Source organism: Streptomyces sp. NPDC104581 (assembly GCF_055583685.1).
In genome coordinates this window covers 1-113613 of sequence record NZ_JBVJNN010000004.1, presented here as the reverse complement: position 1 = coordinate 113613, position 113613 = coordinate 1, and the positions used below count along the sequence as shown (strand labels likewise).

106 protein-coding genes are annotated in these 113613 nt (G+C 72.0%); 67 read left to right on the top strand and 39 right to left on the bottom strand.

The genetic code is table 11. The features are described from left to right. The first annotated feature begins 221 nt into the window (after positions 1 to 221). A complete protein-coding gene (locus ACZ61E_RS05350; protein ID WP_469697703.1) occupies positions 222 to 707 on the top strand; it encodes a cation:proton antiporter regulatory subunit in 486 nt (161 codons plus the stop codon). 6 nt (positions 708 to 713) lie between these two features. Beyond that, positions 714 to 1997, top strand: coding sequence for a cation:proton antiporter (locus ACZ61E_RS05345; RefSeq protein ID WP_469697701.1), 1284 nt, complete (start codon positions 714 to 716; stop codon positions 1995 to 1997). 116 nt (positions 1998 to 2113) lie between these two features. Here the strand turns inward: ACZ61E_RS05345 and ACZ61E_RS05340 are convergent, their stop codons facing one another. After that, positions 2114 to 2689 (bottom strand): TerD family protein, encoded by a 576-nt coding sequence (locus ACZ61E_RS05340; RefSeq protein WP_469697699.1) that lies wholly within the window; start codon positions 2687 to 2689, stop codon positions 2114 to 2116. A gap of 135 nt (positions 2690 to 2824) precedes the next feature. On the opposite strand from ACZ61E_RS05340, the gene ACZ61E_RS05335 reads away from it, so the two are divergent. Further along, positions 2825 to 3232 (top strand): BlaI/MecI/CopY family transcriptional regulator, encoded by a 408-nt coding sequence (locus tag ACZ61E_RS05335; RefSeq protein WP_078078740.1) that lies wholly within the window; start codon positions 2825 to 2827, stop codon positions 3230 to 3232. Positions 3233 to 3236: 4 nt separating this feature from the next. Continuing rightward, on the top strand, positions 3237 to 4250 hold the full coding sequence (locus ACZ61E_RS05330; RefSeq protein ID WP_469697698.1) for a M56 family metallopeptidase: 1014 nt from the start codon (positions 3237 to 3239) through the stop codon (positions 4248 to 4250). Between the two features lie 97 nt (positions 4251 to 4347). Here ACZ61E_RS05330 and ACZ61E_RS05325 read toward each other — a convergent pair whose 3' ends face one another. The 7 genes from ACZ61E_RS05325 to dhaK all read right to left on the bottom strand — a co-directional run bounded on the left by ACZ61E_RS05325 (position 4348) and on the right by dhaK (position 11339). Further along, positions 4348 to 4803: a tellurite resistance TerB family protein gene (locus ACZ61E_RS05325; RefSeq protein ID WP_469697697.1), complete on the bottom strand. Its 456-nt coding sequence runs from the start codon at positions 4801 to 4803 to the stop codon at positions 4348 to 4350. Positions 4804 to 4881: 78 nt separating this feature from the next. Next, entirely contained in the window at positions 4882 to 6267 is a 1386-nt protein-coding gene (locus ACZ61E_RS05320; RefSeq protein ID WP_469697972.1) for an FAD-dependent oxidoreductase, read from the bottom strand. A 209-nt stretch (positions 6268 to 6476) separates the two neighbouring features. Then, entirely contained in the window at positions 6477 to 7046 is a 570-nt protein-coding gene (locus tag ACZ61E_RS05315) for a PadR family transcriptional regulator (RefSeq protein ID WP_469697695.1), read from the bottom strand. Positions 7047 to 7076: 30 nt separating this feature from the next. Beyond that, on the bottom strand, positions 7077 to 9104 hold the full coding sequence (locus ACZ61E_RS05310) for an FAD-dependent oxidoreductase (RefSeq protein ID WP_469697694.1): 2028 nt from the start codon (positions 9102 to 9104) through the stop codon (positions 7077 to 7079). A gap of 138 nt (positions 9105 to 9242) precedes the next feature. Further along, complete coding sequence (locus tag ACZ61E_RS05305; protein WP_469697693.1) at positions 9243 to 9653, bottom strand: PTS-dependent dihydroxyacetone kinase phosphotransferase subunit DhaM; 411 nt, start codon at positions 9651 to 9653, stop codon at positions 9243 to 9245. After that, entirely contained in the window at positions 9650 to 10249 is a 600-nt protein-coding gene (dhaL, locus tag ACZ61E_RS05300) for a dihydroxyacetone kinase subunit DhaL (RefSeq protein WP_469697970.1), read from the bottom strand. Before dhaL ends, ACZ61E_RS05305 begins: the two co-directional genes overlap by 4 nt. 97 nt (positions 10250 to 10346) lie before the next feature. Continuing rightward, the gene (gene dhaK, locus ACZ61E_RS05295; protein ID WP_469697692.1) at positions 10347 to 11339 is read right to left on the bottom strand and encodes a dihydroxyacetone kinase subunit DhaK; all 993 of its coding nucleotides are present in this window, start codon (positions 11337 to 11339) and stop codon (positions 10347 to 10349) included. 513 nt (positions 11340 to 11852) lie between these two features. Here dhaK and ACZ61E_RS05290 point away from each other — a divergent pair. The 3 genes from ACZ61E_RS05290 to ACZ61E_RS05280 all read left to right on the top strand — a co-directional run bounded on the left by ACZ61E_RS05290 (position 11853) and on the right by ACZ61E_RS05280 (position 13502). Continuing rightward, entirely contained in the window at positions 11853 to 12725 is an 873-nt protein-coding gene (locus ACZ61E_RS05290; RefSeq protein ID WP_469697690.1) for a SigB/SigF/SigG family RNA polymerase sigma factor, read from the top strand. A gap of 88 nt (positions 12726 to 12813) precedes the next feature. Continuing rightward, positions 12814 to 12990 carry a hypothetical protein gene (locus ACZ61E_RS05285; RefSeq protein ID WP_469697689.1) on the top strand — a complete coding sequence of 59 codons (177 nt, stop codon included), beginning with the start codon at positions 12814 to 12816 and terminating at the stop codon, positions 12988 to 12990. 185 nt (positions 12991 to 13175) lie between these two features. Continuing rightward, positions 13176 to 13502, top strand: a complete 327-nt coding sequence (locus ACZ61E_RS05280) for a plasmid stabilization protein (RefSeq protein WP_469697687.1) — start codon at positions 13176 to 13178, stop codon at positions 13500 to 13502. 41 nt (positions 13503 to 13543) lie between these two features. On the opposite strand, the gene ACZ61E_RS05275 is transcribed toward ACZ61E_RS05280, so the two are convergent. Further along, positions 13544 to 14062, bottom strand: coding sequence for a hypothetical protein (locus ACZ61E_RS05275; protein ID WP_469697686.1), 519 nt, complete (start codon positions 14060 to 14062; stop codon positions 13544 to 13546). A 208-nt stretch (positions 14063 to 14270) separates the two neighbouring features. Between ACZ61E_RS05275 and ACZ61E_RS05270 the strand changes: the two genes are divergently transcribed. Continuing rightward, on the top strand, positions 14271 to 15011 hold the full coding sequence (locus tag ACZ61E_RS05270; protein ID WP_469697684.1) for a dienelactone hydrolase family protein: 741 nt from the start codon (positions 14271 to 14273) through the stop codon (positions 15009 to 15011). A gap of 174 nt (positions 15012 to 15185) precedes the next feature. On the opposite strand, the gene ACZ61E_RS05265 is transcribed toward ACZ61E_RS05270, so the two are convergent. Then, a complete protein-coding gene (locus ACZ61E_RS05265; RefSeq protein WP_469697683.1) occupies positions 15186 to 16460 on the bottom strand; it encodes an LAETG motif-containing sortase-dependent surface protein in 1275 nt (424 codons plus the stop codon). A 289-nt stretch (positions 16461 to 16749) separates the two neighbouring features. Between ACZ61E_RS05265 and ACZ61E_RS05260 the strand changes: the two genes are divergently transcribed. From ACZ61E_RS05260 to ACZ61E_RS05225, 8 genes are all read left to right on the top strand, one after another. Next, positions 16750 to 17646 (top strand): S1 family peptidase, encoded by an 897-nt coding sequence (locus ACZ61E_RS05260; protein WP_469697681.1) that lies wholly within the window; start codon positions 16750 to 16752, stop codon positions 17644 to 17646. A 516-nt stretch (positions 17647 to 18162) separates the two neighbouring features. Then, on the top strand, positions 18163 to 18420 hold the full coding sequence (locus ACZ61E_RS05255) for a hypothetical protein (RefSeq protein WP_469697679.1): 258 nt from the start codon (positions 18163 to 18165) through the stop codon (positions 18418 to 18420). 14 nt (positions 18421 to 18434) lie between these two features. Continuing rightward, positions 18435 to 19487, top strand: a complete 1053-nt coding sequence (locus tag ACZ61E_RS05250; RefSeq protein WP_469697677.1) for a helix-turn-helix domain-containing protein — start codon at positions 18435 to 18437, stop codon at positions 19485 to 19487. Positions 19488 to 19832: 345 nt separating this feature from the next. Then, on the top strand, positions 19833 to 20012 hold the full coding sequence (locus tag ACZ61E_RS05245) for a hypothetical protein (RefSeq protein ID WP_469697676.1): 180 nt from the start codon (positions 19833 to 19835) through the stop codon (positions 20010 to 20012). A gap of 20 nt (positions 20013 to 20032) precedes the next feature. Next, positions 20033 to 20323, top strand: coding sequence for a hypothetical protein (locus ACZ61E_RS05240; RefSeq protein ID WP_469697675.1), 291 nt, complete (start codon positions 20033 to 20035; stop codon positions 20321 to 20323). A gap of 87 nt (positions 20324 to 20410) precedes the next feature. Then, a complete protein-coding gene (locus ACZ61E_RS05235; protein ID WP_469697674.1) occupies positions 20411 to 20980 on the top strand; it encodes a 2Fe-2S iron-sulfur cluster-binding protein in 570 nt (189 codons plus the stop codon). Continuing rightward, positions 20977 to 22035: an FAD binding domain-containing protein gene (locus tag ACZ61E_RS05230; RefSeq protein ID WP_469697673.1), complete on the top strand. Its 1059-nt coding sequence runs from the start codon at positions 20977 to 20979 to the stop codon at positions 22033 to 22035. The genes ACZ61E_RS05235 and ACZ61E_RS05230 overlap by 4 nt, the downstream gene beginning before the upstream one ends. Continuing rightward, complete coding sequence (locus tag ACZ61E_RS05225) at positions 22032 to 24131, top strand: xanthine dehydrogenase family protein molybdopterin-binding subunit (RefSeq protein WP_469697672.1); 2100 nt, start codon at positions 22032 to 22034, stop codon at positions 24129 to 24131. The genes ACZ61E_RS05230 and ACZ61E_RS05225 overlap by 4 nt, the downstream gene beginning before the upstream one ends. 69 nt (positions 24132 to 24200) lie before the next feature. Here ACZ61E_RS05225 and ACZ61E_RS05220 read toward each other — a convergent pair whose 3' ends face one another. From ACZ61E_RS05220 to ACZ61E_RS05205, 4 genes are all read right to left on the bottom strand, one after another. Then, positions 24201 to 24749 carry a GNAT family N-acetyltransferase gene (locus ACZ61E_RS05220; RefSeq protein WP_469697671.1) on the bottom strand — a complete coding sequence of 183 codons (549 nt, stop codon included), beginning with the start codon at positions 24747 to 24749 and terminating at the stop codon, positions 24201 to 24203. A 96-nt stretch (positions 24750 to 24845) separates the two neighbouring features. After that, positions 24846 to 25502, bottom strand: coding sequence for a maleylpyruvate isomerase family mycothiol-dependent enzyme (locus ACZ61E_RS05215; protein WP_469697670.1), 657 nt, complete (start codon positions 25500 to 25502; stop codon positions 24846 to 24848). A 170-nt stretch (positions 25503 to 25672) separates the two neighbouring features. Beyond that, complete coding sequence (locus ACZ61E_RS05210; RefSeq protein WP_469697669.1) at positions 25673 to 26434, bottom strand: hypothetical protein; 762 nt, start codon at positions 26432 to 26434, stop codon at positions 25673 to 25675. Further along, on the bottom strand, positions 26431 to 27348 hold the full coding sequence (locus ACZ61E_RS05205; protein WP_469697668.1) for a hypothetical protein: 918 nt from the start codon (positions 27346 to 27348) through the stop codon (positions 26431 to 26433). The genes ACZ61E_RS05210 and ACZ61E_RS05205 overlap by 4 nt, the downstream gene beginning before the upstream one ends. Before the next feature lie 163 nt (positions 27349 to 27511). Between ACZ61E_RS05205 and ACZ61E_RS05200 the strand changes: the two genes are divergently transcribed. The 4 genes from ACZ61E_RS05200 (at position 27512) to ACZ61E_RS05185 (ending at position 29577) form a co-directional block, all read left to right on the top strand. After that, positions 27512 to 27880, top strand: a complete 369-nt coding sequence (locus tag ACZ61E_RS05200; protein WP_469697667.1) for a sortase-dependent protein — start codon at positions 27512 to 27514, stop codon at positions 27878 to 27880. Further along, a complete protein-coding gene (locus ACZ61E_RS05195; protein ID WP_469697666.1) occupies positions 27877 to 28497 on the top strand; it encodes a class F sortase in 621 nt (206 codons plus the stop codon). The genes ACZ61E_RS05200 and ACZ61E_RS05195 overlap by 4 nt, the downstream gene beginning before the upstream one ends. 95 nt (positions 28498 to 28592) lie before the next feature. Then, entirely contained in the window at positions 28593 to 29084 is a 492-nt protein-coding gene (locus tag ACZ61E_RS05190; RefSeq protein ID WP_469697665.1) for an RNA polymerase sigma factor, read from the top strand. Further along, a complete protein-coding gene (locus ACZ61E_RS05185) occupies positions 29068 to 29577 on the top strand; it encodes a hypothetical protein (RefSeq protein ID WP_469697664.1) in 510 nt (169 codons plus the stop codon). Before ACZ61E_RS05190 ends, ACZ61E_RS05185 begins: the two co-directional genes overlap by 17 nt. Before the next feature lie 442 nt (positions 29578 to 30019). On the opposite strand, the gene ACZ61E_RS05180 is transcribed toward ACZ61E_RS05185, so the two are convergent. Further along, the gene (locus ACZ61E_RS05180) at positions 30020 to 31144 is read right to left on the bottom strand and encodes an acetate/propionate family kinase (protein ID WP_469697663.1); all 1125 of its coding nucleotides are present in this window, start codon (positions 31142 to 31144) and stop codon (positions 30020 to 30022) included. 330 nt (positions 31145 to 31474) lie between these two features. Here ACZ61E_RS05180 and ACZ61E_RS05175 point away from each other — a divergent pair, with 330 nt between their 5' ends. Beyond that, a complete protein-coding gene (locus tag ACZ61E_RS05175) occupies positions 31475 to 32101 on the top strand; it encodes an NADPH-dependent F420 reductase (RefSeq protein ID WP_469697661.1) in 627 nt (208 codons plus the stop codon). Between the two features lie 120 nt (positions 32102 to 32221). After that, on the top strand, positions 32222 to 32734 hold the full coding sequence (gene msrA, locus ACZ61E_RS05170) for a peptide-methionine (S)-S-oxide reductase MsrA (protein ID WP_469697968.1): 513 nt from the start codon (positions 32222 to 32224) through the stop codon (positions 32732 to 32734). Between the two features lie 103 nt (positions 32735 to 32837). On the opposite strand, the gene ACZ61E_RS05165 is transcribed toward msrA, so the two are convergent. The 3 genes from ACZ61E_RS05165 to ACZ61E_RS05155 all read right to left on the bottom strand — a co-directional run bounded on the left by ACZ61E_RS05165 (position 32838) and on the right by ACZ61E_RS05155 (position 35931). Next, a complete protein-coding gene (locus ACZ61E_RS05165; protein ID WP_469697966.1) occupies positions 32838 to 33269 on the bottom strand; it encodes a VOC family protein in 432 nt (143 codons plus the stop codon). 137 nt (positions 33270 to 33406) lie between these two features. Beyond that, positions 33407 to 34414, bottom strand: coding sequence for a non-homologous end-joining DNA ligase (gene ligD, locus ACZ61E_RS05160; RefSeq protein ID WP_469697660.1), 1008 nt, complete (start codon positions 34412 to 34414; stop codon positions 33407 to 33409). 158 nt (positions 34415 to 34572) lie between these two features. Beyond that, positions 34573 to 35931, bottom strand: a complete 1359-nt coding sequence (locus tag ACZ61E_RS05155) for a BTAD domain-containing putative transcriptional regulator (RefSeq protein ID WP_469697658.1) — start codon at positions 35929 to 35931, stop codon at positions 34573 to 34575. Between the two features lie 121 nt (positions 35932 to 36052). Between ACZ61E_RS05155 and ACZ61E_RS05150 the strand changes: the two genes are divergently transcribed. Continuing rightward, entirely contained in the window at positions 36053 to 36580 is a 528-nt protein-coding gene (locus tag ACZ61E_RS05150; protein ID WP_469697656.1) for a hypothetical protein, read from the top strand. Between the two features lie 262 nt (positions 36581 to 36842). On the opposite strand, the gene ACZ61E_RS05145 is transcribed toward ACZ61E_RS05150, so the two are convergent. Both ACZ61E_RS05145 and ACZ61E_RS05140 read right to left on the bottom strand, forming a co-directional pair. Further along, positions 36843 to 37730 (bottom strand): SMP-30/gluconolactonase/LRE family protein, encoded by an 888-nt coding sequence (locus ACZ61E_RS05145; protein ID WP_469697654.1) that lies wholly within the window; start codon positions 37728 to 37730, stop codon positions 36843 to 36845. Then, complete coding sequence (locus ACZ61E_RS05140) at positions 37727 to 39907, bottom strand: DUF6351 family protein (RefSeq protein WP_469697652.1); 2181 nt, start codon at positions 39905 to 39907, stop codon at positions 37727 to 37729. Before ACZ61E_RS05140 ends, ACZ61E_RS05145 begins: the two co-directional genes overlap by 4 nt. A gap of 234 nt (positions 39908 to 40141) precedes the next feature. Between ACZ61E_RS05140 and ACZ61E_RS05135 the strand changes: the two genes are divergently transcribed. The 3 genes from ACZ61E_RS05135 to ACZ61E_RS05125 all read left to right on the top strand — a co-directional run bounded on the left by ACZ61E_RS05135 (position 40142) and on the right by ACZ61E_RS05125 (position 44151). Next, a complete protein-coding gene (locus tag ACZ61E_RS05135; RefSeq protein WP_469697650.1) occupies positions 40142 to 42829 on the top strand; it encodes a SpoIIE family protein phosphatase in 2688 nt (895 codons plus the stop codon). 288 nt (positions 42830 to 43117) lie between these two features. Further along, on the top strand, positions 43118 to 43510 hold the full coding sequence (locus ACZ61E_RS05130; RefSeq protein ID WP_469697648.1) for a hypothetical protein: 393 nt from the start codon (positions 43118 to 43120) through the stop codon (positions 43508 to 43510). Beyond that, on the top strand, positions 43507 to 44151 hold the full coding sequence (locus tag ACZ61E_RS05125; RefSeq protein ID WP_469697647.1) for an endonuclease: 645 nt from the start codon (positions 43507 to 43509) through the stop codon (positions 44149 to 44151). The genes ACZ61E_RS05130 and ACZ61E_RS05125 overlap by 4 nt, the downstream gene beginning before the upstream one ends. A gap of 44 nt (positions 44152 to 44195) precedes the next feature. Here the strand turns inward: ACZ61E_RS05125 and ACZ61E_RS05120 are convergent, their stop codons facing one another. Further along, the gene (locus tag ACZ61E_RS05120) at positions 44196 to 44513 is read right to left on the bottom strand and encodes a hypothetical protein (protein WP_469697645.1); all 318 of its coding nucleotides are present in this window, start codon (positions 44511 to 44513) and stop codon (positions 44196 to 44198) included. Between the two features lie 222 nt (positions 44514 to 44735). On the opposite strand from ACZ61E_RS05120, the gene ACZ61E_RS05115 reads away from it, so the two are divergent. Next, the gene (locus tag ACZ61E_RS05115; RefSeq protein WP_469697644.1) at positions 44736 to 45032 is read left to right on the top strand and encodes an SCO5918 family protein; all 297 of its coding nucleotides are present in this window, start codon (positions 44736 to 44738) and stop codon (positions 45030 to 45032) included. A 100-nt stretch (positions 45033 to 45132) separates the two neighbouring features. Here the strand turns inward: ACZ61E_RS05115 and ACZ61E_RS05110 are convergent, their stop codons facing one another. Both ACZ61E_RS05110 and ACZ61E_RS05105 read right to left on the bottom strand, forming a co-directional pair. Then, positions 45133 to 46653 carry a DEAD/DEAH box helicase gene (locus ACZ61E_RS05110; RefSeq protein ID WP_469697643.1) on the bottom strand — a complete coding sequence of 507 codons (1521 nt, stop codon included), beginning with the start codon at positions 46651 to 46653 and terminating at the stop codon, positions 45133 to 45135. Positions 46654 to 47023: 370 nt separating this feature from the next. Beyond that, the gene (locus tag ACZ61E_RS05105) at positions 47024 to 47227 is read right to left on the bottom strand and encodes a cold-shock protein (RefSeq protein ID WP_469697642.1); all 204 of its coding nucleotides are present in this window, start codon (positions 47225 to 47227) and stop codon (positions 47024 to 47026) included. A gap of 361 nt (positions 47228 to 47588) precedes the next feature. Here ACZ61E_RS05105 and ACZ61E_RS05100 point away from each other — a divergent pair, with 361 nt between their 5' ends. Beyond that, on the top strand, positions 47589 to 48821 hold the full coding sequence (locus tag ACZ61E_RS05100; protein ID WP_469697640.1) for a sensor histidine kinase: 1233 nt from the start codon (positions 47589 to 47591) through the stop codon (positions 48819 to 48821). Continuing rightward, positions 48818 to 49486, top strand: a complete 669-nt coding sequence (locus ACZ61E_RS05095; RefSeq protein ID WP_469697638.1) for a response regulator — start codon at positions 48818 to 48820, stop codon at positions 49484 to 49486. The genes ACZ61E_RS05100 and ACZ61E_RS05095 overlap by 4 nt, the downstream gene beginning before the upstream one ends. 167 nt (positions 49487 to 49653) lie before the next feature. Here the strand turns inward: ACZ61E_RS05095 and ACZ61E_RS05090 are convergent, their stop codons facing one another. The 3 genes from ACZ61E_RS05090 to ACZ61E_RS05080 form a co-directional block, all read right to left on the bottom strand. Then, a complete protein-coding gene (locus tag ACZ61E_RS05090) occupies positions 49654 to 50544 on the bottom strand; it encodes a GNAT family N-acetyltransferase (protein ID WP_469697637.1) in 891 nt (296 codons plus the stop codon). A 59-nt stretch (positions 50545 to 50603) separates the two neighbouring features. After that, positions 50604 to 51281, bottom strand: coding sequence for a class F sortase (locus ACZ61E_RS05085; protein ID WP_469697635.1), 678 nt, complete (start codon positions 51279 to 51281; stop codon positions 50604 to 50606). An 82-nt stretch (positions 51282 to 51363) separates the two neighbouring features. After that, positions 51364 to 52044, bottom strand: coding sequence for a hypothetical protein (locus tag ACZ61E_RS05080; protein WP_469697634.1), 681 nt, complete (start codon positions 52042 to 52044; stop codon positions 51364 to 51366). A 302-nt stretch (positions 52045 to 52346) separates the two neighbouring features. Here ACZ61E_RS05080 and ACZ61E_RS05075 point away from each other — a divergent pair, with 302 nt between their 5' ends. The 5 genes from ACZ61E_RS05075 (at position 52347) to ACZ61E_RS05055 (ending at position 57983) form a co-directional block, all read left to right on the top strand. Continuing rightward, positions 52347 to 53084 carry a TetR/AcrR family transcriptional regulator gene (locus ACZ61E_RS05075; protein ID WP_469697633.1) on the top strand — a complete coding sequence of 246 codons (738 nt, stop codon included), beginning with the start codon at positions 52347 to 52349 and terminating at the stop codon, positions 53082 to 53084. 4 nt (positions 53085 to 53088) lie between these two features. Beyond that, positions 53089 to 53379, top strand: a complete 291-nt coding sequence (locus ACZ61E_RS05070) for a hypothetical protein (protein ID WP_469697632.1) — start codon at positions 53089 to 53091, stop codon at positions 53377 to 53379. Positions 53380 to 53453: 74 nt separating this feature from the next. Next, positions 53454 to 54659 carry a methyltransferase gene (locus ACZ61E_RS05065; RefSeq protein ID WP_469697631.1) on the top strand — a complete coding sequence of 402 codons (1206 nt, stop codon included), beginning with the start codon at positions 53454 to 53456 and terminating at the stop codon, positions 54657 to 54659. Positions 54660 to 54810: 151 nt separating this feature from the next. Beyond that, positions 54811 to 56745, top strand: a complete 1935-nt coding sequence (locus tag ACZ61E_RS05060) for a potassium channel family protein (protein ID WP_469697964.1) — start codon at positions 54811 to 54813, stop codon at positions 56743 to 56745. Between the two features lie 197 nt (positions 56746 to 56942). Beyond that, on the top strand, positions 56943 to 57983 hold the full coding sequence (locus ACZ61E_RS05055) for a phosphatidylinositol-specific phospholipase C domain-containing protein (RefSeq protein ID WP_469697629.1): 1041 nt from the start codon (positions 56943 to 56945) through the stop codon (positions 57981 to 57983). A gap of 159 nt (positions 57984 to 58142) precedes the next feature. Here the strand turns inward: ACZ61E_RS05055 and ACZ61E_RS05050 are convergent, their stop codons facing one another. Next, positions 58143 to 59696 carry an ATP-dependent DNA ligase gene (locus ACZ61E_RS05050; protein ID WP_469697628.1) on the bottom strand — a complete coding sequence of 518 codons (1554 nt, stop codon included), beginning with the start codon at positions 59694 to 59696 and terminating at the stop codon, positions 58143 to 58145. A gap of 262 nt (positions 59697 to 59958) precedes the next feature. On the opposite strand from ACZ61E_RS05050, the gene ACZ61E_RS05045 reads away from it, so the two are divergent. The 3 genes from ACZ61E_RS05045 to ACZ61E_RS05035 all read left to right on the top strand — a co-directional run bounded on the left by ACZ61E_RS05045 (position 59959) and on the right by ACZ61E_RS05035 (position 64839). Further along, the gene (locus ACZ61E_RS05045) at positions 59959 to 60855 is read left to right on the top strand and encodes an oxygenase MpaB family protein (protein ID WP_469697962.1); all 897 of its coding nucleotides are present in this window, start codon (positions 59959 to 59961) and stop codon (positions 60853 to 60855) included. Then, complete coding sequence (locus ACZ61E_RS05040; RefSeq protein ID WP_469697627.1) at positions 60837 to 63116, top strand: serine/threonine-protein kinase; 2280 nt, start codon at positions 60837 to 60839, stop codon at positions 63114 to 63116. The genes ACZ61E_RS05045 and ACZ61E_RS05040 overlap by 19 nt, the downstream gene beginning before the upstream one ends. A gap of 97 nt (positions 63117 to 63213) precedes the next feature. Next, positions 63214 to 64839: a phytoene desaturase family protein gene (locus tag ACZ61E_RS05035; RefSeq protein ID WP_469697626.1), complete on the top strand. Its 1626-nt coding sequence runs from the start codon at positions 63214 to 63216 to the stop codon at positions 64837 to 64839. Here the strand turns inward: ACZ61E_RS05035 and ACZ61E_RS05030 are convergent. Together ACZ61E_RS05030 and ACZ61E_RS05025 are read right to left on the bottom strand one after the other, a co-directional pair. Continuing rightward, positions 64829 to 65530, bottom strand: a complete 702-nt coding sequence (locus tag ACZ61E_RS05030) for a DUF6882 domain-containing protein (RefSeq protein ID WP_469697625.1) — start codon at positions 65528 to 65530, stop codon at positions 64829 to 64831. The genes ACZ61E_RS05035 and ACZ61E_RS05030 overlap by 11 nt on opposite strands. 44 nt (positions 65531 to 65574) lie before the next feature. Further along, on the bottom strand, positions 65575 to 67440 hold the full coding sequence (locus ACZ61E_RS05025) for a serine hydrolase domain-containing protein (RefSeq protein ID WP_469697624.1): 1866 nt from the start codon (positions 67438 to 67440) through the stop codon (positions 65575 to 65577). A 128-nt stretch (positions 67441 to 67568) separates the two neighbouring features. Between ACZ61E_RS05025 and ACZ61E_RS05020 the strand changes: the two genes are divergently transcribed. Beyond that, positions 67569 to 68675 (top strand): calcium:cation antiporter, encoded by a 1107-nt coding sequence (locus ACZ61E_RS05020; protein WP_469697623.1) that lies wholly within the window; start codon positions 67569 to 67571, stop codon positions 68673 to 68675. Positions 68676 to 68759: 84 nt separating this feature from the next. Next, positions 68760 to 70274 (top strand): acyl-CoA synthetase, encoded by a 1515-nt coding sequence (locus ACZ61E_RS05015; protein WP_469697622.1) that lies wholly within the window; start codon positions 68760 to 68762, stop codon positions 70272 to 70274. 46 nt (positions 70275 to 70320) lie between these two features. Here the strand turns inward: ACZ61E_RS05015 and paaK are convergent, their stop codons facing one another. Further along, a complete protein-coding gene (paaK, locus tag ACZ61E_RS05010) occupies positions 70321 to 71625 on the bottom strand; it encodes a phenylacetate--CoA ligase PaaK (RefSeq protein ID WP_469697621.1) in 1305 nt (434 codons plus the stop codon). 297 nt (positions 71626 to 71922) lie between these two features. Between paaK and ACZ61E_RS05005 the strand changes: the two genes are divergently transcribed. The 4 genes from ACZ61E_RS05005 to ACZ61E_RS04990 all read left to right on the top strand — a co-directional run bounded on the left by ACZ61E_RS05005 (position 71923) and on the right by ACZ61E_RS04990 (position 77042). Beyond that, entirely contained in the window at positions 71923 to 72165 is a 243-nt protein-coding gene (locus ACZ61E_RS05005; RefSeq protein ID WP_469697620.1) for a DUF397 domain-containing protein, read from the top strand. A gap of 78 nt (positions 72166 to 72243) precedes the next feature. Beyond that, positions 72244 to 72744: a hypothetical protein gene (locus ACZ61E_RS05000; protein ID WP_469697619.1), complete on the top strand. Its 501-nt coding sequence runs from the start codon at positions 72244 to 72246 to the stop codon at positions 72742 to 72744. A gap of 672 nt (positions 72745 to 73416) precedes the next feature. Then, entirely contained in the window at positions 73417 to 75747 is a 2331-nt protein-coding gene (locus ACZ61E_RS04995) for a glycoside hydrolase family 95 protein (RefSeq protein WP_469697961.1), read from the top strand. 179 nt (positions 75748 to 75926) lie between these two features. After that, positions 75927 to 77042, top strand: a complete 1116-nt coding sequence (locus ACZ61E_RS04990) for a baeRF3 domain-containing protein (RefSeq protein WP_469697618.1) — start codon at positions 75927 to 75929, stop codon at positions 77040 to 77042. A 165-nt stretch (positions 77043 to 77207) separates the two neighbouring features. Here the strand turns inward: ACZ61E_RS04990 and ACZ61E_RS04985 are convergent, their stop codons facing one another. Both ACZ61E_RS04985 and ACZ61E_RS04980 read right to left on the bottom strand, forming a co-directional pair. Continuing rightward, positions 77208 to 79208, bottom strand: a complete 2001-nt coding sequence (locus ACZ61E_RS04985; protein WP_469697617.1) for an N-acetylmuramoyl-L-alanine amidase — start codon at positions 79206 to 79208, stop codon at positions 77208 to 77210. Between the two features lie 341 nt (positions 79209 to 79549). After that, positions 79550 to 80755 (bottom strand): ROK family protein, encoded by a 1206-nt coding sequence (locus ACZ61E_RS04980; protein WP_469697616.1) that lies wholly within the window; start codon positions 80753 to 80755, stop codon positions 79550 to 79552. Between the two features lie 171 nt (positions 80756 to 80926). Between ACZ61E_RS04980 and ACZ61E_RS04975 the strand changes: the two genes are divergently transcribed. From ACZ61E_RS04975 to ACZ61E_RS04950, 6 genes are read left to right on the top strand one after another with little or no spacing between them, the layout of a single operon-like run. Next, positions 80927 to 82462 (top strand): sugar ABC transporter ATP-binding protein, encoded by a 1536-nt coding sequence (locus ACZ61E_RS04975; protein WP_469697615.1) that lies wholly within the window; start codon positions 80927 to 80929, stop codon positions 82460 to 82462. Continuing rightward, positions 82459 to 83520, top strand: coding sequence for an ABC transporter permease (locus ACZ61E_RS04970; protein WP_469697614.1), 1062 nt, complete (start codon positions 82459 to 82461; stop codon positions 83518 to 83520). Before ACZ61E_RS04975 ends, ACZ61E_RS04970 begins: the two co-directional genes overlap by 4 nt. Beyond that, positions 83517 to 84611, top strand: coding sequence for an ABC transporter permease (locus tag ACZ61E_RS04965; RefSeq protein WP_469697613.1), 1095 nt, complete (start codon positions 83517 to 83519; stop codon positions 84609 to 84611). The genes ACZ61E_RS04970 and ACZ61E_RS04965 overlap by 4 nt, the downstream gene beginning before the upstream one ends. Beyond that, positions 84608 to 85828 carry a substrate-binding domain-containing protein gene (locus tag ACZ61E_RS04960; RefSeq protein ID WP_469697612.1) on the top strand — a complete coding sequence of 407 codons (1221 nt, stop codon included), beginning with the start codon at positions 84608 to 84610 and terminating at the stop codon, positions 85826 to 85828. Before ACZ61E_RS04965 ends, ACZ61E_RS04960 begins: the two co-directional genes overlap by 4 nt. After that, complete coding sequence (locus ACZ61E_RS04955) at positions 85825 to 86796, top strand: sugar phosphate isomerase/epimerase family protein (protein WP_469697611.1); 972 nt, start codon at positions 85825 to 85827, stop codon at positions 86794 to 86796. The genes ACZ61E_RS04960 and ACZ61E_RS04955 overlap by 4 nt, the downstream gene beginning before the upstream one ends. Beyond that, positions 86783 to 89929 (top strand): ThuA domain-containing protein, encoded by a 3147-nt coding sequence (locus ACZ61E_RS04950; RefSeq protein WP_469697610.1) that lies wholly within the window; start codon positions 86783 to 86785, stop codon positions 89927 to 89929. The genes ACZ61E_RS04955 and ACZ61E_RS04950 overlap by 14 nt, the downstream gene beginning before the upstream one ends. 81 nt (positions 89930 to 90010) lie before the next feature. Here ACZ61E_RS04950 and ACZ61E_RS04945 read toward each other — a convergent pair whose 3' ends face one another. Beyond that, positions 90011 to 91132, bottom strand: a complete 1122-nt coding sequence (locus tag ACZ61E_RS04945) for an aminoglycoside phosphotransferase family protein (protein WP_469697609.1) — start codon at positions 91130 to 91132, stop codon at positions 90011 to 90013. A 232-nt stretch (positions 91133 to 91364) separates the two neighbouring features. Between ACZ61E_RS04945 and ACZ61E_RS04940 the strand changes: the two genes are divergently transcribed. Beyond that, positions 91365 to 92855 (top strand): DNA-binding protein NsdB, encoded by a 1491-nt coding sequence (locus ACZ61E_RS04940; RefSeq protein ID WP_469697608.1) that lies wholly within the window; start codon positions 91365 to 91367, stop codon positions 92853 to 92855. A 79-nt stretch (positions 92856 to 92934) separates the two neighbouring features. Here ACZ61E_RS04940 and ACZ61E_RS04935 read toward each other — a convergent pair whose 3' ends face one another. The 3 genes from ACZ61E_RS04935 to ACZ61E_RS04925 all read right to left on the bottom strand — a co-directional run bounded on the left by ACZ61E_RS04935 (position 92935) and on the right by ACZ61E_RS04925 (position 95942). Next, complete coding sequence (locus ACZ61E_RS04935) at positions 92935 to 94353, bottom strand: PP2C family protein-serine/threonine phosphatase (RefSeq protein ID WP_469697607.1); 1419 nt, start codon at positions 94351 to 94353, stop codon at positions 92935 to 92937. Between the two features lie 187 nt (positions 94354 to 94540). Then, on the bottom strand, positions 94541 to 95071 hold the full coding sequence (locus ACZ61E_RS04930) for an SRPBCC family protein (RefSeq protein ID WP_469697606.1): 531 nt from the start codon (positions 95069 to 95071) through the stop codon (positions 94541 to 94543). 127 nt (positions 95072 to 95198) lie between these two features. Continuing rightward, positions 95199 to 95942 (bottom strand): helix-turn-helix transcriptional regulator, encoded by a 744-nt coding sequence (locus ACZ61E_RS04925; protein ID WP_469697605.1) that lies wholly within the window; start codon positions 95940 to 95942, stop codon positions 95199 to 95201. A gap of 287 nt (positions 95943 to 96229) precedes the next feature. On the opposite strand from ACZ61E_RS04925, the gene ACZ61E_RS04920 reads away from it, so the two are divergent. The 7 genes from ACZ61E_RS04920 to ACZ61E_RS04890 all read left to right on the top strand — a co-directional run bounded on the left by ACZ61E_RS04920 (position 96230) and on the right by ACZ61E_RS04890 (position 102627). Beyond that, entirely contained in the window at positions 96230 to 97438 is a 1209-nt protein-coding gene (locus ACZ61E_RS04920) for a glycosyltransferase 87 family protein (protein WP_469697604.1), read from the top strand. A gap of 17 nt (positions 97439 to 97455) precedes the next feature. Then, on the top strand, positions 97456 to 98250 hold the full coding sequence (locus tag ACZ61E_RS04915) for an MTAP family purine nucleoside phosphorylase (RefSeq protein WP_469697603.1): 795 nt from the start codon (positions 97456 to 97458) through the stop codon (positions 98248 to 98250). 57 nt (positions 98251 to 98307) lie between these two features. Continuing rightward, positions 98308 to 99018 (top strand): polyprenol monophosphomannose synthase, encoded by a 711-nt coding sequence (locus tag ACZ61E_RS04910; protein WP_469697602.1) that lies wholly within the window; start codon positions 98308 to 98310, stop codon positions 99016 to 99018. A 104-nt stretch (positions 99019 to 99122) separates the two neighbouring features. Continuing rightward, a complete protein-coding gene (locus tag ACZ61E_RS04905) occupies positions 99123 to 100190 on the top strand; it encodes a GDP-mannose 4,6-dehydratase (RefSeq protein ID WP_469697601.1) in 1068 nt (355 codons plus the stop codon). 65 nt (positions 100191 to 100255) lie between these two features. Next, complete coding sequence (locus ACZ61E_RS04900) at positions 100256 to 100636, top strand: GtrA family protein (RefSeq protein ID WP_469697600.1); 381 nt, start codon at positions 100256 to 100258, stop codon at positions 100634 to 100636. A 20-nt stretch (positions 100637 to 100656) separates the two neighbouring features. Then, positions 100657 to 101253, top strand: a complete 597-nt coding sequence (locus ACZ61E_RS04895; protein WP_469697599.1) for an LOG family protein — start codon at positions 100657 to 100659, stop codon at positions 101251 to 101253. Between the two features lie 159 nt (positions 101254 to 101412). Further along, positions 101413 to 102627, top strand: a complete 1215-nt coding sequence (locus tag ACZ61E_RS04890; RefSeq protein WP_469697598.1) for an MFS transporter — start codon at positions 101413 to 101415, stop codon at positions 102625 to 102627. An 88-nt stretch (positions 102628 to 102715) separates the two neighbouring features. Here the strand turns inward: ACZ61E_RS04890 and ACZ61E_RS04885 are convergent, their stop codons facing one another. Then, complete coding sequence (locus tag ACZ61E_RS04885) at positions 102716 to 103561, bottom strand: endonuclease I family protein (RefSeq protein ID WP_469697597.1); 846 nt, start codon at positions 103559 to 103561, stop codon at positions 102716 to 102718. A gap of 339 nt (positions 103562 to 103900) precedes the next feature. Between ACZ61E_RS04885 and ACZ61E_RS04880 the strand changes: the two genes are divergently transcribed. Further along, positions 103901 to 104806: a glycoside hydrolase family 16 protein gene (locus ACZ61E_RS04880; RefSeq protein WP_469697596.1), complete on the top strand. Its 906-nt coding sequence runs from the start codon at positions 103901 to 103903 to the stop codon at positions 104804 to 104806. A gap of 212 nt (positions 104807 to 105018) precedes the next feature. Then, positions 105019 to 106356: a ricin-type beta-trefoil lectin domain protein gene (locus ACZ61E_RS04875; RefSeq protein WP_469697960.1), complete on the top strand. Its 1338-nt coding sequence runs from the start codon at positions 105019 to 105021 to the stop codon at positions 106354 to 106356. Between the two features lie 90 nt (positions 106357 to 106446). Here the strand turns inward: ACZ61E_RS04875 and ACZ61E_RS04870 are convergent, their stop codons facing one another. Then, a complete protein-coding gene (locus ACZ61E_RS04870) occupies positions 106447 to 106926 on the bottom strand; it encodes a hypothetical protein (RefSeq protein WP_469697595.1) in 480 nt (159 codons plus the stop codon). A 326-nt stretch (positions 106927 to 107252) separates the two neighbouring features. On the opposite strand from ACZ61E_RS04870, the gene ACZ61E_RS04865 reads away from it, so the two are divergent. The 7 genes from ACZ61E_RS04865 to ACZ61E_RS04835 all read left to right on the top strand — a co-directional run bounded on the left by ACZ61E_RS04865 (position 107253) and on the right by ACZ61E_RS04835 (position 112053). Beyond that, positions 107253 to 107783, top strand: coding sequence for an SRPBCC family protein (locus tag ACZ61E_RS04865; protein ID WP_469697594.1), 531 nt, complete (start codon positions 107253 to 107255; stop codon positions 107781 to 107783). Between the two features lie 240 nt (positions 107784 to 108023). Next, a complete protein-coding gene (locus ACZ61E_RS04860; RefSeq protein ID WP_469697593.1) occupies positions 108024 to 108779 on the top strand; it encodes a VOC family protein in 756 nt (251 codons plus the stop codon). 129 nt (positions 108780 to 108908) lie between these two features. Beyond that, entirely contained in the window at positions 108909 to 109271 is a 363-nt protein-coding gene (locus ACZ61E_RS04855) for a VOC family protein (protein ID WP_469697592.1), read from the top strand. Positions 109272 to 109339: 68 nt separating this feature from the next. Then, positions 109340 to 110323 (top strand): aldo/keto reductase, encoded by a 984-nt coding sequence (locus ACZ61E_RS04850; RefSeq protein ID WP_469697591.1) that lies wholly within the window; start codon positions 109340 to 109342, stop codon positions 110321 to 110323. Positions 110324 to 110368: 45 nt separating this feature from the next. Next, positions 110369 to 110797 (top strand): pyridoxamine 5'-phosphate oxidase family protein, encoded by a 429-nt coding sequence (locus tag ACZ61E_RS04845; RefSeq protein ID WP_469697590.1) that lies wholly within the window; start codon positions 110369 to 110371, stop codon positions 110795 to 110797. 57 nt (positions 110798 to 110854) lie between these two features. Then, entirely contained in the window at positions 110855 to 111370 is a 516-nt protein-coding gene (locus tag ACZ61E_RS04840; protein WP_469697589.1) for a GNAT family N-acetyltransferase, read from the top strand. A gap of 287 nt (positions 111371 to 111657) precedes the next feature. Further along, positions 111658 to 112053, top strand: a complete 396-nt coding sequence (locus ACZ61E_RS04835) for a hypothetical protein (protein WP_469697588.1) — start codon at positions 111658 to 111660, stop codon at positions 112051 to 112053. 137 nt (positions 112054 to 112190) lie between these two features. On the opposite strand, the gene ACZ61E_RS04830 is transcribed toward ACZ61E_RS04835, so the two are convergent. Continuing rightward, positions 112191 to 112961, bottom strand: coding sequence for a class I SAM-dependent methyltransferase (locus ACZ61E_RS04830; protein ID WP_469697587.1), 771 nt, complete (start codon positions 112959 to 112961; stop codon positions 112191 to 112193). 324 nt (positions 112962 to 113285) lie between these two features. Between ACZ61E_RS04830 and ACZ61E_RS04825 the strand changes: the two genes are divergently transcribed. Further along, positions 113286 to 113489 (top strand): cold-shock protein, encoded by a 204-nt coding sequence (locus ACZ61E_RS04825; protein WP_023543681.1) that lies wholly within the window; start codon positions 113286 to 113288, stop codon positions 113487 to 113489. The last annotated feature ends 124 nt before the right edge of the window (positions 113490 to 113613 follow it).

Sequence of the window (113613 nt, the reverse complement as noted above, 5' to 3'; positions counted from 1 at the left end):
AGATCACGAGTGGTCGTCGCTCTGTTGAGCGTTGGGCTGCTCATTGCCGATCGGTGGTCGAGGCGGAGGGGCGACTCATGGGCGAGCGCACCCGTTCCCGCTTAGCGTCGCGGCCGGCCGCCGACTGACGGGTACCCGCCGCGCCGCATGGTGGAGAATTCCCCTCAAGGGGCCTTCGCGCCCGCACACCGCCAACGCATGCCCGCATGGAGCGCCTTCCTATGGAGCACACCGCTCACGTCAGCAAGACCGCCCTGCCCGGAGTCGGTACCCGCTACGACCTGAACACCGACTCGGGCCGCCACATCTCGGTCGTCGTGCACCAGGACGGGCGCCGCATCGTCGCCTTCCACGACCCCGAGGACGACGACAACTGCAAGGACTCCACACCGCTGGCCCCGTCCGAGGCGACCGCACTGTCCAAACTCCTGATGCCCGACCCGGTGGGACACCTGCACCAGCATCTGGAGATCGACCTCGTCACCGAGCACATCCCGATCACCAAACGCTCCCCCTTCGCAGGACGCACGCTCGGCTCCACCCAGGCCCGTGCCCGCACCGGCGCGTCCATCGTCGCCGTCCTGCGCCGTACCGACGCCGTCCCCTCGCCCACTCCGGACTTCCGCTTCGCACTGGGGGACACGCTCGTCGTCGTCGGCACCAGGGAAGGCGTGGACGCCGTCGCCGAACTGATCACCGGAGGATAAACGCCCGTGCACGACACGACCGCGCTGCTCATCGAACTCGGGGCCGTCATCCTCGGCCTGGGCCTGCTCGGCCGGCTCGCCGGGCGGGTGGGCTTCTCGCCCATCCCGCTCTACCTGCTGGCCGGCCTCGCCTTCGGCCACGGCGGCCTCATCCCCATGGCCGCCAGTGAGGAGTTCATCGCCACGGGCGCCGAGATCGGTGTCATCCTGCTCCTGCTCCTGCTCGGGCTGGAGTACAGCGCCTCCGAACTCGTCACCAACCTCAAGACGCAGTACCCCTCCGGCATCGTCGACTTCGTACTCAACGCGACTCCCGGCGCCGTCGCCGCGCTCGTCCTCGGCTGGGGACCCGTCGCCGCCGTCGCGCTCGCCGGCGTCACCTGGATCTCGTCGTCCGGCGTCATCGCCAAGGTGCTCGGCGACCTCGGCAGGCTCGGCAACCGCGAGACCCCCGTCATCCTCGGTGTGCTGGTCATCGAGGACCTCGCGATGGCCGTCTATCTGCCGCTGCTCACCGCGCTGCTGGCCGGACTGAGCCTCGCGGGCGGCAGCGTCACGCTGCTCATCTCGCTCGGCAGCGTGGGTGTCGTGCTGTACGTCGCGCTGCGCCACGGCCGGCTGATCAGCCGGGCCGTCTCCTCCGACAACCCCGAGATGCTGCTGCTGGTCGTCCTCGGCCTCACCGTGCTGGTCGCCGGTGTCGCCCAGGAACTCCAGGTCTCCGCGGCCGTCGGCGCGTTCCTCGTCGGTATCGCGCTCTCCGGGGAAGTGGCCGAGGGCGCCCACAACCTGCTCGCGCCGCTGCGCGACCTGTTCGCCGCCGTGTTCTTCGTCTTCTTCGGACTGAACACCGACCCCGCCGCCATACCGCCGGTACTCGTGCCCGCGCTGATCCTGGCCGTCGTCACCGCGCTGACGAAGATCGCCACCGGCTGGTACGCGGCGCGCAGGGCGGGTGTCAAGACGGCGGGCCGCTGGCGTACGGGCGGCACGCTCGTCGCACGCGGGGAGTTCTCCATCGTCATAGCGGGACTCGCCGTGGGAGTGGAGCCCCGGATCGGTCCGCTGGCCACCGCCTACGTGCTGATCCTGGTCATCCTCGGGCCGCTGGCCGCCCGCTGGACCGAGCCGCTCGCCCGGCGCTTCTCCCGGAGCACCTCGCCCAAGCCCTCGCCGAAGGCGTCGCCCGTACCGGAGCAGTCCGCCGCCGACGCGCCGGTCGCCGACGCGCCCGCCCCCGAGACACCCACCGCCTCCGGGACGACCGACACGGCTCATTCGCACGGCTGAGGCGCCGCGGCACCGGGCCCCCGGCGGCCCCGGCCCCGGACGCGCCGGAGGGGTCCGGAGCGCGTGACGCGCGCTCAGGACCCCTCCGATCGCCGGTACGGGCGAGCCGTCAGGGCTCAGACGCCGACACCGAAGTCGGCGGCGATGCCCGACAGACCGCTCGCGTAACCCTGGCCGACGGCGCGGAACTTCCACTCGGCGCCGTTGCGGTACAGCTCGCCGAAGACCATCGCGGTCTCGGTCGCCGCGTCCTCGCTGAGGTCGTAGCGCGCGAGTTCGGCGCCGCCGTCCTGGTTCACCACGCGGATGAAGGCGTTGCGGACCTGGCCGAAGCTGTGGCCCCGGCTCTCGGCGTCATGGATCGACACCGGGAAGACGATCTTGCTGACCTCGGCGGGTACGGCGGCCAGATTCACCTTGACGACCTCGTCGTCACCCTCGCCCTCACCGGTGAGGTTGTCGCCGGTGTGCTCGACCGAACCGTCAGGGCTCCTGAGGTTGTTGTAGAACACGAAGTTCTGGTCGGTGCCGACCTTCCCGGCCTCGTTCACCAGCAGCGCGCTGGCGTCCAGGTCGTAGTCGGTACCGGTCGTCGTGCGGACGTCCCAACCGAGACCGACCAGGACGGCCGTCAGTCCCGGTGCCTCCTTCGTGAGCGATACATTGCCGCCTTTGGACAGGGAAACTCCCACGCTGCTCCTCCTGGGGTCGAGCTGGTGACGGGAATGAAAATCTACAACACTGTAGAAGTGTGTGCGGAGCTGCGAAGCCGCCACGCCGGGGCTGCGCCGGATGGCTCCTGGCGGGGGTGGGCGGAGGGAGACGGCATGAGGGAACAGAGCGGGGCGGACGGTCCGGGCGACCGCCCGCGGCGGCGCGGCCAGGGCGAGCTGGAGGCCCAGGTGCTGGCCGTACTGCGGCAGGCCCCCGGACCGGTCAACGCGGGCTGGGTGCTCGACCGGCTCGGCGGGGACCTGGCGTACACGACGGTCATGACCATCCTGACCAGACTCCAGGCCAAACGGGCCGTCACCCGCGAACGGGTGGGCCGGTTCTTCGAGTGGTGCGCGACCTCCGACGAGGCGGGGCTCGCCGCGCTGCGGATGCGCCGCGTCCTGGACGCGGAGTCGGACCGCGAGGCCGTCCTGGCCCGGTTCGTCACCACGCTCTCGCCGGACGACGAGCGGCTGCTGCGCGACCTCCTCGGTCTTCCCGAGGACGGGACGGAGGACTGACCGGATGGGCGTGTTCGTCCTGCTCCCGTTGCTGCTGCCGCTGACCGCGGTGCCGGTCGCGCGCCTCGCCGAACGGCATCTCCATCCGCGGGTCGCCACCCGGCTGCTGTCGGCGCTGGCCGCCGTCCTGGCGGTGTGCAGCACGGTCTGCCTCGGGCTGCTGGTGGTCGTCGGTACGGTGCAGCTGCCCGGCCACCCGCTCCCCGACGCCTGGGCCGACCGGGAGGCCCCCACCACCGCGCCGTACGAGGAGGCCGCCGGCAAGGGCGCCGTCGTCGCGCTGCTCGCCGTGGCGGTGTCGTGGTCGACCGCCGCCCGCAGACACCGCCGGGTCCGCCGTGGGGCTGAGGACGCGCTGGCCGGGGTGCCGGACGGAGAGCTGACCGTTCTGACCGACGGGGCCGCGTACGCGTACGCGCTGCCGGCCGGTCGGAACGGGCCGGCGCTCCGCACATGGTTCACCGCGCGCCGGGGGACGCGCCGGGGGACCTCGCCGCCGAGTGACGGGGCGTCAGGGGGCCGGATCGTCGTCTCCACGGCCATGCTCGCGTGTCTGGACGCCGGTGAACGCGCGGCGCTCGTCGCCCATGAACGGGCTCATCTCACCGGGCACCACCACCGCTATCTGCTTCTCGTCCGTTTCGCGGCACGGGCCAACCCGCTGCTGATGCCCCTGCGTTCGGCCGTGGCCTACGCGACGGAGCGGTGGGCGGACGAGGAGGCGGCCCAAGTGACGGGCGAGCGGCGGGTGGTGGCGCGGGCCATCGGCAAGGCGGCGCTCGTCTCGCGCGGTACGCCCACGCCGGCACTGGCGGGCTTCGCGGCGCCGGGACCGGTGCCGCGCCGGGTCGCCGCGCTGCTGGAGCCCGCGCCCTCGGCCGTGCGCTGGCCGCCGGTCTTCACCGCGGTGGGCCTGGCGATCTGGGCGGCGGCGGCCGGGACGCTCGGATCCGCGCTCTCCTCCGCGAACGCGACGGTCACGCTGCTGCTCGTGCTGAAGACGGCCGGTCCGCTCTGAACCCGCCCGGCGAGCGGGGCGGTCCGGCCCGCGCTCGAACGCCGGACGGGTCGCGTGAGCGGCCCGTCCGGCGCCTGAGGCGGCGGAACTACGGGAACTAGACGTCGAACTCCTGCGGCTGGAGGTCGAGCGCGAAGCACGCCTCACGTACGACGGCCCGCTCCTGCGCGTCGAAGTGGCCGTCGGCGCCGCCGATGATGATGCCGATCTGGATGACGGCACGCGCCTCGGCCGGCTTCTTCTTGGCCTTGGCGACCTCCTGGAGCACACCGACCTTGCCGATCGCCATGTCGGCGACGAGCTGGTTCAGATAGTCGTCGAAGCGCCTCTGGAGATCGGCGGGCGGGAAGTTCCGCAACACGTCGTTGCTGGTGATCAGCTGGGTGACGCGCTGACGTTCGGCCTGGTCGATGGAGCCGTCGGCCGCCGCGACCAGGGCGCACATCGCCATGCTGGCGTCACGGAACGAGCCGCTCTTGAGGTCGTTCTTCTTCGCCTCCAGCTGGGTCTGCATCGTCTGCGCGGATTCCTTGATGCGATCCCACAGGGCCATGAGTGCTCCGTATGTCTCGGGCTGCCCGTACCGGAGGGGGTGGCACGGACAGTGCTTGTTTCTACAGTGATGTAGAAGTTACCAGGTGTCGGAGTCGTGCCCGCCGGACTCCCGCCACATCGGCGGCTCGGCGGGCGTGTGCGGTACCGGTTCGAACAGCACCGCGCGTAGAACGTGCGGCGCGAACAGCGCGGTCATCGGCGCGGCGAGATGCAGCACGGCCCGGAACGCCGCACCGACATCCGGATTTCCGCCCGCCCGCCGCTGCACCCGCTCCAGATACCAGTTCGCCGGCCGGTCCACCGCGCGGGTCCGCGCCGCGTCACCGATGACGCCGGGCATCTCCTTGTCCGCTCCGGAGGAGATGTCCCACGCCGGACGCCCCGAGTCGAAGAGCGCCTGCTGCACACGCCGTGTCGTGGGCGTACGGCGCCGGTCCGCCAGCGTCTCGCGCAGCGCGAGCGCGTTCAGGGCCGCGACGGTCATGCCCTGCGCGTAGACCGGGTTGAAGGCGCACAGCGCGTCGCCGATGGCGAGGAAGCCGGCCGGACGGCGGCCCGGACGGTCGTACCGGCGGCGGACGTTGGCCGTGTTGCGGAACGCCCGAACGGGCGAATCCGGCTCGGCCCGCATCAGCCACTCGTACAGGAACGGGTGCGGGAGCCGCTTGGTGAAGTCGGCGAACTCCGCCCCGTCCGAAGGGGGTTCGCTCCCGCGCACCCCCGAGAGGGTGACGAGGTAGCGGCCGTCCTCCATCGGCAGCGCGACGCCGCCGCACACCTGGTCCGGGTCGGGGACGACGTAGTAACCGACGGTGTCGGTGAAGCCCTCGTTGTCGCCGGGACGGTAGACGCGGGAGGCGTACGCGAGTCCGCTGTCGAGCGTCTCCTCACCCGGCGGTTCGGCGCCGACGGCCGCGAGCCACTCGTGCGCGCGCGAGCCGCGGCCGGACGCGTCCACGACCAGATCGGCGGTGAGCGCGCGGGTGACGACACCTTCGCGGGCGGCCTTGGCGCCGGCCCCGCGCTCGCGGAGCAGGACGCCGGTCGTACGGACCGCGTCACCGAGCAGGCCCACCACCTCCGTACCCTGCACCGTCTCGATGCGCGTGTCCGTCAGAACCCGGCTGCGCACGAGCCATTCGAGGAGCGGACGCGAGGCCGTGAGGAGATGGGTGGTGGAGGGGGTCCGGCGGTACCAGATGCCCGACTGCCACTGCACCATGTCGCCCGGCATCCCGACCTCGGGCGCGCCGTGCTCCCGCAACTCGTCGATGATCCCCGGCAAGAGCGTCTCCAGCGCCGACTGGCCCCCGGCGAGCAGCACGTGAATATGGCTGCTCTGCGGGACGCCGGACCGTGCCTTCGCCTCGTCGGGGAGGCGGTCACGCTCGACGATCGTCACCCGGTCCGCGTGGGCGGCGAGCACCTGCGCCGCGAGCAGGCCCGCGATGCCGCCGCCGATCACCACCGCGTGCCGTGCGGGGCGGCCCGTGTGCCGGTGGGGCGGGATCGGCTCCCCGGTTTCGGGCGCCACCCGGCCGGCCACGTCGTCGTCCATACTCATGTCTCCCGTTCTGTAAGGCAGTTGATCGTCAGCGTCCAGTATGTCGGAGTCGGCTCACGGTGCGGACGTCCTCCGTTCGGCGGTCCTGCCTTACGCGGTTGACGCGCTCACCGGGCGCCGGGGCGTGCCCGCCGAGTGGGGCCGTCCGCCTCGCGGAGCGCCGCGGTCAGCCACTCCACCCACATGCGCTCCAGATCGATTCCGGCACGCAGCACGAGATGCCGCAGCCGGTCCGCCTCCGTCGCCCGCGCCCCCGGACCAGGCGGGAAGTCCCGTGCCTCGATGTCCCGGTACTCCGCCAACTGGGTCTCGTGCAGGGCGAGATGGCGGCGCAACTCGACGGGGAGCCCGGCCGTCCCGACGACCGCCGCCGCCCGCATCCGCAGCAGCAGGGGGTCCCGTACGGGTTTGGGATCCTCCCGGCCGGCCACCCAACCGGTCAGTTCCTCGCGACCGGCGGGCAGGACCTCGTACTCCTTCTTGCGTCCACGGGCCGGCTGTTCCGGGGCCAGGGCGCGGATGTACCCCGACTCCTCCAGCCTGCCCAGCTCCCGGTAGATCTGCTGGTGGGTCGCCGACCAGAAGTAGCCGATGGACCGGTCGAACCGGCGGGCGAGCTCCAGGCCGGACGAAGGTCTTTCGAGGAGGGCGGTGAGGATGGCGTGGGGGAGCGACATGACCGCATCCTAAAAGTACCGGCCGTCCGGTCAGATCGTGGCGGCGAGCCGGGTCCCCTGGTCGATGGCGCGCTTGGCGTCGAGTTCGGCGGCGACGTCCGCGCCGCCGATGAGATGAGGGTCGGCTCCGGCCGCGCGGAGCGCGTCGTACAGCTCACGCCGTGGTTCCTGTCCGGCGCAGAGCACGACCGTGTCGACCGGCAGGACGGCGGGGGAGCCGTCGACCGTCAGATGCAGCCCCTCGTCGTCGACGCGGTCGTACACCGCGCCCGCGATCGTGGTGACTCCCCGGTGCCGCAGCTCGGTCCGGTGGATCCAGCCCGTGGTCCTGCCCAGCCCGGCGCCCACCTTCCCGGTCCTGCGCTGGATGAGGTGGACGGTCCTCGGCGGCTTCGGCCGTACGGGCTCCCGCAGCCCGCCGGGGGAGCGGTAGTCGGTGTCGACGCCCCACTGCCGGAAGTACGTGTCCGCGTCCAGACTCGCGCCCTCCCCGCCGTCGGTGAGGAATTCGGCGACGTCGAAGCCGATTCCCCCGGCGCCGATGATCGCGACGCGCTCGCCGACGGTGACGTCGCCGCGCAGTACGTCGAGGTAGCCGACCACGCGGGCGTGGTCGATGCCGGGGATGCGAGGCGTCCGGGGAGTGACGCCGGTGGCGACCACGATCTCGTCGAATCCGGCCGTCGCGCCCGTCAACTGCCCGGCCGTGACCGGGGTGTTGAGCCGCACGTCGACCGCGAGCCGGGTGAGCCTGCCGCGGAAGTACCGCAGCGTCTCGCCGAACTCCTCCTTGCCGGGAACGCGTTTGGCGACATTGAGCTGTCCGCCGATCTCGTCCGCCGCCTCGAACAGCGTGACCGCGTGACCGCGTTCGGCCGCGGACACCGCGCACGCCAGTCCGGCGGGACCGGCACCGACGACGGCGACGCGCTTGACACGCCGGGTGGGGGACAGGACCAGCTCGGTCTCGTGGCAGGCCCGTGGATTGACCAGACAGGAGGTGATTCTCCCGCTGAACGTGTGGTCGAGGCATGCCTGGTTGCAGCCGATGCAGGTGTTGATCCGGTCGGCGTGCCCGTCCCGCGCCTTGGCGACGAAATCGGGATCGGCCAGGAAGGGGCGCGCCATCGACACCATGTCGGCGCGCCCGTCGGCGAGCAACCGCTCGGCCACCTCGGGGGTGTTGACGCGGTTGCTCGTGATCAGCGGTACGGAGACCGACCCCATGAGGGCCTTGGTCACCCAGGTGTACGCGCCGCGTGGCACGGACGCCGCGATCGTCGGGATCCGTGCCTCGTGCCAGCCGATCCCGGTGTTGATCAGGGTGGCGCCCGCCGCCTCGATCTCCTTGGCCAGCGTGACGACTTCGGTGAGCGAGGAGCCGCCGGGCACCAGGTCGAGCATGGACAGCCGGTAGACGAGGATGAAATCGGGGCCCACGCGCTCCCGGATACGGCGGACGATCTCGACCGGGAAGCGGATGCGGTTCTCGTAGGAGCCGCCCCACCGGTCCTCGCGCCGATTGGTCCGCGCGGCGATGAACTCGTTGATCAGATAGCCCTCGGACCCCATCACCTCGACGCCGTCGTACCCGGCCAGCCGCGCCAGCTCCGCCGCCCGTACGAAGTCCTCGACCGTCTCCTCCACCTCGTCGTCGGTGAGGGCGTGCGGGACATGGGGGCTGATCGGGGCCTGGAGCGCGCTCGGCGCCACCAGGTCCGGGTGGTAGGCGTACCGTCCGAAGTGCAGGATCTGCATCGCGATCCGGCCGCCTTCGGCGTGCACGGCCGACGTCACCCGCCGGTGCTGCTCCGCCTCCGCCCCGGTCGTGAGCCGGGCGCCGCCCTCGTAGGGCCGACCCCGGTCGTTGGGCGCGATGCCGCCGGTCACCATCAGGCCGACGCCGCCACGGGCGCGGGCCGCGTAGAAGGCGGCCATCCGGGCGAAGCCGTTCTCGGCCTCTTCCAGTCCGACGTGCATCGAACCCATCAGCACCCGGTTGGGCAGGGTGACGAAGCCCAGGTCGAGAGGGCTGAACAGGTGGGGGTACGGGCTCATGGGGGGCTCCTCGCGCGACGGCTGCGCTCCAGTAGTAGCCCGGCCGCCACACTTTGTGCAACGAGTTGCACAAAGTGTGGCCGGTCTCTCGTCGACCGCCCCGGAGCCCCGGGCGCGCGGGCGCCGTGGTCCGTACGCTCAGACCTTGCGGTAGTCGTACGCCTCCGCCGCAGCGGCCTCGATAGCGTCCAGGTCCGCGCCCGCCGACGCCGAGACCACGGCCGCGACCGCGCCCTCCACGAAGGGCGCGTCCACCAGCCGGGCGCCTTCCGGCAGTTCGTCACCCTCGGCCAGCAGTGACTTCACGGTCAGCACCGCGCTGCCCAGATCGACCAGCAGCGCGACGCCCGCGCCCCGGTCCACCTCGGCGGCGGCCGCCGCGATCAGCTCGGAACTGGTGCCGAGCCCGCCGTCCGGAGTACCGCCCGCGGCGGCCACCGGAGCGGTGGTACCGCCGCCCGCGAGCCCGATCGCCAACTCCGCGACCGCCTCCGCCACCGCCCGGCTGTGCGACACCAGCACGACACCGACCGGCTTCGCGGTGCTCATTCGCCCGCCGTCGCGGCCAGGGCCGCGATCAGCAGCGCGGCGGACGTGGCGCCCGGATCCTGGTGCCCGATGCTGCGCTCGCCGAGATAGCTGGCCCTGCCCTTGCGGGCCAGCAGCGGAACGGTGGCCACCGCGCCCTCCTCCGCGGCGGTCGCCGCCGCCGCGAACGACGTACCGAGCGCAGCCACCGCCGGCTCCAGCGCGTCGATCATCGTCTTGTCCCCGGCCTTCGCACCGCCCAACTGCGCCACGGCGGCGACCCCGGCGCCCAGCGCCTCGGCCAACCGCGCGGCCGAGACCTCGGCGGAATCGCCGAGCGCCTTGCCCGTACGCCGCAGCAGCGTCCCGTACAGCGGGCCCGAGGCGCCGCCCACCTTGGAGATCAACTGCCGCCCCGCGAGGATCAGCGTGGCACCGGGCGTCTCCGGCGGCTCCGACTCCAGCGCGGCGACCACGGCCCGGAAGCCGCGCTGGAGGTTGCTGCCGTGGTCGGCGTCGCCGATCGCCGAGTCGAGATCGGTGAGGCGGTCCGCCTCCCGCTCCACGGCGGCGGCGGCCGCCGTGAGCCAGCCGCGGAAGAACTCGACGTCGAGCACCGGCTCGGAATCCTGGTCGGACACATGGTCTCCTCGAAGAGCGTCGTGCGTACGTGTCGGACGTACGTGCCTGCGGGGCCGGGCGGGCCCCCGCCGGTCAGCGGCCCCAGCGCAGTGCGGGTGTCTGCACCGGCGCGTCCCAGAGCCGCAGCAGATCCTCGTCGACCTGACAGAGGGTCACGGAGCACCCGGCCATGTCGAGCGAGGTCACGTAGTTCCCGACGAGCGTACGGGCCACCGCCACGCCACGCTCGGCAAGTACCCGCTGCACCTCGGCGTTGAAGCCGTACAACTCCAGCAGGGGCGTCGCCCCCATGCCGTTGACCAGCGCGATCACCGGGCCCGACGGATGCAGGTCCTCCAGCACCGCGTCCACTGCGAAGTCCGCGATCTCACGCGAGGTCATCATGGCGCGCCGCTCGCGCCCCGGCTCACCGTGGATACCGATGCCCAGCTCCAGCTCGCCGTCCGGCAGATCGAAGGTCGGGCTGCCCTTGGACGGGGTCGTCACGGCGCTGAGGGCGACACCGAAGCTGCGCGCGTTCTCGTTCACCTGCCGCCCGATCGCCTCGACCCGCTCCAGCGGCGCGCCCTCCTCGGCGGCGGCGCCGGCCATCTTCTCGACGAAGAGCGTGGCGCCCGTACCGCGCCGACCCGCCGTGAACAGACTGTCCGTCACGGCGACGTCATCGTTGACCAGCACCTTTCCGATGCGGACGCCCTCGTCCTCGGCCAGCTCGGCCGCCATGTCGAAGTTGAGGACGTCGCCGGTGTAGTTCTTGACGATGAACAGCACTCCCGCACCGCTGTCCACGGCGGTGGCGGCCCGCACCATCTGATCGGGCACGGGACTGGTGAAGACCTCACCCGGACAGGCGGCGGAGAGCATCCCGGGCCCCACGAACCCCCCGTGCAACGGCTCATGCCCCGAACCGCCGCCCGAGACGAGCCCCACCTTTCCCTCGACCGGCGCGTCCCGGCGCACGACGACGCGGTTGTCCACGTCGACGGAGAGTTCGGGGTGCGCGGCGGCCATTCCGCGCAGTCCGTCGGCGACGACGGTCTCCGGCACGTTGATGAGCATTCTCAACGGATCCTCCTCGAGAGTTTCTTCCGGTCAGGCTTCTGAGCTGCCGACTTGCCGCCGGCTCCGCGCCGACTTCCCTGACGAGCCGTCAGCCTGCGTTGGGTCCGGTCCTTGCCCGTGCCCGGCGCACTCAGTATCGAAGAGGCGGGCGTGATCGTGAAGCCTGGCGCGCTGACATGGGGTGCCCCGTGTGGAGTGCGGTGCGCTCCCTGAGCCCGTCACACAGCTGCCTGACCTGACTGGCGTAAGGCCGCGAGAACGGACAACGGCCCGGACCATGGGAATACGGGCCTTCGCGTCAGGTGCCCCACAGGTCCGCCGAGGTGCCGGTCCAGGTCCTGTGCCCGGCCCGGCGGATAGGTGACTCGGGCCGGTCCGGTCGCCAACTGCCCATTCGCGAATGGCAGTTGCTCGCGCGACGCTCACTGGCGCGCTGCCTTCGATCGGTGTGTGGTCGGGGAGAGGGCGGGCAGGCGCATTGTCATCTGTTCTCTCTCCTTCTGGAGGGTCGTTGCCATGCCGGTCTCGCAGTTCGTGCCCGTGCCCTCGGATGCCGCGGCGGACGGGGCGGTGAGCGCGGGCCTGCCGTGGATCGAGGACACGGGGAAGGTCGCGCCGAGAGACGCCAAAGCCCTGTCGAAGCTGTTCTTCGAGCGGCTCGCGGTGCTGGAGGAGGGTACGCCGGGGCACCAGTACGCCCGTGACACGCTGGTCGAGATGAACCTGACACTGGTGAGGTACGCGGCGCGCCGGTTCCGCAACCGCGGTGACGGCGCCATGGAGGACGTCCATCAGGTCGGCACGGTCGGGCTCATCAAGGCGATCGACCGCTTCGATCTCTCGCGCGGGGTCGAGTTCAGCTCCTTCGCCGTCCCCTACATCTCGGGGGAGATCATGCGGCATTTCCGCGACTCCACCTGGGCGGTTCATGTGCCGCGCCGGCTCCAGGAGTTGAGCGGCGACATCACCACGGCCCGCGAGGAGCTGAACCGCCGGCTGGACCGGGTTCCGTCGGTCGCCGACCTCGCCGGGCACCTGGAGGTGTCCGAGGGCGAGATCAGCGAAGGTCTGGTCGCCACGGCCGGCTACAACGCCGGGTCCCTCGACGCCCCGGTCGGCGACGACGGGCAGTCCAGCGGGGACATCACCTACGCACACGCCCTGGGCGAACGTGATCCGGGCATGGACCTGGTGGAGAACCTGCACGCCCTCGGTCCGCTGCTGCAACAGCTCGGCGAGCGGGAGCGGCGCATCATCGAGATGCGCTTCGGCGAGGAGATGACCCAGACGCAGATCGCCGACGAACTCGGCTTCTCCCAGATGCACATCTCCCGGCTCCTCACCCGCACCCTGGCCGAGCTCCGGACCGGCCTCCTCACCGAACGCTGAGCCGCGCGGGCCTGCCTCATGAAGGGTGAGAGCCGGAAGTACGGGTACGCGGAGGGGCCGCAAGGGCACCACGCGGTGTGGAGGAGAGATGAGCAAGCCGAAGGACGCCTTCCAAGCGGCTTTCCGCCGGCTGGCGGGCATGAAGAAGAGGACCGACGGGATCGCCCTCGGTGACGAACGGCTGAGGAGGGAGGGTGAACGCGAGCAGGAGTCGGCCCGGGAACGCTGGAACCGGTCCCGGCCGTTCGGCCGGCCGAAGCGATGAGCGCGGGGATGTCCGCGTGAGCGTCCGCCGGCGGCGCGCCCGGTACCCCGGGCGAGTGCCGGGCGGGCTCGCGCCGTGCTGCGGATGCGGACGGCGGGCGGAGCCACCAGGCTGAGACGGATATGACCGGTCCCGGAGACGACAGGAGCCGGGGCCGCCCGGACCGTACGAGGAGGATGGCCGACATGCCGGCTGGATCGAGCCCCAGACGGGAGCGTCAGTACGAGCACATCAAGGAGGGCGCCGAGAAACGGGGAGCCTCCACGGGCCGGGCGAAGGAGATCGCCGCCCGGACGGTGAACAAGGAGCGGGCCCGCTCCGGCGAGTCCAGGACCGCGAGCAAGGTCTCCACCCGCGACCCGAAGTCCGCGTCGCGGCATGGCGGCGAGCGCTCGCACAGCGGCTCCCGGGGGCCCACTCGCGATCAGCTGTACGAGGAGGCCAGGAAACGCGGCATCGACGGCCGCTCCTCCATGAACAAGGACCAGCTGCGCGAGGCCCTCGGCCGCTGACCACCGGGCAGGTCACCCGAAGCCCGGGAAAGCCTGCCTCATCAGGTGTCGGTGACGGGCTTGACGGCGTTCGAGTGGGACTCGCCCCGCCTCCCGGTGGCTCCCGGCGGCTGTGGCGCGGGCCGGGCAGTGTGATCGGGGTGGCCCCGGGTACGCCGGGCCTCCTTCATCTCCGCCTCGTACAGATGGCTCCGCCCGTCGGCGAGTTCCTGTCGCACCCGCCCTTCCACCTGCGTGAACGGTTGGTAGAAGGTGGTGTTGTACGCCTCGATGATCTGAAAGGTCCAGTGACCGGGGATGACGTTGCGCCCCACCATCTCCCGCTCCACCAGGTCGGCCTGCTCCACATGGCCCGCCGCTCGCAGCTGCTCCACCGCCCTGCCGAGGGCCAGGTCGGCACCGCCGGTCAGCTGGTGGAAGGCGTACAGGTGTCCTCTGGCCTGCTCGACGGTCTCCAGCGCCTCCGACAGGGTGCCGAGGGCCTCGATCGTCCTGTCGCTCACACCTTCGGGCCGCAGGTGTCCGGGCGCCGGGGTGTCGTCGTCGAAGATCTCGTCCATACGGTGATCCTGCCCTGAACGCCCCGCCTTTCACGGAGAACGGCGCGGCCCGGATCCTGTTGACCTGCTAGCCTTTCCGGGCCGTGCGAGAGATCGAGGAGGTGGTACCCGTGAACGTATCGACGTGGGTGCTCTCCTCCGGAGTCACGGTCGGGCGATAGGTCGTCGTCCGGGAGCGCCGTTCTGTGCACTCCTGAAAGGCACGACCATGCGTTTCACCTCTGTTCGGCGCCTCGACGACGGTGTCGTCGAGCGCGGGTTCACCCTCGGCGAGATCCCCGGCATCCTGTGGACACCTGAATCCGCGTCCGCGTCCGCACCCGTACCGCCGATTCTGCTCAGCCCTCCTCCTGTCGGACTGCGCAGGGCGTACCCCCGCCTGGTGGGCCGAGCCCTGCACTCCGCGGCGGAGGGTTTCGCCACGGCCACCATCGAACTCCCCGGCAACGGCGACCGGCCCCGCCTGCCCGCCACCGAGCGGGCCGTCGCCGACCTGCGCCGGGCACTGGCGGCCGGCGAGACGGTCGGCGACGAGATCATCGACGCCCTCGTCCTCCCGCTGGTCGACCGGGCGGTCCCGGAATGGCGGGCCGCCCTGGACGCCCTGCTGGCGCTGCCCGAGATCGGCGGCCCGGTGGGGTACTCCGGGGGAGTGATCTCCATCGGCACCCGCCTGGCGGCCGTCGAGCCGCGCATCGCGGCCGCCGTGCTGTTCGCCGGGAGTTTCGTCCCGCGCGTCATGTTCGAGGAGGCCCGGCGGGTGACCATTCCGTTGCACGTCCTGTTGCAGTGGGACGACGAAGGCAACGACCGGCAGGCGGCCCTGGACCTCTTCGACGCCTTCGGTTCCACGGAGAAGACCCTGCACGCCAATATGGGCGGGCACACCGGAGTGCCTCGGCACGCGGGAGACGCCGCGGCCCAGTTCTTCAACCGGCATCTGCGCTGAGGCGTGTTCTGAGAGTGGCGTCGTGAGCCGGACGGGACTTCCACGTCGCGCCCCACCACGACGCTGACCGGCCGCGGCCGGGTGCCGGCGTCCTTCGCGCCCCGGAGGGGACGCCGGCACCCGGGAGGAGAGGCCGCGGGAGCCGGCCGCGCGCGGATGCGCGTGGCCGGTCCGTCAGTTGTCGTGCCGGCCCCGGTGGCGCCGTACGGCGAGGACGGCGCCCGCGCCCGCGACGACCGCCGCGGCTGCCGCGCCCGCGATCGGGAGGGTGGCGGGGGAGGAGCCGGTCGACGCCAGGTTGCCGCCGGTCGTGGCCGTACCGGCACCCCCGGCCGACGAGGTCCCGCCCGTGGAGCCGGTCGAGCCCGTCCCGCCTGTCGAACCCGGCGAACCCGTCGAGCCGGTGGAACCCCCCGTCGAGCCGGAGCCGCCGTCGGTGCCGCCCGTCGTACCACCCGTGCCACCGGTCGTCGCGCCCGGCTCCCCGCCGGTGACCTCCAGCGTGATGGGGGCCGTGTCGTTGGTCCTGTCGGGGTCGAACGGCAGTTTCCGGTTGCTCAACGCCACCGAGCCCTCGGCGCCCGCCACCTTCTTGTCGATCTTCAGCTTGAAGGTGAAGGTCGCCGTCTCCAGATGTTCCTGCGGGCGGGTCGTGAGGCCGCAGCCGTACACCTTGCCCTCGGGCTTGCAGTAGAAGTCGGGCTTGACGACCGACGTGCCCGCGGGGAGCTCGACCAGGACGGAGGTCCACGGTGTCCCCGGCTTCGACCAGACCCAGCCGGGGCCGGTGTTGGAGAAGGTCACCTTCATCGTCACCGTGTCGCCGGGCTTCCCCCGCAGCGCCGCGCCCGTCACCTCGTAGTCGGCCGTGTTGACCGATGTGACGGGCACCCGCAGCCGGTCCGCGGACCCCGTACCCCCGTTCGGCGACTCGACCAGTTCGATCTCCGGCGCGGTGCCGGGGAGCGGGGTGCTGTTCTCGTCGGGTGACGGCTCGTAATCCGTGACGCTCACCCACATCTCGTCGTCGAAGGCGTGCTTCTCGGCCTTGACGGCGAACGGCTTCTGGGGCGTGTAGGCGACGCCCGGCTTCACCGCCTCGTCGAACGCGCATATCGCGATCCACCGCTCGGGCATCTCGTCGTACGCACCGACGTACTGCTTCTGGCAGTTGGAGGGAACCTCCGGGAAGGCGAGACCCCGGGTGGCGGTGTACTTGATCCACACCTTGCCGACGGTCGTGGTGCCGTTGTTCACGACGGTGACCGGCAGATCGACCGGGCTCCCCGGTGTCACTCGGGTGATCGGCTCGATGTCTCCGAGGGCCAGGGAGGGCGGCGCCTCGTCGCCCACGGCGGCGGGAGCGGCGCCCAGCGCGACGAGTCCGGCGGCGCCGAGGGTGGCGGCGGCGGAACGGGAGACGCGGCGTCGGTACGGCGGGGTCGGCATTGACGGAATCCTCTGTCGGGACATCGCTGAACGGAAGGTGTCCTTCGGGAGAACGGCCACCTGTACCCCCTAGACACCTGCCGACCCCGAACAGTTGCACGTGCCGCGCCGGATCCTGACGGTGCGTACGGTCCGTGCCGTGACGCCGAGGGCGGGCGAGCGGGCCGTTGACGGACGACGGCGCGCGGTTCCGGCGCGCGGCGGCTCAATCCCCACCTTGTCGGCCGGCCCGCGGCGGTGAAACATGAGCGGAAATCCATGACGTAGGCATGACATAATGGAGGGTCCCGTGAACCGTACTCCCGCCTCCCGCGCACGACTGATCACCGTGGCGTCCGGGCTGCTCGCCGCCACCGTGCTGACCGCCCCGGGCGCCGCCGCCGGCGAATCGGGTACGAGTACGAGCGCGAGTACGGGAAGGGCCACCGCGGCTCAGCTCACCGCGGCACACACCGCCCTGGTGCGCGCGGACGTGGCGGGCAGCGCGTGGTACACCGACGCGGCGAGAGGCACCGTCGTGGTCACCGCGGACAGCACGGTCGACGCCGGCGAACTCACCGCGCTCACCGAGGCGGCGACGACCCCGGCCGGGACGCCCGGGATCAACCGCGTCCCCGGAGAGTTCGACACGTACATCGGCGGCGGTGAGTACATCCAACTGCCGGGCGGTATCCGTTGTCTGGTCGGCTTCAACGTGCGGGACGGCGCGAACGTCAAATACGCCCTGACCGCCGGGCACTGCACGGAGACGGGCGATGTCTCCAGCATCGGCACGACCGTCGACTCCAGCTTCCCGGGCAACGACTACGCCCTCATCCGCTACGCGGACCAGAGCGCCGCCGAGGGCTCCGTCTCCCTCCAGAACGGCTCCTACCAGGACATCGCCTCCGCCGGCAACGCGAGCATCGGGCAGCAGATCACCAGCAGTTCCCCCACCGGAGGCCTGCGCGGCGGCACGGTCGTCGCCCTCAACGCCACCGTCAACTACGGTGGCGGCGACATCGTCAGCGGACTGATCCAGACCAACCTCTGCGCCGAACCCGGCTCCAGCGGCGGCCCGGTCTTCTCCGGCACCCGGGCCATCGGCCTGATCTCCGGCGGCGGCGGAAACTGCGCCTCGGGCGGTACCACCTTCGCCCAGCCCGTGGTCGAACCGCTCTCCGCCTACGGCGTGTCCGTCTACTGACCCGTACGGCGGGAGGCGGGGAAGCGGAAAGCCGGACCCCTGTCGGGGCCCGGCCCGCCGCGTGCTCGTGCGCCAACACGGAGTACGCGAGTTGTCCCTGTGCAAGCGTGGTTGGAGCCGACCGCTTCAGAGAAGGCCGTGCTTCGAGCAACGGCCTCCCGGATGGTGTCAGCCCGCCGATTCGACGGCAACCAAAGTAAGACGTCCGCGCTACAACGTGACCCCCGTGTCCTGACCGGGAGTAACAGCGGCACTGACCGCGTCACCCGGGCCGCGCGTCCGTCCTGGTCACACAATCGGTCACCGCTGTCCCGGTATTCCGGCCGCTGTCCCAGCCTCACGCGCGACTAATTATCCCCCGGGACTGGTGTACGACAATCGTCCTCGGCCGGTTGATCAGGCTGGCACGATGCTCATCACCGCTGCTGGCAGCGCCAACTGCCGATGCGGAAGCCGTACTTGGAGCACCGTCCCGCGGCGCGCCCGCGCGCGCCGTGCCGAGCTTTGGAGAACATCGTGCCCGCACGTCCTACCACAACGCACTGCGTCCTGCCCGTTCCGACGACCCTCGGCGGTGCGGAGGCCGCGGTCGTCGTCGTGATCGTCGTGATCGCCGCCGCCCTGAGCGCCACCGGCCGGCCGGACGCCGACACCCTGCTGCTGCTCGCCGGTGCCGGCGCGGTCGGGGCCTCGACCGCGGCGCTGGCCGCGCGGGGCCCCGGACTCATACCGGACCCACTCGTCCAGGGCCTGTCGGCTCCCGGCCGCCACTGAACGGGGCACCGCTCATGGGACGCCCCGAGAAGGAGATCCCCCGTCCCGAGAGCGCCCTCGGCGCTCTCGCCGTGTACCTGCGCCGCGCCCGGGCCCGAGCAGGACTCACCTACGGTCAGATGGAGGTGCGCTGCGGGATCAGCATCGCCACCCTGGCCCGCGCGGCAGGCGGCGAACGCCTGCCCACCAAGTCCGTCGCCGTCACCTACGACCAGGTGTGCCGCGGCGGTGGCGACGTCCACGAGCTGTGGGAGAGGGCCCGCCGCGCGGAACGCGGCCAGCGGGCCAGCGCGGTCGCCGCGCCACGGCTGGACCTCGTGGGCAACCGTGTCGACCTCGGCAACGCGCTGGTGAAGGTCCACGCACAACTGGGCGCGCCGAGCCTGCGGGTCATGGAGAAGCGGGCCGAGGAGAAGGTGAAGCTGTACGGGACGCTCTCCCGTTCCACCGCGCACCGCATCCTCACCAGAAACGCGTTCCCCAAGAGCCCGCAGCAGCTCCAGGCATTCCTGATCGCCTGTCAGGTACCGGACCGTGACCACGCGTTGTGGCACAGCGCGTGGCGCCGCGCACAGCGTCAGTACGAGGACGAACGGCCCCGGCGCACCAAACCGGAACTGCCACGCCGGCCGATCCGCCCGGAGGTCGCCGTCACCATGCTGCACGAGGCGGGGTTCACCGCGGAGGAGAAGTTCCGGGGCCTGACCCGGCCGTGGACCGTCCGCTGCCAGAACTGTCACACGCTCTGCCGCATCCGGCTGTCCGACGTCTGGGAGACGGGCGTCGGCTGCCCCGAGTGCCGAGTCGTCGGACGCCGAGTCCCGCCGCCGCCCTCCCGGGCGGACCGCGAGACCCCGGCGAGGGCATGCCCGGTCTGCGAGGAACCTTCGACGACCCAACTGCCGCGAGGCGGGCTCCGGGACTGTTCCGGCTGCCGCAGGGAGCCGGCCGAGCGGATGGACCGGAACCGGACCGCACTCACCTTCTCGACAGCGGGCTCGCCGTTCCGCATACCGGCGAGGGCCAAGCCCCCGGGCATCCGGCCGGGCGGCCCCTGGGCGCGCTGACCCGTCCGGGGACGGGCGGCCGTACGTACGCCGTGCCGCCTTTCCGCCGTATCGGCGCGCCACGCCCGGGAACCACTGCTCTCCCGTCAACTCGCCTGTCACAGTGGGAGGTTCCGCGAGGACGATCACATGTGCCGTGAGAGGCACCGCCACCGACGTCCGGGGGACGTATGGCCGCATCGGCGGGCGGCGTGGCCGGGGAGGACCGGCCGAACGACCTGGTGCGCGACGTCGTGCGCGCGGTCGCCGCCGGTGTCGCGCCGGACGAGCTGCCGGTGGTGGACGGGCTTCGCCGGTTCGACGACGCGACGGTGGTCCGCCGGCTCGGCGGATCCGGCGAGCGCCGTGAACCGCTGGGGGTTCGGGGCCGACGAGATCGTGCTGCTGATCACCCCGGTCGTGTGGCCGGTGCTGAACGAGCTGGGCCAGCGGCTGGTGACCCGGACGGCGGACGCCGCCGAGCAGGGCGCGGGCAGCGTGTTCCGGTCCGCCGTCGGCAGGCACCGGTCGAGCTTCCCCCACTGACACGCGAGCAACTCGCCGAGGTGCGGCAGCTCGTCCTCGCGGCGGCCGAGAAGCGCCGGCTCTCTCGGCGGCGGGCCGAGGAGATCGCGGACGCGGTGGTCGCCGAACTGGCCCTGGCCGACCCCGAGCCGCTGTTCCGCGTCTCGGCCCTCATGGTCTTCCTGACCGGCGTCACGGCCTGCACGGCGCAGATCCACCTGCTCAACCACCTGGTGCCGTACGGCACGGCGACCACGGGGAGGTCCCTGGCCGCGATGACCGCGCGCAGGACCGTCCGCGTCCGCCGCCCCGGGCGGGCCCGGCGGCCCTGATCACGCCCCGCTCGGGGAGGGGGAGCCGATCGGGTGGCCGGTGGCGGCGCGCGTTTGCCGAACATGTGCGGGGGATAACCGACGGTGATGCCGCCAACCTCCGAAGTGATGCTCCACGTCAACGGCGAACCGCACCGCCTGACACTCGACAACCGCACCACCGTGCTCGACGCGCTGCGCGAACACCTGCACCTCACGGGTCCCAAGAAGGGCTGTGACCAGGGCCAGTGCGGTGCCTGCACCGTCCTGGTGGACGGACGGCGCGTCAACAGCTGTCTGATGCCGGCCGTCGCCCACAGCGGTGCCCGCATCACCACGGTCGAAGGTCTGTCGGGCGGAGGCACGGACGGTCTCCACCCGCTGCAACAGGCATTCCTCGACCACGACGGCTTCCAGTGCGGCTACTGCACCCCCGGCCAGCTCTGCTCGGCGGTCGGCGTCGTCGCCGAGGCGGCAGGCGGCCATCCGTCCCTTGTCACCGGCGCGGACGGGCCGCCCCCGGGCCGTCCGGTACCGCTCACCGCCGACGAGATCCGCGAACGGATGAGCGGCAACATCTGCCGCTGCGCCGCGTACCCGCACATCGTCGCGGCGATCGAGGAGGTCGCGGGCGTGTCGGAGGGCGGCGGGGGCGACGCCCGGGTGGTGGCCCCGTGAAGTCCTTCACCTACGAGCGCGCCACCGCCCCGGACGAGGCCGTCGCCCTCCTCTCCCGCGATCCGGACGCCCGCTTCCTCGCCGGCGGCACCAACCTCGTCGACCTCATGAAGCTCGGGGTCGAGACCCCCGGCCACCTCGTCGACATCGCCCGGCTGCCGCTCGACCGCGTCGAGGAGACCGGTGACGGCGGGCTGCTCATCGGTGCCACCGTCCGCAACAGCGATCTCGCCGCCGACCCTGCCGTCCGGACGCGCTACCCGGCGCTGTCGCAGGCACTGCTCGCGGGCGCCTCGGGACAGCTGCGCAACTCGGCCACCACCGGCGGCAATCTGCTCCAGCGCACCCGCTGTCCCTACTTCCAGGACGTCACCGAACCGTGCAACAAACGGCGGCCCGGCTCCGGTTGCCCCGCGCGGGAGGGCGTGCACCGCGATCTCGCGGTACTGGGGCACTCCGAGGCATGCGTCGCGACGCACCCGTCCGACATGGCGGTCGCACTCGCCGCGCTCGACGCGGAGGTACTGCTGCTCGGGCCGGAAGGCCGGCGGACGGTACCGCTCACGGCCTTCCACCGGCTGCCCGGCGACCGCCCCGAGCTCGACACCGGGATCCGTCCGGGCGAACTCGTCACCGGCGTCCGGCTCCCGGCGTCGTCCGCCGGGCTGCCGTCCGTCTACCGCAAGGCCAGGGACCGCGCCTCGTACGCCTTCGCGCTGGCGTCGGCCGCCGTGGCGCTCGACGTACGCGACGGTGTCGTACGGGAGGCACGGCTCGCCTTCGGCGGGCTGGCCCACAAGCCCTGGCGTGCCACCACCGCCGAAGCCGCCCTGGCCGGCGGTCCGGCCACCGCCGACGCCTTCGGCCGCGCCGTGGCCGCGGAGCTGGCAGCCGCCCGGCCACTGCGGGACAACGGGTTCAAGGTCCCGCTCGCCCACAACCTGGCCGTCCGGCTGCTCACCGAACTGGCCGATCCCGGCGCGGCCACCGTCGACCGCGCCGATCCCCGTCGCACAGACCACGGCCACGACCACGACCACGGAGGAGACCGGTGACCACCAGCCGGGAACGGACCCTGGGTACCGCCGCCTTCCGCGTCGAGGGACCGGCGAAGGTCACCGGCACGGCCCGGTACGCCGCCGAACACACCCCGCCGGGCTGCCTCTACGCGTGGGTGGTGACCGCGACCGTGGCACGTGGCCGGATCGAGTCCTTCGACACCGCCGCCGCCCTCACCGAGCCCGGCGCCGTCGCCGTACTGACCCATGAGAACGCGCCCCGGATCGGCGAACCCGACGATCCGGCGCTGGGCGCGCTGCGCGACGACCGTGTGCCGCACCGGGGCTGGGTCGTCGCCGTCGCGGTGGCGACCAGCATGGAAGCGGCGCGCGCCACCGCCGACGCGGTGCGCGTCACGTACGCGGCCGAGGACCACGACGTCGTCCTCACTCCCGGTCATCCGGGCCTCTACACACCCGAGTCGGCCAACGGCGGGCACCCCGGAACCCGCGAGCGCGGCGACTTCGACGCCGCCTACGCCGCCGCCCCGGTCACCGTCGACGTCACGTACGCGATGGACCCGATGCACAACCACCCCATGGAGCCGCACGCCGCCGTCGCCCACTGGCACGACGGACGGCTGACGGTGCACGACTCCAGCCAGGGGTCGAGCGCCGTACGCGAGACGCTGGCCGCGCTCTTCGGCACGGATCCGGCACAGGTCACCGTCATCAGCGAACACGTCGGCGGCGGCTTCGGCTCCAAGGGCACCCCGCGTCCCCAGCCGGTGCTCGCCGCGATGGCGGCCCTGCATACCGGGCGCCCGGTCAAGCTGGCGCTGCACCGCTCCCAGCTTCCGGCGCTCGTCGGGCACCGGCCGCCGACCATCCAGCGGGTGCGGCTCGGCGCGGGCCCGGACGGGGTGATCGACGCGCTGGCGCACGAGGTGACCACCTACACGTCCACGATCAAGGAGTTCGTGGAGCAGGCCGCCACACCCGCCCGCACCATGTACACCTCGCCGCACAGCCGCACCACCCATCGCGTCACCGCGCTCGACGTGCCGTCGCCGTCGTGGATGCGCGCACCCGGCGAGGCGTCCGGCATGTACGCGCTGGAGTCCGCGATGGACGAGCTGGCGCTCGCCGCCGGGGTGGACCCGGTGGAGCTGCGGGTGCGCAACGAGCCCTCGCACGAGCCGGATTCGGGCCGGCCCTACAGCAGCCGCCATCTCGTGGAGTGCCTTCGCGAGGGCGCCCGGCGGTTCGGCTGGCAGGACCGCGATCCGCGCCCCGGGGTGCGCGGGCAGGGCCGGTTCCTGCTGGGCAGCGGCGTCGCCGCCGCGTCGTACCCGGTGCTGATCTCACCGTCCACCGCCGAGGCGCGCGCCGAGGCGGACGGCGGGTTCCTGGTACGGGTCAACGCCACCGACATCGGTACGGGCGCCCGCACCGTGCTCGCCCAGATCGCCGCCGACGCGCTGCACGCGCCCCTGGACCGGGTCCGGATCGCGATCGGTGACAGCGACCTGCCGACGGCGCCACTGGCCGGTGGTTCGTCGGGCACCGGCTCGTGGGGGTGGTCCGTCGACAAGGCGTGCCGTGCGCTGCGTTCACGTATCGAGGAGGCGGGCGGCGCCGTGCCCGCCGGGGGGCTGTCCGTGAGCGCCGACACGGCGCGGGAGGTGGAGGCGGGATCGGAGTTCGCCCGGCACGCCTACGGCGCGCACTTCGTGGAGGTCCGGGTCGACACGGACACGGGTGAGATCAGGGTGCGCCGGATGCTGGGGGTCTTCGCCGCCGGCCGCATCCTCAACCCCCGCACGGCGCGCTCCCAGTTCATCGGCGCGATGACGATGGGGCTCGGCATGGCGCTGATGGAGGGCTCGACGATGGATCCCGTGTCCGGTGACTTCGCGGAGCGCGACCTCGCCTCGTACCACGTGCCCGCGCACGCGGACGTGCGCTCGGTGGAGGCGTACTGGATCGAGGAGGACGACCGGCACCTCAATCCGATGGGCAGCAAGGGCATCGGCGAGATCGGCATCGTCGGCGCGGCGGCGGCGATCGGCAACGCGGTGCACCACGCGACGGGGGTCCGGCTGCGGGAGGTACCGATGCGGCCGGACAGACTGCTGCCTCGGCTGGGCTGAGGGACGGGACCCGGCGGCGCCCGCCAGTCCTCGCGCCCCTCCGTCCCCGCCCGCCCGTCCTCGCGGCCCTCAGACCTCGGGAAGGGTGGGGTCCGGTGTCCAGGGGGACGGTGCGGCGGCGGCCCAGCGTTCGTGGTCGCGCCAGGCGCCGTTGATGTAGAGATAGGCGGGCGACATGCCCTCGTAGCGGAAGCCCAGCCGCCGGACCAGGGCCAGCGACGCCTTGTTCGCCGGCTGGATGTTCGCCTCCAGCCGGTGCAGCCGCAGGTCGTCGAAGGCGTGCCGCATGGCGGCGGTGAGCCCCTCGGTCATGTAACCGCGCCCGGCGGACGGGGCGAAGGCCGCGTAGCCGAGGGACGCGCCCTGGTAGCGGCCCCGGATGATCGAGTTGATGTTGACCAGGCCGGCGGCCGTACCGGTCTCCCGAACACGGATCACATAGCCCCGGTTGGTGCCGTCTTCGAAGCGGCGCATCCAGTCCCGGAACGCCTCGGCGGTCGCGGGCAGCTGCATCGTGTCCCTGTGCAGCTCGGCGCTGGCCCTCACGAGGGAGCAGAACTCATCCTGGTCGGCGAGGGTGAGCGGGCTCAGTCCGACCCGCGACTGCGTCTGTGACATGGGCCAATGCTAGGACGTGTCCTGGCGGTCCTGCCGGATCGGGGGTCGGTGGCCCCCACCTGCCCGCTCCCGGGGCGCTGGGGAGAGCCGTGGGTGTCAGCAGCGGGCGCGGAGCGTCCGCACGCCGTCGCCTTCGAGAGCGTCGCAGTACGTCCCGCGTCCGGTCATGGCCATGATCAGGGCGACGGTGCCGCCGGACACGAGCTGCCCGGAGCCCGCGGTGAACGGCCCGTCGTCCGCGACGAGTCGCAGCCCGCCGACCCGGCCCTTGGCCAGGACCACCTGGTCCGTACCCCGGTAGTACTCCGCCACCGGGGTCAGGGTGTCGATCGGGTACGGGCGGCGGATACCGAGGGGGCGCCTGATGTCCTCCCCGTGCACGATCATCTCGCCGAGCATGGCCATGGCGGGGACGGGAGGCTTGGTCGTGCTCGGGACCGAGCGACGGAACCTCTCCAGCGTCTCGGCCGGACCCGCGCCCAGATGCTCGGCCAGCCGCATGGCCACCATCTTGTCGAAGTCGAACCGGCAGCGGATCACGCCGGCCAGCCAGCGCACGGCGTTGAGGTTCGCCGAAGCGGTGAGATGGGCCAGTACCTCGCGCACCGTCAGCTCGGTACAGAGGGACGTGGTCGCCCACCGCTCGTCGGTGAGGTCGGCGAGATCGGCCGCCAGCGCCGCCCGCTCGGTGTGTATCAAGGGCCAGACATCGGTCTTCCGGCCGGATTCCGCTGTCGGTCGCGGATCGCTCATGCGAGGGGCTCCTGTCACGGGTCGCGTGCTGGTCCGCACCGGAGCCGGAAGAGTGTCCGGGCCGGGCGTCCAGGAGGAGGACTCCTGACCCGCGCCGGAATCATCGCTCGTGACCGGGTTTTTCTCCAGGCCCGCGGACCACGCGCGGCCGGACCGCGCGCGGCCGGGCCTCACGCGGCCAGGAGATCCGCCAGCCTGTCGCGCACACCGTCCCTGCCGGCCTCCGGCGCCGCCACCAGCCTCTCCCGCCTGCCCGGGTCCCGGGCCAGCAGATGCAGCCGCCCGTGGTGACGGGCCAGGATCAGGTCGGTGCTGGCGCCCGCCGTCTCGGCAGACCCGACCGCCGTGTACTCGGTGACGGTGACCAGCGCGGAGCGCTCCGACCCGGTCAGCACGGCGTCCGCGTCCATCGAGGGATCGCGGTCCGCCGCGGGGCCACGCGGCAGCCACTCGGTCAGCGTACGGAGCGCCTCGTCGAGCTTGTACAGACCGATCTGGTGCACGCCGAGCGCGTCGATGCGCACCATCAGACAGATCCTCTCCGGCTGGGGGAGCAGCAGGATCCGCCAGGGCTCGCCCGGGGCCGTCCCGGTCGTCCGGGCGTCGAGCACCTTCCTGGCCCGCTGCTGGAACGCCACGGCGATGCCCAGGTCTCCGCGTACCTGGACCTCCTCGCCCGACGAGCCGGCCAGCAGCAGTTCCCGTGCGGCCAGCGAGCGGACGGCCTCGGCGAGTTCGTCGTCCGACGGCCGGGCCTCCAGGAAGTCCACGATCGCGTCCACCGCCGTGAGTTCGGCGATGGTGTACGCGCCGAGCAGCACCGGCCCGGTGTTCACCAGATCCACCACGGCCGTGACCAGCCCCTGGGGGACGGACGCCTCGCCCGGCCCCGGCCCCGTCACCGGGGGAGTTTCGCGCCTGTCGTCGTTCATGCCGAACCTCCCGCCGGTGCCGGCCAGGCGTCCCTGGAGGGCGCCGTGCGACTCTCGCGGAGCACCGCGGCGGCGGTACGGGACGGGGTCTGCGTCACCCAGACGTCGGAGTTGCCGAACAGGCCCCGGCCGCCCCGCCCGGACAGTGCCCGACCGAGCTCACCGGCCAGATCGGGCCGGTCGGGCGGCGGGAACCTGTCCGCGAGTTCCCGGGAGACGGCCGTGACGTCGTCGTTCGCCTCGATCCGGCGCAGCGCCCGCGTCAGCGACCGCGCGACCGGCGGTGACAGGGAGGTGGGCACCGCCAGGACCGGCGCGAGATACAGAGGGCGCCGCTCGGTCATCCGGGACAGCCCCCAGGGCCCGACGTTGCTGTCGGTGAACTTGTACACCAGGTAATCCATCAGGTGCAGCAGATCGCTGGGACGGGGCAGCCTGGACCCGCCGAACGCGGCGGGTGTCTTCTCCAGCTGCACCCAGGTGCCCTGTGCCGTGCGGCCGTGCAGCTTCTCCCGTACGACGTGCCCGCGCATCCCGATGTCGGGGTAGACCGCCTTGTCGATGTCGCGGTGGTGGCTGGACAGCCGCGGATGGCTGCCCCTGGCGAACCGCCAGTGCTCGTACAGCCGCGGATCGTCCACCAGCACATGGCCGCCGCGCAGTACGTCCCGCAGCTGCGGGACCTGGAGCCCGTGCGCTTCGAGATCGGCGAGGACGACCGCCTCCTCGGGGCTGAGCCGTTCGGCGGCCTGGACCAGGCCCTTGCGGTACGACCCGGCCCGCGCGGTGATCTCGATCATGAGCCGCACCCTGGTGCGGACCCGCTCGGCGCGCTCGGCGCCGCCGGGGTCGGAAGCCCTGCCCGGCCGCTCGGCGAGCGTCCTGACGAACGCCGGCGTGTGCTTGCGCTTCATCTCGTCAGTACAGCACGGCGGACGGACCCCCGCAGGGGCTGGCCCGCGGGCCGGACTTTGCCATTCCTTTACAACCTGGTCCCCGGGTGCCTCGTCTCTCCTCCCGATCACCGGCCCCGCCCGCCGACTCCTTGGGCGGGCGGACGACGAAAGAGAGCGACTCATGCGCCGAACTGTCCTCAGTGCCATGGCACTCGCGAGTACCGCCGTAATGGCGGGCGCGGTGCCCGCCTTCGCCGACGACGCGACCCCCAGCGCCGTTCCCAGCACCCGCCCGACGGCCGAGGCCACCCCCTCCGAGGCGCCCTCCGACGCCCCCGGCCCGGCGGCCCGGAGCGCCGAACCGACCCGGGCGCCGGAGGCCCCGGGCCAGGTCGCCGTCGTACCGAAGGGAGCGCCCGACACCGGGGTGGTCCCGGTCTCCGCCGAGTCCGGGACCGACGGCGCGCTGATCGGCACGGGGGCCGCGGCCCTCGCCCTGGGCGGTGCGGCGTTCGTCGTCGTACGCCGCCGGCGGGCGACCGGGGCGTGACGTCGCCCTCCAGGCGCGCCTTCACCGCCGCCGCGCTCTCCTCGCTGCTCGTGGGCTGCGGCGGGCCCGGGACCGGCCGGACCCCGGCCGCGGACCGTTCGGGCGGTACGCCACCTCCCGAGCGGCCCGCCACGGAGGTGGACGGGACGCGGCAGCCGGCGCGTTCGGTCCCGGTCAGGCTGCGCATCCCGGCCATCGGGGTCGACACGCCCGTCATACGGCTCGGGCTGGCCCCGGACGGCACCATGCAGGTGCCACCGGTCACGGCACACGACCGCGCGGGCTGGTACCGGCACTCGCCGATACCGGGCCGGACCGGTCCCTCGGTGATCACCGGGCACGTCACGGTCGGCCCCTACGGCGACGGGGTCTTCCGGCGCCTCGCGCGGCTGCGCCGGGGCGACCGGGTCACGGTGCGCCTGGAGAACGGCACGGCGGCGGTCTTCGCCGTCGCCGCCGTACGGAAGGTGGCGAAGGCGGACTTCCCGGCGGACGACGTCTACGGCGACGTGGACCGGCCGGAGCTGCGGCTCATCACCTGCGGCGGCCCCCGGACCGATGACGGCTACCCGGACAACGTGATCGTCTTCGCCACGCTGACCGCCGCGAGTCCCTGACCCGCCTCGACGAAGCTCCACCCCGGACCGGCGGAACCCATTCCCCCGGTCCGGGCTCCTTCCCTGTGAGTCCCACGAGCCCTCCCTGGAGAGCGTTGAAACGGTCCCGCGACACGGCAGCGTCCGAGCTGTTCGCCGCCCTCTATCCGCGCCTCGCCGGCTGGTGCCGCCGTCTCGTCGACGACGACGGGACGGCCCACGAGATCGCCTCCGAGGCGTTCACCCGGCTCTGGGCCCGGTGGACATCCGTGCAGGAGCCACGCGGCTTCCTCTACGTCACCGCGGCCAACCTCGTCCGGGACCACTGGCGCAAACTGGAGCGCGAACGCAAGGCGATACGGCGCGTCACCTCCGAGGCCGCGGTCAGCCCGTACACCGAGCAGGCCGACCCCTCCGTGCGGCTGCTCGTGCAGTCGCTGCCCGAACGGCTGCGCGTCCCGATCCTGTTGCACTACTACGCTGACATGCCGATCCGGGAGGTGTCCGAACTGACCGGGCGTAAGGAAGGAACCGTCAAGGCCGACCTCCACGCGGCCCGCGAACTGCTCCGCGCCCACCTGAGGAGAAGCCTTGACCACACGTCCTGACGACGACGGCCCCCGGTTCGAGCCCGACGACCCCCTCGCCGTCCTGCTGCGGCCCCCGTCCGACAGGCTCGTGCCACCCCCGCGGCGGTACGAGGCGATCCGCCGCACCGCCGCCCGTCGCCGGCTGCTCCGTACCGCCGCGGGGGTCGCTCTGTCGTGTGCCGCCGCCGCGCTCGTCGCGCTGCCCCTCCACCTCGCGACGACATCCGGCGCGCCCGCGTCCCCGACGGTCCCGCTCGCGCCGCCGCCCCCCAGCAGCTCGCCGCCCCTGCCCACCGCGCCGCCGGCCTCCGCGCCCGCCGACCCCCGCCCCTCCGAGCGCGGGGAGCCCGAGGACTCGCCCACTCCGGCGGGCCGCACCCCCTCGGACGTCCCCACCACCGTCCCCATGGCGACCCCCAGCCGGGGCCCGAGCCAGGATCGCCGGGACCCGGGCCGGGACGTGGCCGAACCTCCCGCAGTCCCGGACGGCGGGGGGTTCGCGCAGCCGTGAACACCCCGCCCGCCCGCGGCGGTCAGTGCTGCTCCACACCGCTCACCTCGTTGGGAGGCTACGGAAGCCGCGCCGAGGCCGGCCGCTCGCCGGACTCCATGTCGATGGACATGAGCCGCCTGCCCGACCCGGTGTCGATCAGCGACACCTGCTCCGGACGCTCCCAGCTCGGCGTCCTCAGTCTTTCTTGGAGCCGCCCAGGACGACCGTCGACCGGTCCGAACCCGTCCGGTTGCCGATCCGGCCGTACTCCGTGGGGCAGTCGGCCTTCCTGATCGCACCGTCCCGGTGGACGAGGACACCGCCCTCGCAGCCGATGACGACCGCTTGAGGTCCGGCGACTGTCCCGGCTGCCCCATCGGCCCCGTCCGCACCGCCCGCCTGACGCGCCTGACGTGCCCGACGCGGCCGACGGTCCGGAGGTCCACGGCCGGCCGGGGGTTCACCCCTCGCGCAGCAGCGCGCGGGTCTCCCGGTCGATCTGGCGTGCCTCTCCCGTGGACACGACGACCACCGGCACCGCCGCCTCCGGCGGGCTGACCAGACGGGCCGGTACGTCGTCGTCCGACGGCGGCACCAGCAGACCGCCCGTGACGCCGAGGATGCCCAGCCCGGCGCAGATCTCCTCGCGCACCTCCGGCTGGTCCTCGCCGATCTCGCCGGTGAGGACCAGCGCGTCGAGACGGTCCAGGGACGCGGCCATCGCGGCGATGCCCCGGCGGCAGTGGTGGGTGAAGACGTCCAGCGCCAGGGCGGCCCGCTCGTCGCCTGCCGCCCTGTCGCGCACCAGGTCGCGCGTGTCGCCGGAGGACCCGGACAGGGCCAGCAGACCCGAACGGTGGTTGAGCGCCTCCTCGATGTCGGAGGCCGACAGACCGTGCCGGGTCTGGAGCCAGGTCAGGGCACCAGGATCGACGGCGCCGCTGCGACGGCTCATCACGAGGCCGTCCAGCGGAGTGAAACCCATGGTGGTGTCGACGCTCGTGCCGTCACGCACGGCGCACGCCGAACTGCCGCCGCCGAGATGCGCGATGACGACCCGCAGGCCCTCGGGCCGCCGTCGGAGCAGTTCGGCGGTGCGGCGCAGTGCCCACGCGTAGGACAGACCGTGGAAGCCGTAGCGCCGTACGCCGTACTCGCCGCGCCAGGTCTCGGGCACGGCGAACTCACGGGCCGCCGTGGGCAGTCCGGTGTGGAAGACGGTGTCGAAGCACGCGACGTGCGGCACGTTGGGCAGCAGCTCCCGGGCCGCGTCGAGTACGAGCAGGGCCGGCGGGACATGGGAGGGGGCCAGATCGGCGGTCAGCTGGAGGGTGTCCCGGACCTGGTCGTCGACCAGGGTGTGCCGCCGCAGGTCCGGTCCGCCGTGCACGATCCGGTGCCCCACCGCCATCGGCGCCGGAGCGTATCTGAGCAGATCCCGCAGCTGCCCGGACATGTTGTCGCCGGGCGCGGAGGCGTTGTCGTACGAGGCGAGGGCCGTGCCGTCGTTCGCGAAGACGGTCAGATGCAGGCTGGACGAGCCCGCGTCCACCACCAGCACGGGGTCACGTTCATGACTGGCCACGACAGCCCTTCCTCTCAGCTCCCCCGTTCGGCGGACAGGACCCGAACGGCGGTGTCGACGGGGGCCCGGGCGGCAACCACGCAGGGGCGCTCCATGTCGGGATCGGGCGTCGCCCGCAGCCTCAGAGTGAGTCCGGGACCGCCTTCCGGCAAGTTTGGGGAGCCGCCGTACCCGGCTACCCATGGAGGCGACCGGTACGAGCGGCCCGTACGAGTGGCCGGTACGCGCGACCGCGCGGCGGCCGGCACGAGTGATCGGTACGAGCAGCCGTACGAGCGACCCGTACGTACGGGCGACGGACCCCACGACCCCGGAGGCAGGAGAGGCACCATGCGCATCGGAATCATCGGAGCGGGCCGCATCGGCTCGACGCTCGCCCGGCACTTCGCCGGCATCGGCCACGAGGTCGCCCTCGCGAACTCGCGCGGCCCGGAGACGCTGGCGGAGCTGGTCGCGGGCATCGACGGCCCCGTCCGGGCGGTCACCGCCGAGGAAGCCGCCCGGTTCGGGCAGGTGGTCGTCGTGTCGATCCCGTACGGGCACGTGCGCGACCTGCCCCTGAGCGAGCTGCGCGACAAGGTCGTGATCGACACCGGCAACTACTACCCGGAACGCGACGGTCACGATCCCGCCCTGGACGACGACACCACCACGTCCAGCGAGAACGTACGGGCCGCGACGGACTCCAACCTGGTCAAGGCGTTCAACTCCATCTACTGGGAGACCCTCCGCGACCGGGGCCGCCCCAAGGGCGATCCGGAGCGCCTGGCCATCCCCCTCTCCGGCGACGACGAGGAGGCCGTGGCCGTCGTCGCGGGGCTGATCCGCGACATCGGCTTCGACCCGGTGAACGCCGGCCATCTCGGCGGAGGAGGGCGCAAGCACCAGCCGGGCAGCTCCGTCTACGGAGTGGAGCTGTCGGCCGGAGAGCTGGACGCGCGGCTGCACAGCGCCTGAACACCGCCCGAACACCGCGTCCCGAGCCTGGACGTCCTCGCGGCCGCCCCCCCCGCCGCTCTCCATCGGCTCCCGCCGGAGCAGTACCGTGTGTGACAGAGGAGGGAGTAACGCATGAGTATGGACACGGCTACGGAGAAGGCGGTCCTCGCGGGCGGCTGCTTCTGGGGTATGCAGGACCTGATTCGCGGTCTGCCGGGGGTGGTCTCCACCAGGGTCGGTTACACGGGTGGGGACGTCGCGAACGCGACGTACCGCAACCACGGGACGCACGCCGAGGGCATCGAGATCGTCTTCGACCCCGGGAAGACCGACTACCGGCAGATTCTGGAGTACTTCTTCCAGATCCACGACCCGACGACGCTCAACCGCCAGGGCAACGACATCGGCCTCAGCTACCGGTCGGCCATCTACTACATCGGTGACGAGCAGAAGCGGATCGCCGAGGACACCATCGCCGACGTCGACGCCTCGGGCCTCTGGCCGGGGAAGGTCGTCACCGAGGTGGCCGAGGCGGGCGACTTCTGGCAGGCGGAGCCCGAACACCAGGACTATCTGGTCCGCTACCCCGACGGGTACACCTGCCACTTCCCGCGGCCGGGCTGGAAGCTTCCCGTCCGCAGCGAGCGATAGCGCGCACCCGGACGAAGCCGGTGTCCGCCCGTCGACCGGGCGGACACCGGGCCGGTCCGCGACACGGACATCCCCGCCGCCGGCACCGTCGCCGCCCCCGCCGTCAGACGGCGAAGACCTGCGCGTCGTCCGCGAACGCCTTGAACTCCAGCGCGTTGCCCGCCGGGTCGAGCAGGAACATCGTCCACTGCTCGCCGGGCCGCCCCGCGAAACGGACACAGGGCTCGATCACGAACTCCGTGCCCGCCGCCCGGAGCCGGTCCGCCAACTCCTGGAACTCCGGCGGAGTCAGCAGCAGCCCGAAGTGCGGCACCGGCACGTCGTGCCCGTCGACCGCGTTGCGTACGTCCTCGCCGCGGCGCGGGGCCAGATGGGTCACGAACTGGTGGCCGTGGAGGTTCCAGTCCACCCACGTCTCCGCGCTGCGCCCCTCCGCCAGACCGAGTACGCCGCCGTAGAAACGGCGCGCGGCGGCGAGGTCGTCGACGGGCACCGCGAGATGGAAACGCGGAATGCCGGTGTCCGCAGTGGTCATGGAGGTGTCGCCGCCCTTCGTCGCTGCCGTGCCGCTGTCCGCGGTGGTCGTGGCGTCGTACGGCGCGCGGCGTGCGGCGCGCGTGTACAACCCGTCCCGGGACTGCTGCCCCTTTCCCGCCCCGCCCACCCGTCCCGTCAGACCGGCTTCTCCCGCACCACGTCCCGCGGCTCCTTGTCCTCCCGGAGCCCCAGGAAACGCGGATGGCGCAGCATCCCGTCCCTCGTCCACTCGGTGAACGCGATCTGGGCGACGAGCCGGGGCTCCGACCAGTGCGGCGCCCGCTCCCTGACCGTGTCCGCGAACGGGGACCGGGGCACCGCGGCCTGGTCGAGCCGCCTGCGCAGATCCGCCAGGGTCGCCCGGTCGTATCCCGTCCCCACCTTGCCCGCGTACCGCAGCCGCCCGTCCTCGTAGTGACCGAGGAGCAGCGCGCCGAATCCGACGCGGGAGCCGGAAGGCTCCGTGTAACCGCCGATCACGAACTCCTGGCCCTGCTCGCACTTGAGCTTCAGCCAGCCCGTCGAGCGCCGGGGCTCGTACCGGCCGGCCGCCCGCTTCACGATCAGTCCCTCCCAGCCGTCGGCGCACGCCCGGTCCAGCAACTCCTGACCGCCCGCGTTGCGGTGCGGGGTGAAGCGCAGCGGCGTCCGGAAGGTCAGGGCTCTGCGCAGCAGCGATTTTCGTGAGCGCAGGGAGACCGCCGTGAGATCGGCGCCGTCGAGGCGCAGCAGATCGAACAGGTAGTACGTGACGGCGACCCCACTGGCGCGGGCCCGGCGGGCGTCGCTGATCCCCATCCGCCGCTGGAGCAGGGCGAAGTCGGTCCGGCCGCGGGCGTACGCGACGACCTCGCCGTCCACGGTGAAGTCCTCGCACTCCTGCGCGGCCAGGGCGTCCACGATCTCGGGATAGGTGGTGTCGAGCCGTCGTCCGGTGCGCGACAGCAGCCGTACGCCCGACGCGTCCCGTACGGCGAGCACCCGGACCCCGTCCAGTTTCCGCTCGAAGATCCAGCCGTCGCCGAACACCCTCCGGTCGGTCAGGGTGGCGAGCATCGGTGCGGACGCCAGGAGGGCGCCCGACCGGTTGTGTCCCAGCCTGCGCCGCTCGTCCGCGGGCAGCGTGTCCAGGAGGCCGCTCATCGGTGTCCGCCTCTCTCCGTGGGGTCCGGCCAACCGGCCGGCTTTCTCGGAGGAAGGCTCCCCGCGAGGGCGCGCCGAGTGCGCGCACGAGCGGGGCCCGTCACCCGTTGGGGGCGGTGTCCGCGCGGTCGGCGGGACCCGTACGGCGCTCCGTGCGGTCAGCCGGTCGCGCAGTGGTCCCGGAGCCGCCGCGAGGCGCCGCACGTCGCCAGACTGCACCATCTGCGCCGCCCACCGCTGTCCAGGAACAGCCAGCCGCACTTCTCGTCGGGACAGACCCGCACCACGAGGCGGCGCGGATCGGCCAGCAGCTCCGCGGCGCCGCGGGCCGCCGCGTAGAGGGGGAGACGCAGCCCGGCCGCGGGGGAGATGCGCCAGCCGCCGAGACCGTCGCCACCACGGGTGAACACCGACGACCGCGCGGCGGCCTCCGCGACACCCGCCACCGCGTCGAAGGCCCCGGCGTCGGCCGGATCCGTCAGACAGGCGTACAGGCGCGCGCGGAACTCGCGGGCCTCGGCGAGTACGTCCGCGGCCTCGGCGGGTTCGCGTCGTGCCCGCGCGACCAGACGGGTGACGACATGGTCCGGCGCGAGACCGAGATGACCGGTCCACACCGCCAGCGCGGCGTAGTCGCGGAGCCACTCCGAACCGGGCAGCCGCGGGCCGCCCCAGCCCGCGTACGTGTTGCAGAACTCCAGCGCCGGGTGGCCGCTGGTGTTCCACGGCAGCCAGTGGTCGCGTACCCGGACCGCGTACAGGGGAGCGGGCGGCCGGTCCAGGGACGGATCGCGCCGCAGGACGCGCTCGTGAAGGGCGGTCAGGTCCGGTCCCGGCCCGACACCGAGCCGGGTGGCGAGCGCGTGGTGGGTGGCGCGGTAGAGCCGGAGGGCCTCGGCCGCGCGGCCGGCGCGGTACAGGGCCGTCATCAGCGCGGCGACGAGGCGCTCCCGTTCGGGATGTTCGGCGGCGAGCTCCGTCAGATCCGCCGCGACGCGTTCGTGCAGCCCCATCGCGAGCCGGCTCTCGGCCCCCAGTTCGGCGGTGGACAGCCGCAGCGCGTCCAGCCGGCCGCCGAGCCGTTCGCGGAGCCGGTCGCCCGCCACGTCGGCGAGCAGCGGGCCCCGCCAGAGCGCGAGGGCCGCGTCGCCGAGGCGGATCCGCTCGGCGGGGTCCGTGGCGCCGGCCGCGGCGCGGGCGAGCGGGACGAAGTCCCGGGCGTCGACCTCGTACCCGTCCGTCTCCAGGAGATAGCCGTCGTGCCGGGTCTCGATACGCGGTCCGCCCTCCGCGCGCAGGGCGGACCGAAGTCTGCCGACGTAGGTGTGGACGGTACCGCGCGCCGACGCGGTCGCCTCCCCGTCCCACAGCAGATCGATGAGCCGGTCCGTCGCCACGACGTGCCCGGCGTCGAGCAGCAGGATCGCCAGCAGACAGCGCTCCTGACGGCGGCTGTCCGTCAGGAGCGGCCGGCCCCCGTGACGGGCTTCGAACGGCCCGAGCAGCTTGAACTCCATCACGGGCAAGGGTAGTTCGGCGGGCGGGAGCGGCAACCGGCCGTGGTGAGAATGTGGTCAGAGCGCGGCGGGACGCTGGCGCCCAGTCCACTGGACCACCACGTCACCGGGGAGAACTCACGTGCGAGGCACCGTCGTAGCGCTACTGGCCCTGACCACACCGCTGTTGGGGGTCGGGACGCATCCCGCCCACGCGGCTTCCGGCACCGGGCGCGGCGGCTGGGAGCCCGCGCCCTCCGCACCCTGGGACGTGGCCGCCGGTGTGCGCTGCGACGTCCCCGTCCACGCCGAGCCCGTCGTCGACGAGGTGGAGCGGCGGGTGGTGACGACCCGTCCGGACGGCTCCCCGGAGCATGTCCTCTACCGGGGGGACCTGGTGCTGCGGCTCACCAACACCGACACCGGGGCCTTCCACGACGCGGACGCGAGCGGCACGGCGGCCGTGGAGTACCGGGCCGACGGCTCGCAGTTCTGGTCCGTACTCGGCCCGGTGCTCGTCGGTGTCGCGGAGAACGGCGGCAACCTGGCGCGCGGTCTGTATCTGATCGACGGCGTCTACACCCTGGACATCGACGCGACCGGGTACAAGGACGTGACCATGGTCCACGGCTCGGTCGACGACCTCTGCGCACGGGTCGACACGCGGTGACATCCGCGTGCCCCGGGCCCCGACACCCTGGTCAGGCGCGCCCGGAACACGGACCGGCGGGAGCGCCTCGGGCGGGGGCCCGGCCGGCTCCGGGGACCGCGCCCGGCCGTCGTGGGCCATGCCGCGCCGGCGAAACGGGCCGCCGGCCGGACCGGGTCCACGGTGGCCGAACCGACCGCCACGGCGTGCGCGCCCGCGCCGGAGGCCGCGCGCACCTCGTCCGGTGCCCAGCAGCCCGCTCGGCGACGACCGGCGCAACGACTCAGCCCGCGAACGGTGTGCCGGGGAGCCCCCGTCCCGCGTCCGGCAGGACGAGGAGCGAGCCGGTGAGGGGGTGCGGGGCGGTCACGCCGACCCGGGCGGTGGTGATGTAGAGGTCGCGCAGCCCCGGTCCGCCGAAGGCGCACGAGGTGGGGCGGCGTACGGGCAGTTCGACGGTCCGGTCCAGCTCACCGTCCGGTGTGTAGCGCCGGATCGCGCCGCCGTCCCACAGGGCGACCCAGACGCAGCCGTCCGCGTCGACCGTCAGCCCGTCCGGGAACCCGGCGCCCGCCTCGACGGTCGCCAACGGGCCCTCGTCGACGAGGGGTTCACCGGGGGAGTGGATGTCGGCGCGGAACCGGTCGATCCGGCCCGTGGGAGTGTCGATGTAGTACATCGTCCGGCCGTCCGGACTCCAGCCCGTACCGTTGCCGACGGTGACGGGGCGGGTGTCCGTGACGGTCCCCGCGGAGCTGCCCGGCGCGCCGGGCGCCTCCGCCGTGACCCGGATCAGCGTGCCGCCGCCCGGCGTCTCGTCGTAGCGCATGCTGCCCGCCCAGAGCGCGCCGTCCGGCGCGACGGCCGCGTCGTTGCCCCGGCGCCCCGGCACCGGATCGCGCACCAGCCAGGAGAACTCGCCGCCGGGACCGTACAGTCCGACGCCGTCACGGAGATTGACCACCAGCCCGCCCCCGGCCCGGGGGAGCGCCGCACCGACGTGCTGCTCGGTGGCCATGACCGTACGGCGGCCGTCGGCCGGGTCGAAGGTGTGGATCCGGGCCGAGAGTATGTCCACCCACAGCAGCCGGCCCGTGGCCGGATCCCAGGCCGGTCCCTCGCCCAGCCACGCCGCCGCCCGGACGGCGACCTCGATCCGGGACCCGGTCACCGCTCCCCGCCCCCGGCCGCCCGCACCGACTGCCACGGGTCCGTGAGCGGCCGCTGTCCCTGACCGCTCCGGCTCCAGTCGCACACCCCGCCCGGGAACGCCGCCCGCAGCTGCCGCAGCTCGGAGCCGGTGAACGTCACCTCGTAGTCGGCCGGGTCCACCGCCTTGCGCCGGCACGCGATCACGTCGTCCGCGAGCGGCGCTCCGGCCACCAGCCTCGGCGTCGGGAAGGCCGGGTAGAGCGCGCCGCACTCGCCCGGGTTGTCGTAGGCCAGGCGCTGCTCGACCTTCCGTGGCTCCGTGTCCCTGGTCCAGCACGCGTCCGTCAGCTCCGCCGGCTTGTGCGCGACGACGTCCCGCGCCGTCCAGCCCGCCCGCGCCCCGGTGGACGTCAGCGACGTCAGCCACGCGTCCATCTCCGTGAGGGCGTACCGCAGCGCGGGGCTCCGGAGGCTGAAGCCGTGCCGGTTGTCCTCCGCGAGCATCACCTGGTTGTCCGCGTGGCCGTTCGCCGCGACCAGGCGGGCGCGGGTCGAGTACCCGTGGACCGCCATGTGGATGTCGCCGCCGGGCAGGTCGTCGGTGTAGGAGCGGTGGTCGATGATCGGTGTGGTGGCGAGACCGGCACCGCCCCACAGGATGCGGCCGGTGCCGTACGCCGCCTCGGTCGCCCCGCGGTCGGCCGCCGTCCGGCCCTCGGTGAATTCGGCGTCCCGGTCGATGCCCCCGACCCGGGAGTTGAGGTCGATGAACTGCCGCTTGTCGATCGCCCCCTCGTTCAGCGCGTCGAGGCCGTACTGCACACCGACGTTGTCGAGCGGGCGCAGCGCGGCGCCCGTGCGGCGGTCGGTGCCGTACACGTTCCTGGTGTGGTCGAAGACCGTGCCCCGCGCCCCGTCGGGGTTGGTCTCCGCGTCGTAGCGCTGCTCCTGGGGCAGCGCGGCGGGGAACTCCGCGTCCGGGTCGAGACGCTTCGCGCCGTCGCTCAGGTTGGGGATGCTCGCCCGCTCACGGAACCCGGCGACCGCGGTCTGCTGTTCGGCGCTGAACTCGTTGGGCGCGCTCACGGAGAAGTAGTGGTCGAGCAGCCGGGCGTCCAGCAGCGTGGTGTTGGTCGCCGACGTGACGTCCGGGAAGCTGCACCCGACGATGATCCCGTCGAGCAGACCGGGGTAGTTGTCGGCGGTCTGATGGCTCTGGTACGAACCGCCGGAGCATCCCCAGCCGATGGTGAAACGGGGGACTCCGTACCGCTCCACGAAGTGCTCCTTGACCATCATCGTGGTCTCGGACGCCAGCAGGTCGTTGCAGTTGTTGCCGAAGACGTTGAGGGACGAGGAGGCCACGGCGTACCCACGGCCCAGCATCTCGGTGTCCAGTACGCCGCCGGTGTCCGAGCCCTGGGTGTACCAGCCGCCCCGGCACCCGCCGCCGAAGGTGTACATCAGCCGGCCGTTCCACCCCTCGGAGGGCCGTGCGCGGGTCGGCTCGGGCGCGGCGGGGTCGGCCAGCATGGAGATCTGGTAGACGCCCCGGTTGAGCGTGCCGGTCTCGACACGGATGAGGAAGGGGACGCGTGCGCCGGTGCTCGTGGTGGTCGTCGCCAGGTCCGCCGGGCGGCTCTCCGGATCGGCCAGCGGTTTCACGGTCCCGTCCGTGGACCGGTACGCGTGGTCGACCCGGGTCGCGACCGAGCAGTCCGCGTCCAGCGGCGGCCCCAGCGTGGAGCCGTCGACCAGCTTGAACGACTGCGTACCGCACACGAAGGGCCGCTCGTGCGGACCGCTGATGACCGGACCGGTCGAGGGGTTGTCGCGCACCTGGAGCGCCGCCCCCGCGCCGGGCCGGCCGGGGACGGTCGCGACGAGCCGGCTGCGGCCCTCGCGCAGGGACGTCACCAGGCCGGTCAGGGTGCCGGGCGGGGACCCGGCCGCCGAGAACGCGTCCGTGACGTCCGTCCCGTCGCGGGTGATCCGCACGTCGTCGGGGTCGAGGCGGGGTGGGACCCCGACCCGTACGAGGACGTCGCCGCCGGTGACCACGTCGGGCCGGGTGGACAGCGTGTCGATGGTCAGACGTTCGCCGCCGCCCGGCGGCTGCGCCGCGGCACTGGGCAGACAGGTCAACAGCAGCGCGCCGGCCGCGAGCGCGGTGGCGAGGACGGACCGACGGGACACCGATGAACCCCCATGCTCTGTGGACCGGCAGCCACCGGCCCGTGGAACGACGTGCGCGTCCCGTACGTCCCGCACAGCCCCGCACGGGTCCCCGCGGACGTCCCTTCCGACACTCACGTCACTCCACATCACTCCCGGACCCGCAGAATGGTTCATCCGGCGGAGGACGAGGTCAAGACCGCCTCCCCCTACCCGCGGCTCGCCCACGGATTACGACGGGTGTAGAAAGGGGGCATGCCCGGACGCGACGGCCGCCGGCGCTCGGTTCTGAAGATGAGAACAGTCGCAGGTCAGGTCTTTCTCCTTCAGGTGGCGATCGTCGTACTGCTCGTCGCCGCCGCCTCCGCCGCGCTCGTGCTCCAGGGCCGCACCGACAGCGAACGCGAGGCGCGCAACCGCTCCGTCGCCGTGGCCGAGACCTTCGCGAACTCCCCGGGCATCCAGGCGGCGCTGAAGAACCCCAATCCCGCCGAGGTCCTGCGCAGACCGGCCGAGCTGGCGAGGGAACGCTCCGGTGTGGACTTCATCGTCGTGCTCAACACCGACGGGATCCGCTACACCCACCCGATCCCCGACCGCGTCGGCAAGAAGTTCGTCGGCAATCTGAAGCCCGCCCTCGAAGGGCGGGTCATCACCGAGAAGATCGTCGGCACCATCGGACCCCTCGTGCAGGCCGTCGTCCCCGTCTTCGACGCGAGCGGCAGAGTCATCGGGATGGTCTCGGCCGGGATCACCATCGAGCGCGTGAGCGCGGTCGTCGAGGACCAGTTCCCGCTGCTGTTCGGCTCCGCCGCCGGTGTGCTGCTGCTGACGATGGGCGGGACGGCGCTGGTGAGCAGACGTCTGCGCCGCCAGACGCGCGGACTCGGACCCGCCGAGATGACCCGTATGTACGAGCACCACGACGCGGTTCTGCACTCCGTACGCGAAGGGGTGCTCATCGCCGGCGGCGACGGCGGCCTGCTGCTCGCCAACGACGAGGCACGCAGACTGCTCGACCTGCCGACGGACGTCGAGGGCCGCGCCTTCGACGACCTGGGCCTGGACCCGGACACCGCGGCGCTGCTGGCCTCCGGCCGGACGGCGACCGACGAGGTCCACCCCGTCGGCGAGCGGCTGCTCGCCATCAGCCAGCGGCCCACGGACCAGGACGGCGGACCGCCCGGCACCGTGACCACCCTGCGCGACACCACCGAGCTCCAGACGCTCACCGGAAAGGCCGACGTGGCCCGGGGGCGTCTGAGCCTGCTGTACGAGGCCGGTACGGAGGTCGGCACCACCCTGGACGTGGTCCGCACCTGCGAGGAGCTGACGGAGTTCGCCGCCGCCAACTTCGCGGACTTCGTCACCGTCGACGTGGTCGAGGCCGTCCTGCGCGGCGAGGAGCCGACCACCGTGGTGACGGCCATGCGCCGCACCGCCTCCAGCGGCCGCGACCAGGACACCTCGCTCTACCCGATCGGTGAGCTGATCCACCTTCCCCCGTCGACTCCGGTGAGCGACGCCGTCGTCAACGGCGAGGCGATCCTGGTGCCGGATCTCGCCGCGTTCTCCGGCTGGCACAAGCAGCACCCCGACCGCGCCAGGAAGCTCGTCGCCGAAGAGGGCTTCCACTCGATGATCACCGTCCCGATGCGGGCGCGCGGCGTCACCCTCGGCGTCGTCACCTTCTGGCGGTCCGCGCAGCCCGAGCCGTTCGAGGGCGAGGACCTGTCCGTCGCGGAGGAGATGGTCGCCAGGGCGGCGGTCAGCGTCGACAACGCCCGCCGCTACACCCGCGAACACACCATGGCGGTCACCCTCCAGCGCAGCCTGCTCCCGCGCGGCCTGCCCGACCAGAACGCCATCGACGTCGCCTACCGGTACCTGCCCGCCCAGGCCGGACTCGGCGGGCTCGGCGGCGTCGGCGGCGACTGGTTCGACATCATCCCGCTGCCCGGCGCCCGGGTGGCGCTCGTCGTCGGCGACGTCGTCGGTCACGGCCTGCACGCGGCCGCCACCATGGGCCGGCTGCGCACCGCGGTCCACAACTTCTCGACCCTCGACCTGCCGCCCGACGAACTGCTCTTCCACCTGGACGAACTGGTCGCCCGCATCGACCAGGACGAGGCCGTCGACGGCGCCGACGCCGGAGTCACCGGCGCCACCTGCCTGTACGCGATCTACGACCCGGTGTCCGGGAAGTGCAGCATGGCGCGGGCGGGCCACCTCCAGCCCGTCGTCATCCACGACGACGGCACGGCCATGTTCGCCGACGTGCCCGGCGGCCCGCCGCTGGGGCTCGGCGGACTGCCCTTCGAGACCCTGGAGATCCATCTGCCGGAGAACAGCCTGCTGGCCCTGTACACCGACGGGCTCGTCGAGGACCGGCACCGGGACATCGACGACGGCCTGAACCTGCTGCGCCTGACCCTCGCCGCCCAGGCCGACCGGACCCCGGACCAGGCGTGCGACGCGGTCCTCCAGGCGCTGCTGCCCGAGCACCCCCGCGACGACACCGCCCTGCTCGTCGCGCGCACGCGGGTGCTGGACGGCGCCCATGTCGCCGACTGGGAGATCCCCGCCGACCCCGCCGCGGTGGGCAGGCTGCGGGCGGACGTCAGCCGCAAGCTGACCGAGTGGGGCCTGGTCGAGGAGGCGTTCACGACCGAGCTGATCCTCAGCGAACTGGTCACCAACGCGATCCGCTACGCCTCCGGCCCCATCCGGGTACGGATCATCCGCGACCGGAGCCTGATCTGCGAGGTCTCCGACCACAGCAGCACCTCGCCGCATCTGCGGCAGGCGGCCGGCACCGACGAGGGGGGCCGGGGACTCTTCCTCGTCGCCCAGTTCGCGGAGCGCTGGGGGACCCGCTACAGCCCCCAGGGCAAGGTCATCTGGACCGAGCAGCTGCTCGGCGGAGCCGATTCCGCCCTGTGACGGCGCCCCGTCCGCGCGGGGACGGGGCCGCGGTCTGTCAACCCGGGCTCGGCCGTTCGGGAGCCGACGAGCGAGGTCCGTTCGGAGCCCATACGCTCGTGGGAGTGCGAATCAGGCACCTCGGAGTGAACTCCAACAGACGTGGTATCCGTCCGGCATACGTGGGCGAAGAACGGCCCCGTGAACGACATGCCCGACGAGTTCCACGCGCACCTCAGGTCGGCGCGTTCCTGGCCGGCACCGCTCAATCCGGCGCCGCTCGGCCGGGAAGAGAAAGGGACTGGGTTTATGGGGCTGCTGCCGACCGTCTTGATATCCCTGGTGTTTCCGGTGCTGATGCTGTTCTTCATGGTGGCGCTCGGACGCATGGAGGAGATCCTGTTGCCGCATCTGCGGGCGCCACGGCCGGCCGGGCAGGAGACCGACACCCCGTCGAAGGATTCCCCGGCGCAGGACACGCGGGAGGCGGACGGGGACTCCACCGCCGACGACGACCGTGCCAAGGCCCTGCGCGCCGAGGAGCTCCGTATCGCCCACGCCCGCGCCGACATCGCCAGGGCGCGCGCCGAAGCCCTGCGCCGCTCCGCCCGCCGCCGCGCCTACGGGGCCCCGCGCGCCGCCGGCCGCACCAACACCGGCCCCCCGCGCGGCGCGCGCACGACCCCTCTTCGATTCCGGTGAACCGGCGCGCCGTCGCACGGGCCCTGCTCAGCTCCCACGGCAGCACCTACGCCAGGGAAGCCGGCATCCGGCTGCGTGACACACCACAGCCCCTCTATCAACTGCTGCTCCTCGCCCTCCTGTTGAGCGCCCCCATCCGCGCCGGTGTGGCCGTCAGCACGGCGCGCGCCCTGAACGAGGCGGGTCTGCGCAACCCGCGCCGGATGACCGAGGCGACCTGGCAGCAGCGTGTCGACGCCCTCGGCCGGGGCGGGTACCGCCGCTACGACGAGAGCACCGCCACCCGGCTCGGCGACGGCGCCGATCTGCTGATCCGGCGGTGGCACGGCGACCCGCGCCGCATGCGGGCCGAGGCGGACGGCGACATCGAGGTGCTGCGCCGGCTGATCCAGGACCTGCCCGGGATCGGCCCCGTCGGGGCGGACATCTTCCTGCGCGAGGCGCAGGCCGTCTGGCCCGAGGTGGCGCCGTACTTCGACACCAGGGCGCTGCGCGGCGCTGAACGACTGGGCCTCGGTACGGACCCCGCCGCGCTCACCCGGCTCGCGGGCGACGCGGGCCCCGCCGCCCTGGCCGCCGGGCTGGTGCGCGCCTCTCTGGACGACGACATCGTCGAGGAGCTGACCCCGTCCGGCGCCTGACACGCCCCGGCCGGCCGCAACCGCCGGGGAGCCCGGCGCCGCCGTCAGTACTCGCTGTCGATGCCCGTGACGAACGCGGCTCCCAGCGGCGCCTCGTCCCCCGAGAAGCCGGCCCGTTCGAGCGCGGCGCCCGCCACCCGCTTCGCCTCCGTCTCGGCGCCGCGCTTGTTCTCGGCCTCGATCTCCAGCCTGATGCTGAAGGTGCCGCCCTCGTTCACCGTCAGCATGTCCAGGTCCTCGGCCTCACCCAGGGCCGTGTGCTGGGGGTCCGCGGGCCGCAGCGCGCGCAGCAGGGTCGCGCGGGAGTCCGCGTCGAGCGTGCGCAGGAAAGTGCCCGGGACGGTGATGACGTACGCGGTCATGCGAACTCCTGGCGTTGACGGCCCCCGCCGCGCGGGGTCGGGCTTCGCGCCTCATTCAGTGACTGCCCCGTTTTCCGCCGCGATCACCTCCCGGATCCCGATCACTGCCCGGATCTCCCCGGCGCCCGCGCCGACGGCGGGCGATCGCGGGACCGGTTCGGTGCCCCGCCCCGCTGTGGGATGCTGAGGGCTCCGCACCCCCCTTCTCCCTGCCGAGGCACCATGCGCTGCGTCATCGCCCGCTTCCCCTTCGACCTGGTCAAGAGCGAGGTGCAGGCGGCGATGAAGGGCGTCAAGCCCGAACCGGTCACGGGCGAGTCCGTCGTGATCAACCGCCGTACGTACCCGGTGAAGCAGGTGGGCGAGGTGATCACGCGCCAGGACCGCCGTGACTTCTCGGCCTCCGAGGTGACCCGCGCGCTGACCCGGCTCGGCTTCACCTGCCGCCCCGTGCCCGCCCCGGCGGGGGAGCCCGGCCCGCCCGAGACGGCACCGCCCGGCACCTCCCCGCGGAACTGAGCGGCGCGGACACGCCACGGCGCACGGCATACGGCGGGGCCCCGTCACCCACCGGTGACGGGGCCCCGCCGTCCGCGTCATCCCGCCGGATCCCGCGCTGTTACGCGGACCAGCTCCGCGACGACGACTGACGCGCCCCGCCCGACCGGCCCTGCGCGGCGCTCCCGGACGGCCTGCGGCCCTGGGAGGACCGGCCACGCCCACGGCCGCCCGAACCGCCCTTGGGACGCTCCGAGACCGGCGCCGAGATGACCACGGGCACCCCCGACGGGGCCTTCGCCCCGGTGATCCGGCTCAGCTCCGCCTCACCGGAACGCACCTGCGCGACCTGCGGCACGATCCCCGCGTCGGCCATCAGCCGTGTCATGTCACGGCGCTGGCCGGGCAGGACGAGCGTGACGACGCTGCCCGACTCCCCGGCGCGGGCGGTGCGTCCGCCGCGGTGCAGATAGTCCTTGTGGTCGCTCGGCGGGTCGACGTTCACGACGAGGTCGAGATTGTCGATGTGAATGCCGCGCGCCGCGACGTTCGTCGCCACGAGCACCGTCACATGACCCGTCTTGAACCGCGAGAGCGTCCGGGTGCGCTGTGGCTGGGACTTGCCGCCGTGCAGCGCGGCGGCGCGTACCCCGCTGTTCAGCAGGTGCTCGGTCAGCCGGTCGACGGCGTGCTTGGTGTCCAGGAACATCAGCACCCGGCCGTCACGGGCCGCGATCTCCGTGGTGGTCGCGTACTTGTCGGCGCTCTGCACGTGCAGGACGTGGTGCTCCATGGTGGTGACCGTGCCGACGGCCGCGTCGACGGAGTGCACCACCGGGTCGTTCAGATAGCGGCGGACCAGCAGGTCGACATTGCGGTCGAGCGTCGCCGAGAACAGCATCCGCTGGCCCTCCGGCCGCACCTGGTCCAGCAGCTCGGTGACCTGCGGCATGAAACCCATGTCGGCCATCTGGTCCGCCTCGTCGAGCACGGTGATCGCGACCCGGTCCAGCAGGCAGTCACCGCGCTCGATGAGGTCCTTCAGCCGGCCGGGCGTCGCGACGACGATCTCGGCGCCGCCCCGCAGCGCGCCGGCCTGCCGCCCGATCGACATACCGCCGACGACGGTGGCGAGCCGCAGCCTCAGCGCGCGGGCGTAGGGAGTGAGCGCGTCGGTGACCTGCTGCGCCAGCTCACGGGTGGGCACCAGGACCAGCGCCAGGGGCTGCTTCGGCTGGGCGCGCTGTCCCGCCGTGCGTACCAGGAGCGCCAGACCGAAGGCGAGGGTCTTGCCGGAGCCCGTACGGCCCCGCCCGAGGACGTCGCGTCCCGCGAGCGAGTTCGGCAGCGTCGCGGCCTGGATCGGGAACGGCGCGCTCACACCGAGGCCGGTGAGGGTCTCCGTCACCGGGGACGGCATGTCCAGCTCGGCGAAGGTCGCCACGGCGGGCAGGGCGGGTGTGACGGTGACCGGGAGGGCGAACTCGCCCTGTACGGCGGCGGGACGACGGCCGTAGGACCGGCCGGAGGAGCCCGAGCGGCCCGAACCGGAGGACTGCGGGCGGAAGCGGCTGCCACCACCGCCGGAGCCACCGGACCGGGTGCGCGGGTATCGGTCGTTCGTGCGAGGCGTGCGGTTCATGCTGAACCTCTCTCGATGCGGCGCGTATCGAGGAACTCTTGGGCAGAATGACCGCGCAAGGAATCGCAAGAACGAGCCGGGGGAAAACGAAAACAGAGCCGTGCCGGGACATGGGACGCCGTCACCGGCGGACGGAAATTCCGGGAATCCGCGAGAACCGGCGACCGGGTCACCGGAGCAAGGGGCCCGGCGGTCCTGTGCGGCCGGCGCGGGGGAAATTCGTCGGCCGGCCGTTCAGTCCGGCGAGGAGAAACCTGGTCCCACGCGGCACCCGGAGGTGTCACGCGCACCGGGCGGCCCGGAGGAAAAGCAACGTAGCCGGCGCCCGCACCTCGCGATGCGGGCGCCGGCTACGTCTGGCGCGTCGGCGTCAGGCGGGAACGATGTTCTCCGCCTGCGGGCCCTTCTGGCCCTGCGTGACGTCGAAGTTCACCTTCTGGCCCTCCTGGAGCTCACGGAAGCCCGAGGTGGCGATGTTCGAGTAGTGGGCGAAGACGTCGGCGCCGCCGCCGTCCTGCTCGATGAAGCCGAAACCCTTTTCGGAGTTGAACCACTTTACGGTGCCACTTGCCATTTTGATCTCCTTCAGGGCAATGCTGCCCGGGGGCCCGCACTGTGCGCACCCCACGTCGCCTTTGGATGATTAGCCCGTCCGGAAAAGCACCGGAAATACAAAAGCGCACTCACCGGCACACATAGTCGGCGAGAGCACTTGAAGTCTTCGGGAACCACAACTGCAACTGGCGCTCACAGTAGCACGGTGCATGCGATCGAGTACGGGACGTCTTGGCCGCCCGGGCGGCCCATCGGGAAATCGGCCGGGCCGCGGAGGAAATTTCGGGGATCCGGGATCGGGAATATTCTCCGGTTCTTCACCCGGTGGCTACTCCCGGCGGCGTACACACGCACCGGCCGGGCCGCCTAGCGTGCGGGATGTGAACCGCGTGACGACCGTCGAGCGCCTGCGCGCCCGCGCCGGAGAACTGCCGCCGCCCACCGCCGACCTGCTGGTGGTGGCGGCCGTCGGTCTGCTCACCGCGTCCGACGCCGCCGGCAACGATCCCGGTTACCGGCAGGCCGACTGGTTCACCTGGCTGCTCCTCGCCGTCTCGCTCCTCGCGCTGGTGCGCCGACGCCGGGAGCCGGTGGCCGTCGCCGTGATCACGGGGGCCGCCTGCGCCGGCTGGGCGCTGTACGGGCACATCGGCGAGCTGCTGAATCTGCCGGTGATCGTGGCGCTCTACACCGTGGCGGTCCTCGGCGACCGCCGGCGCACGGTAAGGACCGGGCTGGTGGCCGCCGCCGTCTCGGGCGCCGTGGCACTGCGGGTGGGCGGCGACATGGTCAATCCGCAGGGCCTGCCTCTCCTGGAGGCGATCTGGCCGCTGGTACCGCTGCTGCTGGGCGAAGTGGTCCGCACCCGGCGGGAGTTGCTGCGCGCGTACGAGGCCAGGGCCGCCCGCGCGGAGGAGGACCGCGAGCGGGAGGCGGCGCGACGGGTGCGTGAGGAGCGCGTACGGATCGCCCGCGAGCTGCACGACATCGTCGCCCACACGGTGACGGCGATGACCGTGCAGGCGGGCGTGGCGCTGGACGCGCTCGACGTCCGGCCGGAGGTGTCGAGGAAGGCGATGCGGCAGGTGCGTGAGTCCGGCAGGGAGGCGGTCCGCGAACTGCGGGCCACGGTCACCGTGTTGCGCGAGAGCGACGCCGAGCCCATGGCGCCGCCGCCCGGGATCGGCCGGCTCGGCGAACTCGCCGAACGGTTCGAGGGCGGCGGCGTCGAGTTGGTGATGCGGCAGGAGGGGGAGCTGGACGGGCTGCCCCCGATGGCCGGACTCGCCGTCCACCGCATCGTGCAGGAGGCACTGACCAATGTCGTCAGGCACTCGGGCGCCCGGCAGGCCGCCGTCTCCGTCGTCCGCGTCGGCGACCGGCTGACGGTGGAGATCGTGGACGACGGAGACGGCGCCGGGGGAGGCCGCGTGGCGGGCCCGGAGGGTGAACGGCCCGGTCCCGGCCCCGGGTTCGGACTGCTCGGCATACGGGAGCGCGCGGTGGCGGCCGGTGGCGGCGTGGAGTACGGCCCGGTGCCGGGCGGCGGCTTCCTCGTCCGCGCCTGGCTGCCGGTCGGGCCTCCCGCCGGCCGGCCGGAGGTGCGGCCGTGAGCGTGCGTGTGGTGCTGGCCGACGACCAGACCGTCGTACGGGCGGGCTTTCGCGCCCTGCTCGATCTGACCGACGACCTCGTGGTGGTCGCCGAGGCCGCCGACGGGATCAGGGCGCTGGAGGCGGTGCGCACCACCCGGCCGGACGTCGTCCTCATGGACGTCCGGATGCCGGGCATCGACGGGATCGAGGCCACCCGCCGTATCGCCGCCGACCGCGCGCTCGACCGCGTCCGGGTGGTGATGCTGACGACGTACCAGGTCGACGCGTACATCTTCGAGGCGCTTCGGTGGGGCGCCGCGGGCTTCCTCCTCAAGGACATGGAGCCGGACGAACTGCGGGCGGCGATCCGTACCGTCGCCGCCGGACAGAGCCTGCTGGCCCCGGCCGTGACCCGCTCGGTCGTCGAGGAGTTCGTCAGACTCCGGGCGCCGGAGGCGGCGGGCGCGGCGCGGCTGGACCGGCTCACCGGCCGGGAGCGCGAGGTGATGGCCCTGGTCGCCGCCGGACTCAGCAACGCGGAGATCGGCACGGAGCTGGCCATGAGCCCGCTGACGGCGAAGACCCATGTCAGCCGGGCCATGATCAAACTCGGGGCACGGGACCGGGCACAGCTCGTCGTCCTCGCGTACGAGACCGGTCTGGTGCGGGCGGGGGAGCGCTGAACCCGGTTCGGTACGCCGGGCTGCTCCGGCGGGCGCTTCCCGGTCCGATCGGTTCTGGGTCCTGGCTTCGGACTCGCGCCGTCCGCCCGCAGAACGGGGCCCGCGGCATCCGGTGCGGTCCGTTGCGAGGCGGAGGACCGGCCCCGTACCGGGCGTACTCGGCCGGCTCACGGCAGCGCGGGGGAACCTCCCGTGCCCCCTCGGCCACCGGGGAGAGGCGCTGTGCCAGGCGTCGCCGGTCGGGCGGGACCTTCCGGAACCGCCTCAGGGGTGTGGACGTAGGGCGTCGTCGTGCTCAGTTCCTCGAAGCCCAGGCGCCGCAGGATCGGGCGGCTCAGGTTCGACGCGTCGACCTGGAGGTAGCGGTAGCCCCGCTCGGCGGCCAGACGCGTACGGAAGGCGACCAGCGCGCGATAGAGCCCCCTGCCGCGCCAGTCGGGGACGGTGCCGCCGCCCCACAGACCGGCGAACTCCGTGCCGGCCGGCAGTTCCAGCCGCGCCGCGCTCACCGGCACGTCACCCGCCAGCGCGACACCCGCCGCGACCGTGCCCGGAGCGGCGGCGAGCTGGGCCAGCAGCCGCTCCCGGGTGTGACTCCGGTCCGCGCCGAACGCCCGTTCGTGGACCTCGGCCATCAGCTCGGCACCGGACGCGTCGGTCACCGCGACCAGCCGCACCCCCTCGGGCAGCGTGGCGTCGCGCGGCAGATCGGCGGCCTCGGCGACCATCAGCGTCTCCGGGGGCTCGGGCGTGAAACCGGCCGCCGCCAGCCGTCGGGGCAGATCCCGGGGCGTGTCGTGGGAGTAGACCTTCCACTCGAACTCCAGGCCGAGGGAGGCGAAATGACGGATCTGCTCGCCGATCGCGGCATCCGCGGAGCCGGCGTCCAGGTCCGACCAGAGGACACCGTTCCAGCCGCCGCCCGACTCCGCGCCCGGCCCCGTGACCGTCTGGCGCACCACGTCGCCCACCCGCTCGACCACCGCCCCCGGACCGTCGGCGGGCGCCTCTCTGCGCATCTGCCGGTCGAACAGCGCGCGTACCGCTTCGGGGTCCATCCGCCCACTCCAGCGGGGCTCCGCCCGCGCCGCAACAGGGTTTCGCCGGACCTCGCCGGTCAAGCCGCCTTGCGGGTCTCGGTGAGACGGGCGAAGGCGACCACATTGCCCTGGTATCCGGTCTTCTCGGTGAACGGACCGCCGCAGGTGATCAGGCGCAGTTCGGGCGCCCCCGTCGCGCGGTAGACGCTCCTGGCCGGGAAGCCGTCCTTGGCGAAGGACTCCACGCCGTAGACGGTGAACACGGCCGTGGTGCCGTCGGCGCGTGTCACCTCGACGCGGCTGCCCTTGGCGAGACTGCCCAGGTCGTAGAAGACGGCCGGGCCCTGAGCGGTGTCGACATGGCCCACGATCACCGAGGTGCCCTGTTCGCCGGGTGTCACCGACCCCTGGAAGTGGCCGGCCAGTCCCGGCCGGTCGGCCGGTGGCGCGTCGATCCAGCCGTCGGCGTCCAGCGACACCCGGGTCAGCGGCGCGTCGACCCGTACCGAAGGGATCAGGATCCGGGTCGCGGCGGAGCCCGGCAGCGGGGGCGCGGCCCTCGCGGCCGCTCCGTCGGGCCGGGGCACCGCGTCCCTTTCCCCGCCGGTGTCCGGGACGGCGGAACCCGCTCCGGCGGGCCGCGGCGGGAGCACGACCTGCCCCTCGGCGCTGATCCGCACCACGAAGACGCCGACGAGCAGGAGCAGTACGACCATGGACCACCGGGAGGCCCGCAGTCTTTCCGACTCCGTCATCACGCACCGTCCTGCGCCGGGGATGGGCCCCTGGATCCGGCCGCGGGGCGGGGCACGGCCTGATCCAGGGGCGGGTGGGTGGTCAGGAGCCGTTCACCGACCGTCGGCGGACGAGCCGGACGGCGCCGCCGAGCGCGACGGCGATGACCACGGATCCGACGGCCAGCCCGGCCGTGTTCGGTTCGCCGTCGGTGCTGCCGCCGATCCCGGCCTTCACACCCTTGTGCGCGGTGTCCTCGTGCGGCGGGGGCTCATGAGGCCGCTGTTCGGGGTGGAGCGGGCGCTCCGAGTGCTTCGGGCGCTCCGGGTGGTCCGGCCGGGGCGGCTCCCACGGTCCCGGCGGCCTGCCCTGCTCGGCCGGCTCCTCGGGCTCGCCGGGTCTGCTGGGCTCACCGGGCTTCTCGTGCTTCTCGTGCTTGTCGTCCTTGCCCGGTCTGATCGTCAGGGGCAACGAGCGGATCTTCCCGTCGCAGTCGAAGGTGATCTCGTACTCCGCCTCCGGCTTCACGTCGTCGAAGATCCTGGCCGGCTTCGCCTCGCCCTCGTTGAGGGTGACGGTTTCGAACACCCCCGACGAGACGGTCACGGTCGGTACCCCGCAGCCCGCGGTCCGGATCTCCACCTCGCCACCGGGTTCGACCGCCCGGGGGGAGACGCTGTAGTCGAATCCGGCCTCGTCGCCCGCGTACGCGGGCCACCCCGCCCCGAGAACGAGAGCCGCCGCGCCCATGATCGCCGCCGGGGCCGTAGCTGTCCTGCGCATCGGACCTCCCACACCTGATCGTCCGGTGAACGTCGGGGGCGGCGCGGCGGGGACAGCCGGACGCACCGCACAGTTACCCCGACGCTAGAAGTGATGATTTGTCAGCGCACGCCGGGAGACCGGCACTGCCGCCACTCGGGTTACCGCCCGGGCACGCGCTCACGCGCCTTGCGCTCCCCGGCAATTCGCGGAAACCCGGCCGGTGTGGCCACCGCGCGTGCCATGCTCGGTAAGCACTCTTACCGGTGACTCCGCCAGGGCGTACGGCGTGAGCCAGTCATGGCGCGATTCGGGGAGAGCGGATGGAGCCGACGGGTGACCCCGCGGACGGTACAAACGGTACGGACGACACGGACGGCGCCAGTGAGGCCGGTGGCGCTCCCGGGGCCGAGTTCGGCACCGGACACCTGCGCAGGGCCCAGCGCCGCGAACGGCTGCTGACGACCGCGACCGACCTCTTCACGACCCGCGGCTACGTGGGCACGTCCATCGAACGGATCTGCTCCACGGCGCATGTGTCGATCCGCGCGTTCTACCAGGAGTTCGAGGGGAGGGAGGCCCTGTTGATCGCCCTCCACAACCAGGTCGCCCGCGCCGGCATGGAGGCGACACTCGCGGTACTCGGCGATCCCGCGATGGAGACGGCCGACACCCGGACCAGGATCACCGCGCTGATCCGCGCGTACGTCGGCGCGGTGACCGCGGACCTCGCGTCCGCCCAGGTCGCCTTCGTCGAGGTGATCGGCGTCAACCGCGCCGTCGAGGAACACCGTGTCCTCTGGCGGAGCCTGTGGACGGACTTCCTGATCGGTGAGGCGGACCGCGCCGCCGGCCGGGGCGAGGCGGTGCCGCGCGACTACACGCTGGCGACGGTCGCCCTGATCGGCGCCATCAACGAGCTGGTGGCGCACTGGGCCCGCAGCGGGGGAGCGGTGCCCCGCGAACTCGTGGCGGACGAGATGGTCCAGCACGTGCTCGGCACGATCGGCCACCCCACGGCACCGGGAGACGGTGCCGGCCGTGCGGACGAGGGAGCGTGACAGTATGAGCGGGCTCTGGCACCAGGTCATGCGCACCATGTCACAGCCGGGCGCGTCGCCCGACGACGACATCCTCGCGCTGGCCGCCGCCGACATCGCCCTGCGCAACCACCCGGAACCGCCCGCCGACGCCGAGGTCGTCCTCGACATCGCGCGGTCCGAGTTCGCCGCCGTGCTGACCGTGCGGCAGGCCAGGACGGCGCTCCAGCGGGCCCGCGAGATGGCCAGGGAGCACACGCGGGACCAGCGGCGCGGGAACGGCGGCCGGGACCGTACGGACGGCGGGAGCGGCTGACCGGCAGCTCAGCGCCGTACGTCCCGGGCGGGGCGGTCCGGCCGCTCGGTTAGCCTGAGTGGACGATGAACCGTTTGACGACGCCCTGGGGCGATCTCGACCTCGCCCGCTTCCCCGAGCAGCCCCGCGACACGCTGCGGGCCTGGGACGCGGCCGACGAGTATCTGCTGCGCCACCTCGCCGAGGCCGGGGGCGACGCCCCCGGCGCGCACGGCGCCACGGCCGGTGGTGGGGCGGCCATGGGCGCCGGGGTGGACCTCTCCGGCAGCGTGGTCGTCGTCGGCGACCGCTGGGGCGCGCTCGCGACCGCGCTCGCCGCGTACCGCCCCGTACAGATCACCGACTCCTACCTCACCCAGCGGGCGACCCACGCCAATCTGCTGCGCAACGGCATTGACACCGACGCCGTACGGCTGTTGTCGGCGCGGGACACACCGCCCGAGCGGATCGACGTCCTGCTGATCCGGGTGCCCAAGAGCCTCTCCCTCCTGGAGGACCAGCTCCACCGGCTGGCGCCGGCCGTGCACCGGGGGACCGTCGTGGTCGGCACCGGCAAGGTCACCGAGATCCACACCTCGACCCTGAGACTCTTCGAGCAGATCCTCGGCCCGACCCGGACCTCGCTCGCGGTCAAGAAGGCGCGCCTGATCCTCTGCGCCCCGGCCGCCGAACACGCCCGCTCCCGCGCGACGGCCGGAGCCTGGCCGATCTCGTACACCGTGCCCGAGGGAGCGGGCAGCGGCTCGGGTCTGACCGTCGTCAACCACGCCGGGATCTTCTGCGCGGAACGCCTCGACATCGGTACGCGGTTCTTCCTGCGCCATCTGCCCGAGCGCGGCGGTCCTGAGCACGTCGTCGACCTCGGCTGCGGGAACGGCGTCGTCGGCACGGCCGTCGCCGTGGCCAACCCGGAGGCCCGGCTGACGTTCATCGACGAGTCCTTCTCGGCCGTGGCCTCCGCGCGGGCGACCTACGCCGGGAACGCCGGCACCGCCACCGCGGCGGAGTTCGTCGTCGGGGACGGCCTGGCCACCGTGGCACCCGGTTCGGCCGACCTCGTGCTCAACAATCCGCCGTTCCACAGCCACCAGGCGACCACCGACGCGGCGGCCTTCCGGATGTTCGCCGGGTCCCGCGAGGCGCTTCGGCCCGGGGGCGAGCTGTGGGTGGTCGGCAACAGGCACCTCGGCTACCACGCCAAGCTGCGGCGGCTGTTCGGCAACTGCGACGTCATGGCGAGCGATCCGAAGTTCGTGGTGCTGCGGGCCGTCCGCCGCTGACCGGCCGTCGGATCCGGTGAAGATCATGCGTGTTCACCGGGTCTGACCGGCCGGAACTCGCCTTTTCCGGCCGCCTGTTCGGCAGACTGGACCGGTGACGTCACTCCCACAACTCCCGTCCCAGGTACAGCACGGCCCGCAGCCCGGCCACATGATCGTGTGCGGCGACGACGCGCTCGGCCACCGGCTGGCCGGCGAACTGCGCGATGTGTACGGCGAGCAGGTCACCCTCGTCGTCCCGCCCGTGCGCGCGGAACGCCGCGACCCCGCGCCGCTCACCGGCCGCGGCAGGGCCTCCGCCCTCATCGGCCGGATGTCGGCCGTCATGGCACGGACGTACGGCTCCACCACCGGCGACCCCGACGCCCGGCCGGGCGACCCCGCACCGCCGACGCTCATCGAGGCCGGGGAACTCGACACCGACGTCCTCGTGGAGGCGGGAGTGACCGAGGCGGCGGCCCTCGCGCTCGTCCATGACGACGACGAGGTCAACATCCGGACAGCCCTCGCGGCCCGGCGTCTCAACCCCCAACTGCGCCTCGTCATCAGGCTCTACAACCGCAAGCTCGGCCAGCACCTCGAAGAGTTGCTCGACCAGGCGGCGGCCGTCGCCGTCCCCGGCCTGGACATCGCCGCGCTCGACGCCTCCACCACCGTCCTCTCCGACGCCGACACCGCCGCTCCCGCGCTCGCGGCCACCGCCGTGGCCGGCACGAGCAAGATCGTCCGGGCCGACGGGCTGATGCTGCGGGCCGTCGAGCGCGACCCGCCGGGCCCCGGCGAGGTCGCCGACCCCGGTCTGTGCACCCTCGCGCTGCTCTCCTCCACCACCAACGACCCCGCGGGCGCCGAGGGCTCGGACAGCAGTGGCAACGACGGCCCGCGCCTGCTGCCCGACGACGACACCACGGCGGCGGCGACCGGCCGGGGCACCGTGGTCCTGGAGGCCGTGTCCCACGAGGGCGAGCCGCTGTCACGCCGCCGCACCACCGGGCGCGGCGCCCCGCTGGGGTCGCTCCTCTCCCGCCGGCTGCGCTGGTCGTTCGCCGGGATCGCCTTCGCCGTACTCGTCCTGGCCGTGGTCTCCGCCATCACCACCGACGACCACCCGCTGCACGCGACATACATCGTCCTGCTCGACCTGTTCGCCATCGGGGACCCCGCCACCGGCGAGGACCTGGACCGCCAGGTGATCCAGCTCCTCTCCGGTCTCGCCGGGCTGCTGCTGCTGCCGGTCCTGCTCGCCGCCGTCCTCGAAGCCCTCGGCACCTTCCGCAACGCGTCGGCGCTGCGCAGGCCGCCCCGCGGACTCTCCGGCCACATCGTGCTGCTCGGCCTCGGCAAGATCGGGAGCAGGGTGCTGATCCGGCTGCGCGAGCTGGACATCCCGGTGGTGTGCGTGGAGGAGGACCCCGAGGCCCGGGGCATCGCCCTCGCGCGGAGCCTGCGGGTGCCGACCGTCGTGGGCGACGTGACCCAGGAAGGCGTCCTGGAGGCGGCCAAGGTGCACCGGGCGCACGCCCTGCTCGCGCTCACCAGCATCGATGTCACCAACCTCGAGGCCGCCCTCTACGGGCGGTCGGTCAAACCGGACCTGCGGGTCGCCCTGCGGCTGTACGACGACGAGTTCGCCACCGCCGTCTACCGGACGCTGCGGGCCGCCCACCCCCGGGCCCTGACCCGGAGCCGCAGCGTCTCCACGCTGGCGGCCCCGGCCTTCGCCATCGCCATGATGGGGCGTCAGATCCTCGGTGCGATCCCGGTCGAGCGCAAGGTGCTGCTGGTCGCGGCCATCGATGTGGCCGGCCACCCGAGACTCCAGGGACGCACCGTCGCCGAGGTGTTCAGACCGGGCGCGTGGCGGGTCATCGCGCTGGACACGGCGGCGCCGGGGGACCGGCTGCCCGATCTCGCGGACACCCGGCGCGACCACGACGAGGACCGGCCCGACGGACTCGTCTGGGATCTGCACCCCGGCTATGTGCTGCGGGCCCAGGACCGGGTCGTACTCGCCGCCACCCGGCGGGGACTCGCCGAACTGATGGGCCGTCAGGCAACGGCTCCACCCGGGCCCCCGGCGCCGTAGTCCGGCACCACCCGGCCGCATCCCCGGGGCCGGTGAACCGGACGCCGCGGATATCGGCCACCGGAGGTGTCCGTTCCCGCCGTACTGCGGACGGCACCGCCTCCGGTAAGCGGCCGTCTCCCCGCCCGTCACCCGACTGCCCTACTGTTCCCGTCACTTCACTCGTATCACGGAGGGCCGGGAACATGGGAAGACTGATGCGTACGACAGTGGCGGCGGGCGCGGCCGGGGCGCTGGCGCTGGTGGGCGCGCTGGGCCAGGCGGCCACCGCCGTCGCCGACGAACAGCTGCCGTACTCCTCCTCCACCGGTGTCGGGGTCCACAACGCCTACGAGAAGACGACCTTCCCGTATCTCGCCGACGCGCTGGACTCCGGTGCCGGGATGCTCGAACTCGACGTGTGGACCAATGTGTTCGGTGCCTCCTGGCGGGTCTCGCACAGCAACCCCCTCGGCAGCGACAGCAACTGCGTCAATGCCACCAACCCCGGTGAGCTGCGCACCAAGCCCCGTGACCAGGGACTGCCCGGCTGTCTCGCGGACATGAAGGTCTGGCACGACGCCAACCCCGGCCACCGGCCGATCCTCGTCAAGGTCGAGCTGAAGGACGGCTTCCAGGGCAAGGGCGGACGCGGACCCGCCGCGCTCGACGCGCTCCTGACGTCCACGCTCGGCGACGCGGTCCACCGCCCGGCCGACCTCGTGGGCGGCAGCGCGGACCTCGACACCGCCGTACGGGAGCGCGGCTGGCCGGCGCGCTCCGCGCTCGCGGGCAAGTTCGTCTTCGAGCTGATCCCCGGCACCGTCGAGCAGCAGAACCCCCTCGACACCCTGTGGACCGACCGCGAGTACGCCATCCATCTGCGGGACCTCGCCGACGCGGGCCGGCTCGGCGACGCGGCGGCCTTCCCCGCCGTGCTCGGCGCCGCCGCCGGGGACCCCCGGACCCGGTACGCGGACGCCTCGCTGCGGCCCTGGTTCGTCGTCTTCGACGGCGCCGCCTCCCGCTACGCGGCCGAGGACATCGACACCGCCTGGTACGACCAGCGGCACTACCTCGTGGTCATGACGGACGCGCACTCGGTGGCGCCCGCCATCGACGGCACCAACCCCACGGAGGCGCAGGCGCGCGACCGCGTCGCACTGCTGGCCGGCCGGCACGCGAGCATCGTGTCGGCTGACTGGTACCCGCTGCCGTCCGTCCTCGCCACGGTCCTGGAACGCGGCGCGGGGCGGTAGCCGGAGACGCCCCGGGGCCGGGCGCGGTCCCCCCAGGCCGCGCTGCCCGGCCGGTGGCACGGGGGACCGCGTGCGGGCGGCGCCGGTGGTGCGGGGCGCGCGGGGGCGGGCCGGTGCGGTACGCCGAGAGGCGCCAGCGCCGGTGGTGCGGCGCCCGGGTCAGTCGCCCGGCGCGGGGCGACCTGCGAGCACCGTCTCCAGCGTGTCCGCCTGCGACGCCGGCTTGTCCTCGCGGTGCCGCAGCACCCGCGCGAACCGCAGCGTCACCCCCGCCGGGTAGCGGGAGGAGCGCTGGAGCCCGTCGTAGGCGATCTCCACCACCAGCTCCGGACGCACCCGGACCGTGAAGCCGTCGTCCGCCTCGGCCAGCTCCCCCAGACGCGCCGTCTGCCACTCCAGCATCGCGTCCGTCAGGCCCTTGAAGGTCTTGCCCAGCATCACGAACGAGCCGTCCGGCTGTCTGGCCCCCAGATGCAGATTGGACAGCCTGCCCGTGCGCCTGCCGTGACCCCACTCGGCCGCGAGCACCACGAGATCCAGGGTGTGGACCGGTTTGACCTTCAGCCATCCGGCGCCGCGCCGGCCCGCGCTGTACGGGGTGTCGAGCGCCTTCACCACCACGCCCTCATGGCCCCGGTCCAGCGTGGCGCGCCAGAACGCCTCCGCCTCCCCGACGTCCGGCGCGCCGTCCCCGTCCGGCGCGGGGACCACCACCCGGCGCACCCGCATCGGCTCCGGGACCAGCCGGTCCAGCGCCGTACGGCGCTCCCCGTACGACAGGTCGAGGAGATCCTCGCCGTCGGCGGCGAGGACGTCGAAGAAGACCGGAGACAGCGGCAGGGCCGCGGCCGCCGCCCCGACATCGGTACGGGAGCCGACACGCCCCGCGACCTCCTGGAACGCGCGGGGCCTGCCGTCCGCGTCCAGTGAGATGACCTCGCCGTCCAGGATGAACCGGTCACCGTCCAGCGCCAGCGCGGCGGCCGTCACCTCGGGCAGCCGGTCGGTGATGTCGTCGAGGGTGCGGGTGTAGACACGTACGGCATCACCCGTCCGATGGACCTGGACGCGGATCCCGTCCAGCTTCTCCTCCACGCCGCACGGCGCGAGCTGCCCGACGGCCTCGGTGACGCCACCCGCCGTCCGCGCGAGCATCGGCAGTACGGGGCGGCCCACCGTCAGACGGAACTCGGCGAGCGCGCCGGGGCCGTCGGCGAGCAGCCGCTCCGCCACGCTCTGGAGCGACCCCGCCAGCATCACGGCGCGCCGTACGGCGGCGGGCGGAGCCTCGGTCGCCCGGGCGAGCGCCTCTCCGGCGACGGCGTCCAGCGCGCCCTGGCGCACCTCGCCGAAGAGCAGCGCGATAAGGAACCGCTGCTCCTCCTCGGTCGCCGCGCCCAGCAACTCCTGGACGATCCTTCTGCGCCCGGTCTGCGAGCCGGGGCCGGTGACGGCGGCGAGTGCGGTGACCACCTCGTCCGCCGCACGCACGGTCAGCGTGGCCGTCTCCGCCGGGGGCGCCGGGTCCCTCAGCGCCTGGCGGCCGACACCGATCCGTCCCTGGGGCAGCCGGCCCGCCAGCCACGGGATGACGACCGGTACGTCGGCTGGGTCGGCCGCACGGAACAGTTCGGCCAGCAGGGCGATCTTGCGGGAGCGCGCCGACGTCGCGGCGACCTCCCGTGAGACGTGGGCGAGCGTGGCCAGCAGCATGCGGCCCATCCTGCAACGCCTCGCGCCCGCGCGCCCCTCCTGGGCGGTGTCCCGTGCGGTGCCGGGCGGCGGTGGCGGCGGGCGCGCGGCTAATCTGGGCTCTCCGGTCGACCGCGGAGGGGTGAGCCAGGTGAGCCACGGGGACAGCGAGGACCGCTCCCGGGCCGGCGCGCGCGCCCGCGCCCGAGAGGACGACCCCGGCCCCGCGGACCCCGCCCCCGCGGACCCCGGCCTCTTCGGCCCCGACTCCGTCACCTGGCAGATGCACGCCGACCCGATGATGTGGATCGCCGGTGTCCGCGCGCTCTACCTCCAGGCCCTGCACCCGCGCGCCGTGCGCGGCGTCATACAGAACAGCGACTTCAGGAAGGACGCCTGGGGACGGCTGAGGAGAACGGCTGACTTCGTCGGCACCATCAGCTACGGCACCACCGAGGCCGCCGAGAAGGCCGGCGCCCGCGTCCGCCGCATCCACACCCGCATCAAGGCCACCGACCCGGCGACGGGGGAGCGTTACGGCGTCGACGAACCGGACCTGCTGCTCTGGGTCCACTGCGCCGAGGTCGACTCGTACCTGCACGTCCTGCGCCGCTCCGGGCTCCCGCTCACCGGCGCCCAGGCCGACCGCTACATCGACGAGCACCGCGAGGGCGCCCGTCTCGTCGGCCTCGACCCGGCCCACGTGCCCGCGGACAGGGCCCAACTCGCCGCGTACTTCGAGCGGGTGAGGCCCGAGCTGGCCGCCGGACCCGAGGCGCGGGAGGTGGACGACTTCCTGCGCCGCCCGCCCGTGCACCCCCTGCTCGTCCCGGCCCGCGCGCTGCTGTGGCGGCGCGTCTCCGGCCTCGCGTACGACTCACTGCCCCCGTACGCCCACGAGTTGTACGGCAGACGGGCCCCCGCGCCCTCGCGTGTGACCCGCCGGCTCGTCACCACCGGAACGCTTCTGCGCGCCGTCCCCGGCCGGCTGCGCAGACGCGTCCCGCCGGGACATATCAGGGGCGCCATGGCCAGACTCGGACCGGGTGTCCGGCCGAGCCCGCGCCAACTCGGGAGACAGGCTGCCAAACTCCGCGGGCAGGCGGCCATACTGGACGGGCCGGGGAGGGCGCGGCTAGGCGACGGGGGCGACAGCGGGCAATGGCGGAAACGAGTCTGATCCAGGGCCGGTACCGGCTGCTCGATCTGATCGGGCGCGGCGGCATGGGCGAGGTGTGGCGGGCCCAGGACGAATCGCTCGGCCGGCACGTCGCCGTCAAGTGCCTCAAGCCGCTGGGCCCGCAGCAGGATCAGTCCTTCACCCGTGTGCTGCGCGAACGGTTCCGCCGCGAGGCGCGCGTCGCCGCCGCACTCCAGCACCGGGGCGTCACCGTCGTCCACGACTTCGGCGAGCACGACGGCGTGCTGTATCTGGTGATGGAGCTGCTCGAAGGGCGCAACCTCAGCCAGCTCCTGGAGGAGAACAGGCAGGGCCCGCTCGCGGTGCCGGACATCGTCGACATCGCCGAACAGGTCTCCGACGCGCTCGCGTACACGCACGAACAGGGCATCGTGCACCGGGATCTGAAGCCCGCCAACATCATGCGGCTGACCGACGGCGCGGTGAAGATCTGCGACTTCGGCATCGCCCGGCTCGGTCACGACATCGGCTTCTCCGCCAAGCTCACCGGCACGGGCATCGCCATGGGCACCCCGCACTACATGTCGCCCGAGCAGATCGGCGGCGGCGCCGTGGACCACCGCAGCGATCTGTACTCGCTGGGCTGTGTGCTCTACGAGATCGCCACCGGCGTCCCGCCCTTCGACCAGGACGACGCGTGGGCCGTCCTGGTCGGGCACCGGGACACCGTCCCCACACCGCTGCGCAGCCACCGCTCCGAAGTGCCGGAGTTCCTGGACCGGATCGTGCTCGACTTGCTCGCCAAGACGCCGGAGGAGCGGCCGTCGGACGCCACCGCGCTGCGGCACCGGATCATCGCCGCCCGCTCCGTACCCGGCCGCGAGGGCCGTCCGGCGGCGGTGTCACCGGTGCTCGCCCACCGGCCGGCGGCCGAGGGCTCCACGTCGCACGGCGGCCGGGGCGCCCGGCTGCCCTCCTGGACGTACGGGATGACCGTCGGTCACAAGGCGACCGGCTCCGCCGCCCTGCGGACCACGCCCCCGGACCACACGGCCGGGCTCACGGGTGAGTGGACCACACCGTCGGGACCGGCGGCCCCCGACTCGGGCGGCTACGCCCGCCCCCAGCGCCCCACACCCTCGCCCGAACAGATCGCCGTGCTCAACAGCAGGCACAGCGCGGGCCTCAGTCTCGGCAGGCTCGGCCGCTGGGACGAGGCGGGCGAGGTGCACCGCGCGGTGGCGGCCGAGCGCGAGCACGCGCTGGGGCCCGACCACCCCGACACCCTCGCCAGCCGCTACGAGGTCGGCTTCACGCTCAGCAGGACCGGCCGCACGGCGGACGCGCTGCGGGAGTTCGTCCGCGTCACGGAGGGCCGTGAACGGGCGCTGGGCCCCGACCACCCGGAGACCCTGGCGGCGCGTCAGGAGACCGCGTACGTACTGGGGCAGCTCGGCCGGCACTTCGAGGCGCACGAGGTGTACGCGGCGGTCCTCGTCTCCCGTGAGCGCACCATGGGCCCCGACCACCCCGACACGCTGCGCTGCCGCCACAACCTCGCCTTCAACCTCAGCCGGCTCGGGCGCATCGAGGACTCGTACCGGATGGCGCGCGAGGTGGCGGCGGCGCGCACCAGGGTCCTGGGCGCGACCCACCCCGACACCCTGGTCACGCTCTACGAGGTCGCCTACGCGCTCGGCACGCTCGGCCGCTGGACGGAGGCGCTCCAGACGTACCGCGACGTCGCGGCCGGCCGCGCCCACGCGCTGGGCGGCGACCACCCCGACAGCCTCGCCGCCCGCTACGAGGTCGGCATAAGCCTCGGCCGTCTCGGCCGCAGCGCCGAGGCCCTGGAGCTGTACCGGGGCCTCGTCGATGACCGGGCCCGGATCCACGGCCCCTCCGACCCCGAGACGCTGCGCGCCCGGCACGGCCTGGGGGTGAACCTCGGCCGGCTCGCCCGCTGGGAGGAAGCCCTCGCGGAGTCGCGCGACGTGTGCGCGATCCGCGAGCGGGTCCTCGGCCCGGACCACCCGGACACCCTCGTCAGCCGCCGCGAGGTCGCGGTCGCCCTGGGCTGGCTCCGCCGCTGGGCCGACGCCCTGGTGGTCTACCGCAGGGTCGCCGATTCCCGTGAGCGGGTCCTCGGCCAGGACCACCCCGACGCCCTCGCGAGCCGCAACGACGAGGCGCACTGCCTGGAACAACTCGGCAGGGGCGGCGAGGCGGTCGAGCTCTACCGCCGAGTGGCGGCCCTGCGCCAGCGGCGCGAGGCGGGGCGGCGCCAGGGCGTGCTCTGAACGGGTCCCCGCCCGCACACCGGGCGGGGACCCGGCGGGCCCGGCCGCCGGGGGAGGCGGGGTCCCGTGCGGGGCGTAAACGTGTTACCAAGAGCCCATGCCCGCACTCTCCTCCCCCTCGCGCACCTCGTACGACGCCGTGATCGTCGGTGGTGGCCACAACGGACTCGTCGCCGCCGCCTATCTCGCCCGGGCCGGCCGCACCGTCCTGGTCCTGGAGCGCCTCGGTCACACCGGCGGCGCCGCCGTCTCCACCCGCCCCTTCGCCGGTGTCGACGCGCGTCTCTCCCGTTACTCGTACCTCGTGTCCCTGCTGCCCCGGAAGATCGTGGACGACCTGGGGCTGCGGTTCGCCGTACGGAAGCGGACCGTCTCCTCGTACACGCCGACCGAGCGCGGCGGCAGGGCGACCGGACTGCTCGTGGGCGGCGGCGCCGAGCGCACCAGGGAGTCCTTCGCGGCCCTGACCGGCGGTGACAGCGAGTACGCGGCCTGGCGGTCGTTCTACGCCTCGACCCTCCGGGTCGCCGAGCGCGTCTTCCCGACCCTCACCGAACCGCTGCCCGAGCGGGCCGAGTTGCGCTCCCGGATCGATGACGAGGCCGCCTGGCGCATGATCTTCGAGGAACCGATCGGCGTCGCCGTCGAGGAACGGTTCACCGACGACCTCGTACGGGGCGTCGTCCTGACGGACGCCCTGATCGGCACCTTCGCCGACGCCCACGACCCCGGCCTGGCGCAGAACCGCTGCTTCATGTACCACGTGGTGGGCGGTGGCACCGGCGACTGGGACGTGCCCGTCGGCGGCATGGGCGCCCTCACCGACGCGCTCGCTGACGCGGCACGCGCCGCGGGCGCCGACATCGTCACCGGGCACGAGGCGACCGGTGTCGAGACGGACGGCGCCCGCGCCGAGATCACCTTCCGGGACGCGGCGGGCGGCACCGGGAGCGTCGCCGCGCGCCATGTCCTCGTGAACGCCTCACCGCAGGCGCTCGCCGGCCTCCTCGGCGACACCTCGCCCGCGCCTGCCGCCGAGGGAGCCCAGCTGAAGGTCAACATGCTGCTGAGCCGACTGCCGCGGCTGCGCGACCGGAGCGTGGACCCGCGCGACGCGTTCGCCGGGACCTTCCACATCGCCGAGGGGTACGGGCAGTTGGCGACGGCGTACGAGGAGGCGGCCGGCGGCGCACTCCCGTCGGCGCCGCCCTCCGAGATCTACTGCCACTCGCTGACCGACCCGTCGATCCTGGCACCCGAGCTGGCGGAGCGGGGCTGTCAGACCCTCACCCTCTTCGGACTGCACACGCCCGCGCGGCTGTTCGCCGAGGACCACGACGCCGTGCGCGACGAACTGCTCAAGGCGACCCTCGACCAGCTCGACGCGCACCTCGCCGAGCCGATCGCCGACTGTCTCGCCGTGGACGGCGAGGGCAGGCCCTGCATCGAGGCCAAGACGCCACTGGACCTGGAACGCGAACTGCGGCTGCCCGGCGGCCACATCTTCCACCGCGACCTCGCCTTCCCCTACGCCACGCAGGACACCGGCCGGTGGGGCGTGGAGACGGCCCACGCGAACGTGCTGCTGTGCAGCGCGGGCGCCGTGCGCGGCGGCGGCGTCAGCGGCGTACCCGGACACAACGCGGCGATGGCGGTGCTGGAGGCGGGCCGGACCCCGGCCGGCCGAGCCGGGATCCGGCGCGCCCGCCCGGCTACCGGGTGACGTTCCTCATCTTGACGGACCCGATGCGCCCGGCGTCGTCGAACAGGATGTCGGCCGTGGCGCCCCCGGGCAGGTCGGCGCTGATCAGCTCCGCCTCCTGACGCCGGGTCAGCCCGTGGTGGTCGAAGTATCCGGCCACCACGGCGCGGGCCGAACTCCCGGCGAACAGGCCCGCGCCCGTCAGCAGGACACGCGGCAGCGTGATGCCGTCGGGCACGGCGCGCGGCACCGCCGGATCGTCCGGCACCATGTACAGACGGGCCTCGGGGGAGGCCTGTACGCCGATGTAGCCGGAGGCGCCGAGCGCGCCCATCGCCCCGAACGCGAGGGTCTCCACCGCGAAGCCGGGGTCCTCGAAGGCCGACAGGTCCACCAGGTCGGTCGTGAACTCGGGGATGCCGTGCGCCTCGCCCAGCCGCCGTATCTCCCGCGCGGCGCCGACGACGGGCATCGAGCCGAAGCCGGGGTTCGCCCAGCCCCACAGCCACGAGCCCTCCGAGGTGTCGAAGCTCCCCAGCACCGAGATCCGCAGATCGCGATCCGCCTGGCGGTAGACATGCCGGTCGAGATCGGCCGTCCACGGCCCGGTCGGCATGAACTCGTTGAGTGTTTCGAGCTGTTGCGCGCCCCAGGCGGCGTGCCGCTCGATCATCCGGAGGAAGGCGTCGCTGAAGGTGGTGGTCGCAGTCACCTCCGGAAGAGTAGGGGGTGGAGGTTCGAGCGCCCGCACCGGGTTCAGTCGGCCGACGCGCTCCAGCCGGCCGGCTCGACGCGGGCCGCGTCGTCGGGGCGCGACTCGTCGAAGACCGTACGGCCCCCGTCCTCGACCCGCAGTCCGTCCACGTAGGCGCCACGGCCGACGCGGGGACCGCCGGCCGTGTAACGCCAGCGCAGCCGCACCGTCCGGCCGCACCAGTCGGCCAGGCCGGCCCGGAGCCGGTGCCAGACGCGCCCCGACCAGCCCGAGACCGAGCCCGCCGGGCGCGGCGTGCCCGCCTCCGCACCGGAGGGCGTCGTCGTGAAGGGCACCGGCCGCCACTCGCCGCCGGCCCCGTCCTCCCGCGCCTCCAGGACCAGTTCGCCCGTCACCGGCTCCGTGTCCCACCACAGGGAGCAGCTCAACCGCCCCCGCCCGGTGGCGATACGCAGCGCGGGCAGGGTGAGCGTGACGGTGGCGCCGGCGGTCATGCCGGAGAACCACGCCTTCCGTCCCTGCTCCGGGGTGACGGGCACGGCGCGCGCCAGATGGTCGGCCGCCGCCGCCCGGGGCGCGCTGCCCGAGCGCCAACCGCGCACCGGGTGAACGGAGTTGGCCAGTACCACCAGGAACGAGTCGGTCGTCGGATCGAGGACGAGACTGGTGCCGGTGAAGCCGGTGTGACCCGCCGTACGCGGGGTGGCCAGCGCCCCCATGTACCCGTGCTGGTAGAGCTCGAAGCCCAGTCCGTGCCCGTCACCCGGGAAGTCCGTGTTGAAGTCGGTGAACATCAGCTCCACCGACGCCGGACGCAGGATCCTCGCCCGTCCGTACGCCCCGCCGCTCAGCAGCGCGCGCCCGAGGACCGCCAGGTCCCACGCGCACGAGAAGACCCCGGCATGACCCGCGACGCCACCGAGACCGAACGCGTTCTCGTCGTGCACCTCCCCCCACACCAGACCGCGATCCAGCCCGGACCACGGCCGCCGGCAGTCCTCCGTGGCCGCGATCCCCGGCTTCCAGGAGGCGGGCGGGTTGAAGCGGGTGCGGCGCATCCCGAGCGGCACGGTGATCTCGGCACGCAGCAGGACGTCCAGCGCGCGCCCGGTGATCTTCTCCAGCACCAGCTGAAGGGAGATCAGATTGAGGTCGGAGTACCGGTAGCCGCTTCCCGGCGCGCTCGCCGGCGACTCCTCCCACAGCCTCCGGAGCATCGCCTGCCGTGTCGGCTCCCGGAAAAGCGGGAGCCAGGCGGCCAGCCCCGAAGTGTGCGTCAGGAGTTGACGGATCGTCACATTGTGTTTGCCGGCGCTGCCGAAGTCCGGGAGATACGTTGCGACGCGCTCCTCCAGGGCCAGCGCCCCGCGCTCGATCTGCCGCACCGCCAGGAGCGACGTGAACAGCTTCGAGACGGACGCCAGATCGAAGACGGTGTCCCCGGTCATCGCGATCTGCTGGCCGGCGGGGAACTCCACACCGGTGTCCGTCGCCTCGTCGTACGCCGCGTACCGCACCGCCCAGCCGATGGGCCGGTGCAGCGCGACCGTGTCCCCGCGCCCGGCGAGCAGCACCGCGCCCGCGTACCAGGGACGCGCGGGCGAGGGCTCCAGGAACCGCTCGGCGTCGCTCACCAGCCGCTCCAGCGGACCCGGCAGCAGCCCGGCGCGTTCGGGGGAGCCCCGCCGCAGCGTGGGAGCCGCCCGCCCGGAACCCCGGCCCGCGGGGCCCGGCCCCGGACCGGCGCCCGCGGCGGCGGCCGTGTCGGCGAACGGGACACCGCCGCACCTCGCGCCCGGCGACCCGATCCGGGTGTCCGGCGCCGGAGCCGGTGCGCCGCCCGGGGCCGGTGTGTCCCCGACCGGTCTCCGCCGGCCGATTCCGCCGCCCGCCGGGTCCCCGCTCACTGCCCGCCCTCCGACATGACGCACCGTCCGAAACACTCGCCGCACGAGGTTACCGCCCCGCCTCCGCACGGCCCCGGACGCCGCGGCTCGCCGCGCGGGGGCCCGGCACCTCTGGCAGCGTGAGGCGTATGACGACGCGCACCGGGATCCGATCGCTGTGGTCCCGCTGGACCGTGGTCGTACCGCTGCTCGCCCTGGTGGCGCTGGTACTCGGCTGGGGCCGCGACCTGCCGGGCTACGCGGTCTCCCTGGTGGCCCTGTTGCTCGGGGGCGCCGTACTCGCCGCAGTGCACCACGCCGAGGTCGTCGCCCACCGGGTCGGCGAGCCGTTCGGCTCACTCGTCCTCGCCGTCGCGGTCACCGTCATCGAAGTGGCGCTCATCGTCACCCTGATGGTCGACGGCGGCGCCAAGAGCGCCACCCTGGCCCGGGACACCGTCTTCGCCGCCGTCATGATCACCTGCAACGGCATCGTGGGCATATCCCTGCTCGTCGGCGCCCTCCGCAGCCGGGTCGCCGTCTTCAACGCCGAGGGTTCCGGCGGCGCGCTCGCCACGGTGGCGACGCTCGCCACGCTCAGCCTGGTCTTTCCCACCTTCACCACCAGCAAGCCCGGACCCGAGTTCTCCACGGCGCAGCTCACCTTCGCCGCGATCGCCTCCCTCGCGCTCTACGGCCTCTTCGTCGCCATGCAGACGCTGCGCCACCGCGAGTACTTCCTGCCCGTCACCCAGGAGGGCGAGATCAAGGAGGTGGACGAGCACGCGCCGCCCCCCACCCGAAGCGCGACCGCACTGAGCGCCACCATGCTCGTCATCGCGCTGATCGCGGTCGTCGGCGACGCGAAGGCGGTCTCGCCCACGATCGAGTCGGGTGTCGAGTCGGCGGGGATGCCGCACGCCGTGGTGGGTGTCGTCATCGCCCTGCTCGTGCTCGCGCCCGAGACCCTGGCCGCCGTACGGGCCGCGCGCCGCGAACGGGTGCAGACCAGTCTCAACCTCGCGCTCGGCTCGGCCATGGCCAGCATCGGCCTGACCATCCCCGCCATCGCGCTCGCCACCATCTGGCTGGAGGGCCCGCTCGTCCTCGGGCTGAACGCCACCCATATGGTCCTGCTCACGCTGACCGTCGTCGTGGGCGCCCTCACCGTCGTGCCGGGCCGGGCCACGCTGCTCCAGGGCGGTGTCCACATGGCGATCTTCGCGGCGTTCGTGTTCCTCGCGGTGAGCCCCTGACGCCGTCGCGAACACCCCGGGATCCGCCGCCCCGTTCACCGGCGAGGGCTTGACCCGCTCCCCGGCGGCACGGAGTATCACGCCATGAACGCCGAGGAACGCGCCGTCAGGGAACTGCTCCACAGCACCGTCGACGGCGTCGTACGACGCAGCGCCCGGCGCGTCCCCGACCGCACGGCCCTGAGATACGGGGACCGGACCTGGACCTACGCCGAACTCGACACCGCCGTCTCGACGGCGGCCGCGGTCCTGCGCGGGCACGGGCTCCAGGACGGCGACCGGGTCGCCGCCTACGGCCACAACTCCGACGCCTACCTCATCGCCTTCCTCGCCTGCGCACGCGCCGGGCTCGTCCACGTACCGGTCAACCAGCACCTCACCGGCGACGACCTGGCGTACATCCTGGAGCAGTCCGCGAGCGCCCTCGTGCTCACCGACCCCGCCCTCTCCGACCGTCTCCCGCCCGGCATCGCCGTCCGGGCCCTGCGCGACACCGACGACTCGCTGCTCGCCGCGCTCGCCGACCCGCTCCCCTTCGACCCCGACCGGGACTCCGACGACCTGGCGCAGCTGCTCTACACCTCGGGCACCACCGCCCTGCCCAAGGGCGCGATGATGACGCACCGGGCGCTCGTGCACGAGTACGCCAGCGCCATAGACGCGCTGGACCTGCGGGAGAGCGACCGGCCCATCCACTCCCTGCCGCTGTACCACTCGGCGCAGATGCATGTGTTCCTGCTGCCGTATCTCGCCGTGGGCGCGGAGAACACCGTCCTCGACGGGCCCGACCCGGCGGCCGTCTTCGACCTGGTCGAGACGGGGCGCGCCGACAGCCTCTTCGCGCCGCCCACCGTGTGGATCGCTCTGTCGGGCCATCCGGACTTCGCGACCCGCGACCTGCGCGGACTGCGCAAGGCGTACTACGGAGCCTCGATCATGCCGGTGCCCGTGCTGGAGCGACTGCGCGAACGGCTTCCGTCGCTCGCCTTCTACAACTGCTTCGGCCAGAGCGAGATCGGCCCGCTCGCCACCGTCCTCGGCCCCGACGAGCACGAGGGCCGGATGGACTCCTGCGGGCGCCCGGTGCGCTTCGTGGAGGCCCGGGTCGTGGACGAGGCGGGCAAGGAGGTCCCCGACGGCACGGCGGGTGAGGTCGTCTACCGCTCCCCGCAGCTCTGCGCCGGCTACTGGCAGAAGCCCGAGGAGACGGCGGACGCCTTCCGCGACGGGTGGTTCCACTCCGGCGACCTCGCGGTGCGCGACGCCCACGGTTTCTACACGGTGGTCGACCGGGTCAAGGACGTCATCAACTCCGGTGGTGTGCTGGTCGCCTCACGCCAGGTCGAGGACGCGCTGTACACGCATCCGGGTGTCGCCGAGACCGCGGTGATCGGTCTGCCGGACGACCGCTGGATCGAGGCCGTCACCGCTGTCGTGGTGCCCCGTGGTGAGGTCACGGAGGACGAACTCCTGGACCACGCACGGGAGAAGCTCGCCCGCTTCAAGGCGCCGAAGCAGGTCCTGTTCGTCACGGAGCTGCCGCGCAACGCGAGCGGCAAGATCCTCAAGCGCGAGTTGCGGGACCGGTTCTCGGGGTGAGCGCGGCGGGGCGCCGCGCCGGTGCCCCGCTCGTGGCCGCCCGTCGTCAGCCGCCGGACGGCCCGGAGGCGGTCCGGAGGTCCACGATCCGCTTGATCTTGCCCACCGAGCGCTCCAGCGTCTGCGGGTCCACCACCTCGACCGCCACCGAGACCCCGATCCCGTCCTTCACGGCCGCCGCGATCGACCGCGCGGCGGCCGTGCGCTGATCCGGCGTCGCCCCCGCCCGCGCCTCGGCCCGTACGGTCAGCGCGTCCATCCGGCCCTCGCGGGTCAGCCGCAGCTGGAAGTGCGGGGCCACCCCCGCCGTACGCAGCACGATCTCCTCGATCTGCGTCGGGAAGAGATTCACCCCGCGCAGGATCACCATGTCGTCGCTGCGCCCGGTGACCTTCTCCATCCGCCGGAAGACCCGCGCGGTGCCCGGCAGCAGCCGCGTCAAGTCGCGGGTTCGGTAACGGATCACCGGCATCGCCTCCTTGGTGAGGGAGGTGAAGACCAGCTCGCCCTCCTCGCCCTCGGGGAGCACCTCACCGGTGAACGGGTCGACGACCTCCGGATAGAAGTGGTCCTCCCAGATGTGCAGCCCGTCCTTGGTCTCGACGCACTCCTGCGCGACGCCGGGCCCGATGACCTCGGAGAGGCCGTATATGTCCACGGCGTCGATCGCGAACCGCTCCTCGATCTCACGCCGCATCGCCTGCGTCCACGGCTCGGCGCCGAAGACGCCGACCCGCAGGGAGGTCGACCGGGGGTCGACGCCCTGCCGCTCGAACTCGTCGAGCAGCGTCAGCATGTACGACGGGGTCACCATGATGATCTCGGGCCGGAAGTCGGTGATCAGCTGGACCTGCCGCGCGGTCATGCCGCCGGACGCCGGGATGACGGTGCAGCCGAGCCGCTCGGCGCCGTAGTGCGCCCCCAGACCGCCGGTGAACAGGCCGTATCCGTACGCCACATGCACCTTGTGGCCCGGCCGCCCGCCGGCCGCGCGGATCGAGCGGGCCACGACATCGGCCCAGGTGTCCAGATCGCCCTGGGTGTAGCCGACGACGGTCGGACGGCCCGTGGTGCCGCTGGAGGCGTGGACGCGCCGGATCTCGGACTGGTCGACCGCGAACATGCCGAAGGGGTAGTTGTCCCGCAGATCCGCCTTGGCGGTGAAGGGGAAGCGGGCGAGGTCGGCGAGCGAGCGGCAGTCGTCCGGCCGCAGCCCGGCGGCGTCGAACGACGTCCGGTAGAACGGCACGTTCTCGTACGCGTGCCGCAGCGTCGTCCGCAGCCGGGTGAGCTGCAACGCCTCCAGCTCGTCCCGGCCGAGCCGCTCCCCGGCGTCCAGCAGATCCGTCATGGCCGACTCCCCGACTCTTCCCTGACGAGCGGGCACCCGGGCGACCGGGCGACCGATCATTCGGTTGATCTTCCTGCCGCCCAGTAATCCAGCCGTCCGCACCGGCGTCAAGGCTCGGGGGCGCGCCGGTGCGGCTGTACGGGCCCGGCCGGATCCGTGACCGGCGCGGGCCGGAGGGTGTGCGACGGCAACCCGGCGCCGCCCGGCGGGGGTTGGGCGCGGCCCGTGCAGCGGCCTGTCCGGGACCGCTGACGATCGATAGTCTGGCCCCGGACGACGAGCCGGAAGGAGCGGGACGTGGCTGAGAGCACCACCACCCAGCAGCCGTTGGCGGGCTGGGACAAGCCGGATCTGGACCTGAGCAAGGCCGACTGGCGTTCGAGCAGCCAGGGCACCGGGGACGTCCAGATCGCCTTCGTCGAAGGGTTCATCGCGATGCGCAACGGCGGCAAACCGGAGAATCCCTCACTGATCTTCAGCCCCGCGGAGTGGCGGGCCTTCGTGCTCAACGCCCGCGACGGGGAGTTCGACCTCACCTGACCGAGGCGGCTTCCCGGCGCCCCCGTCGCGCCCCGGGCCCCGCGCCGGCCGGTTCCACCGGCGACGTACCATGGCGGCATGTCCTTCCTCCGCCGCCGCAGCTCCGCCACACCCGCGGGCCCGGACTTCGACGTCCTGGCCATGGACCCGGGTGACTGGCCCGGAAATCTGGGCGCCGGTCTGCTGCCCGCCCCCGACGGCAGCTGTCAGGGCGTCTTCCTGCGGTACGACCTCTTCGGCGGACGCGGCCCGGCGATGATCATCGGCAATCTGCCCGAGGGCTCACCGGCGCGCGAGGTGGAGGACGGCCAGATCCCCTTCGAGGTGGCGCAGCTGCTGCTCGCCCTGGAGAACGAGGAGCGGGTCGACGTCGTCGGCACCGAGGACGTGCCGGTCATGCAGGGGGACAACCTGCTGATCGTGCGTCGGCTGAAGCTCTCCGAAAGCCGCATCGCCTGCGTGCAGTTCGACCGCAGCGACAACGTCCTCGTCACCATCGCCAGCTGGGACCGGCCGATCACCGACGACCTCTACGCGCTCCTGAAGCCGCTGCCCGCGGAGCTCTTCCAGCAGGGCTGACCGGGTCGGGGCCGTGCCAGGCCCCCGGCCCCGGGCGGCACCGATCCGATCCATGCGCGATCCATGCGCGATCCATGCGCGATCCGTGCGCTGACGCCGCCCCGGCCCGTGCGTTGATCCGGACGCGATCGGTGCGGTGATCCTGACCCGGTACGGGCCACGGTCCGGACGCGGCCCGTGCGGTGGCGGTCCCGACCCACGTCCGGGCGATGGTCCGTGCGCTCTCCGTGCGGTGATCCCGACTCCGTCCGTCCGTTGATCCGGACGCGGCCCGTGCGGTGATCCCGACTCCGTCCGTCCGTTGATCCGGACGCGGCCCGTGCGGTGATCCCTACTCCGTCCGTCCGTTGATCCGGACGCGGCCCGTGCGGTGATCCCTACTCCGTCCGTCCGTTGATCCGGACGCGGCCCGTGCGGTGATCCCGACCCACGTCCGGGCGATGGTCCGGGCGCGATCCCGCCGGTCATCGGACCTGTTCCGCACCGCGGACCCGACTCCGTGCCGGACGTGTTCCGCGCGTGAACCGCCGCGCGCCGCACGGCGCTACCCCACCCCACCGCCCCGCGGCGGGGAAATTGCCTGCCGCGAGGTTTTGTCATGTGCCTTGCCAATTCAGTCATCGGACTTTTAACGTCTGCCGCATGACTCAGGGCATCACCCGCAGAACCACGATGAAGTCCGCACTCGGCGTCACCAGTGCCCTCGCGCTGGGTGTTCCCGCTCTGGCCGGTAGGGCCGCGGCTGCCGACCCCTCCGATGAATTGACCCTCTGGTACACCAAGCCCGCCGCCGACTGGGAGCGCGAAAGCCTCCCCATCGGCAGCGGCGCCCTCGGTGCCGGCATCTACGGAACCCTCGCCTCCGAGCGACTGGTCCTCAACGAGAAGACCCTGTGGACCGGCGGCCCCGGCGCCCCCGGCTACGACCACGGCAACTGGACCAGCCCGCGGCCCGGAGTGCTGCGCGGTGTCCAGGAGCGCATCGACGCCGAGGGGTCCATGACCCCGGAGGCCGTCGCCGCCGAGCTGGGCCAGCCCAAGCACAACTTCGGCTCCTACAACGTCTTCGGCGACCTGCTGCTCGACGTCCCCGGCGCGCCCGGCGCCCCCGACTCCTCCTACCGGCGCGCGCTCGACATCGGCTCGGCCCTCGCCTCGGTCTCGTACGCCCACCAGGGCGCCACGTACACGCGGGAGTTCTTCGCCTCCCACCCCGGCGAGGTCATCGCCGGCCGGTTCGCCGCGGACCAGCCCGGCAGGATCGGCTTCACCCTCCGGTACACCTCCCCGCGCGACGACTTCACGGCCACGGCGGCCGGCGACCGGCTGACCATCCGGGGCAGGCTCCAGAACAACGGGCTGGTCTTCGAGGGCCAGATCCGCGTACGGACGCAAGGCGGCACCGTCAACGCCGGGGACGGCACCCTCACCGTCACCGGCGCCGACAGCGCCTGGTTCGTCCTCGCGGCCGGCACCGACTACGCCGACACCTACCCCGACTACCGCACCGACGACCCGCACGCCGCGGTGACCGGCGCCGTCGACCGGGCGGCCGGCCGCTCCTACGACGACCTGCGCGCCGAGCATGTCGCCGACCACCAGGGGCTGTTCGACCGGGTGTCGCTCGACATCGGCCAGCGGCTGCCCGATCTGCCGACCGACCAGCTCCTTGCCCGGTACACCGGCGGCGCGAGCGACGCGGACAGGGCGCTCGAAGCGCTGTACTTCCAGTACGGCCGGTATCTGTTGATCGCCTCCTCGCGGGCCGGATCGCTGCCCGCGAACCTCCAGGGCGTGTGGAACAACGTCACCAACCCGCCCTGGGACGCGGACTACCACGTCAACATCAACCTCCAGATGAACTACTGGCTCGCCGAGGTGACCAACCTCGCCGAGACCACCGTGCCGTACGACAAGTACGTCGACTCCATGCGTGAACCGGGCCGCACCACCGCGCGGGAGATCTTCGAGACGGCCGGCTGGGTGGTGAACAACGAGACCAATCCGTACGGCTTCACGGGGCTGCACCAGTACCCGCAGTCGTTCTGGTTCCCGGAGGCGGGTGCCTGGCTCACCCAGCAGATGTACGACCACTACCGCTTCAACGCCTCCACCGACTATCTGCGCTCCACCGCCTACCCGGTGATGAAGGAGACCGCCGAGTTCTGGCTGGGCTTCCTGCGGACCGACCCGCGCGACGGCAAGCTCGTCGTCAATCCCAGTTACTCGCCCGAGAACGGCGACTTCACCGCGGGCGCCGCGATGTCGCAGCAGATCGTGCACGACCTGTTCACCAACACGCTGGAGGCCTCGGAGACCCTGGGCGACGACCCCCGGTTCCGCAGGCGGCTCCGGCTGGCGCTGCGCGACCTCGACCCCGGTCTGCGCATCGGCTCGTGGGGCCAGCTCCAGGAGTGGAAGGAGGACCTGGACGACCCCGGCAACGACCACCGGCACGTCTCGCACCTCTTCGGGCTGCACCCGGGCCGGCAGATCGAGGTCGGCACCGAGTGGGCCGACGCCGCCAAGGTGTCGCTGACCGCGCGCGGGGACGGCGGAACGGGCTGGAGCAAGGCGTGGAAGATCAACTTCTGGGCGCGGCTGCGGGACGGCGACCACGCGCACAAGATGCTCACCGAGCAGCTCAGGAGCTCCACCCTGCCGAACCTCTGGGACACCCATCCGCCGTTCCAGATCGACGGCAACTTCGGCGCCTCCTCCGGTGTCGCCGAGATGCTGCTCCAGAGCCAGCACGGCCCGATCGAGGTGCTGCCGGCCCTGCCCGCGTCCTGGCCGGACGGCTCGGTCACCGGGCTGCGGGCACGCGGCGGCGCCACGCTCGACATCACCTGGGCCGCGGGTGAGGCGACCCGGATCGTCCTCACGGCGAGCCGCACCGGAAACCTGACCCTGCGCAGCACCCTGCTGCCCGGCGGCGAGAAGAAGTTCCGCGCCACCGCGGGCCAGGTCTACGAATTCCCGGCGCGCCGCGGCCGTCACTGACGGCGGCGGTACGAGGGGTCCCGTCCCGGCAGCGGCGGCAGCCGGGACGGGACCCCGCCGCGTCCGGCGCCCGCGCGCCCCTGCGGATGTCGGCGCTGTCCCGCAAGATGGAAACAGGTCCGGGGCACTCCAGCCGGCCGCTCCGCCGGTGTGGGACCTCCGCCGAGCGAAGGGGCAGCATGGACAGTAACGATCTGACGCCCGAAGTCCTGCGGGGACTGCGCAGGCCGAGGCCGTATCCGGCGGTGTCCCTGACCATGCCCACCCACCGGCACGAGCCGCTGAACGACCAGGACCCGGTGCGCCTGCGCAATGTCCTGTCCGAGGCCGTGCACCGGATGGAGGCCGATCCGGACGTGCCCAAGACGACGCGCCAGGCGGTCAGGGTGCAGCTCGACCGGGCGGTGGCCGAGGTGGACCTGCGGCACAAGCTCGACGGGCTGGTGATCCTCGCCGACGCCCGGGAGCACCAGGTCTGGTACCTGCCCCGTGACACGCCCGAGTCCGTCGTCGTCAGCGACACCTATCTGACCCGGAACCTGGTGGCCGCCACCGCCCAGCTGCACCGCTACTGGGTGCTGAGCGTGGCCGCCGACCGCGCGACGCTGTGGAGCGGCGTCGGGGACTCCCTGCACGAGCACCGCGCCGACGGCTTCCCGATGACGCCGCCCGAGGAGACGTGGGACGTCGAGCGCGAGGAGCGGATAGGCGACACCCCGAGCACCTTCATGGACGAGGAGACCCGTAAGTTCCTGCGGTCGGTCGACGACGCCTTCGCGGCCGTCCTCGCCACCCGCCCGCGCCCGTTCCACCTGGTCGGTGTCGCCCCCGCGCTCGCCCTGCTGGAGGACGCGGGCACCACCTCCGGATCGGCCGCGGGCCGGCTGGCCAAGGGCGGACTCTCCGAGGGCCCGGCGCATGTGCTGGCCAAGGCGGTCCGGCCGATGGTCCAGGAGTACGCGCGGGGCGAGGAGCGGGAGGTCCTGGCCCGGCTGGACGACGCCAAGGGCAGGCGTACCTTCGCCGGCGGTCTGGACGAGGTCTGGGACGCGGTCCGCGAGCGGCGGGCCGGCCTGGTGGCGGTGGAGGAGCACTTCCAGCGCTCCGCCAGGGTCAGCGAGGGCCATCTGATCCCGGTCGACGGCGACGGCGGGGAGTCCCTCGGCCGTGAGGTGCAGGACGACATCGTCGACGAACTCGTCGAGACGGCACTGGACGGCGGCGCCCAGGTGGTGTTCCTCGACGACGACGTACTCGACGACCACCACCGGATCGCCGCGGTGCTGCGCTACTGACCGGCCGCGCCGTGGGCGTGACGCAATGGGCCGTGCGCGGTGGCGGACGGGAGAGCGGAGTCGGCGCCACCGGCCCCCCACAGGCCGGTGGCGCCCGTCGCCCCGCGGGAGCCGCGTCCCGGAGTCCGCCGGCCGGCCGCCGATCGACGGCCGGCCGGCGGACTCTCAGCGGCCCGAGGGCAGGACCCGGACGTCGGACACCTTCACATAGGCGACCCGGTGCCCGAACTGGATCTCGTAGTACTCCTCCTCGCCCCGCACCACGCGGTGCCCCGTCGTGTCGAAGGTGGGCGCGAAGTAGTACGCGCCCGGCACCCGGTCACCGACCACGTACTTCTGACCGGCGAGCAGCTTGTACGGGAACGGGGAGATCGCCTGCACCGGGATGTCGGCCGGGTACGCCGACGCCTCCGGATAGGCCCTGCCGTACACCGGTACCTCCGCGAGACCGTCCTTCGGTGTCAGCACCCGCTCCTGGGCGCTCACGGCCGTGGGCGCCGTCCGCGGGTTGTGGAACCAGGCTTTCTGGCCCAGGTACCAGATCGCCGTCCAGTCGCCCTCGCGCCCGGCGACGGCGAACTGCTGACCCGTCGACGCGCGTGCGCCCAGGTCGTTGACCCCGGTCGTGGAGTCCCCGCCGCCCGGCCGCAGACCGATGTCCTTCACCAGCGGCGACGCCGCGTCCGGCGCGGTGTGCAGCCGGACCGCTCCCGAGCCGTGCGGGGCACACGCCTGACCTGCCGTCACACACCCCGTGTAGACGGGCTGGTTGGACGCGTAGTCGGGACGGATCGTCACCGCGCCCGCGCCGCGCCCGCCGTCCGCCTTGAACGGCTTGCCCAGCAGTTCGAAGTAGTGCGCCCAGTCCCAGTAGGGACCCGGGTCGGTGTGCATACCGGCGATGGTCGCCGCCGTCGTACCGGGCACGTTGTCATGGCCGATGATGTGCTGCCGGTCCAGCGGGATGTCGTACCGGTCGGCGAGGTAGCGCACCAGCCGGGAGGACGTCCGGTACATCGCCTCGGTGTACCAGGCGTCGGGGGAGACGAGGAAACCCTCGTGCTCCAGGCCCACCGACGTGGAGTTGACGTACCAGTTGCCCGCGTGCCAGCCGACGTCCTTCAGCGGGACGTGCTGGGCGATGTGCCCGTCGGACGAGCGCAGCGAGTAGTGCCAGGAGACATACGTGGGGTCCTGGACCAGCTTGAGTGTGGTGTCCCAGGTCGCCTCGGTGTCGTGGATGACGATCGTGTTGATGGAGGGGGACCCCGCCCTGGGGCGGTCGGCCTTGTCGTGGTTGCCGTAGTCGCCCTCGCCGAACTCCTCGTACGGCGCCGGGATCCACTCGCAGGCCACGCTGCGCGGGCACTCCGTCCGGCCCGCGTCGATCCGGCGCAGCCCGAGCTCCGAGACCTGCGAGGTGTCGGGCGAGACGGCGGGCGTCGCCCGGAGCGCCACCCGCTGTCCGGTGTCGGTGGTACGCCGCTGGCCGTCCCTGATCACCGCGTACACGTCGTTGGCGTACGTGGCGGCGGTGGCCGCGTCGTCGGCGCCGGAGAAGCGGGCGACGGCGGCGTACCAGTCGGCGGGGTCGGCGCTGAGCGGCTTGCCGAGAGCGCGCTGGGCGTCGGCCAGCAGGGCAGCGCCGCCGCGGATGTTGGCGGCGGTGTCCTGTCTGACCCGCTCCGTCGACTGCCCGGTGAGCTTCGCCGCCCGGTCGACGGTGCGCAGCCGGGCCGGCAGTTCGGAGTTCTCGGGCACGACCACGTCCCGGACCGAGTCCGGGGCCCCCGTCTTCACCGGGCGGGAGGTGTCGCCGCGGGCGTCCTCCGCGCCGTGGGAGTGGTGGGGCGCCTCGGCGATCGCGGTCCTGGCGTCGGTGAGGTGCATGGGGCCGTAGCCGCCGGTCACGCTGGCCGCGCCGCCGTGTGTGTCCCACCGCGACTGGAGGTAGGAGACGGCGAGCAGGACGCTCGCCGGTACGTCGTACCGGTCCGCCGCCGCGGCGAAGTCACGCTGGAGCGCGCCCGCGGTGGGCTGTTCGGCGGTGGCCGAGGGAGCGGCCGACACCAGGGGAAGCAGCAGGGCCGCCGAGGCGACGGCGCCCGCCGTTCGCGCCGCACGCCTGCGGGCGGTTCTGACGGATGTGGGGGCGGAACCTGGCAATGCGGCCTCCAGTGACGTGGTGCGCGAAGCGCCCGCGGAGCCGTACCCGCCGTCCGGCCCGTCGTACGGGCCCGCGGTGCGGAGTACAGGGCAGGGGTACAGGGGTATCGGCTCGGAGGCGATCCGTCAATCAGGCGTGACGGCCGGGATTTCGCACGTCAGCGCGCGTGTCGGGGAGTTTCGCGGGCGGCAGGCCACGGGCCTGCGGCGCGTCAGTGGTGTGAACCAATGTGCGGACCCGCCCGGACCGGAACGATGTTGATCGGACCTTGACCTTCCGTGGGACTGATGAAGCGTCCGTTCTGGTCGGGCGGACGCCGGTCAGAGCGTCCCGGCGGCGCTCATGACGTGATCTCGCGCGCCAGCTGCCGGTCCACCTGCGCCGGGGACAGGGCGTGTTCGATCGCGAGGATCCCCGCGCCGAACGCCGCCGCGTTCTGACCCGTACGGCTCGGCTCGATCCGCAGCACATGAGTGGCCAGCGGGTGCGACCGCCGGTACACCGCCTCGCGCACGCCCGCGAGCAGCTGGTCGTGCACGGCGGCCAGCGCGCCGCCGAGCACCACCGTGTCGGGGTTGAAGAAGTTCACCAGCCCCGCCAGGACCTCGCCGACCGCGCGGCCCGCCTCGCGCACCATGCGCAGCGCGTCCCTGTTGCCGGACTTCACCAGCCGCACGACATCGCTGCCCGACGCGGCGTCGAGTCCGAGGCCCGCGAGCCTCGCGGCGATCGCCGCCCCGCCGGCCACCGCCTCCAGACAGCCGAAGTTCCCGCACCGGCAGGCGTCCTCCTGGTCGCCCACCTTGATGTGGCCGATGTCGCCCGCGCTGCCCTGCGCCCCGCGGTGCAGCCTGCCGTCGGCGACGATGCCGCAGCCGATGCCCGTGCCCACCTTGATGTAGAGCAGGAAGCGGGTGTCGGGGAACGCCCGCCGCTGTTCGGCCAGGGCCATCACATTCACGTCGTTGTCGACGAGCGCCCGCGCGCCGAAGCGCGAGGCGAAGAACTCGGGGATCGGATACTGGTGCCAGCCGGGCATGATCGGCGGATCGACGGGACGCCCGGTCGAGAACTCCACCGGCCCCGGCACCCCTACCCCGATCGACCGCAGCGTGCGCGGATCGCGCTCGGAGCTCTCCAGCAGGGTGTGCAGCGTACGTTCCACATGGCGCAGCACGGAGTCGGGGCCGTCCCCGATCGACAGCGGGTCCTCCCGCGTCGCCAGCGTCGCACCGCCGATGTCCATCAGAGCCACCCGGCAGTGCGAGGCGCCGAGGTCCACGCCCGCGACCGCGTGCTCGCGGGTACGGAGCCGGAGCCTGCGCGGCGGCCTGCCGCCGGTCGAGCCGCCGGCCTCCGGCCCCGACTCGTCGACGAAGCCGTGCGCGATGAGCGCGTCCACCCGCTGGGAGACCGTGGAGCGCGCGAGACCGGTCATCCGGGAGAGGTCGGCGCGGGTGGCGGCGGCCCCGGAACTGATCAGCGTGAGCACCTCGCCCGGTGTGTGGGAGACGGCGTAACTGCTGTGATCCGGCAGCGCAGGCATGGCCTCACTTTAGGGACGACTTTCGCCGCTCACAAGACGCGGTTAATTCGCCGACCGGCCTAAGTCTCCGTCAACTGAGCCTCAGAGAAGGGCGCTTAGACCCTTGACAGGTCAAAGGTCTGTCACGACATTGCACAGCAGACCGCGACCGAGCCATCGAGGAGCCAGGGGATGCTGACGATGCAGGGCGTGTCCAAGAGCTTTCTCGGGGTGCGCGTGCTCCATGACGTGGGACTCGATCTTCAGCCGGGCGAGGTGCACGCCCTGGTGGGCGAGAACGGCGCGGGGAAGTCCACCCTGATGAAGATCCTGGCCGGCGAGCACACCCCGGACACCGGCACGATCACCCTCGACGGAACCGCGCACACGTTCAGCCACCCCGGTCAGGCGCAGGCCGCCGGGATCGGCATCATCCACCAGGAGTTCGCGCTCCTGGCCCACCGCACCGTCGCCGAGAACGTGTTCCTCGGCCGGGAGCCGACCCGCTACGGTCTCGTCGACCGGACCGCCATGGAACGGCGCACCGCCGAACTCCTGGCCGAGATCGACGAGACGGGCATCACCCCGCGCACGCTCGTGCGTGACCTCTCCGTCGCCCGGCAGCAGACCGTCGAGATCGTCAAGGCGCTCGCCTCCGACGTACGTGTGCTTGTCATGGACGAGCCAACCGCACCGCTCGCCGACCACGAGGTCGCGCTCCTGTCGGCCCTGGTGCGCCGGCTGACCGCGCGCGGCCTCGGCATCCTGTACATCTCGCACCGCCTGGGGGAGGTCTTCGACCTCTCGGAGCGCGTCACCGTCCTCAAGGACGGCCGCCGTGTCACCACCGTGCGCACCGCCGACACCACCCCGGACGACATCGTCCGCGCCATGGTCGGCCGCGACCTGACCGCGTACTACCCACCGCGCGCCCGCCACGACGAGATCGGCGACGTGACGCTCACCGTCACCGGCGGCGGCAACGCCCGGATCAGGGACATCGATCTGACACTGCGCGCCGGGGAGGTCGTCGGGGTCGCCGGCCTCCAGGGCGCCGGACGTACGTCACTGGCCCGCGCGCTGTTCGGGGCCGCGCCCTTCACCACCGGCACCATGACCGTCGGCGGGAAGCCGCTGCGGCCGTCGCGACCGCGCGAAGCCATCCGCGCGGGCATCGCGCTGGTCAGCGAGGACCGCAAGACCGAGGGGCTGGCCCTGCGCCAGTCGGTGCGGGACAACGCGCTGCTGGTCACCCGCGCCGTCGCCGTACGGGGCAGACCCCCGGCGGGCCGCGAGGTCACCGCGCTCCTCGAACGCGTACGGCTCCGGTCGCGCGGCGAGGACCAGCAGACCCAGTTCCTGTCCGGCGGCAACCAGCAGAAGGTCGTCATCGCCAAATGGCTGGCGGCCAACCCCCGGGTGCTCCTCTTCGACGAACCCACGCGGGGTGTCGACGTCGGCGCCAAGGCCGCCATCCACACCCTCGTGCGCGAACTCGCCCGCGAGGGACTCGCCGTGCTGATCATCTCCTCCGAACTGCCCGAGCTGATCGGGATGAGCGACCGGCTCCTGGTGATGTCCGACGGACGCCTCGTGGGTGAACTGCCCGCCGGGGCGACGGAGGAGAGCATCATGCGCCTCGCCACCGAAGGGCCGGGCCGGGGCCTCGGCGCGGGCCACGGCCCGCACGCCACCGCCGCACCCGCCGGACGGGAGGGCCCCGCGTGACCGCGCTCGAATCCGCTCCCGCCCCCTCCGGGCCCCCGCCGAAACCGGCATCGCCCTCCGGGAACCGGGCGTCCCGCGCGCCCTGGAGGTCCGTCGACCCCGTCGTCGGCGTCTGGCTCGCCGCGCTCGCCGTCACCCTCCTCGGCTGGATCGTCGTCACCGCCCAGGGCGGGAACTTCCTCACCACCACCAACGCCGTCGCGATCCTCCAGAACTGCGTCGCCCTCGGTCTGGTCGCCGTCGGCCAGTCCGCCGTCATCCTCACCGGCTCGCTCGACCTCTCGGTCGCCTACCTCATCAGCCTCGGCACACTCGTCGCCGCCGAGACCATGGCGAGCGGCGGCGTCGTCCCCGCCGTCCTCGCCGTCCTCGCGCTCTCCGCCGCCGTCGGACTCGCCAACGGGCTGATCGTCACCGGGCTCAAGGTGAACGCCTTCATCGCGACCCTCGGCATGGCGTTCATCCTGCGCGGCTGGATCGAGGACAACTACACCGGCCCCGCCGGCGAGGTCCCCCTCTCCTTCCAGCGCCTCGGCTACGACCGCGTCGGCCCCGTCCCCGTCTCGGTGTTCCTGCTCATCGCCGTGGCCGCCGTGATGTGGCTGATCACCCGCCGTACCCGCATCGGCCACCACATGTACGCCACCGGCGGCGACGAACACGCCGCCCGGCTCTCCGGCGTACGGACCGGGCGCACCGTCGTCGTCGCACACGTCCTGTGCTCGCTCTGCGTCGGCGCCGCCGCGCTCTTCCTCGCCGCCCGGCTGGGCGCGGGCGCGCCCTGGGCGGGCACCGAGGCGCGCTACGACCTGGAGTCGATCGCCGCCGTGGTCCTCGGCGGCACGGCCCTCGCCGGCGGGCGCGGGGGAGTGGCGGGCACCCTCGGCGGTGTGTTCGTCCTCGCCGTGCTGGACAGCGTGTTCAACCAGCTGTCGGTCGACCCGTTCTTCAAGAACGTCGTGCGCGGCGTCGTCATCATCGCCGCCGTCGCCATCTACGCACGGCCGCGCCGGACCCCGAAGGCACCGAAGGCCCCGACGGAAGGGAGGACCGCGTGACCGCCCGCGCCAAGACCGCACACGCGGCCGGGACCGCCCCGACCGCCCCGCCCGGCAGGCGAATCGTCCGCGCGCTCGGCACCGGCGCCCCCGTCTACGGGCTGCTGGCCGTGCTGCTCCTCGCGCTGCTGGTCACCGACCCCGGCTTCTACGAACCCGACAGCTTCCTCTCCTTCGTCAAACGCGCGGCGCCGCTGGTGATCCTGGCCGCCGGGCAGTATCTGGTCATCGTCAGCGGCGAGTTCGACCTCTCCGTCGGCGCGATCGTCACCGCGGGCGTGGTCGTCGCGGCCGAGCTGTACGGCTCCTTCCCCGATGCCCACTGGCTGGTGGTCACCGCGGTGCTGCTCGTCGCCGGCGGTCTGGCCGGGCTGGTCAGCGGGTTGATCACCACCGTTCTGCGGGTGCCGTCCTTCATCACCACCCTCGGCATGATGCTCATCCTCGAAGGCGCCGTCTTCTTCTGGACCGGCGGCTCACCGCAGGGCGTACTGCCCACCGCCTTCCGCCAGTTGGGACGTGGCACCGCCTTCGGCTGGCTGCCCTGGGCGGTCGTCGCCTGTCTCGTCGCCGGGACCGTCGCCGTCCTCGTCACCCGCTCCGACTTCGGCCGGACGCTGGTCGCCACCGGTGACAGCGACCGCGCCGCCGCGCTCTCCGGCGTACGGGTGATCCGGGTACGGACCGTCGCCTTCATCCTCTCCGGCGCCGCGGCGGCCCTCGCCGCCGTTCTCGTCGGCGGCTTCTCCGGGGTCTCCGCGCAGGCGGGCCGGGGCTACGAGTTCGAGGCCATCACCGCCGTCGTCCTCGGAGGTGTGGTCCTCGGCGGCGGACGGGGCTCGGTGGTGGCCGCCATGGCCGGCGCCTTCTCCCTCCAGGCCCTGTTCACCCTGCTCAACCTCCAAGGTGTCTCCGGGGCACTGGAGTCCACCGTCCAGGGAGTCATCGTCATCGCCGCCGTCGGCCTCGGAGCCGCCGACTGGTCCCGCCTGCGCCGCCGTACGCCGGCCGGCGGCGGGCCACCGGGCCCCGTCCCACCGGACCGTACGCACCCCACCGGTACGCACCCCTCGGGAGGAACACCCTCATGACCGCCATCCGGCCCCTTCGCCGACGCGCCCTGGCCGCGGGCGCCGCGCTGCTCGGCGCCGTACTGATCACCTCCTGCACGAGCGACGCGCCACCCGAGTCGCCCCCCGCCGCCTCGGGCAGCGGGAGCACCGCCGACGCGGGCACCGGGAAGCAGTCCACCTTCTTCGAACAGGCCGAGTACGACCGCCAGCTGGCCCTCGCCGACGAGAAGCCCGAGGGACCGGAGGACAAGCCCTGGGAGCAGATGCTCAACCCCGAGATGGTCGACACCGCCCAGTACAAGATGGCCGACCCCAGCGGGATCGAGCTGTGCTTCTCCAACGCGGGAGTCTTCAACCCCTGGCGCCAGGTGGGGCTGAAGAACATGCGGGCCGAGGTGGAACTGCACAAGGAGATCAGCAAGTTCACCGTCCTGGACGCCCAGGGCAAGGACGACAAACAGATCTCCGACATCCAGGAACTGGCCGGACGGAACTGCGACGCGCTGATCGTCTCGCCGAACACCACGGCCACCCTCACCCCGGCCGTCAAGCAGGCCTGCGGCAAGGTGCCCGTCATCGTCTTCGACCGGGGCGTCGAGACCGACTGCGCCGTCACCTTCGTCAACCCGATCGGCGGCTACGCGTACGGCGCGGTGGCGGCCGACTTCCTCGTCGAGAAGGTGAAACCGAAGGGCAAGGTCCTCGCGCTGCGCATCTCGCCCGGCGTCGACGTCCTGGAGACCCGCTGGTCGGCCGCGAAGGTCGCCTTCGACAAGAGTGAACTCGACGTCGTGGACGTGAAGTTCACCGACGGGGACCCGGCCAAGACCAAGTCGGTCGTCACCGACGCGCTCACCCGGCACGGCGACATCGACGGTGTGTGGATGGACTCGGGCGCCACGGCCGTGGCCGCCGTCGAGGCGTTCGAGGACGCGGGCAAGGACGTACCGCCCATCACCGGCGAGGACCAGCAGGACTTCCTCCAGGCGTGGCAGGACAAGGACCTCACCGCGATCGCCCCCGCGTACCCGACGTTCCAGTGGCGTACGCCCGTGATCGCCGCGCTCGACATCCTCAAGGGCGAGGACGTGCCCAAGGAGTGGAAGCTCCCGCAGCCCACCATCACCCAGGACAACCTCGCCGACTACCTGAAGCCCGGCATGCCGCCGCTGCACTACGCGATGTGCGGCTGCGAGTCGATGCCCGGATTCCCGAAGGACTGGGGCGGCAAGTGAGCACGGCTACCGGGCCGTCGGCGCCCCTGGCGCTCGGCGCCAACCCATGGATCTGGCACTCACCGGTCGACGGCGACGCCCTCGCCGGGACACTGCCACGGCTGGCGGACTGGGGCTTCGACTGTGTCGAACTCCCGCTGGAACAGGCCGGTGACTGGGCGCCCGCCGCCGTGTCGGAACTGCTGGACTCGACCGGGCTCGCCCCCGCCGCGGTCGTCGCCGTCATGCCGCCCGGCCGCGATCTGGTGGCCACCGACCCGGCGACCGTGCGCGCCACCCAGGACTATCTGCGGCGCTGTGTCGACGCGGCCCACGTGATCGGGGCGCCCGTCGTGGCCGGTCCCGTCTACACGGCCGTCGGGCGCTCCTGGCGGATGACGGACACCGAGCGGGCCGCGGCGTGGGCCGAGTGGCGTGAGCACATCGAGCCCGTCGTCACCCACGCCGGGGACGCGGGAGTGACGATCGGCGTCGAGCCGCTGAACCGGTACGAGACGAGTCTGCTCAACACCGTCGCCCAGTGCCTCGAAGCGATGGAGGGCCTCGACCCGGCGGCCATCGGTATCGCGCTCGACGTCTACCACCAGAACATCGAGGAGCGCGGACTGCCCGGCGCCGTACGCGAGGCGGGCAGCCGTGTCGTCCATGTCCAGGTGTGCGCGAACGACCGCGGCGCGCCCGGCGCCGACCACCTCGACTGGCCCGGTTTCCTGACCGCCCTCGTGCGGTCCGGCTACCGGGGTCCGCTGTGCGTCGAGTCCTTCACCGCCCACAACGACGCGATCGCCGTCGCCGCCTCCGTATGGCGTCCGCTCGCACCCAGCCAGGACGCGCTGGCCACCGACGGACTGGCGTTCCTGCGCCGGGTCCTCGCCGGAATCCAGGGCTGTCCGCGCGTCAGCACACGACCGATCCCGCACACGACCGATCCCGCCCCCGAGAGAGGACCGGCAGATGAAATGGCATGACCATGACAGAAAGGTGCGCGGGGGAGCGATCCGAAGAGCGTTCGTCGCCGTCGCCGGCGCCCTGCTGCTCGCCGTGACCGCCCTGCCCACCGGCGCCGGAGCGGCCGAGAGGGGGAAGGAGGAACCCGCCTTCAGGGCCCTGCTCTTCACCCGCGCCGTCGGCTACGTCCACGGATCCATCCCGAACGGCATCAAGATGTTCGAGGAGGAGGCCGCGGAGAACGGCTTCGAGATCGTCCAGAGCGACGACCCCGCCGTCTTCGACGACGAAAACCTCGCGCAGTACGACGCCATCGTGATGCTCCAGAACTCCGGCATGGTCTGGGACACCGAGGCCCAGCGGCAGGCCATGAAGACCTACGTCCAGAGCGGCAAGGGCGTCGTCGCCATCCACAACACCCTCGACATGGGCGTCGAGGAGGCGTTCCCCTGGTGGGACGAGACCATCAACGGCGGCGCCCACATGCCCACCCACTCGCCCGGCGTGCTCCAGGGCACCGCCAAGGTGGCCGACCAGGTCCACCCCTCCACCAAGGGGCTCCCCGAGCGCTGGGAACGCCCCGAGGAGTGGTACAACTTCGACGAGAACCCCCGCGGCGACGTCCATGTCCTGGTCACCGCCGACGAGACCACGTACAACCCCGGCCCCGACGCCATGGGCGCCGACCACCCCATCTCCTGGTGCCGCAACACCGAGGGCGGCAAGGTCTGGGCCACCGCCATGGGCCACGACACCCCCGCCTACGACGAAGAGGCGTTCCGCGACCATGTCGTCGGCGGCCTCCAGTGGGCGGCCGGTGAGAAGCCGGGCGACTGCGGCGGCACCGACTGGGGCGCCTACGAGAAGATCACGCTCGACGACAACACCGCCGACCCGATGGAGCTGGACGTCGCCGACGACGGCCGCGCCGTGTACGCCCAGCGCAACGGCGAGCTGAAGATCTTCGACCCCGCGTCCCACTCCACCGTCACCGCGGGCAAGCTCGACGTCTACACCGGCGGCGAGGACGGCCTCGTCGGCATGGAACTGGACCCGGACTTCGCGCAGAACAACTGGGTCTACCTCTACTACGCGCCGGCCGCCGAGACCAAGGACATCAACCGGCTCTCCCGCTTCACCCTCAAGGGCAACACCCTCGACCTCACGAGCGAGAAGAAGCTCCTCGACGTCCCCGCCTACCGCTCCCGCACCTTCACCGAGCCCGGACACACCGGCGGAGCCGTCGAGTTCGGCCCCGACGGCACCCTCTACCTCGGTGTCGGCGACGACGTACCACCCAACCTCGACCCCGACTGGCAGGGCTACGCGCCGATCGACTGGCGCGAGGGCAAGGAGATGCTCGACGCCGCGCGCACCGCGGGCAACACCAACGACCTGCGCGGCAAGCTGCTGCGCATCAAGCCGACGAAGAACGGCGGCTACACCATCCCCAAGGGCAACCTCTTCGCCAAGGGCAAGGCCAAGACGCGGCCCGAGATCTACGCGATGGGCTTCCGCAACCCGTTCCGCTTCACCGTCGACCAGGAGACCGGCTACGTCCACCTCGCCGACTACGGCCCGGACCGCGGACTGCCCACCACCGACCGGGGCCCCGAGGGCCTGGTCGAGTACAACGTGATCAAGAAGCCGGCGAACTTCGGCTGGCCCTTCTGCCACGGTGACAACCAGGCGTACGCGCCGTACAACCCGGACACCGGGGAGACCGGCGCCAAGTTCGACTGCGCCAACCCCACCAACCCCTCGCCGAACAACACCGGACTGACGAAGCTGCCGCCCATCCAGCAGCCCGAACTCTGGTACGGCTACGGCGTGTCAGAGCACTTCCCGGAGATGGGCGAGGGCGGCTCGGCCCCGATGGCCGGACCCGTCTACCGCTACGACGCCGACAACCCGTCCGAGACGAAGTTCCCCGAGTACTTCGACGGGGCGAGCTTCCTCTACGAATGGTCGCGCAACTACATCAAGGAAGTCCGGTTCGACCAGGACGAGAAGCTCCTCAAGATCAACGACTTCATGGACTCGGTGGCCTTCAAGAGCCCCATGGACATGACCTTCGGGCCCGACGGCTCCCTGTACGTCCTGGAGTGGGGCAGCGAGTTCGGCGGCGGCAACAACGACTCCGGCCTCTACCGCGTCGACTACGCCCAGGGGCGGCGCAGCCCGGTCGCCAAGGCCGCGGCCTCCGTCACCAACGGACCGCTCCCGCTGGAGGTGGAGTTCTCCAGCGAGGGCAGCGCCGACCCGGACGGCGACGCGCTGACCTTCGAATGGGACTTCGACGGTGACGGCACCTACGACTCCACCGACGAGAACGCCACCCACACCTACACCGAGGGAGGCGAGTTCAGCGCCCAGTTGAAGGTCACCGACTCCAGCGGCAAGTCCGGCTTCGCCAACGTGCCCATCACCGCGGGCAACACCGCCCCGAAGGTGACCGTCGAGATCCCCGTCAACGGCAAACTCATCGAGTTCGGCGACCGGATCCCGTACAGGATCACCGTCACCGACCCGGAGGACGGCGCCGTCGACTGCTCCGAGGTCACCATCAACCCGGCACTCGGACACGACGACCACGAGCACCCGACCAACGACATCCCCGGCTGCGAGGGCACGGTCGACACCGGCGACCTGGGCGGCCACCCCGAGGGCGCGGACCTGACCTACGTGCTCAACGCCAAGTACACCGACGGCGGCGGCGACGGGGCACCGGCCCTCACCGGCTACGGCCGGTCGGTCCTGCAACCCAAGCTCAAGCAGGCCGAGTACCACGACGACCAGTCGGGCACACGGATCGTCAACCAGGCCGGCGCCGCGAACGGCAAACGCATCGGCGACATCAGCGACGGCGACTGGGTTGCCTTCGAACCGATGAGCGTGGAGGGCGTCGACTCGGTCAGCTACCAGGTCTCCTCACCGTACGGAGTCGGCGCGATCGAACTGCGGGCCGGCGCCCCGGACGGTGAACTGCTCGCCACCACCCCGATCCCCAACACCGGGGACTGGGACGTCTACCGGCCCACCGATCCCGTACCGGTGAAGGCCCACGACGGCACGCACAAGCTCTATCTCGTCTTCACGTCACCGCAGAACAACGCGTTCGACGTGGACACGGTGGAGTTCGCCGGGCCGTAGCCACCCCCTGGCGGCGGTGACCGTCCCCGGTCGCCGGACGGGCTCACGCAGCCGTCCGGCGACCGGGCGACCGACCGCCGGTCAACGCGTCCCGACCGCGGCCCGCACTGCCCTGCGGGCCATGGCGCAGTCGTCGTGCAGCCGCCGCAGCAGCAGCCGCTGCTCCTCACCCGTCGGCGCCGCACCCGGCGGGGGCTGGTGCGCCCCTGCGGCGGGCGCCTCGCGCATGGTGCGCTGCACCGCCGTCTCGTACTTACGGATCTCCCCGGTCAGCACGAGCATCAGATTCACCAGGAAGGCGTCCCGGTCCGCCGTACCCCTGGCCTGCGCGAGCCTGTTGATCTGCTGGCGCGCCAGCGGGTTGTTCCCGAGTACCATCCACAGCGTCGCCATGTCGTACCCCGGCAGATACCAGCCGGCGTGCTCCCAGTCGACGAGCACCGGTCCGGCGGGCGACAGCAGCATGTTGGAGAGCAGCGCGTCCCCGTGGCAGAACTGCCGCATGCCCGGCCGCCCCAGCCCGTGCAGCAGCTTCTGCATGTCGCCCAGATCACGGTCGGTGAAAAGACCCAGTTCGTGGTAGCGGGTGATCCGGCGGGCGTAGTCGAGACCCGGACCGAACATGTCGCCCGGCGGACGCCAGGTGTTGAGCCGCGCCACCGCGCCCAGCACGGCCCGGACGTCCGCGCGCGGCGGAGCCTCGGCCGGGTGGCGCGACAGGGCCGCCGCCCGTCCGGCCATCCGCTCCACGACCAGCGTGCAGTTGTCGGGATCGGCGGCGATCAGCCGCGGCACCCGCACCGGCGGCCGGTGGCGCACGAAGGAACGGTATGTCGCTATCTCGTGCCGGAAGCTCTCCGCCCACGCGGGTGACCGGTCCAGTAAGCACTTCGCCACCGCGGTCGTCCGTCCGGTCGTCCCGACCAGCAGCACCGAGCGGCCACTGCGCCGCAGCACCTGCACGGGGTTGAACTCCGGACAGATCCGGTGCACCGAGGCGATGGCCATCCTCAACTGCGCGCCCTGGGTGCCCGACAGGTCCAGCCTGCCGCCGAGCGGCCCGCCGGCCGTCCCCGGCCAGCGCCTGGCCCGCCCGGCCTGGGAGGGATCGAGATAGGGTCCGCCGCCGGCCGCGGGTGGCCGCGGGTGCCGGGGCGGGGTGGACACGGAGGACGATGCTGTGTACGACGACGCTGTGTACATGGGCGAACGAGTCCCTTCGTGTACCGACGAGTTACCGCGCTTCCCCGGCCCGGCGGCCGTTCCACACCCTGGGGAATGTGCCGGGCCGCCGGGCCGGGGTGGCGCGTTCCTAACACGACACCCCGCCACGGGTGGCACACCATCTGGCGCACCCTGGCGAAGCCTGGCGAATAGTCGCCAGGTACCTGACGGACGGTTACTGTCAACTCAGCCGAGAACCTGGGGGCTTGACGTGACCGGAGAACCCAACACCCGTCTGTCGGACCTGTTCGGCCTCGCCGGCTGGTCCAAGGGCGAACTCGCGCGGCTGGTGAACAGGCAGGCGGCGGCCATGGGCCACCCCCAACTGGCCACCGACACCTCGCGGGTCAGACGCTGGATCGACATGGGGGAGATCCCTCGCGATCCGGTACCCAGGGTGATGGCTTCCCTGTTCACCGAGCGGCTCGGCCGTGTCGTGACCATCGAGGACCTCGGGTTCGTACGACACGGACGCGCGGGGAGACGACGGGACGCCGGGAACGATTCGAACCCCGACGGCCTGCCTTGGGCGCCCGACCGGACGGCTGCGGTCCTCACCGAATTCACGGGAATGGACCTCATGCTCAACCGACGCGGCTTGGTGGGCGCGGGTGCCGTGCTCACCGCAGGCTCCGCACTCAGCAGTTCCATGCACGACTGGCTGCACTCAGATCCCGCACTGACCGCCGACGCCCCCCGCGGCGCCGATCCCCTGCACGCCGACCCCGTTGGGTACGACCGGTACGAGGCCGCCCCCATCGGGTCCCAGGAGATCGACGCGCTGGAGCACTCGGTCGACGTGTTCCGGGCCTGGGACGCCGCCCGGGGCGGCGGCCTCCAGCGCAAGGCGGTGGTGGGCCAGCTCAACGAGGTGGGCGGCATGCTGTCGTACCGTCACCCTCCCCATCTCCAGCGGCGCCTGTGGGGCGTCGCCGCCAACCTGGCGGTCCTGGCCGGCTGGATGTCGCACGACGTCGGCCTCGAACCCACCGCCCAGAAGTACTTCGTCATCGCCACCCACGCGGCGCGCGAGGGCGGCGACCGTCCGCGCGCGGGTGAGGCGCTGTCCAGGGCGGCCCGTCAGATGGTCCATCTGGGCCGCCCGGACGAGGCGCTGGACCTGATGAAACTGGCCAAGTCCGGTTCGGGTGACGAGGTGCTGCCGCGTACCCGGGCGATGCTCTGCACGATCGAGGCGTGGGCGCAGGCGTCGATGGGACGGGGTCAGGCCATGCGCCGGACCCTGGGCGAGGCGGAGGACCTGTTCGTCTCGGACAAGGGCGACGTGCCCCCGCCGAGCTGGATGCAGATGTTCGACGAGGCGGACATGCACGGCATGGAGGCGCTCGCCTTCCGTACCCTCGCCGACCACGAGCCCTCGGCGGCGGCCATGGCCCAACGGCACGCCAAGCGGGCGATCGAGCTGCGGCAGAACGGCCGCCAGCGGTCGATGATCTTCGACTATCTCTCCCTGGCCTCGGCCTGCTTCATCGCGGACGATCCCGAACAGGCGGACCGCTACGCGCGGCTGGCGCTGGTGTCGATGGGGGAGACCTCGTCGCACCGGACCTGGGACCGGCTGAGGGAGATGTACCGGCTCACCGGTCAGTACCGTACGCACGCCGGGATCCAGGAGCTGCGCGAGGAGATCGACGCGGTGCTGCCGAACCCGGCGAGGAAACCGAGGAGTTCGGAGATCTAGAGCGGACACCCCTCACCGGACACCCATCACCGGAGCAGGACGCCCGTCACCGTGCGGGAAACCGGCACTGAGGCAACGCTCAGGCGCGGTCGCCGCCGATCCTGGCGACCAGTACACAGGCGTCGTCGTCCCGTCCGGTCCCGCCGAACTCCTCGACGACCGTCCTGACACAGTCCTGCGCGTCGGGCGCCCCGGTCAGCCGGGGCCCGAGCGCCAGCAGCCGGTCCACACCCGTCCGGTCCGTCAGCCTGCCGGTGTGCAGCACCAGCACGTCACCGGGCAGCAGCCCGGTCTCGGCCTGTTCGTACGTGGCGCCAGACGTAGCGCCGAGCAGGACGCCGTCCAGTGGGGTCAGCGCGCGCCCCGTCCCGTCGCGGAACAGCAGCGGGGCGGGGTGTCCCGCCTGCGCCCAGACAAGGGTGCGTGTCCCGGGCCGGTAGCGGCAGCAGACGGCGCTGCCGAGCGCGGGCTGATCGGCCGTGTCGAGCAACTGGTTGAGATGACCCATCAGCGCGCCGGGCTCCACGCCCGCCACCGCCATACCGCGCTGGGCGCCGAGGAGCATCGCCATCGTGGAGGCGGCCGTCAGACCGTTGCCCATGAGGTCGCCGACCGTCAGCAGGGTGCTTCCGTCGGGCAGCTTCAGCGCGTCGAACCAGTCGCCGCCGACGAGTCCGCCGCCGGCCGGCGGCAGACAGTGGCCCGCCAGATCCAGCGTCCCCGGTTCGCTCTGGGGGCACTGGAGCGACCCGCGCCACGACGGCAGTACGGCCTCCCGCAACTCGGCCACGAGCTTCCGCTCGGTCCTGGCGGACCGTTCGCGGCGTCGCAGCGTGTCACCGGACTCGTCGACGGCGCGTCTGCTGCGGCGTAACTCGCTGACGTCCCGCAGCACCGCCCACATCGAGGCGGTGCAGCCGTCGGAGTCCAGTACGGGTTCGCCCGTCATGTGCAGCGTACGGACCCGCTTGTCGGTCCTGACGACGCGGAACTCGGCGTCGATGTGCCTGCCGTCCACGAGACACTCGGTCACCAGCGTCTGGAGCAGCCCCTGGTCCTCGGGGACCATCACGGACGGCAGTTCGTCCAGTGTCATCGGGCCCTTCTCGGGCGGCCGGCCGAAGATCTCGTACAGCTCCGGCGACCAGATGACCCCGTCGGTGAGGAGGTTCCACTCGGCGGTGCCCACCCGGTTGAGCAGCGAACCGGTCTCTTCCCCGGCGTCCGCCGCCGGGGAGGACGCCGCCTCGGCCCCGCTGTCGGGCAGACCGTTCCTGAGCTGTCCCAAGTGGGCGCCGAGATCGTCCAGTTGATGAACGGCCAGGTCACAGAGGGCACGCTGCCAGCGCCACAGCGTGTCGTGCTCGTCCGCGACGGCGTCCCTGCGCACGGCGTCCACGTCACCGCGCAGGCTGCGGGTGCGCGTGATGAGGGACTCCACCACGCCTCGCTCCGGTGGCCGCGGGGCGGGGCGGTCCGCGAACAGATGGGACGGCATCTCGAACTCCGATACAGGCGTGGCACTGCCAGGTCTGAAGAGTGAACCGTTATGACTGTTGCACAGGCCGCTATGGGCCGTAAGGGATTCGGCAACACTCGATCCGGTGGTGCTTCGGGCATATGCCACGGGCGGGGCAAGTGACCTACCGTCACCGGCGGGTCCCGGCGGCGGGTCGACGCGGTCGTCAGTCCCCGGCCGGGGGACCCTCGACCACGCGCTTGAGGTTACTCAGCGTCCGCCGGATGTTCCGCGCCTGGAAGTCGGCGAAGGTGTGCCCGCGCGTGGCGACCCGGTCGAAGAGATGGGCGACGGAGTCGGGCCACGAGCGCCGGTCGTCCGTCCAGGTCTCGGTGACGCGCGTGCCGCCGTCGACCGCCTCCAGACGGTACTCCCAGCTGGCGATGGGAGCCCGCAGCCGAGGGGTCCGGACGCCGATCGCGTGGACACGGAAGGCGAACCGCTCGTCCGTGTCGGCGGCGGTCACCGTGCACCGCGTCGTCCACCGCATCGCACCGCGCTTGTTGTGCCCGTCGAAGACCATCCCCACGTAGGTGTCGGGGTCCGCGCCCCGACCGCCCTCCGGGGTCCGGACGGTCGCCCCGAGATTCTCCGGGCTCCACCGGCCCATCAGGGCGGGCCGGCTGATCCGCCCGTAGACCGCGGCGGGAGAAGCGGCGATGACGACGCTGTCGGACACGGTGAACGTACGCGGCATGGAGTCTCCGATCCTGTACCCGGCACGCCGTGGACGACCGGGACCCCCGACTGTAGAACGTGTCCGGAAGGCGCCGCCGTCCGCCCGGGTCCCGCCCGGCCCGGCACGCCCGGGACGCCCGGGACCGTCAGTCCCGGTACTCCTCGTACACCCCGTCCCGCAGCGCGCGGGTGACGGCCGACGTCCGGTTGTCGCAGTTGAGCTTGGCGAGAATGTTGGCCACCAGCCGCTTGGCGCCGTGCAGGGAGATGTCCAGACGGAGCGCTATCTCTTTGTTGCTGAGCCCGTCGACCAGCAGGTCCAGGGTCTGCTTCTCCCGTGGAGTGACTCGAATCCTGGGATTCTCCGGACCCCCGGTGCGGTCGGTGGCTCTTCCGGAGAGCAGGGCGTGCGCCAAATTGACCGAAATAGGAAACTCGCCCTCACGCATTCGGCGCAGGGCGAGACGGAGTGATTCCTCGGAAAGCTCTCCCGTGGACAGTAAGCCGCCGATCGGTAAGCCCGACAACTTGTCCCACGGGGCGTCTCTCTCGTTGTCCACGAGTGCGAGCACTTTGCAACCGATTCCAGCGAAATCAACTAATTTCCTGGCAACCGGTTCGTCGATCTCGCGGATCAGCACGATGACGGAACTGTTCCGTGGGGGAGTGGAGGTGTCGCGCGGGTTCAACGGGTGCACCCGGGCTCTGTGAACCGCCCTGGCGAGAAGGTGCTCGACGCGATGCCGATCCAGCGTGTCATGGATCAACACGAATACGTCCGCCCTCTCCGGCGCCAGTGATTCAACGGCAGCGGGCTCTGACAATTTCAACCCTCCCTCGGTGGGCCGGCTCGTGGCGGCGGGAGATTTGACGGCGATCGCTCGCAACATGATCGTCGCCTCGGGCAATTGGCAGTGTCAACCCCGCGTGCGGGCGTGATTGCCATCGGTCACGGTGCGAAATGATGGATTTTGTCGTGATCGTCATGCATCCGCCCTGTCCGGGACGGCACGGAAAAGCTGGGAGTCCGGTAGCCGATCGGCTACCCCAGAAGGCTAGCTTTCCGCGGCCCCGGCGCTCGGATAATTTCGATCGAGAGTGATCGGCGGCCAGGCTTTCCAACAGGGGCCGGCATCAATGGGTGCGAGAAAATCTCCTGGAGGGAGAGACCGAGGCAATGCCTTCGTCAGACCGGCCGAGAGCAGCCACAAAAGCGTCCAGAATCTTCCTGTTCAGCGCCGTCGCTCTGCTCTGGTCCGTTCTCATCTGGGTCGCGAACCGGGAAAATGATCACGACTGGATGTGGGACATGAAGGTCCTGCTCCGGGCAGGGGAATCCGTGCTCACGGGTGACTCGATCTATTGGAACAGCTCGGGGACCCTGTTCACCCACGCCCCTTTTGACGCACTGGTTTACGCCCCCTTGGCCAGGGTACCCCTTCCCCTGCTCAGCATCGTCTGGAACGCCGTCTCCATCGTCGCACTGCATGTGCTGATCCTGGTCGTCTTCAAGAAGCTCCGGCTGCCGACACATTCGGCATTGATCATCCTGGTCTCGTCCGCGTTGCTGTGGATGGATCCGGTCTTCAAAACACTTCTGCTCGGTCAGAACAACATCGTCATCGTATGTGCCGTCCTCCTGGATTTCAGCCTGCCCGACAGGAGCCGCTACAAAGGAATTCTCCTCGGTGTATTCTCCGGCATAAAACTCACTCCGCTCTTCCTCGTCGTGTACCTGTTTGCCACCCGCAGATACAGAATCGCCTGCCGTGCGGTCGTGGCCTTCGTCGCCACTGTTGGCGCAGGGGCGGTCGTGCTGCCGCGTGATTCGTGGAACTACTGGTCCGGGACCGCTTTCGAGGCGAGCCGTGCGGGAGAGGCGTTCGATCCACGGGCACATTCCCTGCTGAGCAATACGGAGAGGTGGACGAACTCCCAGGACTTCTTCCCCGTCTGGGTCGCCCTCGTGCTCCTGTGCGCCGGCGCTTCCCTCGCGGTCGCGTGTTATTTGTACCGTCGTGGGTTCGATTTGGCCGGTGTGTGCGCCTGCGGTGTGGCCACTCTGCTGATCTCGCCCGTCACCTGGAACCACCACTATGTGTGGCTCATTCCTGCCCTTGCCTGCATCGGGGTCGCGGGCTATCGGTACGGCGACCGTCTGCTTCTCTCCGGTGCGCTCGTCATGGGAGTTCTTCTTTATGTCCACCCCTACACATGGGACGTGCCGATCGGGGCGCTGGGAGATTACGGCCTGCGGGACAAAGTCCTGACGACAAGCTATGCACTGGTCGCCGTCGTTTCGGTGGCCCTGCTACGGCTCTCCGGATCGAGAGAGCTCAGTTCTGCGCGGAACAGGCCCGTCGGCAACACGAATGCGGAGCGATGAGAAGCCCGGGGAGAGACATGGCCAGCACACTGGGAATCCTAGGCAGCCAGGAGATCTACACGTCGGGCTGGCTGGACGAGGAGCAGGACTTCAAGGCGGAGACACGGTTCGGCACCGTGCGGGGGAAACGAGGGTTCCTCGCCGGCGTTGAGGTGATCAGCTTGACCCGGAACAGCACCGGGCAGCCGATGGCCAGCCACGCGATCAACCACAGGGCGAACATTTCCGCTCTCAGCCGGGCCGGTGTCGGCCAGATCATCGCGACCGCGATGGTGGGCTCCCTGCGTCCGACACTGCCCGTCGGTGGAATCGCACTGCTGGATCAGTTCATCGACGCGACAAAGCGCACGCAGTTCACCCTCTTCAGCGATCAGCGCTTCGCTTTCGCCGACATGACGAATCCGTACTGCGCCGACCTGCGGCACCGGATGATGGAGGTCGCCGAGCAGCGAGGCGTTCATGTCAACGCACCTGCGGCCTGCTACGTCTGCACGGACGGCCCCCGGTTCGAGACGAGTGCCGAGGTGCGCATGTACGGCCTGCTGGGAGGCGATCTGATCGGAATGACCGGGGTTCCCGAGTGTGTCATGGCGAGGGAAGCCGGAATTTGTTACGGGTCGATCGCCGGCGTCTTGAACATGGGAGCCGGTCTGAGCGACAGGGCGCTGAACGCTCATCACTGGAGGGACCTGCGGACCGCGCATTCCGAGGCGTTCCGAGAGGTCATCGCCGGTGTCGCGACGAGCCTCGCGAAGAATCCTCCCACCGAGGGCGTGTGCGGTTGTGCGACCGCGGCGCCCGCCGAAGCGTGAGTGGACAGCTCATCGGGTGACAGGCATGTCTCGGGCTTGTGGAATGTGGAGGCGGAGATGCGCACGGACCGGTCACTGGCGATGGTGATACCAACCTTCAACGAGGCACAGAACATCAGAGAGCTGGTGCCGCGCATCCTGGACGCGGCCGACTACGCGTCCGTCGTCATCGTGGACGACGCCAGTCCTGACGGCACGGGCGATGTGGCGCGCGAACTCGCCGCCCGCGAACCCCGGGTGACGGTTCTCCAGCGCGCGGGGAAGTTCGGATACGCCTCCGCCTGCCGGGACGGATTCACCTGGGCAGTGGAGCAGGGCTTCGAGCATGTGGGTCAGATGGACGCCGACAGCTCCCACGATCCACTTGATATCCCGCGGCTGTTCGACCGCGCGCGCGACGCGGACGTGGTCATCGGTTCGCGCTGGACCAGCGGGGGAGAGGTCGTCAATTGGCCCACGAGCAGGAAGGCACTCTCCCGCGCCGGGAACAGGTACGCCCGTCTGATGGGGGGCATCGAGAGCCGGGATGTGACCGGTGGGTTTCGCATCTACCGGACGAAGGTCGTGGAGCATGATCTGCTCGACCGCAGTCAAGCCCATGGCTATTTCTTCCAGGCTGAAACAGCGATGCTCCTCACACGTGCCGGGAAGACCTTTGCCGAGGTGCCCATAGTTTTCAGACAGCGAGTTCGGGGCGAGAGCAAGATGAGTTTTCGCATCGCTTTCGAATCGCTCTGGCGTATCACTCTCTGGAGACTCGCGAAGTGAGTCGAAGGTCGACCGTGACGGAATACTCACCTGCCCGACGGCGATGAAGCGACTACTTGGCCGGGGCAGGTCACAGGATCAAGCAGCGGCAGAATGGAGTACCGGTGTCGAAGCGAGCGCTGATCACGGGTGTCACGGGTCAGGACGGTACGTACTTGGCGGAGTACCTGCTTTCACAGGGGTACGAAGTCACCGGCCTGGTCAGGGGGCAGCAGAACCCCAAGCTCCACATCCTGCGGCGGGCGCTGCCTGAGCTCCGTGTCCTGGAGGGGGATCTGCTCGACCAGAGCAGCCTGGTCGCGGCTGTTGAATCCTCCCGCGCCGACGAGGTCTACAACCTGGGCGCCGTTTCGTATGTGCCCATATCGTGGCGCCAGCCGACGGCTTCTTCGGAGATCACCGGTTTGGGGACGTTGCGTCTTCTCGAAGCGGTGAGGATTGTTTCAGGTCTCCATGCCGACTCGCCGCGGGCTGCCGGGGACGAATACTCCGGGATAAAGCTCTACCAGGCGTCGACGTCTGAAATGTTCGGCAAAGTGTGCGAGTCACCGCAGAACGAGGAGACTCGCTTCCACCCTCGGAGCCCGTACGGAGTCTCGAAGGTCTACGCTCATTTCATGACTCAGAACTACCGTGAGTCGTACGGAATGTATGCCGCGTCCGGCATTCTGTTCAACCATGAGTCGCCACGCAGGGGAATCGAGTTCGTCACGCGGAAGGTGACCGTCGGTGTGGCACGTATCAAGCTGGGTATCGCAGAGAATTTGATCATGGGGAATCTGGACGCCTGTCGCGACTGGGGGTTCGCCGGTGACTACGTCCGGGCGATGCATGCGATGCTCCAACAACCCACCCCGACGGACTTCGTGATCGGGACGGGTGTCACACGGAGCATCAGGGATCTGCTGAAGTCTGCCTTCAGCGCCGTGGGGCTGGACTGGCGGCAGTATGTGCTCACCGACTCGAAATTGTATCGGCCGGCCGAGGTCGAACTCCTCTGCGCGGACCCCGCGAAGGCGCACGACGAACTGAACTGGAAGCCTGAGAAGTCTTTCGAAGAGATGATTCAGGACATGGTTGAAGTGGATATGCGACGGCTGGCGGGTGAAGCCCGGGGACTCGAACTCCTGGGATTCGGCGCCGAGGGAGGGCAGCGGCAATCCGTGAAGTGAGGAGTCGCCGGCCGCGAACGACTTTCCTGCCGTCCCTGACACGGGAGTTCTCGAAGTTCTCCGTGGTGGGCCTGGGCGGAGTCCTGGTCAATTTCGCGGTTTTCAATCTGGTTGTGTGGCTCTTCGAGACCGATCCGGTGAAGGCGAGCATCTTCGGGACGGTCTGCGCGATTTGGGTCAACTATCTCGGGTACCGTTTCTGGGTCTACCGGCGGAACAGGGAACGTTCTTCGTGGCGGGGCGAAGTCCTGCCCTACGGGGTACTCAGCGGTGTCGGGCTGGTGCTTGAGAACGGAATTCTGTACGCGGCCCACGATCTGCTGGGGTGGGACGGGCGACTGGAGGATAATCTGTTCAAGCTCCTCGGCCTGCTCGCCGCCGCGCTGTTTCGATTCTTCACCTATCGGACGTTTGTGTTCCGGCAGCGAGTCGGAAGTACGCCCTGACCATTCCAGCGGAGGTTCGTATGCCCGAGATCAGCACCGAGGAGTCCCGCACCCGACTGCTCTCCATCTGCGTCTTCGCCGGTGCGCGGAGCGGAGTCGCCTCCGGTGCGGTGGAAGCCGCACATGAACTGGGCGCGCTGCTGGGGAGGAGGGGCCATCATCTGATCTACGGCGCCGGGGGTGTCGGGGTCATGGGCGCTCTCGCACAGGCCGCGTCGAGGGCCGGGGCGTCCATAACCGGAGTGATTCCCCAGTTTCTGTGGGACATCGAGCGAGGTGACAGGGCGCCCGATCAGGAGTTCGTCATCACCTCGGACATGTTCACCCGGAAACGGGAAATGCTCGGCCGCGCCGATGCGTTCCTGGCGCTTCCCGGCGGATACGGGACCCTGGACGAAGTCTTCGACGTCATCTCCCACAACTGTCTGGGGACACCCAAGCCGCTCGTCCTCCTGGACGTCGACGGGTACTGGGGCGGGGTCGAGAAGATCGTCTCCGCCGCCGAGATGGCGGGCTTCGCTCCGCGGTCGTCCGAGCCGCTGTTCCATGTCACCTCCGACCTCGAGGCGTCCCTGGACCTCCTTGAACGGAAGTTCGCGTCCGCAGGCAGGATGTGACGGTGCGTCGGCGGTCGTACCGCCCTTGGCCGGTGTGGCATCGGTGCTCCGCCGGCGGGGGCCGTACCGTCCGGCCGTGTCAGCCGCTGTTCCAAGTGACGGCGGATGGTTGGGAGTTCGGCTCCCGGGTGGGTGGGCATGCGGGAAAGGCATGTATCCATGCAGGGCTATCTGGACGTCCTGAGGACCCGTGGCCTCCGTGTGCCGCTCCTCGCCACGGTGCTCGGCGCGCTCCCCATCGGCATGCTGGGCCTGGCCGTGCTGCTGTACGTGCGGCAGCTCACCGGCTCGTTCGCCGCCGGTGGCCTGGCGTCGGCGGCGTTCGGCCTCGGGAACGCCGCCGGGTTGACGGTGCAGGGCCGGCTCATCGACCGCCATGGCCAGGGGAGGATTCTCGCTCCTGTGGGCGCGGCCTGTGCCGCCTGGGGCGTTCTGCTGGTCGCGGTCGCGCCCGCCGCGGAGTGGCGAGGCTTCGCCGTCGCGGCGAGTGCCGGGATGGGGTCCTGTATTCCGGCGACCACCGGCAGTATGAGGGTCCTGCTGGCGGAGCTGGTCCGGGGAGCCGCGGCCCGCACGGCGGGGTACGCGCTGCTGGCCGTGCTGTTCCAACTGGCGCTGCTGGCCGGGCCGCTGATCACGTCTCTGCTGCTGATGACGACGGGACCGGGCATCGCGGTGGTGACCGGCGGCTTCCTGGCCGGGGGAGCGGGGCTGATCTTCTCCGCGACGGGCGCTTCCCGCGACTGGAGCCCTCGGCGGACCCCCTCCCCGCGTGACGGCCTGCGCGGGAACAGCGGCGGCCTCGCCGTCCTCCTGCTCATCGCGGCGGGGTCCGGACTCTCGATCGGCACGGTCGCCGTGGCCGCGCCGGCCGCCGCCCTGGAACTGGGCACCGCCGCGGACAGCGGCGTACTGATGGCGATGGTCTCGGCCGGAGAGATCCTCGCGGGGCTGGCCCTCGGAGCCCGCTCGTGGCACTGGCCACCGGCCCGGCTGCTGCTGACGGCTCTGGCGGGTTCGGCGGTGACGGCCGGTCTGGCGGCGTGGGCCGCGGGCAGTCTGACGCTGCTCGGCGCCGCCCTCTTCCTCGTCGGAACGTGCGCCGGCCCCTCCGCCATCATCTCCTCGGCACTGCTCGACACGCTCGCGTCGAGGGCCGCGCTGACCAGGTCGTACACGTTGATGGTGAGCGTGGGACTGGTGGGCGTCGCGCTCGGCAACGCGGTGGGCGGTGCCGTCACCGAGAGCTTCGGCCACGGGGCGGCATTCGCGTTCAGCGCCTGCTGGCTCGCCGTCCTGCTGGCCCTGGGAACACTCTTCCGTCGCGCTCTCGACGCCGCGCCGGACGCTCCGGAGAAGGAGAGGTCCGCCTGAAGAGCGGCTTCCTCCCGTACGGCCGGGAGCCCCCGGGCGGGATTCGGTCATCCGCGCCCGGGGGCTCCCGCCGGTGTGCCCGGGGGCGTCACCAGATGGACTCGACCCATTCGGGGTGGTCGATGAACGGGTTCCGGTTGTGCTGGAACTGGTCGAATATGACGTCGTTGCGGCGCTTCTCGAACGTGTCCGGCGGGTCCTCGTCGTTCCACTGCTTCAGTACGGACAGCCGTCCCATCGCGGGGGCCGAGCCGTTGTTGACGCTGTCGTTCGGTTCGAGGTCCGCGAAGGAGTCATTGCCCTCGTAGCGCACCGCCATGTAGAGGATCATGCGGGCGACATCGCCCTTGACCGCGTCACGCGGCTCGTACGAGTCGCTGTCGGTGAGGTTCCCGGGGGCGCCGCTGACCGGGCTGCCGCCGTTGTCGAAGTCCTTGTTGCCGCGGATCCCGTTGACCTGTACGTCCTCCGGGCGCAGATGGTGGACGTCGGTGCCGGGGCCCTGCGACGTACCGAAGTCGCCGTGGGACTGGGCCCATACGTGCTCGCGGTTCCAGTCGCCGACGTTGCCGCCGTTCTGCGACTTGGCGCGGGAGGCGCCGCTGTAGAGAAGGATGACGTTGGCGGAGTTGGCCGGGTCCTGGTCGGTGACCTTGAGCGCTTCCCAGACGGCGCTGTACGAGAGCTTCGTCTGGTCGCTGATGATGCCGTGCAGCGCGGTCTTGAGCGCGGGGCCGGTCTTGCCTGTCGCGCCCTGGTAGTACGTGTCGTCCAGTGCGGCGGTTCCGGTCGTGGCGGAGGCGCCCGCGCTGGTTCCCGGGACGGTCGCGGGGGGTGTGGCGGCCGGGGCGGCGGCCGCGCTGCCGACGAGCACCGCGGCGGCGGCGCCCAGAGCCAGCACCGGCCGCACGGCGGGATGGTGACGACGGGACATGTGGGGGTGTCCTCTCGTAAAGAGAGCACCGCGCGCACGGTCACGGGTGGGGCCGCGCACACGGTGATCTTGGCGACGTGACGTTTCCGCAGGAGCCTTCCACAGCACCTGTGACACTGGGGTGAATGCTCCGCGACCATCATGTGCAGGTCAAGAACCGTGCCCGCGCCGGGCGTTGAGCAGCCCCGTTCTGTGCTGCGCGTTCACATGGATGGGCTGAAAACACACTGCTGACAATTTTTGGTCCATACCAAGTGCTTGACGCGGCCCTTCGGGCTGCCTTGAATCAAGCATTGAAATAAGCGCCTCCGGCGCTTCGTCTCCTCGGCAGTACCTGTCATGCGCATGCCCCCCACGCAAAGCGATGTGATGACCGTGATCCCGTTCAAGCACTGGCAGCGCCGAACGGCGCTGTACGCCCTCGCACTTCTGTGCACCTCCGGAGCCGTGGCCGCCGTGCCCGCCGGAGCCAGCGCCGCGGCCGACCCCCACCCCGCCGCGGCACCCGCAGCGATCAAGTTCGCCGACGAGTTCGACGGTCCGGCCGGATCGGGCGTCGACGGAAGCAAGTGGCAGATCGAGACCGGCGACAACGTCAACAACCACGAGCGGCAGTACTACACGTCCGGCAACAACAACGCCCAGCTCGACGGGCAGGGCAATCTCGTCATCACCGCCCGCAAGGAGAACCCCGGCAACTACCAGTGCTGGTACGGCACGTGTGAGTACACCTCAGCCCGGCTGAACACCTCGGGCAAGTTCGACTCGGCATACGGCCGGGTCGAGGCCCGCATGAAGATCCCGCGCGGCCAGGGCATCTGGCCCGCGTTCTGGATGCTCGGCAGCAACATGGGCGAGGTCGGCTGGCCCAACAGCGGCGAGATCGACATCATGGAGAACGTCGGCTTCGAGCCGAACACCGTCCACGGCACGCTGCACGGCCCCGGCTACTCCGGCGAAGGCGGCATCGGCGCCGGCTACAGCCTGCCGAACGGCGAGGCGTTCGCGGACGACTTCCACACCTTCGCCGTCGACTGGGCGCCGGACTCCATCAAGTGGTCGGTGGACGGGCAGGTCTTCCAGACCCGTACGCCCGCCGACCTCGGTGGCCGCGAGTGGGTGTTCAACAAGCCGTTCTTCCTGATCCTCAACCTCGCGGTCGGCGGCTACTGGCCCGGCGACCCCGACGGCAGCACGGTCTTCCCGCAGCAACTCGTCGTCGACTACGTACGCGTCAGCGACTAGGACACCCGTCTGTTCACAGCTCCCAGTGCCGGACGGGCTCAGTGCTCCGTTCCCGGGCGCCGGACAGGGCTCTTGCCTGCCTGTCCGGCGCCCGGGGGCGAACCGGCCACCGGGCGGACCCGGTGAGCCGCCCCACCAGAAGTGGACGGTGACCACGCATGACCGCCTCGTTCAGGCCCTGGAAGCACCTCAGACCCCTCGCCCTGCTCGCCATGCCCCTCGTGGCCGTCGCCTCGACCATGACCGTGACGCCCGCGAACGCGGCCGTCTCCGCCGTCGGGACCATCACCGGTCTCGGCGGCAAGTGCGTGGACGTGGCCGGCGGCAGCACCGCCAACGGCGCGGCCGTACAGCTCTACGACTGCAACGGCAGCGCCGCCCAGCAGTGGGACGTCGCCTCCGACGGCACGATCCGGGCCCTCGGCAAGTGTCTCGACGTCAAGGACGCCGGGACCGCGAACGGCTCGGTGCTCCAGCTCTGGTCGTGCACGGGCGCCGCCAACCAGAAGTGGACCGTCTCGGCGGCCCGCGACATCGTCAACCCCCAGGCGGACAAGTGCCTGGACGCCACCGGCAACAGCTCGGCCAACGGCACCCGGCTCCAGCTCTGGACCTGCACCGGCGCCGCCAACCAGAAGTGGACCGCGCCCTCCGGCGGCGGCAACCCCGATCCCGGTGGCGCCCCCATGGCCGTCGCGCCGTACATCTACAACGGCTGGGGCAGCCCGCCCAGCCCCACCACCGTCCAGAACGCCACCGGAGTCAAGTGGTTCACGCTGGCGTTCGTCCTCAGCAACGGCTACTGCAACCCCCAGTGGGACGGCAGCCGGCCGCTGACCGGTGGAGTGGACCAGCAGACCGTCAACACCGTGCGCGCGGGCGGCGGGGACGTCATCCCGTCCTTCGGCGGCTGGAGCGGCAACAAGCTGGAGAGCTCCTGCGGCAGCGCGGGCGAGCTGGCCGCCGCGTACCAGAAGGTCATCAACGCGTACGGCCTGAAGGCCATCGACATCGACATCGAGGCCGCCGCCTACGACAGCCCCACCGTCCAGCAGCGCACCGTGGACGCGCTCAGGACGATCCGGGCCAACAACCCCGGCATCAAGATCTACATCACCTTCGGCACCGGCCAGAACGGCCCCGACACCAGCCTGATCAACCGCGCGGCCTCCTCCGGCCTCACGGTCGACAGCTGGACGATCATGCCGTTCAACTTCGGCGGCAACGGCCAGAACATGGGCACGCTCTCCGTCCGCGCGGCGGAGGGGCTGAAGACCGCTGTCAAGAACGCCTACGGCTACGGCGACGACGAGGCGTACCGCAAGACCGGCATCTCCTCGATGAACGGTGTCACCGATGTCGGCGAGACCATCACCGTCGCCGACTTCCGCACGATCCTCGCCTACGCGCAGCAGCGTCACCTCGCCCGGCTGACCTTCTGGTCGGTCAACCGTGACCGGCCCTGCACCGGCGGCGGGGCCGACACCTGCTCGGGCGTGAGCCAGTCGGCGTGGGACTTCACCCGCGTACTGGCGCAGTACCGGGGCTGACCCGGCCGCGCCCGCCGAACCGCCCCGGACACCGTTCCCCCGACGGTGTCCGGGGCGGTTCGCTCTGGCGGTTCGTTATGACGGACCCTCTCAGCGCGCCGGTTCCACTTCCAGGAAGCGTCGTCGGCGGGGGCCGCGGTAGAGCAGCGACTCCCAGCCCAGCGGGGTCAGGGCGGCCGCGCAGACGGTCAGCCGGCGTTCCTCGTCCTGAGCGGCGCCGCCGCCGGGCGGGCCGAGCCACTCCACCCGTACGGTTCCCGGCCGTGTCCCCGCGACGGCACGGAATCCCGTGACCGTACGCCGGCCCTCGCCGTCGACCGCGGAGGGCGTGAGACCCGCCGCCTCCAGGGCCAGGGCGACGGCGCGCACCGGCTGGTTCAGCTCCCAGGCGGCGGGCACGGCGACGGGATCGGGTGCGGCGGTGTTGGTGAGACGGCGGATCTGCAACAGACCGCCGAAGGCGACCCGGACCTCGGCGGCGCGGACTTCCGGGGTGTCTGCCGACGGCGGACCGTCACCGGTCGCCGCGGCGAAACCGCCCGGCCGCTCCGAGCCCTCCTCAGCCGTCATGTCCGAACAGTAAAGGAGCCCCGACCGGACGGGGGAGACCGGTCGGGGCCGAATACGCGGAGTGCGGACGGCGGTCGCCTCACGGCGGCAGGCTCCACAGGGCTTCAGCCGAACGATCTTCCCTGCGGGCACTTCTGGATGAGCCCGGGGACACTGTTCCGCCCACACCCACACCTCTCTCAACGGGCACCGCTCGTCGAATGTTCCCGCCGTCCGCCGACCGGCCCGGTTCCGGCCGCGGGGCCACTGTCAGTGCCGGGTGGTAGACCGGAACCAGCCCGGCAGTCCGGCTGCCCGGCATCCGGCCGTCCTCAGGAGGAGACCCGATGAACGCGACCTCGACCCCGACACCGCACCCGACCGGCAGGCTGCTGCGCACGCCCGGTGGAGTCGACCTCGTCCTCACGCGCGCCTTCCCCCTCCCGGTCGAGGAGATCTGGGCGGCTGTCACCGATCCGGCGCGCACGGCGCTGTGGTTCGGCCCGTGGGAGGGCGACGGCTCCCCCGGCGCCACGGTGCGTGTCCGGTTGGTCTTCGAGGAGGGGGACCCCTGGGCCGAGTTCCGCGTCGAGGCGTGCGAGGCACCGCACCGCCTCGTGGTCTCGTCGGTCGACGAGGCGGGCAGCTGGAATCTCGAACTGGGGCTGTCGGCGACATCCTCGGGGCCCGGCGAGGGCGGTACGGAGCTTCGCCTCGTCCAGCACCGCGACACGGAGTCCGGTCTCGGTGAGATCGGACCGGGCTGGGAGTACTACCTGGACATGCTCCGCGCCTCGCTGGACGGCACCCCCCGGCCCGTGTTCGAGGAGTACTACCCGGCGCAGAAGGCCTACTTCGAGGGGCTGACGGCCGAGTAGCCGGTCGGAGGCCGCCCCGCCTCCGACTCCCGGCCGCCCCGGCCGCGACCCGGGACGCCTCGCTGACGACCGTCGCGGCCGGGGCGAGCACGGCCTCGTCATGACCGTCGGGGCGGTCGGCGCCCGATCGTGTGCACGCCGCTCGCCCCCGGGTGTTTCTAGGACATGGTCCGTCCTAGAAGCTGCCTACGTTGGGGTCCTCCCGCCGGAGCCCCGGTGAAGGAAGCGAAGGAGCACACCATGAGCGAGCTGAGCGGCAACCAGCCCGAAGGCACCCCCACGTGGATCGACCTCAGGACCCCCGACCGGGACGGCGCGCTCGCCTTCTACCGGGAACTCTTCGGCTGGGAGTACGAGCCGTACCCCACCGGCGAGGACGAGGGCACCGTCTGTCTGCTGCGGGGGCGGCCGGTCGCCGGGATCGTCCCTGATCCGGAGCGCGCCGCCGCGGTGTGGACCATGTACTTCGCCACCGACGACTGCGACGGCACCGCCAGGCGCGCGACGGAGACGGGCGGACGGCTGATCGAGCCCCCCACGGATCTGGCCGACCACGCCCGTACGGCCGTCGTGACGGACTCCGTCGGCGCCCGGTTCGGTCTGTGGCAGGGCCGCACCCGGCTCGGCAGCGAGATCGTGAACGAGCCCGACTCACTGGTCCGCAACGACCTCATCACCCCCGACCCGGGACCGGCCCGCGCTTTCTACACGGAGCTGTTCGGCTTCACGCTGGACGGCAACGACGAGGTGCCCGACCTCGACTTCACCTTCCTGCGCCGCCCCGACGGGCACGAGATCGGCGGGATCATCGGCAGCTCCGACGTTCCCGTGTCCGCCTGGGGGACCCTGTTCGCCGTGTCCGACACCGACGCGGTCGCACGGCGCGCGGCGGCCTCCGGGGGCCTGTCCACCGAGCCCGAGGACACCCCGTACGCGCGCATGGCCACCGTCACCGACCCCTCGGGCGCGGTCTTCTCGGTGGGTACGGCTCCGTAGCCGGGCCGGCACGGGGCCATCCGGCGGAGCACCGATGAGTCGCGGGCCCGCCACCGGTCACCAAGGGGGAACATTCACGGCCCGGGGCCCCCTTCGCGGGGCCGCGCGGTCACCATCCGGAGGAAACACATGCCTGCCACCATCCAGTCCTTGGTCATCACCCCCGAGATCGACCGCCTGCTGGCGTTCTACCGGGGACTGCTCGGCGCGGTGGAGACGTCGCGCACCCCCGAGGAAGGCCCTGTCTTCTTCATCAACCTGCGGGTGGGCGACTCCGATCTCGGACTCGTGTCGGACAGGGACGTCGAACTCGGCACGGTACAGCGGATGCTGCTCAGCGTCGACGTCGCCGATGTGAACGACCTGGTGGGGCATGTCGAGGAGCTGGGCGGGCAGGTGCTCGGGCCCGCCAACGACATGCCGTGGGGCCAGCGGGTCGCCCACATCAAGGACCCGGACGGGAACACCATCAACCTCACGCAACAGATCTGAGATCGGGTCCCGCCGTCCCCGTCCGCCCCGCTCGGCCTCGTCACGAGGCCCGACGTAGCATCGTGCCCATGGAGAATCGCGTACTGGGCAGGACGGGCCGTGAGGCCTCCGTCGTGGGACTGGGCACCTGGCAGCTCGGGGCCGACTGGGGTGATGTCACGGAGGCCGACGCCTTCGCCGTCCTCGACGCGGCACTCGACGCGGGGGTGACCTTCTTCGACACGGCGGACGTCTACGGCGACGGCCGCAGCGAACAGCTCATCGGCCGGTTCCTGAAGGACCGCCCCGCCGCCGAGGTGTTCGTCGCGACGAAGATGGGCCGCCGGGCCGAACAGCGGCCCGAGAACTACAGCCTGGACAACTTCCGCGCCTGGACCGACCGTTCACGCGCCAATCTCGGCGTGGACACCCTCGACCTGGTGCAACTGCACTGTCCGCCGACCGCCGTCTACTCCTCGGACGCCGTCTTCGACGCGCTCGACACCCTGGTCGCCGAGAAGCGCACGGCGGCCTACGCCGTGAGCGTGGAGACCTGCGCGGAGGCGCTGGCCGCCATCGCCAGGCCGGGCGTCGCCTCCGTGCAGATCATTCTCAACCCCTTCCGGCTCAAGCCCCTCGAAGAGGTGCTGCCCGCCGCCCGGGAGGCCGGGGTCGGCATCGTCGCCCGTGTCCCGCTCGCCTCCGGTCTGCTGTCGGGCAGGTACACGAAGGACACGGTCTTCGCCGCCGACGACCACCGCAGTTTCAACCGGCACGGCGAGGCGTTCGACCAGGGCGAGACGTTCTCCGGCATCGACTACGCGACGGGAATCGCGGCGGCGGTCGAATTCTCCGGACTGGCCCCCGAGGGCGCCACGCCGGCCCAGACCGCGCTGCGCTGGATCATCCAGCAGCCCGGCGTCAGCAGCGTCATTCCCGGTGCCCGCTCCGTCGAGCAGGTACGGGCCAACGCCGCGGCGGCCTCCCTCCCGCCGCTGTCCGGGGCCACGCTCGACGCCGTGAGCGACCTGTACGACCGCCGTGTCCGAGCGGAGATCCACCACCGCTGGTAATGATGACGGGACAGAACCCCGTACTTCGTACGAAGGAGACATCCCGTGGCCCTGAACATCGAAGAGCGCGAGCGGTTCCTCGCCGAGCCGCACGTCGCGGCCCTCGCCGTCGACTCCGGCGCCGTGGACCGGGCACCGCTCGTCGTCCCCATCTGGTACCAGTACGCGCCCGGCGGCGACCTCTGGATCCTGACGGGTGCCGAGTCCCGCAAGGACAAGCTGATCAGGGCCGCGGGGCGGTTCTCGCTGCTGGTCGAGCGGGTGAGGCCGACCGTGCGGTACGTCTCCGTCGAGGGCCCGGTGGCGGAACGGACCGAGGGCACCCACGACCACCTCGTGGAGCTGGCCACCCGCTATCTGCCCGCCGGCAAGGTCGAGAGCTATGTCGCCATGGCGAGCGGTGAACACGGCGAACAGGTCGTCATCCGGATGCGGCCCCAGCGGTGGGTGTCGAGTGACCTCGGCGGGCTCTGAGCCGGAGCCGCGGAAAAAGCCCGGAAGTTCGAACCACTGAGCTATTAGCGTGCCCCCATGGAGAAGACACTGACGGGCGCCCTGGTGGTGCTGCGCCCCGCCGTCCCCGACGACATCCCCGCCCTCGCCGCCATCCGCGCCACGCCCGAGGTCCACGCGACGTGGCGCGGCGGGGACGACCTGCTCGCGGCCGTGACCGAGGATCTCGACGAGCCCGGCACTGTCTCACTGGTGATCGAACTGGACGGCGCCACGGTCGGCGCCGTCCAGTGGGGCGCCGAGGAGGACCCCGACTACCGGCACGCGAGCATCGACATCTACGTCGCCCCCGCCGTGCACGGCCGGGGCGTCGGCACCGACGCCGTGCGTACCCTGGCCAGGCATCTGATCGAGGACCTCGGCCACCACCGCGTGGTGATCGATCCCGCCGCCGGCAACGCCGCCGCGATCAGGTGCTACACCAAGGCCGGCTTCCGGCCCGTCGGGATCATGCGTGACTACGAGCGCGGCTCCGACGGGACCTGGCACGACGGACTGCTGATGGACCTCCTCGCCGCCGACCTCACGGACTGAGCCGGCAGCCGGAGTTCCGCAGCGTGACGCCTCCCCCGGAACGCGGCTCCACGTCGTGCGGACGCCGCCCGCCACGACTGGAGCTGCCGGCGGGGGACTGGGCGAGCACGGCGATCCATCCGCGGCGCGTCTCCTCCTGACGCTTCATCGGGCGCCGGCCCGCGGATCGTTTCCCCCGCCGCGCGGTGCCCGCGCGGTCACCGCCGGGCCCGGATCCGGCTCCCGGTGAGTTCCCTCGTATCGGGGGTTGCCTGTTTCAGGCCACGCCGAGCGGCAACACGAACGTCATGACTGCAGACAGCGAAGCGATCAAGACCCTGAACGGCAAGGCCGCGAAGGTCGGTGCGAGCACGAGGTCGGCAGCCGCCACGGCACGTCGCGCCACCGGCTCCGTCGCCGACCGCGCCAAGGAGAACTCGGCCGGGGCGGCAGCCAAGGCCAAGTCCTCCGCGCGGGCCGCCACCGCCGGCCTGGAGACCGGCCGGCAAGCCGTCATGTCGAAGGCGGGCAAGGCCGCGTCCACGGCCACCACCGCGTGGACCGTCGTCAAACACCGCAAGGCCGTGGCGGCGGGAGCCGCCGCCGGAGTCATCGGTTTGGTCGGCGGTGCCTTCGCCCTCGGCCGCAGGACGGCCACGGCGGGGCACGGCCCTCTCACCCGTCTCACCGGCGGGCGGATCTGACAGCGCGCCGACAGCACCACCCCGGAGGGCCGACGGACTGCCGTCGCCCCTCCGCGCGTCCGCCGCGATCGCGTCCGTCGTGGTGTTCGGCCGGGTCCGGGGGGCGTACGGCGCCGCCCGGCCGGCGGCCCGACGGCTCAGGGCCTGCGCGCGACCACCATGCGGCAGCGGGGGGCGCCGTCCGGCAGCCGCCCCAGACCGTCGAGCGCCGTGAGACCCACCTCGAAGCCCGTACGGGTCAGCTCGTCCACCACCTCGTGGAGCCGGAACGTCCGGTAGTACATGACGAAGGGCGGACGCCACACGGCGTTGCGCGCCCGCATCGCCGCGTCGAAACCCCAGAGCGTCCAGTACAGCGGTGACCCGACGCGCGGCGGCGCGGGCACCGGGAAGGCGAAAACACCGCCCGGCCGCAGGACTTCACGCACCTGGGTGAAGAGACCGGGCCGCTCCGACGGCAGGAAGTGGCCGAACGCCCCGAAGCTCACCGCCAGGTCGAACGAGGCGCGGAAGGGAAGGGCGCGGGCGTCCGCCCGTACGAAATCGACGCGGGGCCCGCCGGGACCGGTGGCCGGCCCACCCGAACCGCCCCCGCCCGTACCGTCCTTCGGCAGTACGGCGGCCCTGGCGGTGGCGAGCATGCCCGCGCTGAAGTCGACCCCCGTGACCTGCTCGGCGCACACCTCCCGCAGGACGTCCACACCGGCTCCGGTGCCGCAGCAGATGTCCAGACCGGCCCGGAAGGGGCCGAGCGGCGCCAGCGCGTCGGCCACGGCGTGCAGCACCGTGTCCGGCGTACGGAACGGGGTCAGGTCGAACTTCGGGGCGAGCAGGTCGTAGCCGCGCTCGGTCGACGAGAGCGCCTGCACGGTCAGTTCGCGGAGGGTCGGGCCCTGTGGGGTGAACATCACCGGTCAGCCTACCGAGAGTTCCGACACGCGACACGGGAAGGGACATTCGCGGACGCTTCCCTCTCCCGGGGGACATAATGCGGCACGCGGCACGCCGTCACTGCACTGTGCGGGTGTTGTCGGACGTCACGCTTGATCGTTTCTGTGGTCTCGGAGCGAGGAGACGTGTAGCGTCGGTTTCAGCTGTCGTGGTTCCGAAGTACTTTGTCGCCCGTGATCACAGTCGCGGGCGATTCGGCTGTTCAACGTCTCTGAGGACCAGGGCGATCACCTCCGGTTCCCGCACGGTGCGGGGACCGTTATGAGTCCTTTGGAGGACACATGGCCAGCGGTACCGTCAAGTGGTTCAACTCGGAAAAAGGCTTCGGATTCATCGAGCAGGACGGTGGAGGCCCCGACGTCTTCGCCCACTACTCCAACATCGCCACCCAGGGCTTCCGTGAGCTCCAGGAGGGCCAGAAGGTGACCTTCGAGGTCACGCAGGGTCAGAAGGGCCCCCAGGCGGAGAACATCGTCCCCGCCTGAGGACCGCCCCACCCGGGACACCATGTGTTCCGGCGGGGGGGGGGGGGGGGGGGGGGGGGGGGGGGGGGGGGGGGGGGGGGGGGGGGGGGGGGGGGGGGGGGGGGGGGGGGGGGGGGGGGGGGGG

Bases quoted from the DNA above. Each gene is read 5' to 3' on its own strand.
- ACZ61E_RS05215 (WP_469697670.1), bottom strand. From the start codon at position 25,502: ATGAGCGATCCGCGACCGACAGCGGAATCCGGCCGGAAGACCGATGTC.
- ACZ61E_RS05070 (WP_469697632.1), top strand. From the start codon at position 53,089: ATGAGCGGGCTCTGGCACCAGGTCATGCGCACCATGTCACAGCCGGGC.
- ACZ61E_RS05350 (WP_469697703.1), top strand. From the start codon at position 222: ATGGAGCACACCGCTCACGTCAGCAAGACCGCCCTGCCCGGAGTCGGT.
- ACZ61E_RS04865 (WP_469697594.1), top strand. From the start codon at position 107,253: ATGAACGCGACCTCGACCCCGACACCGCACCCGACCGGCAGGCTGCTG.
- ACZ61E_RS04995 (WP_469697961.1), top strand. From the start codon at position 73,417: ATGAAGTCCGCACTCGGCGTCACCAGTGCCCTCGCGCTGGGTGTTCCC.
- ACZ61E_RS05060 (WP_469697964.1), top strand. From the start codon at position 54,811: ATGATCGTGTGCGGCGACGACGCGCTCGGCCACCGGCTGGCCGGCGAA.
- ACZ61E_RS04960 (WP_469697612.1), top strand. From the start codon at position 84,608: ATGACCGCCATCCGGCCCCTTCGCCGACGCGCCCTGGCCGCGGGCGCC.
- ACZ61E_RS04895 (WP_469697599.1), top strand. From the start codon at position 100,657: ATGCCCGAGATCAGCACCGAGGAGTCCCGCACCCGACTGCTCTCCATC.
- ACZ61E_RS05205 (WP_469697668.1), bottom strand. From the start codon at position 27,348: ATGAAGCGCAAGCACACGCCGGCGTTCGTCAGGACGCTCGCCGAGCGG.
- ACZ61E_RS05050 (WP_469697628.1), bottom strand. From the start codon at position 59,696: ATGCTGCTGGCCACGCTCGCCCACGTCTCACGGGAGGTCGCCGCGACG.
- ACZ61E_RS05175 (WP_469697661.1), top strand. From the start codon at position 31,475: ATGCGCATCGGAATCATCGGAGCGGGCCGCATCGGCTCGACGCTCGCC.
- ACZ61E_RS04890 (WP_469697598.1), top strand. From the start codon at position 101,413: ATGCAGGGCTATCTGGACGTCCTGAGGACCCGTGGCCTCCGTGTGCCG.
- ACZ61E_RS05110 (WP_469697643.1), bottom strand. From the start codon at position 46,653: ATGAACCGCACGCCTCGCACGAACGACCGATACCCGCGCACCCGGTCC.
- ACZ61E_RS05305 (WP_469697693.1), bottom strand. From the start codon at position 9,653: ATGAGCACCGCGAAGCCGGTCGGTGTCGTGCTGGTGTCGCACAGCCGG.
- ACZ61E_RS05015 (WP_469697622.1), top strand. From the start codon at position 68,760: ATGAACGCCGAGGAACGCGCCGTCAGGGAACTGCTCCACAGCACCGTC.
- ACZ61E_RS04860 (WP_469697593.1), top strand. From the start codon at position 108,024: ATGAGCGAGCTGAGCGGCAACCAGCCCGAAGGCACCCCCACGTGGATC.
- ACZ61E_RS04885 (WP_469697597.1), bottom strand. From the start codon at position 103,561: ATGTCCCGTCGTCACCATCCCGCCGTGCGGCCGGTGCTGGCTCTGGGC.
- ACZ61E_RS04840 (WP_469697589.1), top strand. From the start codon at position 110,855: ATGGAGAAGACACTGACGGGCGCCCTGGTGGTGCTGCGCCCCGCCGTC.
- ligD (WP_469697660.1), bottom strand. From the start codon at position 34,414: ATGAGCGGCCTCCTGGACACGCTGCCCGCGGACGAGCGGCGCAGGCTG.
- ACZ61E_RS05075 (WP_469697633.1), top strand. From the start codon at position 52,347: ATGGAGCCGACGGGTGACCCCGCGGACGGTACAAACGGTACGGACGAC.
- ACZ61E_RS04990 (WP_469697618.1), top strand. From the start codon at position 75,927: ATGGACAGTAACGATCTGACGCCCGAAGTCCTGCGGGGACTGCGCAGG.
- ACZ61E_RS04930 (WP_469697606.1), bottom strand. From the start codon at position 95,071: ATGCCGCGTACGTTCACCGTGTCCGACAGCGTCGTCATCGCCGCTTCT.
- ACZ61E_RS05290 (WP_469697690.1), top strand. From the start codon at position 11,853: ATGCCGGTCTCGCAGTTCGTGCCCGTGCCCTCGGATGCCGCGGCGGAC.
- ACZ61E_RS04925 (WP_469697605.1), bottom strand. From the start codon at position 95,942: ATGTTGCGAGCGATCGCCGTCAAATCTCCCGCCGCCACGAGCCGGCCC.
- ACZ61E_RS05165 (WP_469697966.1), bottom strand. From the start codon at position 33,269: ATGACCACTGCGGACACCGGCATTCCGCGTTTCCATCTCGCGGTGCCC.
- ACZ61E_RS05310 (WP_469697694.1), bottom strand. From the start codon at position 9,104: ATGAGCCCGTACCCCCACCTGTTCAGCCCTCTCGACCTGGGCTTCGTC.
- ACZ61E_RS05335 (WP_078078740.1), top strand. From the start codon at position 2,825: ATGAGGGAACAGAGCGGGGCGGACGGTCCGGGCGACCGCCCGCGGCGG.
- ACZ61E_RS04975 (WP_469697615.1), top strand. From the start codon at position 80,927: ATGCTGACGATGCAGGGCGTGTCCAAGAGCTTTCTCGGGGTGCGCGTG.
- ACZ61E_RS04870 (WP_469697595.1), bottom strand. From the start codon at position 106,926: ATGACGGCTGAGGAGGGCTCGGAGCGGCCGGGCGGTTTCGCCGCGGCG.
- ACZ61E_RS05090 (WP_469697637.1), bottom strand. From the start codon at position 50,544: ATGGACCCCGAAGCGGTACGCGCGCTGTTCGACCGGCAGATGCGCAGA.
- msrA (WP_469697968.1), top strand. From the start codon at position 32,222: ATGGACACGGCTACGGAGAAGGCGGTCCTCGCGGGCGGCTGCTTCTGG.
- ACZ61E_RS05275 (WP_469697686.1), bottom strand. From the start codon at position 14,062: ATGGACGAGATCTTCGACGACGACACCCCGGCGCCCGGACACCTGCGG.
- ACZ61E_RS04830 (WP_469697587.1), bottom strand. From the start codon at position 112,961: ATGTTCACCCCACAGGGCCCGACCCTCCGCGAACTGACCGTGCAGGCG.
- ACZ61E_RS04875 (WP_469697960.1), top strand. From the start codon at position 105,019: ATGCCCCTCGTGGCCGTCGCCTCGACCATGACCGTGACGCCCGCGAAC.
- ACZ61E_RS05325 (WP_469697697.1), bottom strand. From the start codon at position 4,803: ATGGCCCTGTGGGATCGCATCAAGGAATCCGCGCAGACGATGCAGACC.
- ACZ61E_RS04945 (WP_469697609.1), bottom strand. From the start codon at position 91,132: ATGTACACAGCGTCGTCGTACACAGCATCGTCCTCCGTGTCCACCCCG.
- ACZ61E_RS05105 (WP_469697642.1), bottom strand. From the start codon at position 47,227: ATGGCAAGTGGCACCGTAAAGTGGTTCAACTCCGAAAAGGGTTTCGGC.
- ACZ61E_RS05120 (WP_469697645.1), bottom strand. From the start codon at position 44,513: ATGACCGCGTACGTCATCACCGTCCCGGGCACTTTCCTGCGCACGCTC.
- ACZ61E_RS05055 (WP_469697629.1), top strand. From the start codon at position 56,943: ATGCGTACGACAGTGGCGGCGGGCGCGGCCGGGGCGCTGGCGCTGGTG.
- ACZ61E_RS05045 (WP_469697962.1), top strand. From the start codon at position 59,959: ATGCACGCCGACCCGATGATGTGGATCGCCGGTGTCCGCGCGCTCTAC.
- ACZ61E_RS04880 (WP_469697596.1), top strand. From the start codon at position 103,901: ATGCGCATGCCCCCCACGCAAAGCGATGTGATGACCGTGATCCCGTTC.
- ACZ61E_RS04920 (WP_469697604.1), top strand. From the start codon at position 96,230: ATGCCTTCGTCAGACCGGCCGAGAGCAGCCACAAAAGCGTCCAGAATC.
- ACZ61E_RS05020 (WP_469697623.1), top strand. From the start codon at position 67,569: ATGACGACGCGCACCGGGATCCGATCGCTGTGGTCCCGCTGGACCGTG.
- ACZ61E_RS05080 (WP_469697634.1), bottom strand. From the start codon at position 52,044: ATGCGCAGGACAGCTACGGCCCCGGCGGCGATCATGGGCGCGGCGGCT.
- ACZ61E_RS05130 (WP_469697648.1), top strand. From the start codon at position 43,118: ATGGGGCTGCTGCCGACCGTCTTGATATCCCTGGTGTTTCCGGTGCTG.
- ACZ61E_RS05285 (WP_469697689.1), top strand. From the start codon at position 12,814: ATGAGCAAGCCGAAGGACGCCTTCCAAGCGGCTTTCCGCCGGCTGGCG.
- ACZ61E_RS04850 (WP_469697591.1), top strand. From the start codon at position 109,340: ATGGAGAATCGCGTACTGGGCAGGACGGGCCGTGAGGCCTCCGTCGTG.
- ACZ61E_RS05155 (WP_469697658.1), bottom strand. From the start codon at position 35,931: ATGGAGTTCAAGCTGCTCGGGCCGTTCGAAGCCCGTCACGGGGGCCGG.
- ACZ61E_RS05265 (WP_469697683.1), bottom strand. From the start codon at position 16,460: ATGCCGACCCCGCCGTACCGACGCCGCGTCTCCCGTTCCGCCGCCGCC.
- ACZ61E_RS05035 (WP_469697626.1), top strand. From the start codon at position 63,214: ATGCCCGCACTCTCCTCCCCCTCGCGCACCTCGTACGACGCCGTGATC.
- ACZ61E_RS04825 (WP_023543681.1), top strand. From the start codon at position 113,286: ATGGCCAGCGGTACCGTCAAGTGGTTCAACTCGGAAAAAGGCTTCGGA.
- ACZ61E_RS04980 (WP_469697616.1), bottom strand. From the start codon at position 80,755: ATGCCTGCGCTGCCGGATCACAGCAGTTACGCCGTCTCCCACACACCG.
- ACZ61E_RS05250 (WP_469697677.1), top strand. From the start codon at position 18,435: ATGGGACGCCCCGAGAAGGAGATCCCCCGTCCCGAGAGCGCCCTCGGC.
- paaK (WP_469697621.1), bottom strand. From the start codon at position 71,625: ATGACGGATCTGCTGGACGCCGGGGAGCGGCTCGGCCGGGACGAGCTG.
- ACZ61E_RS04915 (WP_469697603.1), top strand. From the start codon at position 97,456: ATGGCCAGCACACTGGGAATCCTAGGCAGCCAGGAGATCTACACGTCG.
- ACZ61E_RS05315 (WP_469697695.1), bottom strand. From the start codon at position 7,046: ATGTCGCTCCCCCACGCCATCCTCACCGCCCTCCTCGAAAGACCTTCG.
- ACZ61E_RS05085 (WP_469697635.1), bottom strand. From the start codon at position 51,281: ATGACGGAGTCGGAAAGACTGCGGGCCTCCCGGTGGTCCATGGTCGTA.
- ACZ61E_RS05235 (WP_469697674.1), top strand. From the start codon at position 20,411: ATGCCGCCAACCTCCGAAGTGATGCTCCACGTCAACGGCGAACCGCAC.
- ACZ61E_RS05000 (WP_469697619.1), top strand. From the start codon at position 72,244: ATGTCCTTCCTCCGCCGCCGCAGCTCCGCCACACCCGCGGGCCCGGAC.
- ACZ61E_RS04855 (WP_469697592.1), top strand. From the start codon at position 108,909: ATGCCTGCCACCATCCAGTCCTTGGTCATCACCCCCGAGATCGACCGC.
- ACZ61E_RS05270 (WP_469697684.1), top strand. From the start codon at position 14,271: ATGCGTTTCACCTCTGTTCGGCGCCTCGACGACGGTGTCGTCGAGCGC.
- ACZ61E_RS05040 (WP_469697627.1), top strand. From the start codon at position 60,837: ATGGCGGAAACGAGTCTGATCCAGGGCCGGTACCGGCTGCTCGATCTG.
- ACZ61E_RS04910 (WP_469697602.1), top strand. From the start codon at position 98,308: ATGCGCACGGACCGGTCACTGGCGATGGTGATACCAACCTTCAACGAG.
- ACZ61E_RS04935 (WP_469697607.1), bottom strand. From the start codon at position 94,353: ATGCCGTCCCATCTGTTCGCGGACCGCCCCGCCCCGCGGCCACCGGAG.
- ACZ61E_RS04950 (WP_469697610.1), top strand. From the start codon at position 86,783: ATGAAATGGCATGACCATGACAGAAAGGTGCGCGGGGGAGCGATCCGA.
- ACZ61E_RS04835 (WP_469697588.1), top strand. From the start codon at position 111,658: ATGACTGCAGACAGCGAAGCGATCAAGACCCTGAACGGCAAGGCCGCG.
- ACZ61E_RS05210 (WP_469697669.1), bottom strand. From the start codon at position 26,434: ATGAACGACGACAGGCGCGAAACTCCCCCGGTGACGGGGCCGGGGCCG.
- ACZ61E_RS05200 (WP_469697667.1), top strand. From the start codon at position 27,512: ATGCGCCGAACTGTCCTCAGTGCCATGGCACTCGCGAGTACCGCCGTA.
- ACZ61E_RS05330 (WP_469697698.1), top strand. From the start codon at position 3,237: ATGGGCGTGTTCGTCCTGCTCCCGTTGCTGCTGCCGCTGACCGCGGTG.
- ACZ61E_RS05280 (WP_469697687.1), top strand. From the start codon at position 13,176: ATGCCGGCTGGATCGAGCCCCAGACGGGAGCGTCAGTACGAGCACATC.
- ACZ61E_RS05135 (WP_469697650.1), top strand. From the start codon at position 40,142: ATGCCCGGACGCGACGGCCGCCGGCGCTCGGTTCTGAAGATGAGAACA.
- ACZ61E_RS05220 (WP_469697671.1), bottom strand. From the start codon at position 24,749: ATGTCACAGACGCAGTCGCGGGTCGGACTGAGCCCGCTCACCCTCGCC.
- ACZ61E_RS05115 (WP_469697644.1), top strand. From the start codon at position 44,736: ATGCGCTGCGTCATCGCCCGCTTCCCCTTCGACCTGGTCAAGAGCGAG.